The sequence below is a fragment of the Halomonas urumqiensis genome (assembly GCF_003028575.1).
Lineage (GTDB): Bacteria > Pseudomonadota > Gammaproteobacteria > Pseudomonadales > Halomonadaceae > Halomonas > Halomonas urumqiensis.
The window spans coordinates 1-112,570 of the sequence record NZ_PYUD01000006.1; the positions used below are offsets into that span (position 1 = coordinate 1).

A 112,570-nucleotide genomic window follows, 5' to 3' on the forward strand; every position below is an offset into this window, starting at 1 on the left:
CCCTTTTCGCCTGACGACCATAGCGAGCGTGAACCACCTGATCCCATGCCGAACTCAGCAGTGAAACCGCTTAGCGCCGATGGTAGTGTGGGGTTTCCCCATGCGAGAGTAGGTCATCGTCAGGCACTTATTCAGACAACACCCCAGCCATTGGCTGGGGTGTTGTCGTTTGGGGGGGGTCCCCATGGAGAGTCCCGGAGCCCGGCGCGATCATCGTCAGGCACTTCTTCAGACAACACCCCGGCCATCTTGGTCGGGGTGTTGTTGTTTGTACGGAAGAGTTACACGAGGTTGCAGGCGGTAGTTGTGATTCGTCGGCTTGGCGGCTAGTGTTTTCTGGGTATTACGCAACCTCGGTACACAGGAACAGCCAATCTCAGGAGGAGATGACGATGACCAAAGCAATGCTCAAGACACTCGGAATGGCCATGCTGATCGCCTTGATGGCAGGTGGACTGGCGGCCTGCGAAGAGGAGCAGGGGCCGGCCGAAGAGGCGGGAGAAAATATCGACGAGGCAATGGAAGATGCTGGGGAAAGCGTCGAGGAAATGGGTGAGTCCATTCAGGAGGGCGCCGAAGGCGAGTGACTCAAGGCTCCAGAAACATGTTTCATAACCAACAAGTCCGGGCAGATGCCCGGACTTGTTGGTTATGGAGGTTTCTTTGGCATTGGTCTGTCAGCTGTTCTGTTCGATGCCCTGTACGTACCAGGGAGCGCCATCACGCAGGTCACGTACCAGATGCCAGGTTTCGTTGAACTCGTTATGTTCTCCGTTCTCATCGAGAATGCCATGGAAGATGACCGTGGCTTCGGCCTGTGGACCTGCCTCGCGGACACTTCCAAGCTCGGCGAACAGGCGTACGACCTCGGTACGATTGTTGGCGGGATGCCTGTCACGCTCTTCGCGCAGCACATTGTAGAGTGCTGGCGTGACGTACTCCTGTATGCCCGCGAAGTCGTTATTGTCCCAGGCCCGCTGCAGGGTCATGAAGTGTTCCTTGGCCGCGCCAAGGAAGCGCTCGCGATCGAACCACTCCGGCGCTCCGGCAAAGGCCATGCCCGATGCCGTTGCCTGTGAATCGGCCTGGAAGGCCTGGGGCTGGTGAGCGGCGGGTTGCTCGGGGGTAGTGCCATCCGCCATGGCGGGGCGTCGGCGAGCGAACAGGCGCAATAATAGAAAGCCGATCAGTGCCACCACAAGGATGTCCATCAGCCGCAGCTCGTCGAAAGCTCCACCGAAGAACAACGCAGCAAGAAGGCCACCAGCGAGCAGTCCCCCTAGCATGCCGGGCATCCGTGAACCCGTGGCCCGGTTTTGACCTTGACGGGCCGGGGCCGCTTGGTTGGGTGTTGCGGCGGGACGATCCGCGGACCGGGAGAAGCTGCCGACGTTGCCGCCGCCACCGAGACGGCGTGCTTCGGCGAAGTCCATGGCCGGACCAATGCTGAGCAGACCAACCACCAGCATGACAAGTAACTGACGCATCGAGGGAATCTCCTGGTGAGTGACGCAGTGATGTGTTGCGGGAGTATTGCAGCGGAAGTGGTCTTGTCGAGAGACGCTTCACTGCCAAGCATTCTACCCACTATGCTGGTTGCTCACGACAAGAACCGGGAGCAAGCCATGCGTCTGACAAGCGAACAGAGTCTGGTATTGATCGTCGACATGCAGGCGGGACTATTGCCGGTGATCGAGCATGGTGATCAGGCAGCGCGCGAGGCTGGTTGGCTGGGGGAGTTGGCGATGTCCATCGACGTGCCTGTCTGGCTGACCGAGCAGTATCCACAGGGCCTGGGCGGCAGTGAACCAGCGCTGCTCGAGGCGCTACCCAACTGCCGCGTATGGCAGAAGCTGCATTTCGATGCCCATGCTGAACCTGAGTTCGCCGAGGCTCTGAAGGCGAGTGAGCGACGTCAAATCGTCATCTGCGGTACTGAAGCCCATATCTGCGTGATGCAGACAGGGCTTGGTTTGCTGGAAGCGGGTTACGAGGTCTATTGGGTGGTTGAGGCTTCGGCCAGCCGGCGGGCCGCAGAGGCGACGCTGGCGAAGGAGAGAATGGTGCAGGCAGGTGCGGTTGCGGTGAGCGCCGACATGGTAGCCTACGAGTGGTTGCATCGCTGTGATGATGAGCGTTTCAAACAGGCGCACCGACGCTTCCTGAAGCCACGAGCCTCACGTGCGCTGGACTTCTGATGGGTCGAATACGGTCATAGCGCAACGTCACGCATCTGCTTCGGCGCGGGTGAACACCAGTGTGTCGCCTTCCGAGAGGTTGGCGTTGAAGTGATAGCCCGCCACGTCGAAGTCCTTGAGCCCTTCCGGGTCATCGAGGCGATGCCGGATCATCCAGGCAGCCATTAGCCCGCGCGCCTTCTTGGCATAGAAGCTGATGATCTTCAGCTTGCCGTTCTTTTCGTCCTTGAACACCGGTGTGATCACCCGGCTCTGGAGCCTTTTGGTGTCGATTGCCTTGAAGTACTCATTAGAGGCCAGGTTGACCAGCACGTGGCTGCCACTGGCCTTGATGGCGCGATCCAGTTCTTGGGTCAGGGTGTCCTTCCAGAAGGCATAAAGGTCCCTGCCCGCCGGGTTTTCTAGGCGCGTGCCCATTTCCAGCCGGTAGGGCTGGATCAGATCCAGGGGGCGTAGCAAGCCATACAGCCCTGAAAGTATGCGCAGGTGCTGCTGGGCGAAGGCGTTGTCATCGTCGTTGAAGGTGCTGGCCTCGAGGCCGACGTAGACATCGCCCTGGAAGGCCTGGGCCGCCGGCTTGGCATTATGGCTGTCGAAAGGCGGCTGCCACTCGGCAAAGCGCGCGGCGTTGAGTCCGGCGAGCTTGTCGCTGATACCCATCAGATCACTGAGCTGCTGCGGTGAATAGCCGCGGAGGATCTCGATCAACTGCTGGCTGCTGTCGAGAAAATCTGGCTCTGAATGGATACCCGTAGTTGCCGGAGTCTCGAAGTCCAGCGTCTTGGCGGGCGAGATAACGCTCAGCATGGGGCGCTCCTGTGCCTGTGGGTGAGAACCGCCAAGTATACCAAGTGCCTGGCTGGTGGTGGGCTATCGCGATGATAGCCCTCCACCGGCGGCAGATACTCCAGGATGACCGGTGTGATCAGGGGCAGGGGTTGGAGAGTCGCGCGTGCACATCGTCAATGGCGTCGAGCACTTCCTGGTCTAGCTTGAGCGATTCACTGGCCAGGTTGCTTTCCAACTGCTCCATGGTGGTGGCACCGATGATATTGCTGGTCAGGAAGCTGCGTGAATTGACGAACGCCAGGGCCATCTGTGCCGGGTCGAGTCCATGTTCACGGGCGATATCGACATAGGCGCGGGTCGCCTCTTCAGCCACCGGCGAGGTGTAGCGCTTGAAGCGCTCGAAGAGCGTCAGGCGGGCCTTGGCTGGGCGAGCGCCATCAAGGTATTTGCCGGAAAGAACCCCGAACCCCAGAGGGGAGTAGGCCAGCAGGCCAACCCCTTCGCGATGGGCAATCTCGGCCAGACCCACCTCGAAACTGCGGTTGAGAAGGTTGTAGGGGTTTTGCACGGAAGCGACCCGCGGCAGGCCATGGGTGTCGGCGATGTGCAATGCGCGCATCACCCCCCAGGGCGTGTCATTGGAGAGCCCGATGGCGCGGATCTTGCCGGCATCGACCAGCTCCTTGAGAGCGGAAAGGGTTTCCTCGAGCGGCGTGGCGTCTTCTTCCTCCTCATGGGTGTAGCCAAGCTTGCCGAAGAAGTTGGTACGACGATCTGGCCAGTGCAGTTGATAAAGGTCGATGTAATCGGTCTGCAGGCGAGCGAGGCTATCATCGACGGCTTGGCGCAGGTGGTCTCGAGTATGGCGTGGCCCATTACGGATATGGTCGAGGCCGGGGCCCGCCGCCTTGGTGGCAATGATCACGTCGTCGCGGGAGCCGCGCTGCTTTAGCCAGTTGCCGATGTAGGCTTCTGTGCGCCCTTGGGTGTTGGCCAGCGGGGGCACCGGATACATTTCGGCAGTGTCGATGAAGTTGATGCCAAAGGACACGGCACGATCAAGTTGTTCGTAGGCCTCGGCTTCGCTGTTCTGCTCGCCGTAGGTCATGGTGCCAAGGCAGAGTCGGCTGACTTCGATGCCGGTATTGCCAAGTGGTCGCGTCTGCATCCGTTACTCTCCGGGCCAGGAATCGTGTGTGGAAATCATCGACTGGTTGGTGTTCATGATAAGTCACAGTCTGGTTCGAATTGGCATGGTAGCGGCAGGTCGGCCACGGCCGCAAATGCAGGGCTTGAGTCATCGCTGTGCCAGGCGTATGCTGGCCGCCCGTTACGCCCCGGGGGAGCCTGGGGCGTTGGTCGTCATTGCAGGCGAATGACGCCGCGCACAGGGTGGTGCGCCCCGTCATCATCACGATAAACAGGATTCGGTTGTTGGCCATGACCCAGGCATCATCTCTGTTCACTCGGCTCGAATATCGCCTGGCGGAGCAGCTTTTTCATACCCGTTGGCTGCCTCGCTCGCCGCGCACCCAGCGGCTGACCATGCATCTCTTTCAGCGTTGCGCCGATGCTGGCCATACGGCCGCATTATCGGTCTACGGCCATATGCTGTTTCATCGCGGCATGAGCCCGCAGGACAAGGCTCGCGGCGCTCGCTACGTGCTTGAGGCCGCACATGCTGGCGATGCACGTGCCCAGTATCAGGCCGGCCAGATTCACGAACATGGCTGTGCACTCTATCCGCGTCGCGATGACCATGCGGTTACCTGGTACGCACGTGCGGGCGAAGCAGGTCACCCACTTGCCGCCAGCCGCCTCTCGCGGGCTTACCGCGAAGGCCAGCTCGGACTGCCGGTGGATGACGAGCGCGCTGACTATTGGCAGCAGCTGGCGGACCAGGCCGGCCGGTTGTCCGAGGTGCTGGACAGCAGTGGAGCCGAAACGCGACACTAGGCCAATCGTCGGCCGGGCCCATCCCGGTCACCTGACCGGAACCCTGCCTCGAGGATGTTGCCTTCCGTGACGTTACCGACTCTGCTCGATATCGAAGCGTCCGGATTCGGACGCGGCAGCTACCCCATCGAGGTCGGCCTGGCACGTCCTGACGGCAGCAGCTGTGCCTTTCTGATCCAGCCACTCGAGGAATGGACCCATTGGGACCCCAAGGCCGAGTTGCTGCATGGCATCTCGCGAGGCCGTCTGGCGCGAGAAGGTTATCCGGTACGGCAGGTAGCGCGCTGGTTGAACGACGAGCTCGATGAGATCGGCATCGCCTACAGCGACAGCTGGGGCTACGACAACACCTGGCTGTCGTTGCTGTTCCACCATGCCGGCATGCTGCCGGCATTTCGTCTCGAGGCACTGCGCATGTTGCTGAGCGAAGGCCAGCTCGAGATCTGGCACGAAACCCGCGAAGCGCTGATCGAAGAGCTGGGCATATACCGCCATCGCGCCGGCGAGGATGCCCGGCTATTGCAGCTCACCTACCAGCGGACTCGCGAACTCGCAGGCAAAGGCTAAGGCGATCGCATCTCACCCCAGGTATTCCCTTCTCGCATTCCCCACATCTCCCTTGCTCGTGTTCGTCTCCACTTGGCACGATGAGCGAAGCCATCATGTGCGGTCTGACAGCCTGTGATGAGTCAAGCGATTGTTTCCCGACCGGCGGCGATGATCATCTCGCGAAGCGCCACCGAGGCCGTGGAAAGAGCGCGCCGGCGATACTGCACGATGCCGAGCGGGCGTCCCACGTCGGGTGATACCAGGGGGCGGTAGTCGATGCCGTGGGTGACGATTTGGCGGAAGCTCAGCTTGGGCAATACGCTGATGCCTACGCCGGCCGCCACCATGCGCCCCACGGTGGCGATTTGGCTGGCATCGCAGATGATATCGAGCGACCGACCCACCTCGGCCATGATGCGGTCGATGACCTGACGTGAGCTGGAGAGGCGGTTGATGCCGATGAAGGGGAAGTCAGCCAGTTCCTGCCAGGCGATGCGTGAGTGTTCCAACAGTGGGTGGCCCAGCGGGCAGACCACCACGTAGCGATCCTCCAGCACCGGCTCGAAGGCGAGATCCTCCGAGTCGACTGGCGGTACCGAGAGTCCCAGGTCGGCACGCCCCTCCCGCACCATCAGGTTCACCTGCTCGGCGAGTACGTCGTGCAGGGCGAAGTTGATGCGCGGATAGCGGGCATGGAAGGTGGCGATGACCCCTGGTAACAAGCCGGCGGCCAGGGTGGGCAGCGCCGCCACCGCCACCTTGCCACGCTTCTTCGAGAACAACTCGTCGAGATCCTCGAAAGCCACGCTCCAATCATTCAGCAGGCGAATCGCCACCGGCAGGAAGGCTTCACCCTCCGGTGTGAGGGTGAGCTGTCGGGTGCTGCGTGAGAACAGTGAACCACCCACCGTCTCTTCCAGCTTGCGCAGGGCGATCGAGATCGCTGGCTGGGAGAGGTGGATACGCTCACTGGCTTCGGCCAGGCTGCGCGACTGGGCCACCGCGACGAAGGCGTCGAGCTGTCGGATGCTGGGGTTCATTTATAAAGTAAAACACGTTTTAAAAACAATTCAATGTACAAAACATAGCAGGGTTGGCCACTCTGCACACAGCGGCACTCGCCCGAGTCGCGCTTCACGCGGTGCCGCTATCCAACACGATTCTCTACAAGAACAAGCCCACACCGGGCTAGGAGCCAACCATGAAAACGCTGCTCACCGCCGTCGCCGCCAGCGCCGCACTCTTCGCCGCTGCTTCCGCTCCCGCTCAGGAGCGCCTGCTGATTGGGTCGACCTCCAGCTCGTCGAGCCACTACGGTTACTTCGTGGCGGTCAATCAGATCATCAACGGTGAACTCGAAGGGGTCAGCTCCTCCGTTGCCGAGACAGGGGCCACGGTCGACAATCTGCGCCGGCTCAGCCGCAATCAGATCGACATGGGGCTGGTGACGACCAATACCGGCTATCACGCCTATGCGGGTCTTGGGGACTTCGAGCAGCGTCCGGTGGACACCCGCCTGCTATGGGTATACACCGTCGCGCCGCAAAACGTGGTGATGCGCGAAGATGCCGGCGTCGACAGCATGGAAGGGTTGGACGGTGTGCGCCTCAATCCGGGGATCACCGGCTCGGCCACCGAGAGCACCACCGAGGCGGTCATGGAGACGCTTGGCATTTCTCCCGACTATGTGCGTGGCTCCACCACCGATGTGGTCGACTCCATCAAGGATGGGCGCATCAACGGTTACGTGAAATCCGGGGTGGGCAACCGCCTGGATGGTTCGACCATGGATATCGCCACCTTCACGCCGATCAATGTGCTCTCACTCAGTGACGAACAAGCTGACACCCTGCGCAGCGAGATGCCCGACATCGCCGTCGTGGACATCCCCGAAGGCGCTGCGGACGGTATCCCCAGCTTCACCACCTGGGCCTTCGGCGTGGCCGTGCATGCGCATCCGGACATGGATGAAGAGACCGCCTACCAGATCGTCAAGGCGGTGATGGAGAACCTCGAGCCCCAGGCCAATGCCTTCTCGGCGGTCAAGGATGCCGACCTGGCACAGATGACCCTCGATGTCGGTACCGTTCCCCTGCACGCCGGTGCGGCACGCTACTTCGAAGAGCAGGGAATGGAGATTCCTGAAGCCCTGCAGCCCGCCGAATAACGGCTGCCGGAGGAGATCTTCATGCGCGAGCATCTGATCCGGGGGCTGGCCCTCACACTGGGTGGCCTGATCCTCTATACCGCCGCCACCGGTCCTTTCGAGAGCCTGGTACAGCGCGGAATCTTCCTCGCACTGGTCATCTTGCTGGGGCTTGCTGTCTATCCGCTGGGGGCCGGCAAGCGCTGGCGACCGCTGGGCCTGGCGTTCGACCTGATCCTGGCGGTTGGCACTGTGCTCGCCTGCGGCTACGTGGTGATGAACTACGAGCGCATCCTGGTAGAGCTGCCCTGGGCATCCACTCGCGACATGCTGTTCACGGGCGTGCTGTTGGTGGCGATACTCGAGCTGTCGCGGCGCGCCATCGGCGTGATCTTCCCGCTGCTGGTGGTGGCCGGCCTGGCCTATGCCTGGTTCGGCGCGGCCATTCCCGGACCGCTCGGACACCGAGGCTTCGACCTGGCCTACATCACCGAGACCATCTATCTCGGTGATCTCGGAGTGTGGGGCATGTTGGTCGGCGTGGCTGCGACCACCATCGCGGCGTTCGTGCTGTTTGGCAGCCTGCTGCTGCATACCGGTGGCGGCCAGACCTTCATGGACATGGCGTTGCGCATCAGCGGACGCTCGCCGGGTGGCGCTGCCAAGGTGGCCACGGTCGCCTCTGGGTTGTTCGGCATGGTAAGCGGCAGCGCGGTGGCCAACGTGGCCACGACCGGCAATTTCACCATTCCCATGATGAAGCGCCTCGATTATCCGCGGCCCTTCGCCGCCGGGGTCGAGGCCGTCGCTTCGACCGGGGGACAGATTGCACCACCGATTCTCGGCGCGGCGGCTTTCATCATGGCCGAGATTCTGGGCGAGAGTTACCTGCGTATCGCCCTGGCGGCGTTGCTGCCGGCGATTCTGTTCTATCTGGGCGTCTTTCTGACCATTCATCTGGTGGCGCGACGGCGCGACCTCCGCGTGGTACCTGGCGATGAGCTGCCTGGCTGGCACGACGTGTTGCGCCCCGAGCGCATCGTGCCGATTCTCGCGGCATTGGGCGGGCTCTTCTACGGTGTGCTAAGCGGCCGCTCCATACAGCTATCGGCGTTCTACGGCATCTTGATGACGGTGCTGACGTTCGTGCCGTTCTCGCTGTTCGCGAAAATGCCGCTCCGAGAGATTCTCGCCAAGCTGCTTTCGGGGTTGATGGATGCCGGCAAGGGGATGGTGATCATCGGCGTGCTGCTGGCCGGTGCCCAGATTCTGGTGGCGATGATCGGCATGACGGGCATCGGTGTGACGCTCGCCAGCTTGATCGTCAATGTGGGGGGCGAGTCGCTGTTCCTGGTGGCAGGCATCGTGGGCGGCGTGTGCCTGATCCTCGGCATGGGCATTCCGACCACCGCCGCTTACGTCCTGGTGGCCTCGGTGCTGGCGCCGGCGTTGACCACCATCGGTGTGGAGCCGCTGATCGCACACCTGTTCGTGTTCTATTTCGCCACTCTCTCGGTCATCACGCCGCCGGTGTGCGTCGCGGTGTTCGTCGCCTCGGGCATTGCCGGAACCAACTGGCTACCGGCAGCCGGCGAGGCCGTGCGCCTGGCGGGAGCGATCTACGTCATTCCCTTCCTGCTGCTGATTTATCCGGCCCTGGCCGGTTTCGGCGGCGCTGTCGATATCGCATTGGCGAGCTGCCAGGGCGTGGTCTTCGTGCTGGCCTTCGCCTCGCTGGTCTCCCGGGTGGCGATCACCGGCCACCGTGCGCTGGATATCATCGGCCTGATCGTGGTGATCATCCTGGCGCTTACGCCGGGTTGGGTCACCACCGCGGCCGCGTTGCTGACGCTGGTGGGCATGTATGCCCTGCACCGGCGCCAGCCGGGAAATGCCGGCCCCACTAAGCATGACGTTCCCGCCAAGGAGACCCACCCATGACATTCCTGTTGGGCAGCGGTGCCGGCTTCTCCGGCGACCGCACCGATGCCGCCATTCCCGTCGTGGCGGAGCTTGTCCGGCGCGGCCAACCTGCCGCGCTGCTCTTCGAGACTCTGGGGGAGCGCACTCTGGCCGCCGCCCACAGGGCACGGCATGACGACGCGGGGGGCGGCTTCGAGCCGCTGCTCGATGAACTGCTGGAACCCGTGCTCGTCGATTGCCTGGACAATGGCATCACCATCCTTGGCAACTTCGGCGCCGCCAACCCCGCGGGTGCCTGTGAGCGAGTCCGCGTTCTGGGCGAAAGGGCGGGGCGGGCCGAACTCCGCATCGGCCATGTGCAGGGCGACGACATCCGCTCGCGCCTGTCCGGTATCGATCTGCAGAACTGGGAGACGGAGAGCGGCGAGATGCCTGATGAGGCAGCGCTGATCTCGGCCAATGTCTATCTCGGCGCCGAGCCCCTGGTCGAGGCGCTGAGCCTGGGCGCCGAGGTGGTAGTGACGGGGCGTGTGGCCGACCCGTCGCTGTTCCTGGCTCCGCTGATACATCATTTCGGCTGGCAATGGGACGACTGGGATCGCCTGGCCGCGGGCACCATGGCGGGGCACCTGGGAGAGTGCGGGGCCCAGGTGAGTGGCGGCTATTTCGCCGACCCGGGGCTCAAGGACGTGCCTGGCCTCGCCACGGTGGGATATCCCATCATCGAAGTGGAGAAGGACGGCAGCCTGGTGGTGACCAAGCCGCCCGGCACTGGCGGCTGCGTGACCGAACGCACGGTGAAGGAGCAGCTTCTCTACGAGGTACATGACCCGGGCAGTTACCTGACGCCTGACGTGATCGTGGATATCTCCGACGTCCGGGTCGTCCAGGTGGGCCCCGATAGGGTCGCGGTCAGTGGCATTCGGGGCCGACCGGCGCCAGAGCGGCTCAAGACCACCGTCTGCTACGCCGGCGGCTGGCAGGGCGAGGCGGAGATCTCCTACGCCGGCCCCAATGCCCTGGGCCGTGCGCGACTCGCCGCGGAGGTGCTTCGCGAAAGGCTCAGTTTTCGCGTACCGCCTGAGCTGCACTCGCGTCTCGACATCATCGGCCACGCCAGCGTCTTCGACAGCGATGCAGGTGACCTGCAGCGGCTGGCAGCGGGGGCTGAGAACGGCGACTACCGCCTGCGGCTCGCTGCCGGGCACCCCGAACGGCGCTGGGTGGAACGTGCCACCCAGGAGCTGCTGGCGCTCTATTGCGCCGGCCCCGCCGGCGGGGGCGGGGTGAGGCGCCAGTTCCAACGTCGTGTGTGTACGGCCTCCTACCTGGTCAAGCGCAGCGATGTCGACGCCTTCGCCACGCTCTATGGCGCTGCGCGGAACGACACCAGGCTGCACAACGCCATTCCGCACAACGAGGGGAGCCATGATCATGGTGCACAGTGAAGATGAGATCACGGTATCGTTACACCGCCTGGCGCATGCCCGGGCGGGCGACAAGGGTGAACGGCTGAACCTGGCGTTGTTCGCCTACGACCCGTGCCACTTCGAGGTTCTCATGGCTCAGGTCACCGAGGAGCGGGTGCGGGCGCTGTTTGCCCATCGCGGCGTCAGCCGGGTACGGCGCTACCCACTGCCGGGCCTGGCCGGGATGAACCTGGTACTCGATGATGTGCTGCAGGGTGGGGTCAACGGGGCGTTGAACCTCGACGGCCACGGCAAGACACTCTCCTTCCTGTTGCTCGGCATGGAGATCGCCCTGCCTGTGACGGCCAAGGTCTGAGCAGGCATATACGGTGCCTGGCCTTCGGATCGGCTCGGGCCGGCACCAGACATTCGGTCACCGCTCTCCACTGACCTCCAGTAACAGCTTGCCGACATTGGCATCCTGCTGCATGTGCGCGTGAGCGGCTTCTGCTTCTGCGATCGGCCATGTGCGGTCGATCAGCGGGGCGATCTCGCCATTGGCCAGCTGTGGCCACACCTGTTCGTGCAGGGCAGAGAGGATCCTGCCCTTGGCGTCGGCAGGCTTGGCGCGCAGGGTCGAGCCGATCACCCGCTGACGCTTCATCAGCAGGCGGCCCATATCCAGCTTGGCGTGGCGCCCGCCCATCAGGCCAATCACCACCAGCCGGCCATCGGCATTGAGCACTGCCTGGTTGTCGGGAAGGTAACTGGCACCCACCGGGTCGAGGATCATGTCGGCACCGCCCCACGCCTTGACGGTCTCGACGAAGCTGCCGTGATGGCGGTTCCAGCCGTCTTCGGCGCCGAGTTCCCGGCAGCGGGTGAGTTTCTCGTCGCTGCCCGCAGTGACGAAGCAGGGCTGACCGAAGGCCCGGCATAATTGAATGGCGGCGGTGCCCACCCCGCTTGCCGCGGCGTGCACGAGAACTCGCTCACCGGGCGCCAAGGCGCCCTCCATGAACAGGTTGAGCCAGGCGGTGGCGAAGACTTCCGGCAGGGCTGCCGACTGGCGCAGATCCAGTCCATCGGGCAGCGGCAGTAACTGGCGCTCATCCACCACGACCTCCTCGGCATACCCGCCGCCATCGAGCAGGGCGCAGACGCGCGTACCCACCTGATACTGCCTCACTCCTGAGCCTGTCTCGATAACGCTACCGCTGACCTCCAGGCCAAGAATTTCGCTGGCACCGGGGGGCGGGGGGTAGCCGCCCGCACGCTGCATCAGGTCGGCACGGTTCACCCCTGCCCAGGCGACACGCAATCGAACCTGGCGCTCGCTGAGGGGCCCGGGGGATGGCGCTTCGTTCCATGCCAGGGTGTCTGCGTCGTGTGCAATGGCGTACATGGGATCTCCTGAGCGATGAGCCAATAGGGTGGGCGGGCGAGCCTGACCACTCAACGGGGCATGGCAAGCCTGGCTTCCAGTACGTCCAGCAGCGCTTCCGGTTCGGCGGCGTCGATCAACTCGGCGCGTGTCCGGCCATTGAGGAAGCCATGTTCCACCGTGCTGTCGAGAAAGGACAGCAATGGCGCATAGAAACCGGCGGTATCCAGCACGCCGATCGGTTTGTCATGCAGGCCAAGGTAGTGCCAGGTCCAGGCCTCGAAGAATTCCTCCAGGGTGCCGATGCCTCCTGGCAACACGACGAACGCATCGGCATGGCCCGCCATGCTGGATTTGCGTTCATGCATGTTGCGCACGCGAATCAGCTCGGTAAGGCCGTGGTGAGCCTGCTCGCGCTCGACCAGATGATCGGGCATCACGCCAATCGCTTTGCCCCCCGCCGCCATGGTGGCCTCGGCCAGGGCGCCCATCATGCCGATCCGAGCACCGCCGTATACCAGGGTGTGGCCGCGCCGGCCCAGGGTCTCACCGAAGCGTCTCGCGGCGGCGAGGAATTGTGGGTCACGGCCATCCCGTGAGCCCAGGTAGACACAGAATTTCGACATGCGGATCTCCTTGGCGGGCCATCATTCTGGCGCGCGGCGTCGCCATCGTACTGGATCGCTCAGGGCAGGCAGTCGGCCACACCGTACTCGGTATCCAGCCACTGACCGATGACATTGTTGCCGCACAGGTGGTGAGCATACTGGGTATGCAGGCAGCGCACCTGATCCCAGTTGGCGATGCCGCCGATACCGCGCTCGCGCAACACGTTCTCATAGCCCAGCCGCTTTACTTCCGCTTGCTGGGCGTCGCTCATCAGGCGCCAGCGAGCCTCGACATAGTCGCGGTGGCTCTGGTGGTAGGCAGCCAGGAAGTCGGGGTCCTGTTGCAGGCGAGTCTCGAGCTGCTTGATCACTCCGGCGGCTTCGATATGCGAAATCTCGACCTTCAGCCGCTCGGAACTCAGCCAGTAGAGCGTCGGAAACGGCTTGCCATCGACGATGGGCGCCATGCGCAGCACCAGCGGCGTCCCCTCGCCATCGGTGGCGGCCACCGCCTCGATGCCACGGGGTGCGCGGCCCAGTTGCTCGGTGATGATGGCCAGCTGGTGGGTATCAGGAGTCTGATCGGTGCGGATCACCATCGCTTGGGTCCCGTACAAACTTGTTCGAACGCCCCACGGCCAGGAAGAAGGCGCGATTGAGCTGCTCCGGGGTTGGCACATAGCGCCACTCCCGCTCGCAGTATTCGCCTGCCCGGGCCATCAGGACATCATGGAGTCGATTGAACGGCGCATCATAATCGTAAGGGTCTGCCCCGAACAAGCGGATATGCGGGTAGTCGGCGAAGCGCTCCATGAAGTAGCGAATGAGGTCCGCCTCGACGGCACGGTGTCTGGCAATGTTGTCGGGATAAAGCCAGAGGTCGTAGCGGATGGCCATGATCGCCTCCTTTGGAAAAGTCGTGTGGCGGGGCCTTTTTACCGACACATGCGCCATGGCACTAGGACCGCATCACCGGCTATTCGGCTCACGCCCTGGCGATGGGGGCCAGGTGGGCATCGGTCAGCTGGATCAGGTCGGCCGGGGCGAGACGAATCTCCAGGCCGCGCCGTCCACCACTGATGTGCATGGCAGGCAATGTCTCGGCGCTTGCGTCGATGAAGGTGGGGTGGCGCTTCTTCTGGCCAAGCGGACTGATGCCGCCCACCACGTAACCGGTGGCGCGTTCGGCCTCGCTGCTGTCGGCCATGCTGGCCTTGCGCGCCTTGGCTGCGCGCGCCAGGGCCTTGAGGTCGAGCTGGCCGCCGACCGGCACGATAGCGACCACCAGCCGGCCGTTGTCGAGAGTCGCCAGCAGGGTCTTGAACACCTCGTCAGGGGAAAGCCCCAGCACGCGCGCCGCCTCCTCGCCGTAGGCGGGAATGGTCGGGTCGTGGGTGTAGCTTTTGAGCTCGAAGGCGACGCCTGCCTTTTCAAGCGCCTTGACTGCTGGCGTCATGCGTTTGCCGTCTCCTTCACCAGGTGTGCCTCGAGCGCCTCGCGGAGCTCACCTTCGATGGGCACCGAGCGCTTGGCCTGATGGTCGAACTGTACCATCACCGTATGCCCGCGGTTGGTCATCTGCCCAGCCTGCCACGCCTCCTGGGTCACGGTGAACGAGCTATTGCCCAGCCGCGTCAGGTAGGTGCGGATCTCGATGTCGCTGCCGTAGTGCAGCTCCGCGTGGTAGTCGATTTCCATGCGCGCCATGATCAATTGCCATTTGCGCGGGTCAAGGTCAGGCGTGAACAGCCTGAAGATATCGTTTCTGGCCAGCTCGAACCAGGCCGGCAGGCGCGTGTTGTTGATGTGGCCCAGGGCATCGGTGTCGTAGAAGGCGGGTTCGATGGTTCGCGTGAGCATCGGCGTGTTCCTTGTCATTGGCATGGCTCGCCTGTCAGCTTTACCCCGAGCAAGCGCTCGGTCAAGTTTCGGTGGCCAATCGCGCCTGGCGCCATGCCCGTACTCTGGTCCATATCAACAGCCACAGCGTCGCCACCCCGAAGCCTGCCAGGGTGCCCAGGGCGATGCCCAGCGTGTCGTAGGTCAGCGAGACACATAGTGCATAGCACAGCAGTGAACCGAGCCCCGCGGGGTAGTGCTTGATTACTGTGGCCACCGGGCCAGCGCCTTGGGTCAGGTGCAGTATCACCAGGAACGGGTACATGGTCACTGGAAAGGCGGCCATCACGCCGGCCCAGGCCGCAGGCAGCACGTGGGCCAGCCCGGTGATGGTGAAGATGATCGCCGAGGCAAGCAAAGCGCGCATCACAAGGCTTTGCCAGCCCGTGGTGCGTTGTCGGCTGGCGGGCCTGTCGGGGACGCGACGGTACAGGTGAATGAACACCGCGATGGCCACCAGCGTGGTCAGCGTGCCGGTCACGCGGTTGAACTCGATCTGCGTCAGCACCAGGCTCGCGGCGAGAAAGGCGACGACCCCTCCGGCGGTGCCGGCCAGTACACCGGTCAGGCCATCACGACGACCACACAGCAGGTAGCCGCCCCCCAGGGCCAGGGTGGCGGTGAAACCGGCCAGCGTATGCACGGCGCTCTCGGCGGCAAAGCCGGGGGAGAGCTCCAGGCCGATGAAGAATAGTGCGATAGCGGTGCCCAGGGGGTAGCCGGCGAGCAATCCGGCCACGCGGGGACTGACCCGCACGGCGATAGCGCCGAGCCCGAGTACCATGCCGATGGAAACGGCGAGTTTGACCAGCTGCCAACCGAGGGGAACATCCATGCGTTGTCTTTGCCTTCTAGCGTTAGTCTTCCAGCTGTCGTCTTTCGGCTTTCGTGAAACCGCGGGCCATTATCGCAGCTGGAACATTGCGTGAGGATTAGACCAAGCGCAAACCCTGACGGTCGGTCCAGGCCGCCTTGAGGGCGGCGGCAAGCGCTGGTTGCAGGTGTTTGGGCAGGGCCTTCTCGGCGGTCTCGAAATCGCTGAAGTCACGGTTGCGCAACCAGCTGTATGCCCAGGCGCATGCCTCGTCGTCGCTTTGTGGCACAGGACGCGCCGGCATCTGCACCAGCAGAAAGGTGGCGGTACGCGCCGCCCATAGCGGGATGTCATCTCCCGCCTCGGGCTCGCACCAGGCAGCCAGGGTCGCGGCGTCCGGGGTAGCTTCGGGCATGCCGAGCTTGGCCACGCGGGCGGTCTCGGCAAGCAGCAGGGCGAGCCGCTCGGGGTCGCCCTGGCCGAGTTGCCGCCACTGGTCGATCAGCGCCGGCATGCCGCGGCGAACCTTGGCATAGAAGCTGCCTTGGGGCATGGTTTCCATCATTGTGGTTGTCTCACCCAGGAGAATTGACATGGAGTTCGATTTTGCCACGCCTATCGAGCGTCGCCACCCCAAGGGGCACGGGGCGCCCGCCGACTGGGCATCGCAGAAGTGGCACCGCTACGCTGACGACGTACTACCACTGTGGGTTGCCGATATGGATTTCGCCTCCCCGCCAACGGTGGTCGACGCCTTGCAGGCTCGCGTCGCACATGGGGTGTTCGGTTACGGGCTGGTGCCCGATTCGCTACGGCACAGGCTCTGCGAATGGAGTGCGCGGCATTATGACTGGCCCATCGACCCCGAATGGCAGCTGTGGCTCCCCGGGGTGGTGCCGGCCATTCACCTGGCAAGCCTGGCACTGACCGAGCCGGGCGACGGTGTGTTGACGATCACCCCCATCTATCCCCCTTTTCTCAAGGTGGCCGAGCGCACCGGGCGGCTTGCCCAGCAGGCGGCGATGGCGCCGCCAGTCGCCCCCGGCGAACCCTGGCGACTGGATATCGACGCCCTTGAGGCGGCGATCACCCCGCGCACACGCCTGCTGCTGTGGTGCCATCCGCATAATCCCACCGGGCGGGTGTGGCGCGAAGACGAGCTCGCCGGGCTTGCCGCGCTGGTCGAACGCCATGACCTGTATGTGGTCTCCGACGAGCTGCACTGTGATTTGCTGCTCGAACGCGACGCTCGGCATCGGCCACTTGCCGCGGCATTTCCCGCTCTTGCCGCTCGCACCATCACGCTTTGGGCACCTTCCAAGACCTTCAACCTGGCGGGGCTGACCACGGCCTGTGCGGTGATCCCCGATGCTGACCTGCGTGCCCGATATGCCGCCGTGGTCAAGGGGTTGCAGCCGGATGGCAATGTGCTGGGGCTGGTGGCGGCCGAGGCGGCCTATGCACACGGTGAGCCCTGGCGACTGGCGTTGCTCGAAGTGCTCAGGGGCCATCGCCAGCGCTTGGTCGAGCGGGTAGCGCAGTGGCCGGGGGTGACCATGAGCGAGCCGCAATCCACGTACCTGGCCTGGCTCGACCTGCGCCAGGCACCGAGGCTCGCCGGCCACCACGCGCCTGAAATCATGCTGCGCGAGCAAGCCGGTGTGGCGTTGTCCGGTGGCGGCGACTTCGGCGCGCCGGGATTTGCCAGGCTCAACTTCGGTACCACCGAACATCAGCTGGAGGCCGCGCTGGCCCGCCTCGACGGGGTGCTGGCATCATGAATCCTGACATCTGACCCATGGCCGCCACCTTAGCGGTGGCGGGGATGGCGCAAGTAGCGGCTCAGTACAGCAGGGCGAACAGCTTGCGGCGGTAGGTCACGGTCAACGGATGATCGGCACCCAGGGCATCGAACACGCGCAGCAGGGTCTTGCGAGCCGCATCGTCGCCATAGGCACGATCGCGCTTCATCAGGCCGAGCAGCGCTTCCAGGCCTGCCTCATAATCGCCATCGGCGACCCGGCGCAGGGCACGCTTGAAGTGCGCTTCACTGTCGTCGCGCTCGCTCAGGGCGGCAAGTTCCTCGTGACTGGGAGCCTCTTCGCCGAACTCGATGCTGGCGCGAACACCCCGCGCCGCCGGCGCATCGCGGTCCTCGGGGGGCAGGTTGTCGAGCAGCGTGCGGGCCTCAGCCGCGTTGCCCTGTGCCACCAGCGCACGAGCCAATGCCACCTGATAGGGGATATGCTCGGGATTCTGCTGAACGAGCTCCTCGTAGAGAGTACGAGCCGTGGTGGGATCGCCCGCTTCCAGCGCCTCGGCGGCCTGATCCTCCAGGCTCGCCGGTGCATCTTCGGGGGCCGGGAAGTAGCGTTCCAGCCATTCGCGGATCTGCTTCTCGGGCAGTGCCCCCTGGAAATGATCGACCAGGCCGCCCTGGCTGATGAGCTTGACGTCGGGCACCGAGCGCACGCCGAGCTGGGCGGCAATCTCCTGATTGTCATCGATGTTGAGCTTGGCGAGGATGAAGGCACCCTGATACTCGATGGTCAGCTTCTCGAGTATCGGCATCAGGTTCTTGCACGGCTCGCACCACGGCGCCCAGCAGTCCAGCAGCACGGGGACCTGCATCGAAAACTCGAGGATCTGCTGGATGTTGTCGCGACCGACATCGATGATCAGCTCGGCACCCTGGCTGTTATCAGCGGTGGCCGGTGCCTCTTGAGTGGCGGGTTCGCCGGTGAGTGGTTCGCCGGTGCGGGGGTCGACAATCGGCATGATCGGAGGCCTTCTAGGCAATGAGTTTGTCGTGAATATGTGGGCCAAGCCCAGCCGATTCAAGGGGAGGGGCGAAGATGAGGCGATTGATGCGTCTGCTGAGCGGGCTTGCCCTGGTGCTTGCCCTGTTGCTGGCCGGGCCAATGTGGATGCTGGCTACCGAGCAGGTAACGCTGCGCGGCAGCTGGGCCTCGGCGGGGCGTGAGCCGGCAGGGCTGGCGCCGGATGCCAGTGATAGCCCGGAGGCGGTGGTGCAGGTGATGGCCGCACGCACCTGGGGCTGGCGTGGTGCCTTCGGCGTGCATACCTGGATCGCCACCCGCGAGGTGGATGCCGAGAGCTATCGAATGCATCATGTGTTGAGCTGGCGGCGCCCCGCGTTGGTGACCCAGCTTACGCCGACCCCTGACCGGGCCTGGTATGGCAACCCGCCGACGCTGCTGGCCGACTATCGAGGAGAAGCTGCCGAGGCGTTGATTCCCGAAATCGAACGGGCCGTCGCGGCCTATCCCGCGGCCGCCACCTATCGCGCCTGGCCCGGCCCCAACAGCAATACCTTCACTGCCTGGGTCATTCGCCAGGTGGATGGGCTGGAGGCAACGTTGCCGGTTACCGCCATCGGCAAGGATTACCTCTTCACCGGCCTTGTCGCCCCAACGCCGGGTGGTGGAGGGGTGACGGCCTCGCTGGGGGGGCTGGTAGGCCTGACCGTGGGGCGAGCCGAAGGCCTCGAGATCAACCTGCTGGGGCTCTCGCTGGGTGTTGACGTGCAGCGCCCCGCATTGAAACTGCCCGGGGTGGGGCGCCTTGGCATGGCGCCAAGGATCAGCGGGCAGGGAGGCGAGTAGTCATGTTCGATGCGTGGGTCAGACACCATCCACTCCCGGGCGTGATGTCTCCGGAATCGAAACATGTGGCCTCCGACTGGCCCGGCCCGTGCTTGAATGCCATGGGTCGCATCACGATGCTGAACTCCATGTGGTTCATGTGATTGAATCATAAAAGTTTTTATTGATTGGAGAGTGCCACTCCACCATGACCCATGTCGTCGAAGTGCCGGCACTGTCCGTGGGCTTCGTGTTACTGCACCGCTTCACGCTGCTGCCCTTTGCAGCCTTCGTCGACTGCCTGCGCCTGGCCGCTGACGAGGGGGACCGTTCACGGCAACTGCGCTGCCACTGGACATTCATGACCCGTGATGGCCAGGCGGCACTCTCCAGTTGCGGGGCTGCCATCACGCCTTGCGAAGCCTTTCGCGACCCTCTGGAGTTCGACTACATCGTGGTGATCGGCGGCGTTCAGGATCAGCGTGAGCGGACGGATACCTCGGCGCTTGGCTACCTGCGCGAGGCGCAGGCGGCCCAGGTGCCTCTGGTGGGGCTGTGCACCGGTGCCTTCGCGCTCATCCAGGCTGGCGTGATGGCCGGACGGCGCTGCTGTGTGAGTTGGTACCACCACGCCGAGTTGGTGCGGCGCTTCCCGGGTGTCGAACCGGTGGCCGACCGCCTGTTCATCGATGAGGGTGATCTGCTCACCTGCGCGGGCGGCGCAGCGTCTGCGGATCTGGCCGCCTACCTGGTCGAGCGGCACCTGGGCAAGGCCTGGGCCATGAAGAGCCTGCATATCATGCTGCTCGACGAGGCTCGACCGGGGCATCACCCACAGCCCCAGCCGGTGGTGTTCGGCAAGATCGAGGATCGGCTGGTGCGGCGCGCCATCGCCTTGCTCGAGCAGCACCTGGGCGAGGCGGTTTCCATGGAGGCGTTGGCGGGGCGCGTCGGCACCTCGCGTCGAAACCTGGAGCGCCGCTTCCGTGAGACGTTGGGCGTGAGCCCCCAGAAGTTCGCGCGTGATCTGCGCCTGCATTATGGTCAGTGGCTGTTGCACTACACCGGCAGCAGTGTCACCGAGATCGCCGAGCTCTGTGGTTTTGCTGATGCCGCTCACTTTTCGCGCCACTTCCGCAGTGCCTTCGGTGTCTCCCCCTCCGCGATGCGCAAGCGCGCCGGAGAGCCGGGAAGCGTCCAGGTAGACCCCTTCTTCCTGCATATTGAGGGGCGCCCGGTGCTCTGACATACGGCATCCGTGCAAACCCGAACGTTCATCCCTCTCCTGTACCACGTCGCTTACCCTGCATGATGGCATGTGAGTGGGGCCATGGTGCGTGCCCCGTTCAGGAAAGCTGTCGCATCCGTTCAATCTTTTCAGGTATCGGTTCGCTTTCAATCAGGGGTGAGCCAGCGGGTGCCCGTGCCCGCTGCCGACAGTATGAAACGGTCCTTCGATACCCGGTGTGCCGCCGTCATCGCCGATGCGATCAGCGCGACGTCCCTCGCCTGAATCCATCTGTCAGGAGAACTCCCATGCAACGCTATTCAGGCTTCGGGCTGGCCAAGCACGCGCTGAGCCACCACGAGAACTGGGAACGCCAATGGCGTAATCCCACGCCCAGGAAGCAGTACGACGCGATCATCGTCGGCGGTGGCGGCCATGGCCTGGCCACCGCCTACTACCTGGCCAAGGAGCACGGCATCACTAACGTGGCCGTGGTCGAGAAGGGCTGGCTGGGCGGCGGCAATACGGCGCGCAATACGACGATTGTGCGCTCCAACTATCTATGGGACGAGTCCGCCGCGCTCTATGAACACGCGATGAAGCTGTGGGAAGGGCTGTCGCAGGATATCAACTACAACGTGATGTTCTCCCAGCGCGGCGTGATGAACCTGGGGCACACGTTGCAGGACATGCGTGACATCCAGCGCCGGGTCAACGCCAACCGCCTCAATGGCATCGACAGCGAGGTGATTACCCCCGAGCAGATCCAGCAGATCGTGCCGATCATGGACTGCTCCAGGAATACCCGCTATCCAGTGCTTGGCGCTTCCTGGCAGCCGCGAGCCGGCGTGGCGCGCCACGACGCCGTGGCCTGGGGCTATGCTCGCGCCGCCGATGCGCTGGGGGTCGACCTGCTGCAGAACACCGAGGTCACCGGCTTCAAGATCCGTGATGGCCGTGTGCATGGCGTGCACACCAACCGCGGCGATATCGAGGCGAAGACCGTGGGCTGCGTGGCGGCGGGTAACTCGGGTGTGCTGGCGAAGATGGCCGGCTTCCGGCTGCCGCTGGAGTCCCACCCCTTGCAGGCATTGGTCTCCGAGCCGCTCAAGCCTGTGCTGGATACCGTGGTGATGTCCAACCATGTGCACGGCTACATCAGCCAGACCGACAAGGGCGACCTGGTGATCGGCGCCGGCATCGACGGCTACAACGGCTACGGTCAGCGCGGCAGCTATCCCACTGTGGAGCACACCCTGCAGGCCATCGTCGAGCTGTTCCCGATCTTCTCGCGGGTGCGCATGAACCGCCAGTGGGGCGGCATCGTCGACACCTGCCCGGATGCCTGTCCGATCCTCTCGAAGACACCAGTGAAGGAGCTGTTCTTCAACTGTGGCTGGGGCACCGGCGGGTTCAAGGCGACCCCCGGGTCGGGCCATGTATTCGCCTGGACCCTGGCCAAGGGCCAGACCCATCCGCTCGCGGCTCCGTTCTCCATCGACCGTTTCCACACCGGGGCGCTGGTCGACGAACACGGCGCCGCCGGCGTCGCGCATTAAGCGTTCATTTCTACGCGTTCGTCGAGATGAGCGCCGGGGACGAGGCGCAGCGAGGGTCTTTTGCCAGGGAAGGCAAAAGTAGCGCCCATGGAAGGGTTCACAGCGCCCTCGCGAGGCTTGTCGCCGGGAAAGCTCATCCTGTATCGGGTTGTGAAAGACGCTCCAAGGGAGACCAACCATGTTCCATATCTACTGCCCCTACTGCGAGGAGCACCGCGAGGAAGAGGAGTTCCACCCCAAGGGCCAGGCGCATATCGCCCGCCCTGAGGACCCCGAGGCTTGTTCCGACGAGCAGTGGGGTGACTACCTGTTCTTCCGTGACAACCCACGCGGTATCCACCACGAGCTGTGGGTACACGCCGTCGGCTGTCGCAAGTTCTTCAACATCACGCGCAACACCGTGAGCTACGAGATCCTCGAGACCTACAAGATGGGTGAGGCGCCACGCTTCACCGCCGAGCATCCCGAGGGCAGGCCCGCCGAGACGGTGGCTGCCGAGAGAACCGCCGCTGGGGCTGACAAGGTCGAGCGTCAGCAAGGAGCCAAGGCATGAGCCAGTCGCTGAAACAACCGAATCGTCTCCATGAGGGCGGGCGTATCGATCGTTCCCATACCCTGAGCTTCACCTTCAACGGCACGCGGTACCAGGGCCATGCCGGCGACACCCTGGCCTCGGCGCTGCTGTCCAACGGGGTGGATATCGTCAACCGCAGCTTCAAGTACTCGCGCCCGCGCGGCATCGTCGCTGCTGGCGCCGAGGAGCCCAATGCGCTGGTCCAGCTGGGCAGCAGCGAGGCCGCCCAGGTACCCAACGTGCGCGCCACCCAGCAGGCGCTGTTCGAAGGCCTCACCGCGCAAAGTACCAATGGCTGGCCCAACGTGCAGCGCGACGCCATGAGCCTGATCGGCAAGCTGGGTGGGCGCTTCATGCCGCCGGGCTTCTACTACAAGACCTTCATGGCACCCGCTTCCATGTGGATGACCTACGAGAAATACATCCGCAAGGGGGCGGGCCTCGGCCGCAGCCCCATGGAACGCGATCCCGATCACTACGATCACCTCCACCAGCACTGCGATCTGCTGGTGATCGGTGCCGGGCCGGCTGGCCTGATGGCGGGCTTGACCGCCGCGCGCAGCGGGGCCCGGGTGATCCTCTGCGACGAACAGGAAGAAATGGGCGGTTCGCTGCTCGATAGCCGTGAACTGCTCGACCACCAGCCCGCCTACCGCTGGGCGGAGCGCGTGATCGACGAGCTGGGCCGGCTCGACAACGTCACCCTGCTGCCCCGCACCACCGCCAACGGTTACCACGACCACCACTTCGTCACCCTGCATGAACGGCGCACCGAACATCTTGGCGAGACCGCGCCACTGGTCGATGGCGTTCGCCCCGCACGTTCGCGCATGCATCGCGTGCGCGCCGGGCAGGTGTTGCTGGCCACCGGTGCCCACGAGCGGCCACTGGTGTACGGCAACAACGATGTGCCGGGCAACCTGATCGCCGGTGCCGTTTCCACCTATATCCGCCGCTATGGGGTGGTGCCGGGCGAGAAGCTGGTGCTCTCCACCACCAACGACCATGGCTACCGTGCCGCCCTGGACTGGATCGACGCTGGCCGCGAGGTGGTGGCCATCGTCGATGCGCGCCGCAACCCGGACGGCGACCTGGTGGCCGAGGCACGTGCTCGAGGTATTCGCATCATCGACGGTGCAGCGGTGCTGGAGGCGAGGGGAGAGAAGCGGGTGAGCGGCGCCCGCGTGGCCGCCATCGATGTCGCGGCGTTCAAGGTCGCGGGCCAAGCCGAGACCCTGGCGTGCGACACCATTGCAAGCTCCGGTGGCTACAGCCCGGTGATCCACCTGGCTTCCCACACCGGCGCGCGGCCGTCCTGGGACGACGAGCTCCTCGGTTTCGTGCCGAGCCTGGTGAAGGGCGTGCATGCCGCCGGCAGCGCGCGTGGCGTCCATGGCCTGGCGGAAGGTCTTGCCGATGGCACGGCCAAGGCGTGCGAGGCGCTCGCTGCGCTTGGCAAGTCCGCCGATGCCATCGCGCTGCCCCAGGTCGATGCCCGTTACGAGAGCACGGCCTGCGCGCTGTACCAGGTGCCCCACGAGAAACCGACGCTGCGGGCACCCAAGCAGTTCGTCGACCTGCAGAACGATGTCACCGCGGCGGCCATTGAGTTGGCGACGCGCGAGGGCTTCGAGTCCATCGAGCACGTCAAGCGCTACACCGCCATGGGCTTCGGCACCGACCAGGGCAAGCTCGGCAACATCAACGGCATGGCCATCGCCGCTCGCTGCCTGGGCAAGTCAATTCCCGAAGTGGGCACCACGGTGTTCCGTCCCAACTACACGCCGGTGACGTTTGGCGCCATTGCCGGTCGTCATTGCCGCGAGCTGTTCGAGCCCAAGCGCTATACCGCACTGCACCAGTGGCATGTGGAGCACGGCGCCGAGTTCGAGGATGTCGGCCAGTGGAAACGCCCCTGGTATTTTCCACAAGTACGCCCACAAGTACGCCCCGACGCCACCAACGGCGAGCGCGAGAGTATGGCGGAGGCGGTGGCCCGCGAGTGCCTGGCGGTGCGCGAGAAGGTCGGCATCCTCGATGCTTCCACACTCGGCAAGATCGATATCCAGGGCCCGGATGCCCGCGAGTTCCTGGGCCGCATCTACACCAACAAGTGGGCCAAGCTGGCCGTCGGCCGCGCCCGCTACGGATTGATGTGCAAGGACGATGGCATGCTGATGGACGATGGCACCACCAGTTGCCTTGCCGAGAATCACTTCCTGATGACCACCACCACCGGTGGTGCCGCCGGGGTGATGGAGTGGCTGGAGCTTTGGCACCAGACCGAATGGCCGGAACTGGACGTCACCTTCACTTCGGTGACCGACCACTGGGCCACCATGACGGTGACCGGCCCCGAGGCGCGCAAGCTGCTCGCCGAGATCACCGACATCGACCTCGACCGCGACGCCTTCCAGTTCATGGACTGGCGCCAGGGCAAGGTGGCGGGGGTGCCGGTGCGGGTGTTCCGCATCTCCTTCACCGGCGAGCTGGCCTACGAGATCAACGTCCAGGCCAACTACGCCATGCATGTCTGGAAGACCCTTTTCGAGCACGGCGACAAGTACGGCCTGACGCCCTACGGCACGGAGACGATGCACGTCCTGCGCGCCGAGAAGGGCTTCATCATCGCCGGGCAGGACACCGACGGCTCGGTGACCCCGGAGGATCTGGGCATGCAGTGGGCCGTCGGCTACGACAAGCCGTTCCCGTGGGTGGGCAAGCGGGCGCTCTCGCGCTCCGACACCCGCCGGGTCGACCGCAAGCAGCTGGTGGGCCTCAAGCCCAAGGACCCGAAGGTGGTGCTGAAGGAGGGCGCCCAGATCGTCCTCGATCCGGATCACGCCATTCCCATGCCCATGGTGGGCCATGTGACCTCGAGCTACTACAGCCCGACGCTGGAGAGCGGTTTCGCCCTCGCCGTGGTCAAGGGCGGCCATTCGCGCATGGGGGAAACCGTCTACCTGCCCATGGCCGACGGCAAGACTCACGCCGCTGAAATCGTCAGCACGATCTTTGTGGATCCAAAGGGAGCGCGCCAGAATGTCTGAGCAAACCGCAAGCTGGTTCAACGTCTACAACGTGCGCCCTGAGACCGAGGTGCCGACGGAGTCCCCGCTGGCCTGGTCCTGCCACCATAGTGGCCGCCCGAGTGTCAGCGAGAAGAGCCGCGTGGTGCTGCGCGAGCGCGCGATGCTCGGCCATCTGATCCTGCGTGGCGGTGCCATTATGCTCGACGAGGCGGTACGCGAGGTGCTGGGGTTCGGCCTGCCGGGGCGCCCCAACACCCTGACTCGGGACGAGAGCGGCGAACGCTCTATCCAGTGGTTGTCGCCCGACGAGTGGCTCGTGATCGTGCCCGGCGGCGAGGAGTTCGATCTGGAAGGCAAGCTGCGCGAGGCCCTGGGCGATGCACACGATTCCTCGGACAACCACTACGCCATCGTCAATGTCAGCGGCGGCCAGACACTGCTCGAGCTCGAGGGCGAGTGTGCCCGTGAGCTGTTGATGAAGTCGACGCCCTATGACGTCCACCCCGATGCCTTCCCGGTGGGCAAGGGGGTCACCACGATATTCGCCAAGGCCAGCCTGATCCTGCGTCGTCCCACCGAGGATCGCTGGGAACTGGTGCTGCGCAGAAGCTTCGCCGACTACCTCTATCGCTGGATTCTGGACGCCGGCAGGGAGTACGCCATCGGCGTCGATGCCTGACGAGCATCGGTCTTATCCGAGCACACAAAAAAGACCAGAACCGCTGGGTTCTGGCCTTTCCTTGAATTTGGTAGCGGGGACCGCCGATGTTGAAACAAAAGCGAACCGATGACCTTCTTGGGCTTATGTCGGAGACGCACAAAAAAAGACCAGAACCGCTTGGTTCTGGCCTTTCCCGGAATTTGGTAGCGGGGACCGCCGATGTTGAAACAAAAGCGAACCGATGACCTTCCCGGGCTTATGTCGGAGACACACAAAAAAAGACCAGAACCGCTTGGTTCTGGCCTTTCCTGGAATTTGGTAGCGGGGACCGCCGATGTTGAAACAAAAGCGAACCGATGACCTTCCCGGGCTTATATCGGAGACGCACAAAAAAGGCCAGAACCGCTGGGTTCTAGCCTTTCCTGGAATTTGGTAGCGGGGACCGGATTTGAACCGATGACCTTCGGGTTATGAGCCCGACGAGCTACCAGACTGCTCCACCCCGCATCAACGTGTGGCGTATTCTACACCTTTCCTGATCACGGTCAAGGGGGTTCAAACGCTCGTCCCGTTTGCCTTCCGTGGTTCATACTGCAGAGGGTTGTCATGAGCCGATGAGCTCATCAGGCATGACAATTCGGGCGTTGGCTCAGCAGGCCTCGCCGTTCCGCGTCATGAAAATCAGGGAGGTAACGATGGCCAATAACGCACAAGTTGCATGGGTCACAGGTGGTACTGGCGGTATCGGTAGTTCGATCTGCCGCACCCTCGCCGCAGAGGGCTACCATGTGGTCGCGGGGTATAATAATCCAGAGAAGGCCAAGGCATGGCTTGAGACCCAGAAAGCCGATGGTTTCGACAACATTTCGCTGTCCGGTGTGAATCTCACCGACTATGACGCTTGCGTCGCCGGGGTGAAGGAGATCCAGGAGGCGCACGGCCCGGTGACCGTTCTGGTCAATTGTGCCGGCATCACTCGCGACGGTACCTTGAAGAAGATGACCCCCGAGCAGTGGCACGAGGTCATCGATACCAACCTCAACAGCGTGTTCAATACCTGCCGCAGTGTGATCGAGGGCATGCTCGAGCAGAGTTATGGTCGCATCATCAACATCTCATCGATCAATGGCCGCAAGGGACAGTTCGGCCAGGCCAACTACGCTGCTGCCAAGGCAGGCATGCATGGTCTGACCATGTCGCTGGCCCAGGAAACGGCCACCAAGGGTATCACCGTCAATACCGTGTCACCTGGCTACATTGCCACTGACATGATCATGAAGATTCCAGAAAAAGTTCGTGAGTCTATTCGCGAGACCATTCCGGTCAAGCGCTATGGCACGCCAGAAGAGATCGGCCGGCTGGTGACTTTCCTGGCCCACCAGGAGTCGGGCTTCATCACCGGTGCCAACATCGATATCAATGGTGGTCAGTTCATGGGCTAATCAGCCCGGCTGGTAACGCCTGCATCACTACCACGATCCTGGTAATGGTTCAGGCACCAACGCGAAAGCGCGAGGTAAACCCTTGCGCTTTCGCCGTTTTGGCGGCTTGTCAGGGCGGCGGCAGGCGTGTCAGTTGCTCGAGCATGTGGTCGAATTCACCGACCTCGCGCGCCCATTCGGCCGGCGGCACCGGCCCGATCGCCAGCAGCTCGCGCAACACACCATGCAACTCCTCGGCACGGGAGGGTTCCCGGCCGAGGTTCTCGTTGAGCCGTTCGACCTGGATCGCCAGGCGTAGCGGGTCGTCGCGATGGCTCACTCGACCGACGGCCAACAACGAAAGGTGTACCCGGACTCTTGCCAGGCGCTCCTCCACGTTGCCGGATGGCGAGTGGCGCGCGATATTGCGCTGCGCGTGGGCGTTGGCCATGTCGTGGGTCAATGTCAGCCCATCGGGTATCGCCACATCGCTGGGGTGCTCTCCAGAGAGGCTTGCCGCGTCAGCCTCGAGGTGGGCGTCAAGGAGTGGCTTCACTGCGCGCCAGCGCTCCACTTCGTCGATCACCGCGAGCCTCGCCAGGCGTTCGCTGCGGGCGCGAATGATGCCCGTCCAGCGTCGCCGCATCCCTTCGGTACGTCGCCCGGCAGGCAGTGGCTCGAGTGCTGATGCCTCACGGATGGCCTCTTCGAGTAACGGTGCATCATGGCTGGTGGCGGGTTGCCACGCATCGAGCCGGTCGATCAGGGCCTGCATGGCGTCGAGTCGGTGCCTGGCGCGTTGGGCGCGATCATCACGCTCGGCCTCGCGAGACGCAAAGATGGTATCGCAAAGGCCGCGGAACTCTCGCCATAGGGCCTGTTCCTCGCCTTTTGGCGCACGCCCCAGTTCGCGCCATTGGCGCTGTAACCCCTTGGCCTGGTCGGCGCTCCGTGATGCGGGAAGATCACTCTCGGTGAGCGCTCGGGCCTGCTCGATCAGTTCTCGCTTGGCGGAGGCGATGACCAGGGCGCGTTGATCGATCAGCGCCTGTAGCTCGTGGCGGATACGCCCGAACCGTCGGCCGATGGCCTCCGTCTGGTCGCGCGGCACGGGGGAGGCCAGCCGCCACTGCTCGCGGGCCTTGTCGCGGATCTGGCGCAGGGCATCGGGGTCGGCCTGTTCGGCGGGCTGGGCGAGCAGTGTCTCGAGTTGTTCGCACAACGCTTCGCGGGTTTCGAGGTTGTGCTGGCGCTGTTCATCAAGCCGTGCGCGCCATGGCGCCAGGCGCTCATGGATGCGATCAGAGGCGGCACGAAAGCGCCCGGCCTGTTCGCGGTTGGCAGCGGCATCACCCAGCGATTTCCACTCCTTGACCAGTTGACGATGCCGGCGGTCGAGCTGAGCGTCGCTCAGTGTCTCGTCCTCGGCCAGTGCCGCGATGGATTCGCACAGTTGGTCGCGCTTGGGGCCGGCCACGAAGCCGCGCCAATCGCGTAGCTCAGCAAGCTGCGCACCAAGACGCTTGAGCCGTGCCTCATGGGGTTGGCGATATTTGGCCGGCAGCGTTTCGGCTTGTTGACGCAGGCGTTGATGCACGCGGCTGGCACCCTTGAAGGCACCGCTTTCCAGTAGCTTCTCGAACTGGTCCAGCGCGGCTTTATAGGCGTCGGCCTGGGCAGTCAGGTCCGACGGTTGGTTGGCGTCATTGTCGTACGCCAGGTGTTGGCGTACTCGGTGCAGCAGGGCAGTCGGCGCCAGATTGTCCGGCCAGCCGCAGGCATCGACAAGCGCACGAAGGCGTTCGTCGTCGCCATCGGCCAAGGCGCGCTCGAGCTCGCCCGCACGCTCTTCGAAGCGAACCCAGGCCTGGCTGATGCGTTCGAAACTCTGGCGTGCGGTGTCATAGCGTTCGCGTAACGCCTCATCGGCGAGGTGCTGGTCGGAAAGCGCCTGCCAGCGGTTGGCCAGCAGCTGTTTCTGGGCACGCAGGCTGTCGATGTCCTGGCGTGAAATGCTGTCGCTGCGGTAGAGGGCATCGAGGCTCTCCTCCAGCGCTTCCACCAGCGATACCCGCGCCTGGTCGGCATCCTCGCGCTGCTGGTGTGCCACTTCGCGTGAACGCTCATGGGCCTCATGGTCCCCGATGACCTTTCGACAGCGCAGGCAAGCGTCCTGATAGCGGCGTTCCTGTGATGCTTCAGGTGAGTCATCGAGGCTGGCCCATTGGCGCATGAGATGGCGGAAGCGACCGGCGTAGAGGGGCTCCCAAGTGGCATTGGCATGTCGCTCAAGATCATTGATCAGTGCCTCGCGGCGATCACGCGCAGCGGCAATCGATGCGGCATCGGCGCGAATGCGGTTAAGCCGTTCCCGTGCCTGGCGCATGACCTGGCGGTCGCGTTTGGCCTGTTGGGCGAGGTGTGCAAGGCCAGCCTCGCTCTCGACGCGAGCGGCAGCGGCGTGTCTGACGGCCGCGATGCCATTATCGCAGGCTTGGCGAATCAAGGCTTGTTCGTCGCTGATTCGTGCCAGTGCCGCAAGGCGTAATTGCTGGTTGTCCCCCTGCAGGGCGACGGCGGCAAGCAGGTCAGGTTGGTCCAGCCGCTCGGCGAGTTCGATGCGTGCGCCAAGCGCGAGGTTGCCGTCACGGCCGTTGATCAGCTCGATCAGGCGTGTGTGCAGTTCGTTACATCCCCCGTCGGCATTGGCATTCTGATCCAGCAGCGCAAGCAAGCGCTCGGGGTCGTCGAGCCTCGCCAAGGCGGCTCGCCGGACGTCAACGTCAGGGTCCAGCGCCAGCCTTTCCAGTGCCTGGCGCTGTTCGGGGCGGGCAGTGTCCAGCCGGGGAATGGCCTGGAGGCGTACCGCCGGGTCACGGTGTTCCCAGCGGGGAGCAAAGAAGCGGCGAAAGAGTCCTGACATTGGTGATCCTGGCATGGGTGCGTCACGCAGCGAGGCACGCGAAGATGGTCGTTTGACTATTGTTGTTACCGGTCCGGTGTCCGGTGGGCGACCCGGTCGGCTGCCGGGTCTCAAATGCTTCTTCTGTATCTAAGCACGCGCCGGCGTTGGGGAAAAGTCCGCATTGCCGATGGGGTGTGGCAAATGAGAGACACTGACAAGCTGGCCGTGCTGAGCTTATGATCAGTTGCAGGGGACGAGTGACTCGCTTAGCTTTGACTCGATACCCCGACCATCACAGACGTGGAGTTCGGCAATGAGCCTCAAAGTGGACAGGGACAGCATGGCCTTTACCTTCAAGGGTGGCATGCTACCGATGACGGTCATGGAGCTGACCAGCGCCGACCCCGAGCGTATTCGCGACCAGCTCGCCGGCAAGCTCAGTCAGTCACCGGCTTTCTTCCAGCATACACCGGTGGTGCTCAGCGTCGAGAAGCTCGACGAGCCCCACCTGGCGCTCGAGCGAATCTGCGCGGTGTGCCGTGCCCACAAGCTATTGCCGGTGGCAGTGCGCGGTGGCCCGGAACCGGTCAAGCAGTCGGCCTGGGCGCTGGGGCTTGGCTGGTTTCCCCCGCAGGAGGCCAGTCGCCCCAGGGCACTCGAAAGCGTGGCGCCTGCGGAGCCGGAATCCGCCCTGGAGGTTGCCGATGAGCTCGAAACGCCGCCCGGCGTGACGAGTGGTGGTCGGATATACCGGGGCACCGTGCGCTCCGGCCAGCAGGTGACGGCGCCGGAAGGTGATCTTGTGGTCGTGGGTGCGGTGAATGCCGGTGCCGAGGTGCTGGCCGCGGGTAGCGTGCACGTCTATGGCGCCCTGAGGGGGCGTGCACTGGCGGGTATACATGGCGATGCCATGGCCAGTATCTTCTGTCGAGAGTTGCGTGCCGAGTTGCTCTCGGTGGCGGGCAACTACAAGCGTCTCGAAGACATCGACCCACGCTTGCTGGGTACCACCGTGCAGGTGCGCCTGGATGGCGACCAGTTGGGTATCACGTCGCTGAGCTGAGCTCGCGGCGCTATCGTCACCGCTTTAATTTACCTTACCGACTGACAGGAAGTGACACTTGGCCAAGATCATCGTTGTGACCTCCGGCAAAGGAGGCGTCGGCAAGACCACCAGCGCGGCAGCCATCGCCACCGGTCTGGCGCTGCGAGGCAACAAGACAGTCGTCATCGATTTCGACGTGGGGCTCCGTAACCTCGACTTGATCATGGGGTGCGAGCGCCGTGTGGTCTATGACCTCGTCAATGTCATCCAGGGCGAGGCAGGACTCAACCAGGCGTTGATCCGCGACAAGCGAGTCGACAACCTGCACATCCTTCCGGCCTCACAGACCCGCGACAAGGACGCCTTGAGCGTGGAAGGGGTCGAGAAGGTGCTCGAGACCCTGAGCAAGGATTTCGATTTCATCATCTGCGATTCCCCGGCGGGTATAGAACGCGGCGCTCAACTGGCCATGTATTTTGCCGATGCGGCAATCGTGGTGACCAATCCCGAGGTCTCGTCGGTGCGCGATTCCGACCGCATGCTGGGCCTGCTCGCCTCCAAGACACGGCGTGCCGAGCGAGGGGATGACCCGATCCAGGAACACTTGCTGATCACTCGCTACAACCCGTCTCGGGTCGATCTCGGTGACATGCTCAACCTGGAGGACATTCGCGAAATCCTGGCGATCGACCTGATCGGCCTGATTCCCGAGTCCGAAGCGGTATTGCGTGCCTCCAACCAGGGTGTGCCGGTGACGCACGACGCCACCAGCGATGCGGGGCAAGCTTACACCGATACCGTGGCCCGCCTGCTTGGTGAAGATGTGCCGCTGCGTTTCCATGAGTATCAAAAGAAAAGTCTGCTTAGCCGCATGTTCGGGGGAGGTCGCCGGTGAAGTTACTGGAATTCCTCAAGCGAGAACGCAAGAAGTCGGCGTCGGTCGCCAAGGAGCGACTGCAGATCATCGTCGCCCACCAGCGCAGTCAGCGTGGCCAGCCCGACTACATGCCGATGCTGGAGAAGGAGCTGCTGGAGGTGATTCGCCGCTATGTGCAGGTCGATGACGATGCCATCAACATCAGCCTCGACAGCGAGGATAATTGTTCGGTGCTGGAGCTCAACGTCACCCTGCCGCGCGCGTAACGAGCGTAACTCGGGCGGCGGTGTGATGACACTTTCGCGGTCAGCCGCTGGCTGAGCGGCTCGTCTGCTGGTCGCGCCACCCAGCCTGGTAGAGGTCCGGGCTCGATATGCTAGGCTGGGCCCTCACCAAGCCCGCATCGATGACCGGAGAGCCCTCGCCCATGGCGCCGCAAGCCGCCCCGACGACCTTCCTTTGGCATGACTACGAGACCTTCGGTGCCGACCCGCGCCGCGATCGACCCTCCCAGTTCGCGGCGATTCGCACCGACGCCGATTTCAATGAGATCGGCGAGCCGGTGGAGTGGTTCTGCAAGCCTGCCGATGATTACCTTCCCCACCCCCAGGCCTGTCTGATCACCGGGATCACGCCGCAGCAGGCGCGCCGCCGAGGCATGCCCGAGGCGGAATTCGCCGGGCGCATCCAGGCATTGATGAGCGAGCCGGGTACCTGCGTGGTGGGCTACAACAGTCTGCGTTTCGATGATGAGGTCAGCCGTCACCTGTTCTACCGTAACCTGCTCGACCCCTATTCGCGTGAGTGGCAGAACGGCAACTCGCGCTGGGATTTGATCGATGTGGTACGTGCGTTTCATGCCCTGCGTCCGGCGGGTATCGAGTGGCCGCAGCGTGAGGATGGCGCGCCCAGTTTCAAGCTCGAGCATCTGACCGCGGCCAATGGCATCAGCCATGAGGGTGCCCACGATGCGGTGGCCGATGTGCGTGCCACCATCACGCTGGCGCGGCTGCTGAAGGCGAGCAACCCCCGGCTGTTCGATTACTTGTTGGCGCTGCGCGGCAAGCGCGATGTCGCCAGGCTGCTCGATGTTCCTGGCCGCAAGCCCGTCGTGCATATCTCGCGTCGCTACCCTGCCAGCCGTGGCTGTGCTGCCCTGGTGGTGCCGTTGGCCGAGCATCCCACCAACCCCAACGGGGTGATCGTCTATGACCTCTCGGTGGCCCCGGCGGCGTTGTTCGACCTCAGCCCTGAGCAGATTCGCCAGCGGGTGTTCGTCAGCAATGATGAACTCGCCGAGGGTGCCGAGCGTATTCCGCTCAAGGTCATCCATATCAACAAGTGCCCGGTGCTGTTCCCGTCCAGTGCGCTGAAGGACGTGGAGGGTCCCCAGGCGGGCGAGTACGGTGAGATCGTGGCGCGCCTGGGGCTCGACCTCACGGCCTGTCGGGAACACTGGAAGCAGTTGGCCAAGCACCCGGAGGTGGCCGCTCGGGTCGCCGAGGTGTTCGCCGAGCCGCCGCCGGATGGGCCCGGTGACCCGGACCTGATGCTCTATTCAGGCGGTTTCTTCTCACCTGCCGACCGCAAGCAGATGCAGCGGGTACGCGAGTCCGACCCGTGGGATCTCGTCGGCGCGCGTTTCGCTTTCCAGGACCCGCGTCTGGAGGAGATGCTGTTTCGCTATCGGGCGCGTAGCTTCCCCGACACCCTGGAAGGCGAGGAGCTGGCGCAGTGGGAAGCCTATCGCTGGGCGCGCATGAACGACTCGGCGGTAGCGGGCCTGACGCTCAAGGGCTTCGCCCGTGAGATCGAGCGCCTGAACCAGGTGGCGTTGAGCGACCGCGACCGCCAGATTCTCGAGGAGTTGGTGATGCACGTGGAGGCGATCATGCCGGCCCAGGCCTTCGACGCCGACTGATCATCCGGCATTCGTCGCTCATCAAATCGCCCGGCCATTGGCCGGGCGATTTGGTTGGCATGCAGGTGATGCGATTTCGGATCATTCGCTTTCGGGAAACGGGCTCAGGTGTCGGGTCAGCGCCAGCACATCGTCGGGCTCATCGCCGGGGTCGAAGGCGACCTGCATGACGGCTTCCTCGCGCAGCCTGGGCCATAGCTCGCGCAGTTCGTCGGGCGTGACCTCGAGCGCGCGTTCGGCGAGCCGCTGGCGACGCTCGAAGTCGATGTCACCGTAGGCTGTCGCCTGCCACAGCCGCCCGGCACGGCCGGAGAGGCTAGTGTCGCGCTGGGTCAGGTTGCTGTGCACCGCCTGGCGATAGGGCGCAAGACCTTGCTCATCGAGGTCTTCCAGTTGTGTCGCGAAGTCTTCGAGGAAGGCGTCGATTCGTGCCTCGATAGCCGCGCTTTCGGTGTCGGGAGACTGCACGAGCAGGCCGATACCCGGTGCGTCCAGCAAGGGGGAATAGCCTGCGTTGACCACGTAGCCTAGCTGTTCTTCGGTGCGCAGGCGTTGGTAGAAAGGTGTGTCGAGCAGCTGCCCCAGCACGGCCAGCCGGGCCTGGCTTTCTAGCGAGCGATCCGGCCCTTGCAGGTAGCGCAACACCACGGATTCCTCGCGGCTGGTATGCGGTGCCAGGTCAGGTAGGGCCGGGTCGACGCGCAGCGGCACAAGGTCGGGAATGCGTGCCTCTGCCAGTGTCGGATCAAGGCGCTGGGCGACTTGCCTGGCTGTCTCGATCGCCTGATCGGCGGGCAGATTGCCCACCGCCATCGCCTCCAGGCGCAGCTCACCAAGGAATGCCTCGCGGTAGTCACGCAGGTCGCTTACCTCGAGGTCCTGGCTGGCCGAAAGCAGCGTGGCGCTTGGCCACTGTGGGCGTACCAGTGCCTCGGCGAGCGTGCGGCTGGCGGTTTGATGCAGCGATGCCTGAGGCGCATTGCGCCACTCCCGCTGCAGTTGATAACGCACGCGCTGGAAGGTCGCTTCATCGATTTCGGCGTCATGCAGTTGCTCGAGGACGCGAAGCATCAGTCTGGATTGACGATCGCGCCAGCCGGAAAACGACAGGGTGATGCCGCGTGCGTGAGCATAGGCTTCGAAGTGCTGGCCAGCCAGCCTTGCGGGGTACAGGTCTTCATTCAGGCTGTCGCCGAGCCAGCCCGCCAGTAACCGGGAAAGTACCGCGTCGCGGGCGGTCTCGGCAGCCGGGGGGTGTTGCAGGCTGAACCGCCACTCCACCTTGGGTGTATCGAAGGTGGCATCGCTCATGTGCCACAGGCCGAAGGCCGGTTCATCGATCACCAGGCTCGGTTGTTCGTGCTGTTCATCGAACAGTTCGAGGTCTTCGGCGATATAAGGGTTGGCCTCGGGAAGCGATAACCCATCAAGCGCTTGTGTCATGTCGCCTGGGCCGGTTTCAAGCTCCTTCCAGGGCGTGTCGAACCATGGCGATACCTGCTGACCTTCTACCTCCGGACCACTGTAGAGGCGTAGCAGGTTGTCGGGGCGCAGGGCGTCTAGATAGCGCTGGGTGGCGTCTGGGTCGAAGCCTTCCATGCGGTAGGGGGCGTACTGCACGTCCTCCACCGGGAAGCGCGACAGGTTCATGGATAGTCGCATGGCGCTCTGCAACGAAGAGCCATGCTGCTGGAAGCGAAACTCCTGCTCGGCCAGGCGTGCCTGTTCGGCATAGCGCCACTCCTCGAGCCCGTTGTCGTGGAGCTGTTCGATGGCAGCGAACAGTGTGGCCTCTATCTCATCGAGGTGTTCTGCACCGAGGGGTGTCAGGCTCACGCCAATGCTGAACAGCGCGTGCTTGCCATCGCCCCGCGAGACGCCGGCGGAGAGCCCGTCGGCCCAGCCTGCCTCGCGCAGCACGGCCAGCAGGCTGCCATCACCTTCATCCCCCAGCAGGTGGGCGAGCAGGGACGCGGGCTTGGTCCGGTAATCCTGAACTGGGTCGTCGATGGGAAACAGGAAGCGCGCCTGACGGCTGTCGCGTACCGACTGCAGCTCGACCCGGCGAGGCAACGACCCGTCTTCGACAAGCGGTATGTCGATCTCCGGAGGCGCAAGGCCGCGGTCGGCGATGGCGGCGAAGCGCTCGCTGACCAGGGTCTCGAGCTCGTCGAGGGGCTGTGGCGCGACGATGGCCAGATGCATGACATTGGCGTCGTAGTACTGTTCGTAGAAATCGATGACACGCTGGCGAAGGTCCGGCTCACCTTCGGGCGGGTTGGCCAGGGTCTCGCGGCTGCCCACCGAGAACCCGTTGGTGGGATTGTCCGGGTTGAGCAACTGATTGAGGACATCGTTCTCGCGCCGGCCATCATCGCGAATTCGCGCCATGTACTCGGAGTGGACGATATTGCGCTCGCTCTCGAGTCGGTCGGCGTTGAACAGCGGCGAGATGAAGAACTGGCTGAAGCGATCCAGGGCGCCGGGCAGTGCATCCGGGTCGATGTCGAAGAAGTAGTTGGTGTCCTGTGGCGCGGTGAAGGCGTTGTGGTTGCCCCCATGACGTGACAGATAGCTTTGGTAGGCATCGGCCTGGGGGTATGGCTCGGTGCCCAGGAACAGCATGTGCTCGAGGTAGTGCGCGAGTCCTTGCAGGTCATCGGGGTCCTGGGCGCTGCCGACACTGACATTCATCGACGCCGCCGCCTTGTCGGCTTGCGGATCGTTGACCAGCAGCGCGGTGAGGCCGCTCTCCAGCCTCAGTACCCGATAGTCGCGGCTATCATGGGGGCTGGTGAGCGGAGTGGCGACCTCGCTGATGGCAGCATCGCGCTCGGCAGATTGCGCAAGCGCCATTCCGCCGCACAGCAGGGAGCCGGTGAACACCAGCAGACCAAGTGGCAAGCGTGGATGGGTGTCGGGGATGGCGAGGGACATCGTCGCTCCTTGTGGGATGGCGAATGCTGGCGTCATCAAGGCTGGTGGCGCAGCATGGGGCCGATCGGGTGTGCGCAGCTGGTATCCTGATGAGACGGACTATTGACTCGTCTTGATACCGGAAAAGCGCCAAACAGTTCCGCTGGCGCACTGCGCAAAAGCCCTTTGATGTGTTCTAAAGGGGTCTGCGGGGTCAACCAGGCCATGGCATCGTCCTGTGATATCACCCCAGGCAGCCGATCCGTCAGCGGCGACAGCAGGAGGGGACTTGGTACGGTGATCAATGCCAGCGAGTCGGTGTGCTCAACCAGACTGGTCGGAAAGCGACACCACAGCGCAGCCAACAGCAGTGGCCCGCGGTCTACCCGGGTCACCAGGAAGGGTTGCTTGCCCCGCGCCTGCGCTTGCCACACGTATATGCCCGTTGCCGGCACCAGGCAGCGGCGCGCCGCGAAGGCGTCGCGAAACATCGGGCGGCTTGACAGTGATTCGGCGCGTGCGCAGTGCGGCGCGTGATCCAGAACGTCGAGCCAGGGAGGCGTCAGCCCCCAGAAAAGGCGCCCCAAGTGTGGCTGGCCGGCCTCCAGGCGGATCGCCGAGAGCATCCTGCGGGGTGCCATGTTGGGGCAGCTCACCAGTGGTGCATCGCAGACCAGGTCGGGCAGCAGGGCGTCGGGGTCGAGCGGGGCAATGTGCAGTCGGCCGGCCATGGAGGCTCCGCGATGGGTGGGGCGTCAGGGTAACCAACTCCCGGAGGGGAGACCAGAGGGGCGAAAAAGCAGCCCCCTTTCATCGCGCCTTGCCGTCGCCTTCCCATCGCATCGGGGCCGTGAACTTGCGTTTGGCTTGTGTATCGATAAGCTGTCGAAAACAGTGTTCGATCTGCGCTATGCTGGTGGACAGCCGCAACATCCTCGTTTCGGTTGATCACCGCCCTTACACGGTTCGCGAGGAATCCGATGGCCCGTCCCAGACAGCATGCGCCCGAGGCGCTACATGCCCAGGTCATGGCGGCATGCGACGCATGGTTGCTGGAAAACCCCGTGCACACGCTGTCATTGCGTGCCCTGGCGCGTGAGGTCGGCTGTGCCCCGAGTACCTTGCTCAAGCTCTATGGCAGCTTCGGCAACCTGCTCCAGCACGTCAATATCGAGACCCTGGCCCGGCTACGCGAGGTGATCGAGCCACTGACCACCCAGGCGACTCCCGAGCAGCGCTTGAGCGCCCTGGCGAGGGGCTATTGGCAATTCGCTCAGCGTGAAGCCTTCCGTTGGCAGCTGCTGTTCGATTATCCCCTGGCCCAGGAAGGGGAGCTGGATCAGCGCCAGAACGACATGATCGAAGCGCTGTTCGTGCGCGTCGAGGCCACCCTCAAGGAGTATCAGCCTGCCCTGGGAGACCTCGAGGCGCGTCGCCTCAGTCGAACCCTGTGGGGCAGCGTTCATGGTCTGGTACAACTGGGACTCAATGAGCGTCTCGGCTACTGGCAAGGCCAGCAACTCGAAGTCGGCGAGTTGCTCGACCAGTTGCTTGCCACCATCCTTGCGGGGCTCAAGGCAAGGTCAAGCACGGCGTGACGATACTGGTGTGGCTGGCGGGGCTGCTGTTGCTGGTCTTCGCGGGGAGCTGGATAGCGCGTCACCCTCGCCAGGTGGTGCGTTGGCTGGTCTGGTGTGTGGTCAGCCTGGTCTATCGCATGCGCCTGCGTGGCCAGCGGCACATTCCCCCACGTGGCGCCGCCGTGGTGGTCTGCAACCATGTCAGCTTCATGGACGCCCTGGTCATTGGCGGTGCCAGCCGCAGGCCGCTGCGTTTCCTGATGGATAAACCGATCTACGACTCCCCTCGCCTCAATTGGCTATTCCGGCTGGTGGGCGCCATTCCCGTGGAATCCGAACGCCGCGATCCGGGGAATATTCGGCGTGCACTGGAGCAGGTCAGCCGTGCGCTGGCCGAGGGGGAGGTAGTGATGCTGTTCCCGGAGGGTCGCCTGACCCCGGATGGCGATGTCCAGCCATTCAGGCGGGGCCTGGAGCTGATTCTGGCTCGTGACCCGGTGCCGGTGATTCCGGCGGGGCTCGCCGGCTTGTGGGGCTCCTGGACATCACACGCCGATGGGCCAGCAATGTCCCGGCCGCCGCGCCGCTTTCGGGCGCGCGTGGCGTTGGTGTTCGGCGAGCCGATCGCGCCACATGAGGCATGTCGCCAACGGCTCGAGGCACAGGTGCGATTGCTCAAGGCCGAGGCGGATCAGTGGATCGATACACCGAATCTGAACGCGCTGGAGCGTCGCTGAGCTTTCGCCCGGGGATCAACGATGTCTTGGTGCCTGCCAGCAGCGCGCGGCGGTGATCAGGTTTTCCCGAACCTCGAGAATTTCCATGCGCACGTTGCCGACCTGAAGGCAGGCGGGGCCTGCCGGAAAGGATTCGAGGTGCTCGAGCATCAGGCCATTGAGGGTCTTCGGCCCGTCGGTGGGTAGCTGCCAGCCCAGCGACTTGTTGATGTCGCGGATGTTGGCGGTGCCTTCGATCATGTGACTGCCGTCGTCCTGGCGGTGAATATCCTGCTCCATGCCCGCCACGTCGGTGGTGAACTCGCCGACGATTTCCTCGAGGATGTCCTCGAGGGTCACAAGGCCCTCCACATCGCCATATTCGTCGACGACGATGCCGATCCGCCGTTTCTGCTTCTGGAAGTTGAGCAGTTGCGTATGCAGGGGCGTGGACTCGGGGATGAAATAGGGCTCGCGGGCTTCCTGGACGATGGCCGCCTTGGTGACTTCGTCGCGGGAGAGAAAGCGCGCCGCATTGCGCAGGTGAAGCATCCCGATGATGTTGTTGATATCACCCTTGAAGACCGGCAGGCGCGTGTGCTGACTGGTACGAATCTGGGCCAGGATGTCCTCCAGCTCGTCGTCGAGGTCGATCCCCACGACCTCGTGACGCGGCACCATGATGTCGTTCACGGTGACGTTCTCGAGGTCGAGGATCGATAGCAGCATGGATTGGTGTCGCTGCGGAATCAGCGTGCCAGCCTCGTGCACCACGGTGCGCAGTTCATCACGAGTCAGGTTGTCGCCACCCCCTTCGATGCTCTTCACGCCAAGTATCCGCAGCAGGCCGTTGGAGATCACGTTGACCAGCCACACCAGTGGATAGAGCAGCTTGAGCAGGGGGCCCAGGACAAACGAGGCGGGGTAGGCGATGCGCTCGGGCTTGACGGCGGCATAGGTCTTGGGCGTGACTTCGGCAAAGATCAGTACGGTGACCGTCAACAGCGCGGTGGAAATGGCGGGCCCCGAGACATCACCGAAAAAGTGGATGGCGATGATCGTGGCAATGGAGGCGGCAAGGTTGTTGACGAAGTTGTTGCCGATCAGGATGACCCCGATCAGCCGATCGGGCCTTGCCAGCAGGCTCACGACACGCTTGGCCGCTGGTTCGCCGCTGTTGGCCTGATGGCTCAGGCGATAGCGGTTGATCGACATCATGCCGGTCTCGGAGCTCGAGAAGAAGGCAGATAGGCAGATGAGCAGGAACAGCAGGCTGAACAGCAATCCCAACGGAAAGTCGTCGCTCAAGTCGAAGGATCCTCAATGGCGTGTCAGGCACGATTGGACGGGAGTTGACCGGCGAGTGTCAAGGCGCTGTTTGTGCGCTAAGGGGTCAGCTGCGGTTCAGTACCACCTCGAGAATCACCTTGCTGCCGAAATAGGCCAGCAGCAATACGGCGCAGCCTCCCAGGGTCCAGCGCACGGCGCGCATGCCACGCCAGCCCAGTCGGTGATGGCAGAACAGCAGCGTCGCGAAGATGCCCCAGGCGGTGAGCGACAACACGGTCTTGTGGGCAAGGTGCTGGGCGAACATGTTGTCGAGAAAGGCGAAGCCGCTGGCGATCGACAGCGTGAGCAGCGCAAGCCCCGACCAGATCAGCTCGAACAGCAGGCGTTCCATGATGGTCAGTGGTGGCAGTGCCTGAACGATGCCGCGGGTCTGGTGGTGGCGCAGCGCCTGATTCTGCAGGCCGAAGATCACCGCCTGTACGGCGGCGATCGACAATACCGCGAATGCCAGCGCCGAGCTGAGGGCGTGCAGCGCGATGCCCGGGCTGATCGAGTGCGCGACATGCTGGGTATCCGGCAGGCCGACGGCGAGCAGCAGGATCAGCCCGGCCAGCGGAAACAGCGCGACCGAGACGTTAAGGACGGGCTTGAAAAGGCTGACCAGAATCAGCAGTGCCACTACCAGGGCACCCAGCAAAATGGCGTTGTTGGAGAGGCTGGTCGTGGACAGCTGGCCTTTATCGGTGAGCACGATGATCAGCGCGATGTGGAATACCAGCCCCAGCGCGCCCATCGATCTGACCAACAGGGGGTTCTGGGGCACTCGGCGCATCAACGCCAGTCCTTGCCAGGAGGCAGCGGCGATATAGAGGATGAGGGCCAGGACGGCCAGGGATAGCGCCTGCATCGATTGCGTTCCGTGCGCCTTGCTGGATGAATGGCATGGGTCAGTGGTGTGGCTACTATACCCAATACCCTCGGTTTCGCACAGGGCAAGCCAGGCTCGAGCAAGCGATCACCGTTTCCAGTTGAATGGCATGCTGCATGGAGACTGTCGGCGACAGCGCGTATAATGCTTGCCAAATCTCAGGCCGTCATTATCGGAGTGGCCAATGTTCCAGAGTCTCAGTGAGCGGCTGTCGCAGACGCTCAAGTCGATCAAGGGTCAGGCACGCCTGACCGAAGACAACGTCAAGGACACCCTGCGCGAGGTCCGCCGGGCGCTGCTCGAGGCGGATGTCGCGTTGCCGGTGGTCAAGGCCTTCGTCGAGCGGGTGCGCGAGCGCGCCGTGGGTCAGGAAGTCTCCAAGAGCCTCTCGCCGGGTCAGCAGTTCGTCAAGATCGTCCAGCAGGAGCTCGAGGCGATCATGGGCGAGGCCAATGAGGGGCTGTCGCTCAAGGGTTCCCCCGCCGTGGTGCTGATGGCCGGCCTGCAGGGCGCGGGCAAGACCACCTCGGTGGCCAAGCTGGCGCGCTATTTGCGCGAGCGAGAAAAGAAAAAGGTGCTGGTGGTGTCGGCGGACGTCTACCGTCCGGCGGCCATCGACCAGCTCGAGACCCTGGCGTCCGAAGTGGCGGTCGACTTCTTCCCGTCGCGCTCCGATCAGCAGCCGGTGGCGATCGTCGAGGCGGCGATCAAGCACGCCAAGATCCAGTTCCATGATGTGGTGATCATCGATACGGCCGGCCGCCTGGCCATCGACGACGCGATGATGGCGGAGATCCAGGCGCTGCATAAGGCCGTTTCGCCCCAGGAAACGCTGTTCGTGGTCGATGCCATGACCGGCCAGGATGCCGCCAATACGGCCAAGGCCTTCCACGAAGCGTTGCCGCTGACCGGGGTGATCCTCACCAAGGCCGACGGTGACGCGCGCGGCGGTGCGGCGCTTTCGGTGCGCCACATCACCGGCAAGCCGATCAAGTTCATGGGGGTCGGCGAGAAGGTCGATGCTCTCGAGCCGTTCCACCCCGATCGCGTTGCCTCGCGCATTCTCGGCATGGGCGACATGCTGTCGTTGATCGAGGAAGCCGAGCGTACCGTCGACAAGAAGAAAGCGGAGCAGTTGGCCAAGAAGGTCAAGAAGGGCGATGGCTTCGACCTTGAGGATTTTCGCGACCAGCTCCAGCAGCTCAAGAAAATGGGCGGCATGGGCGGCTTGCTCGGCAAGCTGCCTGGCATGGGCCAGATGGCCGAGATGGCTCAAGGCCCCGGTCCCGAGAAGGAAATGGGCAAGCTCGAGGCGCTGATCAACTCGATGACGCCTCATGAGCGGCGGCGTCCCGACATCATCAATGGCTCGCGCAAGCGGCGCATCGCCGCCGGTGCTGGTCTGCAGGTTCCCGATCTCAATCGGCTGCTCAAGCAGCACAAGCAGATGCAGAAGATGATGAAGAAGGCCGGCAAGAAAGGCGGCATGCAGAAAATGATGCGTGGCATGGGCGGCATGATGGGCGGCGGCGGTCCCGGCGGCCCAGGTGGAATGGGTGGCCCCGGTGGAATGGGCGGCATGGGAGGCCCTGGCGGCCTGCCCAGGCGATAACGCCCGGCCACGCGAGCCAAGGCCGATAAAAGGTTTCCAAGCGGGGCTTTATTCCGTAGAATGCTGCGTCTTCACTGGCAGGGCCGCGAGAATTCGCGGCCGCCGTCGTGACCGAATGCCTGATGCGGGCTTGAAAGCCCGCTTCCCGAGCAGATCAACCGTAACCTCAACCGAAGGACAGATTACGCCATGGTTACCATTCGTCTGGCACGTGGTGGCGCCAAGAAGCGTCCCTTCTACCACCTGACCGTCACTGATTCACGCAACGCTCGTGATGGCCGTTTCATCGAGCGTCTGGGTTTCTTCAACCCCGTCGCGCGTGGCCAGGAAGAGCGTCTGCGCGTCGACCTGGAGCGCATCGCTCACTGGCAGAGCCAGGGCGCACAGCTTTCCGGCCGCGTTGCCGAGCTGGTCAAGGAAGCGCGCAAGCAGGCCTGAAGTGCCTGACTTGCCTTGCATTAGCGTGTCACGAGGTCGTCGATGAGCGAATTCGCGCAAGCTGACGATCATGTGGTGCTGGGCAAGCTGACCAGCCCCTACGGGGTCAAGGGTTGGCTCAAGGTGTATTCGTACACCAGCCCGATGGACGGCATTCTCGATTATGCCGAGTGGGTGTTGCGCCATGAAGGCCGGCTACAGCGTTGCCGCCTGTTGCAAGGGCGTCGTCATGGCAAGGGCCTGGTGGCACAGCTTGACGGTGTCGATGGCCGCGAGACAGCCGAGGCGCTGGCGGGAGCCGAGATACTGCTGCCCAAGGCCGAGCTTCCGAAGCTCGAAGGCGACGAGGTCTACTGGTACCAACTGGAAGGCCTCAAGGTGGTGACCACGGAAGGCCTGGCGCTAGGGCGGATCGATCACCTGTTCGAGACCGGCGCCAATGATGTCATTGTCGTCAAGGGTAGCCTCGATGAGGCCGCCGATGACCGAGAACGCCTGCTGCCCTATCTGCCGGGGGACGTGATCACCGACATCGATCTCGATGCCGGGGTGATGACCGTCGACTGGGATCCGGAGTTTTGAGTGCCGACCCGGAGCAGATGGAGGGTGTCGAACGGCTCTGTGTCGATGACGTGCGGACGGATGGCATGTGGATTGGCGTGGTGTCGCTGTTTCCCGAGATGTTCGAGGCAATCACTCGCCAGGGCGTGACCGGCAGGGCAGTCGAAAAAGGGCATATCGCGCTGGAGTTCTGGAATCCCCGCGACTATGCCAGCGACCGCCATCGCACCGTGGACGATCGCCCCTATGGTGGCGGCCCCGGCATGTTGATGAAGGTCGACACCCTGCGTGCGGCCATCCATGCCGCTCGCGAGCGGGCCAGGCAGGTCACCGGGCAGCGCCCCAGGGTGATCTACCTGTCGCCACAGGGGCGGCGCTTCGATCAGGCCGGTGCGCGGGAACTGGCATCCGGTCCCCCGTTGGTCGTGGTGGCGGGGCGCTATGAAGGCATCGATGAACGTGTAGTGGAAAGCGACATCGATGAGGAGTGGTCGATTGGCGACTATGTGCTCAGCGGTGGCGAGCTGCCGGCCATGGTGCTGATCGACGCCGCGGCAAGGCTGGTGCCAGGAGTGCTTGGGCACCGGGACTCCGCGGTCGAGGACTCCTTCAACGACGGGTTGCTGGACTGCCCGCACTATACTCGCCCGGAAGTGATCGATGGGCGACAGGTGCCGGAGGTCCTGGTCAGCGGCAACCATGGCGCGATTCGGCGCTGGCGGCTGAAGCAGTCCCTGGGACGTACGTGGGCGAGGCGCCCCGACTTGCTTGATGGCAGGACGTTGACCAGGGAACAGCGCACGTTGCTTGAGGAGTTCATCGAGGAATACGCCCCTTCCACCAGGTAGGCTGGGGCGGAGGTGCAGGACACAGTAGTGGCCAAGGAGGCGTCTCCTTGAACGGCTGTGGATCTGTGTCACCAATCAGCTCCCGCGCTCTCGAGCCTTGGCTCGGGCGCCGGGATCACGATTCGCCGGCAACTAACCGGATTCGGTGAATCACGTTATCGAGGAGTCATTGTCATGAGCAGCAAGAACAAGGTGATCCAGGCGCTTGAAGCCGAGCAGATGAGCAAGGAAGTGCCGGTGTTCGCCCCTGGCGATACTGTCATCGTCCAGGTCAAGGTCAAGGAAGGTAGCCGTGAGCGTCTTCAGGCCTTCGAAGGCGTGGTGATCGGCAAGCGTAACCGCGGTTTGAACTCCGCCTTCACCGTGCGCAAGATCTCCCACGGTGTCGGTGTGGAGCGTACCTTCCAGACCTACAGCCCGCTGGTTGACTCGATCAGTGTCAAGCGTCGCGGCGACGTGCGCCAGGCCAAGCTTTACTACCTGCGCGAGCGCAGCGGCAAGTCTGCCCGCATCAAGGAAAAGCTGGCCTAAAGCTGGCCTGAGGCCAACGCCTCCCTTGGCCGGTGGGCTGAAACCCCGTCACCGCTCGCGCGGGGCGGGGTTTCGCGTTTTGGGCCTGGGTCATCCGCATCGAATGCGGGCGTGAGGAGGGCGGATGACGATACGCAACGAGAGCGACCAGACGCTCATCGAGACCTTCCTCGATGCGCTATGGCTGGAGCGTGGCGCCAGTGACAATACCCTGATGGCCTATCGCCGCGATCTTGCGGCCTGGGCGGCTCATCTCGAGGCGCAGGAAGCGTCGCTGCTGTCCCCTCTGCCCGCCACGCTGCCGGACTGGCTCGATGCCCGTCGCGCTTCAGGGTACCAACTGCGCAGCAACGCCCGGTTGTTGTCGAGCCTGCGTCGTTTCTACCGCTGGGCGCTGGCAGAAGGGCGCATCGATCGCGACCCCCTGGCCGAGGTTCGCCTGCCTCGAGTACGTCCGGCGTTGCCGGATACCCTCGACGAGGCGGAAGTCGAACGGCTGCTGGCCGCTCCTGATGTCGCCACCGACCTCGGTCTACGTGATCGGGCAATGCTCGAGGTGCTGTATGCCGCTGGATTGCGGGTGTCCGAGCTGGTGGGGTTGACCACCGATGCGGTCAATCTGCGCCAGGGGGTAGTGAGAGTGCGCGGCAAGGGTGACAAGGACCGCCTGGTGCCGCTGGGCGAGGAGGCGGTAGACTGGTTGTCACGTTACCTGCGGGGTACGCGAGGGGCCTTGATGACCGATGTTACGCGCCCGGCGCTGTTTCCTGGGCGTGGCGACAAGCCGTTGACGCGCCAAGCCTTCTGGTATCGCATCAAGGCCCATGCCCTGGCCGCTGGCATCACTCGGCCGTTATCGCCGCATACACTGCGCCATGCATTCGCCACGCATCTGTTGAATCATGGGGCCAACTTGCGTGTCGTACAGCTGCTGCTTGGTCACAGCGACCTTTCGACTACGCAGATCTACACCCATGTGGCGCAGGCCAGGCTCGAGACCCTGCATGCCGACCATCACCCGAGAGGCTGAAGTTGATGATGATCCCCCTTTTCAAGCGTTGCCTGACCAGTCTTGTGGGCATGGCGTTCGCCGTGCCGATGTTTGCCCAAGCCGACTCCGCAGAGGCGTTGGCCGAACGTCTGGCGGTAAGTGGCCAGCCGATGCCGGTGGAAAGCATTCATGAGACCCCGCTCGATGGGTTCTTCGAGGTTCGCCTGGAAACCGGCGAGCGCTTCTACAGCGATGCCGAGGGAAGTCACTTCCTGGTCGGTGATCTGTATGAAAATGGTGAGCGGGGACTGGTCAACCTGACTGAACGAGGCCGCAACGGCGAGCGCGCCGAGCGCTTGGCCAGCGTTCCCGAGGATCAGCGAGTGATCTTCCGTGGGGCGGGTGAAAGCCGTGCCGAACTGGTTGTCTTCACCGATACCACCTGCCCCTACTGCCGGCAGTTTCACGAAGAAGTACCGGCGCTCAACGAACTGGGTATCGAGGTCCACTACCTGGCCTTTCCGCGCAAGGGCATGAGCGGTGAAGGTGCCCGGGTGATGCAGCAAGTGTGGTGCGCCGAGAACCCGAGCGAGGCGATGAACACCGCCAAGCGCACTGAGCCACTCTCCGGTGCCGCCAGCTGCGACAATCCGGTCGAGTCCCAGTATCATCTGGGCATGGAGCTCGGCGTACAGGGCACGCCAGCCATCGTTTTGCCCGATGGCCGCCTGGTCCCCGGCTATGTGCCCGCGGAGCGCCTGGCCGATATGCTTGGCCTGGAAGCCGAGGGCTGAGGGCTGAAGAATGAGGGCTGAGACAATTCGGCGTTTGAATTTTCACGACAAGCGAGCAGGAGCGAGACATTGAAACCGGTGAGAGTAGGACTCTGTGGGCTGGGAACCGTCGGTGGCGGTACCTTCAACGTGTTGACGCGAAACGCCGATGACATTGCGCGCCGGGCGGGCCGGCCGATCGTCATCGAGCAGGTCGCCTACCGCAGCCTCAACCCCGATTGCGACATCACCGGCATCAAGACTACCCAGGACGTCTTCGAGGTGGCCAACAACCCCGACGTCGACGTGCTTGTCGAGTTGATTGGCGGCTACGATGTGGCCCGTGAGCTGGTGCTGACCGCCATCGAAAATGGCAAGCACGTGGTCACCGCCAACAAGGCACTGATCGCCGTGTACGGTAACGAGATCTTCCAGGCGGCCCACAAGAAGGGCGTGATCGTGGCCTTCGAGGCAGCGGTGGCCGGTGGCATCCCGGTCATCAAGTCGCTGCGCGAGGGGCTCGGCGCCAACCGTATCGAGTGGGTTGCCGGCATCATCAACGGCACCGGCAACTACATCCTCACCCATATGCGCGACGAAGGTCGGGCATTCGAGGATGTGCTGGCCGAGGCCCAGGCGCTGGGCTATGCCGAATCCGACCCGACCTTCGATGTCGAGGGCATCGACGCCGCGCACAAGCTCACCATCCTGGCCTCCATCGCCTATGGTGTACCGCTGCAGTTCGAAAAGGCCTACACCGAGGGCATCTCGCGCGTTACCGCCGAGGATGTCGAGCAGGCCGATAACCTGGGCTACGTGATCAAGCACCTGGGGATATCCAAGCGTACCGAGGCCGGCCTCGAGCTGCGCGTGCACCCGACGCTGATTCCCAAGGAGCGTCTGCTGGCCAATGTGCATGGCGTCAAGAACGCCATCGCCGTGATGGGCGATGCCGTGGGGCCGACCCTCTACTACGGTGCTGGCGCCGGTGCCGAGCCCACCGCCTCCGCGGTGGTCGCCGACCTGCTCGACGTGGCGCGCGATATCACCACCGCTCATCATTATCGGGTGCCTTACCTGGCCTTCAGCGGCATCGACGAGGATGTCAGCCAGTTGCCGATCATGCCCATGGAAGACATCGTCACGGCCTACTACCTGCGCCTGCTGGCGGTGGACCGCCCGGGCGTGCTGGCCCGCGTGGCGACCATCCTTTCCGAGCAGGGCATCTCCATCGAGGCGCTGATCCAGAAGGAGGCGACCGAAGGGGAGCTGGTGCCGATCATCCTGCTGACCCACCGCACTCGCGAGAAGCAGATGAACGAGGCGATCCGGCTGATCGAGTCGCTGGCGGATATCGCCGGCCCCCTGACTCGTATCCGCGTCGAGTCGTTGGACGAGCAGGAATAACCGGGGCTTCGCCCGAAGCGGCAAGCCGTAAGCTTGAAGCTGGAAGAGAAAACCGGTGGATAACCGCAAGCTGCTAGCTGGCTGTCGCTCTGTCTTCAGCGAGGAGCGCCGGGGACAAGTCGAAGAGGAGGTCCTATGCCAGGGATGGCATCGGTAGCGCCCAGGGATGGGTTCACAGCGCCTCCTCGGAGACTTGTCGACGGATCGGCTCTGAGCGAGTAAAGGAACCGAATCATGCGTTATATCAGTACCCGCGGGCAGGCGCCCGCGCTCTCCTTCGAGGAGGTCGTGCTGACCGGCATGGCCAGCGACGGTGGCTTGTACGTACCTGAAACCGTGCCGCAGTTTTCGGCCGACGAGCTGGCCGACATGGCCGGGCTCTCCTATGCCGAGATCGCCTTTCGGGTGATGAAGCCGTTCGTCAATGGCGAGATCGACGACGAGACGTTTCGCGCCCTCGTGACCGACGCCTATGCCACCTTCAGCCACGACGCGGTGGTGCCGCTCAATCAGCTCGATGCCAACCATTTTCTGCTCGAGCTGTTTCATGGCCCGACGCTTGCCTTCAAGGATGTCGCCCTGCAGTTGCTCGGCCGCCTTCTCGATCACTTCCTCAGCAAGCGTGGCGAGCGTGCGGTGATTATGGGGGCCACCTCGGGGGATACCGGTTCCGCCGCCATCGAGGGCTGCCGCCACTGCGACAACCTAGATATCTTCATCCTGCACCCCCACAACCGGGTCTCGGAAGTGCAGCGCCGCCAGATGACCTCGGTGCTGGCCGACAACGTCTTCAATATCGCCATCGAGGGCAACTTCGATGACGCCCAGGCGATGGTCAAGGCGAGCTTCGCCGACCAATCGTTCCTGGGCGGCACCCGCCTGGTGGCGGTGAATTCGATCAACTGGGCGCGCATCATGGCTCAGATCGTCTATTACGTGGCGTCGGCCGTGGCGCTGGGGGCGCCACGCCGTTCGGTCAGCTTCTGCGTGCCTTCCGCCAACTTCGGCAATGTCTTCGCCGGTTACATGGCCTATCGCATGGGGCTGCCTGTCGAGCGTTTCGTGATCGCCACCAACGCCAATGACATCCTGCATCGCACCCTGGCCGACAACGACTTCTCGAAGACGGAGCTCAAGGCGACCCTGGCGCCCTCCATGGATATCGTGGTGTCGTCGAACTTCGAGCGCCTGTTGTTCGAAGCCTACGAGCGCGATGGCGCGGCCGTGGCGGCCCTGCTCGAGCGCTTCCAGAGCGAGCCTTCCGCTCTTGCCGATGCCCCGTTGTCGCGGCTGCGCGAGAAGTTCTCCAGCCACAGCGTCGATGATGCCACCATCCTCGAGGTGATCCGCGAGGCGCACCAGCGCACTCATGAAATCCTCGATCCGCACACCGCGACCGGCTACCGTGCCGCCGAGCGTGTGCGTGGCGATGCCGCCGTGCCGATGATCACCCTGGCCACCGCGCATCCGGCGAAGTTCGCCGAGGCGGTGGTCAAGGCGGGCTTCCCGGGCGTGCCGTTGCCGCCGCACATGGACGACCTGCTGGAACGCGAGGAGCGCTATACGGTTCTGCCGGCGGAGCTTGCCGCAGTGCAGCGGTTCGTGGCCGAAAACCGCCGCTAGATTCGCCCACTCGGGGCTGATCCGGCGACAGGCCTGCGAGGGGGCGCTGTGAACCCTTCCCTGGGCGCTACCGATGCCATCCCTGGCATCGGACCCCCTCTTCGGCCTGTCCCCGGCGCCCCTGGCACCTCAGGGCAACGGCATCCCATTGCCACTTGCCAATGAGGGGAACCACAGGAGCCTGGCTTGGATGCCGTGACCAACCCCATCGATCTTCATCAGCGCCTCAGGCCGCGCATTCAACCGCGCGCTCGCGATGAGGCGCTGTACGCGCGCGCCTGTGGCGAGGGGCTGTCCGAGCTGCAGGCGCGCGTGCTCGCTGGCAGGCTGGCGGGCTACACCGGCGAGCTGGAGCCACTGGTGTCGCCGAGCCTGCGTCACCTGGTGCACCCCGAACGGCTGAAGGATGGTCGCCGCGCCGCGGAGCGTATCGCCCAGGCGGTGGTCGATGGCGAGCATATCGGCATCCTCACCGACTACGACGTGGATGGCATCACCTCCCATGTGGTGATTCGCCGGACGTTGCATGAGTTGTTCGGGGTGCCGGAATCTCGGCTGCATAGCCTGATCGGCCACCGTATCCATGATGGCTACGGCATCAGCCTGCCGCTGGTGGAGCGCACGCTGTCTCTCGCGCCACGCCCGAGCCTGGTGATCACCGCCGATTGCGGCAGTTCCGACGAGCCGCGCATTGCCCGGCTGAAGGCCGCGGGCATCGACGTGGTGGTCAGCGATCACCACGCCCTGCCGGTGGAAGGGCCGCCCCCCTCGGCCCATGCCGTGGTGAACCCCACCCGTGACGACTGCGACTACCCCGACCCGACCATCGCGGGCTGCATGGTGGCCTGGCTTACCATGTCGCTGGCCCGCCAGGTGCTGATCGAGTGGGGCGTGCTGGCCAAGGCCACGCCCAAGCTCTCGCCATGGCTCTCCTACGTGGCGCTGGGCACCGTGGCCGATTGCGTCTCGCTGGGTGGCAGTGCCGCCAATCGTGCGGTGGTCAGCCACGGCCTGACGCTGATCAACCGTATGGAGGCTGCCTGCTGGCGTGCCATGGCCGAGCGGCTGGGAGCCGACAGCGTGCCCTTCAACGCCGAGACCCTGGGCTTTCAGATGGGGCCGCGCATCAATGCCCGCTCGCGGCTGGATGACCCCTACGCGGCGCTGCATTTCATGCTCGCGGAGCAGGACCATGCCGCCCGGCGTTATCTCGAGGTGCTGGATCAGGACAACCAGTCGCGCAAGGCCATTGAAGCGGAGATGGCCGATCAGGCGCGTGATCTGGCGTTGCCGGCACTCGAGGCCAATGAGCCGGCCATCGTGGTGTTTCTCGACGACGGCCACCCCGGCGTGCAGGGCATCGTCGCATCAAGGCTGGTGCAGGCCTACGGCCGGCCGGCACTGGTACTGACCCCGGCGGCGGCTCCCGGCATGCTGACCGGTTCGGGCCGCTCCATCGAAGGATTGCACCTGCGCGATGCCCTGCAGCGCACCTTCGAGCTGGCGCCGGAAACCTTGCCGCGTTTCGGTGGGCATCGCGGCGCGGCAGGGGTCGGGGTGCCGGTAGAGCACCTGGCAAGCTTTCGCCGCCACTTCCTGGCGGCGGTCGCCGAGCAACTCGGCGACACCGAGCTCTACCCACGCATCTTCACCGATGGCGAGCTTGCGCCCCAACAACTGAGCCTTGCGACCTTGGCCGAGCTGGACGCACTGGGGCCTTATGGGCGCGAATTCGATGCGCCGCTGTTCCAGGGAGATTTCCTGGTCGAGGCGCTGCGCCCGGTAGGGGCCGACGGCACCCACTTGATGCTCGAGCTGTCGGCGGGAGCCGTCAGCCACAAGGCGATCTGGTTTCGCGCGCTGACGCCAGGCGAAATGCCGGCGTTCGGTGTCGGCGCGCGGTTGCGCTGTGCCTACAAGCTCAACCGTAATCGCTGGCGGGGACGCGAGTCGCTGCAGCTGATGGTCGAGCACGCTGAACACGAGGGCTAACCATGGATTGGCAGGATCTACCCACCGAACAGCATCGCCACTACGAGGACGTCATGGCGATGCTGGTGGGCACGCTGTTCGTGGCGCTGGGCGTGACCTTCTACAGCCAGGCAATGCTGCTCACCGGCAGTACCGCGGGGATCGCCTTCCTTTTGCAGTACGCCACCGGCTGGCCGTTCGGCGTGTGGTTCTTCCTGATCAACGTACCGTTCTACTGGCTGGCGATTCGGCGCATGGGCTGGAGCTTTACCCTGCGCACCTTCGCGACCATTGGCCTGGTGTCGGTATTTTCCGAATTGACCGGTCACTGGATCAGTATCGGCAGCCTCAACCCGGTATACGCGGCGCTGATGGGGGGGTGCCTGATCGGGATCGGCATGCTGATCCTGTTCCGGCACCGCTCCAGCCTGGGTGGCGTCAACATCCTGGTGCTCTACCTGCAGGACCGCTACGGCTGGCGGGCCGGCGTCGTGCAACTGGGCATCGACGGGGTGATCATGCTGGTGGCGTTGTTGACGCTGCCAGCCGAGCGTGTCGGGCTTTCGGTGCTTGGTGCCGTGGCACTGAACCTGATCATCGCCCTGAACCACAAGCCCGGCCGTTACATGGGCGTCAGTTGAGCCAGAACCACCAGACGATGGCGGCGATCAGGCCAAGCCCTGCGATATTGACGATCCAGTTCATGCTCGTGCCTCCTCGTGATGGGCGGAAGGGGCGTGGTCAGCGCGTTCGCTGTGCGTCTTCAAGAGCCGCAGGCGGTTGGCGTTGCTGACCACGGTGATCGACGAAAGCGACATGGCAGCGCCGGCAATCATCGGCGACAGCAGGGTGCCCGTGACGGGGTAGAGCACGCCGGCGGCGATGGGGATGCACAGGGCGTTGTAGCCGAAGGCGCCGACCAGGTTCTGCTTGATGTTGGTGAGCGTGGCGCGGCTGATTTCAATGGCGTCCGCTATGCCGTGCAGCGAGCCGCGCATCAACGTGATGCCGGCGCTCTCGATGGCGACATCGCTGCCCTGGCCGATGGCGAAGCCGACATCGGCGCGGGCCAGTGCCGGGGCGTCGTTGATACCGTCGCCGACCATGCCGACCACCTGGCCGTCGCTTTGCAGGCGCTCGATCTCGGCATGCTTGTCCTCGGGCAGCAGGCCCGCGCGATAATCGTCGATGCCGACTTCTGCGGCAATGGCCGCCGCGGTGTGGGCGTTGTCGCCGGTGAGCATCACCACCCTCAGGCCATCATCGCGCAGGCGTTTCACGGCGCTGATGGTGTCGTGTCGCAGTGGGTCGCTGATGCCGAACAGCGCGGCGAGCCGGCCATCCACGGCCAGGTAGACCACGCTGCGGGCTTGGCTTTCCAGGCGCGAGGTAATGTCACACCCCGGCGCAAGATCGACCCCTGCCTCTTCGAGCAGGCGAGCGTTGCCGAGCAGCAGGGGGCGACCGTCGGCGGTGCTGGCCTTGACCCCGCCGCCGGTGACGCTCTGGAAGTCGCGAATCTCGGCGCTTGCTGGTTTTTCTCCAGCATGCTCCTCGACATAGGCGATCAGCGCGCTGGCCAGTGGGTGCTCGGAGCCGCGCTCCAGGGCGGCCACCAGGTCGAGCGTCTCGCGATGATCGTCACTCAGCAGCTCCGCTTCGGTGACCCGCGGCTTGCCTTCAGTGAGCGTGCCGGTCTTGTCCACCACCAGCGTGGTGAGCCGGCTGGCGGTCTGCAGGGCATCGCCGCTTCTCACCAGTACGCCGTGCTCGGCGGCCTTGCCGACACCGATCATGGTCGAGATCGGCGTGGCCAGCCCCAGCGCGCAGGGGCAGGCGATGATCAACACCGTGGTGGCGGTGACCAGCATGTGGATCACCCTGGGCTCGGCGCCCACGTTGAACCACACCAGTGCCGTGAGCACGGCGATGATCATCACCGAGGGCACGAAGATGCTCGACACCGTATCGGCGAGCTGGCCGATCGGAGGTCGCGAATTCTGTGCATTGGCCACTTGCTCGGTGATGCGGCCAAGCCGTGTGTCGGCACCCACTCGGGTGACGCGATAGACCAGCCCTCCCTTGCCGTTGACGGTACCGGCGCTGACCTCGTCACCCTCGCCCTTGGCTACCGGCACTGGCTCGCCGGTGAGCATCGATTCGTCGATATGGCTCGTGCCCTCGCTTACCACGCCGTCCACCGGCAGGCGTTCGCCGGGGCGGACACGAATATGGTCGTCTTCACGGACCTCATCGATGTCGAGCTCGCGCTCCTGGCCGTCGCGGATCACCCGGGCGGTGCGACTCTGCAGGTCGAGGAGGCGCTTGAGGGCATCGCTGGTTCGGCCACGGGCACGCAGCTCCAGCGCGTTGCCAAGCAGCACCAGGCCGATGACCATTGCCGCCGCCTCGAAATACAGCCCCTGGGCCACTGACGGCAACCACGGTGCGAAGGCCACGACGCCCATGGAGTAGAGCCAGGCGGTGCCGGTCCCCATGGCGATCAGGGTGTCCATGTTGGCTTGGTGGTGGCGAAAATTCTTCCATGCATTGACGAAGAAATGGCGACCGGGCCCGACCATCACCGCCAGGGTCAGCATCCCCACCACCAGCCAGAACAGTCGGCCTGTGCCATGCGGGTGCGGGTGGTAGATGAACATGCTGGCCATCAGTGGCACGGCCAGGGCCAGTGACCAGGCGCTGCCCCTCAGGCGACGACGGTACTCCTTCTCGTCCTTTTCGGCTCGGGCCTGCTCGGCCTGGCGGAGGTCGTGGATCGGTTCGGCGCCATAGCCGACCCCCTCCACGGCCTCGATAAGCGCCTGTTGCCGGGCACTCCCGCGTACCTGGGCGGTGTGCGTGCCGAAGTTCACTGCCGCCGATTGCACGCCGGGGGTGCGCTCCAGTGCCTGCTGGACGCTCTTTACGCAACTGGCACAGGTCATGCCGCTGATCGCCAGTCTCAGCGACGTCGCGCTTGCGCCCGCCGCATTTTCGGCTGGCGCCGTGGAGCCCTCGTCGGCGACCGCTGAAGGCCTGGCCTCGGCCTCCTCGTCAGGCGTGGGATGGGCTTGTGCATGCGCTGCGGAGTCGGGCGGATAACCGGCGTCGCTAAGGAGTTCGTCAAGGGTTGACCCATCCAGCACCGTGGTGACCGCCAGGTGCTTTTTCGCTGGCTCACCGGTCACGTCGGCCCCGGCATCACGTGCATGAATCGCCTTGCGCATGGTGGCAACGCAACCCTGGCAGTTCATGCCCGGTACCTGGCGTTCAAAGGGTTGTCGCGTGTTCATGGCGTCTCCTTGCGGGTGGCTTTGCGGGCAGCGAGAGGTTCAGGAAAGCTCTCGATCAACCGGCACAGGCTATGTCCGTCGGGTGTGCCGTCGGGCATCTCGGCCCAGGCATCCAGCGCCTGCTCCATGCGCTGGGCAAGGGCTTCGAGCTCGTCTATGCGAGCGCGGATCTCGGGCAGGCGGTCGGCCAGCAGGTCGCGGACCATGGGGCAGGGGGAGTCCCCATGGTCGGCATGCTCGAGAATGTCGCGGATCTCGGCCACACCAAACCCCAGCGTGCGGGCACGCTGGATGAACCTCAGGCGTTCCAGATCACCCTGGGCATAGAGCTGATAGCCGTTTTCCGGGTGTCGTGTTGGCGTCAACAACCCCTCTCGCGTGTAGTGACGAACGGTTTCGGCGGTGACGCCGGCCTGTCGTGCCAGTTGGCTGACTTTCATGCCACGTGCCTCTCGGGAATCCAGATAGTTCGCTTAGTGTAAAACCATTGGGTAACCCATAGGTCAAGTCAGCGTTGGCCGAATGGTGCGCGCTGGGGCATATCGCAACCATGCAGCTAACCCTATGTTAGATAAGGGCATCGGATTCGTTGTAGACCAAAGTATGAGCTTACTAAGCTTTAAAACGAACGTTTGCCCTTGAAAGATGGCGAGCATTGCGAGAAAAGGGACGGGAGTTGCCAGTGCCACTCTTGGGAGTGACCGAAGGCCCTACCGTCGATAATGCAGCAAGGGACCACACGCCATGCATAACAAGTTCAACAAGCTCACCTGGGCCGTGGCTATCGCCGCTGCGGCCGTCGCCGGTCAGGCACACGCCGGTGGCTACCAGATCAACGAACAGAGCGTCAGCGGCCAGGGCTATGGCCATGCGGGTCGCAGTTCCAACGTCAACGATGCGACCATCGTCTTCGGCAACCCCGCCGGCATGTCGTTTCTGGACCGTGCCCAGGTCACTGCGGGTGCGACCTACCTGGATGTCAGCACCGATATCACCAATGTCGAAGCCAGCCGCAATCTGGATGCCGGTGTCGCCCAGGGAGGTGCGCCGATGGGGGTGCAGGTCCCGGTGGGCGACATCCCCGGGGGCAATGAGGGCGACATGGTGCCCGGCTCACCGATTCCGTTTGCCTTTTATGCGCAGCCGGTGACCGAGAAGCTGGCCTTCGGTTTCGGGGTCTATGCGCCTTTTGGTTCCAACACCGACTACGAAGATGATTTCCAGGGACGCTATTTCGGTGACTACACCGAGCTCAGGGTGATCAGCGCCCAGCCCACGGTGTCCTATCGCTTCAACGACCAATGGTCGGTTGGCCTGGGTATCACCTACAACCAGGTCGAGGGCGAGCTACGCCGTCAACTGCCGTCAGAGCCGACCTTCAACCCCGCAGCGGATATCGACTCGCGTGTCGAAGGCAGTGACGATGGCTGGGGCTACAACCTCGGCGTGATGTACCAGCCGATTCCCGAGACATCGTTGGGCCTGACCTATCGCTCCAAGGTCGACTACACCCTGACCGGTGACTTCCGTGCCTTCGATCCGGCAGGCAATGTGGTCCGCGCCGATGACGCCAGCCTCGAACTGACCACCCCGGAATCGGTCAACTTCTCGATCACCCAGCAGATGAACGACAGGCTCAAGCTGATGGCGGGTGTGTCATGGGTGCGCTGGGACCGCTTCGACCAGATCCTGGTCGAAGGCAGCCAGGGCAACACCATCACCCAGGAAACCCAGAACTATTCCGACGCCTGGGCCTTCGCGGTGGGGGGCGAGTACCAGCTCAATCCACAGTGGGCGTTGCGTGCCGGGTTGACCATCGATAACACGCCGTCAAGCGATGAGTTCCGCAGCGTGCGCATTCCCTCCGATGATCGGCGCATCTTCTCGATTGGTGCCGGCTGGAGCCCCACTGACAACCTGACCCTGGATCTCGCCTACTCCTATCTGACCGAGCGTGGCACCAATGTCAGCCAGGAGCGCGCCGACCTGCTGGCAAGCCCCCAGACCGGTGGTGTGCCGGTGGGTGGGGCCAGCTACTCGGCCGATTACAAGAACCAGGCCCATGGCTTTGGCGCCCAGTTGACCTATCGGTTCTGACCGGCGATACCTCCACCTCGAGCACAACGCGACCCGGCCCATGGCCGGGTCGCGTGTGTCAGGGTCTGTCGTGAATGACAGGGCTGCTGCATGGATGCGGGGCGTCGGCGCATTCGCTACAATAAGCGCCTTTTCCGCTCCACTGTGGTTCGAATGGCGTGCTTCGACCTTCGGTCGGCGCCACGGTGGTCGTTTTTTCCATCGCAGACTCGGATGAGCCCCATGCTGGAAACCAACCCGATTCACACTCTCATCAAGGACCTGTCTGAGCGGACAGATGTCCTTAGGGGGTATCTTTGACTATGCCGAGAAGAAGGATCGGCTAGAGGAAGTCACTCGCGAGCTCGAGGATGCCGGGGTCTGGAACGACCCTGACTATGCCCAGAAGCTCGGCAAGGAGCGGGCATCGCTCGAGCAGATCGTCGCCACCATCGATGAACTCGACCAGGGGCTCGCGGATAGTCGCGACCTGCTTGAGCTCGCCGAAATGGAGGAGGACGAGGACACCGTCGAGGAGGTCCGCAAGGAGCTCGATGGCATGCAGGCAAGCCTCGAAAAACTCGAGTTCCGGCGCATGTTCTCCGGTGAGATGGACGAGAACAACGCCTACCTGGACATTCAGTCCGGTTCCGGTGGCACCGAGGCCCAGGATTGGGCCAACATCCTGTTGCGCATGTACCTGCGCTGGGCCGAGCATCATGGTTTCAAGGCCGAGATCATCGAGGCCTCGGCAGGTGAGGTGGCTGGCATCAAGTCGGCCACCATTCACGTGCAGGGCGATTACGCCTTCGGCTGGTTGCGCACCGAAACCGGCGTGCACCGCCTGGTGCGCAAGAGCCCCTTCGACTCAGGCGGTCGTCGCCATACCTCGTTTGCCTCGGTATTCCTGTCGCCTGAAGTGGATGACAACTTCGAGGTCGAGATCAACCCGGCCGACCTGCGAGTCGATACCTATCGCTCCAGCGGTGCCGGTGGCCAGCACGTCAACACCACCGACTCGGCGGTACGGATCACCCACGAGCCCACCGGCGTGGTGGTGGCTTGCCAGAACCAGCGCAGTCAGCATGCCAACCGCGATTTCGCCATGAAGCAGTTGAAGGCGAAGTTGTGGGAACTGGAGATGCAAAAGCGCAATACCGCCAAGCAGGAGGCCGAGGAGTCCAAGGCCGACATCGGCTGGGGAAGCCAGATCCGCTCCTATGTGCTGGACGACCAGCGCATCAAGGACCTGCGCACCGGCGTGCAAACCAGCAATTGCGACAAGGTGCTGGATGGCGACCTCGACCAGTTCATCGTCGCAAGCCTCAAGCAAGGCCTCTAACACCAGCCCTGAGCCCGCAGTCCAATCCCTAGACAGGTAGCAACATGGTCAACCAGAGTTCCTCACCGGAAAGCCCGCAAAGCGACGAGAACCGGCTGATTGCCGAGCGTCGTGCCAAGCTGGCCGAGCGCCGCCAGCTTGCCGATTCGCGCGGTGAAAGTGTCTTTCCCAACGATTTTCGTCGCGACAGCCAGGCGGCCAGTCTGATCGAGGAACTGGGCGACAAGGACAAGGCCGAGCTCGAGGCGCTCGACCGCCAGGCGGCGGTGGCCGGGCGGATCATGCGCAAGCGTGGGCCATTCATCGTCATTCAGGACGTGACCGGACAGATCCAGCTCTACGTCGACAAGAAGGGGCTGCCGGAGGCGACCCTGGAGGACATCAAGCGCTGGGACATCGGTGATATCGTGGCCGCCCGCGGGCCGGTCCACAAGTCCGGCAAGGGTGACCTGTACGTGATGATGGTCGAGGCCAGGCTTCTGACCAAGAGCCTGCGCCCGCTGCCCGACAAGTTCCATGGCCTGACCGACATGGAAGCGCGTTACCGTCAGCGCTATGTCGACCTGATCATGAACCCGGATTCGCGCAAGGTCTTCGAAACCCGTGCCGGGATCATCAGCGTGATGCGGCGCTTCTTCGAGGCGCGCGGCTACATGGAGGTCGAAACCCCCATGTTGCAGCCGATTCCGGGGGGCGCCACGGCGCGGCCGTTCGTCACCCACCACAATGCGCTGGACATCGACATGTACCTGCGTATCGCCCCGGAGCTGTACCTCAAGCGTCTGGTGGTGGGCGGTTTCGAGCGGGTCTTCGAGATCAACCGCAACTTCCGCAACGAAGGGCTCTCGACGCGGCACAACCCCGAATTCACCATGGTCGAGTTCTATCAGGCCTACGCGGACTACCATGACCTGATGGACCTCACCGAGGAGCTGCTGCGCACCCTGGCGCGCGACGTGCTGGGCACCACCAAGGTGGTCAATACCGTGCGCAACAATGAAGGCGAGGTGCTGGAGACCTACGAGTATGACTTCGGCAAGCCGCTGACCAGGCTGTCGGTGTTCGATGCGATTCTCGAGTTCAACCCGGACATTCATGCCGCCGCCTTGTCCGACGAGTCGGCGGCGCGCCAGATCGCCGAGCGGCTGGACATCGACGTCAAGGATGGCTGGGGGCTTGGCAAGATCCAGATCGAGATCTTTGAGAAGACCGTGGAACACCGCCTCAAGCAGCCGACCTTCATCACCGACTACCCCACCGAAGTCAGCCCGCTGGCGCGGCGCAAGGACAGCGATCCCTTCGTCACCGAACGCTTCGAGTTCTTCGTCGGCGGGCGCGAGATCGCCAATGGCTTCTCGGAGCTCAACGATGCCGAGGACCAGGCCGAGCGCTTCCGCGAGCAGGTAGCCGAGAAGGATGCCGGCGACCTGGAGGCGATGTTCTTCGACGCCGATTACGTGCGCGCGCTGGAAGTGGGCCTGCCGCCCACCGCCGGCGAGGGCATCGGTATCGACCGCCTGGTGATGCTGTTCACCGACAGTGCCTCGATCCGCGATGTGTTGCTGTTCCCCGCCATGCGCCCCGAAGGAGACTGAAGGGGCTGCGCTTCGGCCACGTGAAGTGTCTATGCTGGGGCGCCGGGGACAGGTCGTAGAGGAGGTCTTTTGCCATGGAAGGCAAAAGTAGCTTACAGGGAAGTATTCACAGCGCCTCCTCTTAGTCCTGTCGCCGGTACAGCCCCTTCCAGATTGTCCGACACGTCGGGGCCTATTGGCGAAGTAGCCCCGTTTTATTGCCAGGGCGTGGAAGTATTGGTAACCGACGCGGCCAACGCCCATAATGGTCAGCGTTTCGACGTCGAGGAGACTCCCATGAAACTGCTAAACCGCTCAGCCTTGAGCGTCCGGCCGACCCAGCACTTCGTGGATTGGATCAACGCCCTGGAGCCGACCATGGGCGATGATGACCTCGACCTTACCGATGTCGAACGCGAAAGTACCGTCTACCTGATTCCGGAAATGGACACGCCGGAAGCGCTCGAGACCTTCGTTCACGAGCGCTACCTCGAGATTCTCGAGACTGAGCTTCGCGCCTGGGAGGAAGACGAACGACAGTGGCCGGAGAGCGTCGACTGGGCCCTCTTCCAGCGCTTCCTGCAGGTCGAACACAGCTACCTGGCGATCGACCTCGATCATGAGACGGCGCTTGAAATCTCGGAAGTCGACGATGCCCTGCTGGTGGATGTCGAACAGGATTGACCGACGCCCAGGCCTGGCCCGCGGAGATATCCGTGATCGAGAAACCGGCTTCGGCCGGTTTCCTGCGTCTGGGCCCTGATTCCCTGCACCCTGAAACCAAGAGGCGAGATGAGTCGACTCTTCGATACGCGACCTGGCGATGATGGTTTGCCGGGCCCCGAGCGGCGCCAGGCGGTGCTGGCGCTGGTGCTGGGCACCCTGATGGCGGTGGTCGACACCACCATGGTCAATATCGCCCTGCCATCGATCGCCGTGAGCCTGGACGTTTCGGCCTCGCGTGCCGTCTGGGTGACCAACCTGTTCCAGATCGTCTGCGCGGCGTTCCTGCTGGTGTTCGCTGCGTTGAGCGCACTGGTCAGCCGCCGCCGGCTCTACGTGGCAGGGGTGGGCGTGTTCACCCTGGCTGCACTCGGCAGCGCACTCTCCACGAGTTTCGAGTCGCTGCTGGTGTTTCGCGCTTTGCAGGGGCTCGGCGCTGCGGCCACCCTGTCCATAGGCCCCGCGATCTATCGCTCGATCTTTCCCTCGCGGTTGCTGGGTAGCGCCCTGGGCTTGAGCGCGATGGTGGTGGCCGGCGGCTACGCCGCGGGGCCTGCCATTGGCGGGCTATTGCTCTCGGTTGCCGAGTGGCCGTGGTTGTTTGCCTTGCACTTGCCATTGGGTTGCGTCGCGCTCTCTCTGGCCTGGCGCGCCCTGCCGAGGGAAAAGGGCCGCTGGCATGGCTTCGATGGTGTGGGGGCGCTGCTGTCGGTGGTGATGCTGGCGAGCTTGTTCCTGGCGCTGGACGCCATCGGTCATCGAGCGCCTGCCTGGCAGGTGGCGGCAGGCGTGGTGATCAGTGTCACGGCCGCGGTGCTGTTCGTGCAGCGCCAACGGCGTGCCAGTTTTCCGTTGCTGCCACTGTCACTGTTCCAGGAGCCACGTTTCAGCCTGGCGGTGTGTGCCTCGGGGCTGGCCTTCATCGGCCAGGGGCTGGCCTTCGTCGCGCTGTCCTTTCTCTACCAGCAGGAGATGGGTTTCACGCCGCTGCAAACCGCCTGGCTGTTCACGCCTTGGCCGCTCGCCATCATGCTGGTGGGGCCAGTGGCAGGGCGCCTGGCCGACAAGCTGAACCCGAGCGTGATCGCAAGCACGGGCTTGCTGTTGCTGATGATGGGGTTTGCCTCGCTGGCGCTGCTCGAGGCGGATGCCGGTGTGCTCGATGGCTTGTGGCGGACGGCGCTCTGCGGGCTGGGTTTCGGCCTGTTCCAGCCGCCCAACAACCGCGAGATGATGGCCAGCACGCCAGCCGCGCTGAGTGCCAGTGCCTCGGGCATGATGAGCACCACGCGCACCGTAGGCCAATCCTTCGGGGTGGCGCTGGTCGGTGCCTTCCTGGCGGTGGGCCTGCCGGTGCAAGCCACCTTGTGGGTCGGTGGGGCGGCCTGCGTCCTGTCACTGGTGGCAAGCCTTGCGCGCATGCCGTTGGCGGGTGCCGCCCAGGCGCGCCGACGCGCGGCCAATCGCGAGGCTGCACCGACCCCTTCATCGTCTCGAACGGGACGGCTGAAGTGAACGCCAGAACGAGTACAATGGGTCATCCTGTTCATCACCGGGGAATCGCCATGCGAATCCAGTCAACCATCGAAGACAAGCTGCAGTCCCTCGAGCCCGTGGCACTCGCGGTGGAGAACGAGAGCCACCGCCATAACGTGCCGGCGGATTCCGAGACCCATTTTAAGGTGACCCTGGTCTCGGCAAGCTTCAAGGGCCTGATGCCGGTCAAGCGCCACCAGCAGATCTACGCCTTGCTTGCCGACGAGCTGTCGGGTCCCGTGCATGCGCTGGCTCTGCATCTCTATACGCCTGATGAGTGGGCGGCGCGTGGCGAGGCGCGTCCCGAGTCGCCCGATTGTCGGGGTGGCGGGGCATCGTGACAGCCGAACCGCAGCGCCTGCAGTATCTCGAGGCGATGGGTATCACCGCTTGGGTGGCTCGCTATACGCTGCCCAATGCCCGGCCCACGCCAGTCTGTGAGTGGGACATGCCCGAAGCCGCCCCTGCCGAGGCGCCTGGTGACCGGCTGCACGCCCTGCTCGACGAGGCAGTGACGCCGCAACCCCTGGTGCGTGAAGCCCCGCAGCCCGCTCGCGAGCGCACCCAGCGTCCGGCCAATTCCCGCAAGGCCAGAGCCCTGCTTGGCGATGTGCCGGAGGAGGTCGCCGCGGAGTCATCGCCGACCATTCCCACCGAGCCCGCCACCGCCGAGCCTGCCGAGGCACTCCGCTATACCGTGCAGGTCGGTTGTCTCGATGGCCGCTGGCTGGTGTTGCTACCGGGTAGCGAGTCGCCAGGCGCTCCCGCCCATCGGCTGCTTGATAACCTGCTTCACGCGGCCGGCATCGATCCCGGTCACACTGTCGCCTTCGAGGCATTCAGTTGGCCCCTCGCGGAGGGGATGCCGGTGTATGCGCCCCTGGAAGAGGCTCGCGAGGGTTTTGCCGCCTTCGTGGCGGGGTGCGGACGAAGAGGCTGGCGGCCACAACGGCTGCTGATGTTTGGTCATGATGAGACGCTTGCCCGGGTGGTCACGCTCGAGGCCGGCCACTGCCCGCTGCTGGATTTGCCCGCCTGGCAGGGGCCTTCGCTCGACACGCTTGCCGGCAGTGCGGCCGACAAGCGTGCGCTGCTGCCGATACTGGCCGAATGGCGCGATGCCTGGCATTCGTCAGCTCAGGGCGTGGAGAACGCGGATGATGCGCCGCCTGACGTGTGACGATCTCGATGCTTTGGTAGAGATCGAGACCGGTAATCCCTTCCCTGCCTGGTCACGCGACCAACTTTCCAGGGCTCTTGCCGACCCGGAGTTAGTGGTGTTCGGCGTGGTGCGAGGCGGTGAGTTGTCGGGCTATGCCGTGGTGGCAAGGCTACCCTTCGAGGCGGAGCTGCAAGCCATGCTGGTTGCCGAGCGGCAGCGCCGGCACGGGCTTGCCGCCGAGCTGATGAGGGAGGTGGTCGCACAGGCGAGCGCCTGGCAAAGCGAAAGGCTTTTGCTGGAGGTCAGGGCTGACAACGCTCCCGCCAAGGCACTGTATCGGCGCTTCGGTTGCCTGGAGGAGGGGCGCCGCAAGGGCTACTACCCCCCGCGTGAGGCCGGTGCGAAGCGTGAAGATGCGATATTGATGTCACTCCCCCTTGATGACCCCCATGACGAGTAAACCCACCGGCCTGCCGGTGGGTTTACGGGGCTGACACCTCGGCGTGGCGGATGGCGTCAGTCGTTGTTGCCGGCGTCCACGTCGTCGAACTTGCCGAGCAGCGCCGAGAGGCGGTTTTCCCACTCCTCGCGCTCCTGCTTCAAGCGGCTATTCTCTTCGCGAAGCTCCTCGGCTTCCATTTTCAACAGCTCCAGTGCCTCGACGGCATTGCTGACTTTCTGTTCGAGCCGGTTGAAGAGTTCGATGCTCATCCTTTTCTCCTGACGGTGTCCTTGCGGCCGGGCTTGGCCCCGAGCGGGTGACGGGCTCAGGGATAATCAAGCCCGCAGCGTAACGCCGAGTGGCAGCCTCGGCAAGCACCGAATCACGGCGCTGGGGCCATTGGCGAGGGCCGGGTTTCCTGCCTGGGGGCTTTACGCAGGGCTTTACGCAGGGCTTCACGCAGGGCCTCACACAGAGTGGCGAGCATACAGGCGTCCGTAGCTGTCTCCGGCACGCACCTCCCGGTGCAGCGTCCAGTTGGCGGGCACCTCGGGGGCCAGCTCCGCTTCGACTTCCAGGTAGATGAACGCACGGTCACACAGCCAGCCCGCCTCAAGTTTCTGGCAGCAGGCAGCGGCAAGCCCCTGGCGAAAGGGGGGGTCGAGGAATACCAGGTGAAAGGGGCGTGGCTGGCCGGTGAGAAAGGTGCTCGCCTCCTGGGTGGCCACCTGGCCACGCTCGCCGACACCGAGCGTGGCCAGGTTGTCGGCAAGCTGGCGGGCCACTCGCGAATCACGCTCGACGAAGCAGGCGTCCCGTGCGCCCCGCGACAACGCCTCGAGTCCCAGTGCACCGGTGCCGGCGAACAGGTCGAGTACATGGGCGCCAGGCAGGGCCGCGGCCAGCCAGTTGAACAGCGTCTCGCGTACCCGGTCAGGGGTCGGGCGCAAGCCGGGGCAATCCAGCACCGGCAGCAGGCGACGGCGATAGTCGCCGCCGATGATGCGCAGCCGCCCGCCATCCTTGCCGTTCCGGCGTGGCGTTGCGGGTTTGCCATGGCGGCGGGGGCGGGGTGAGCGTCGCGTCATGCCCGGGATTGTACCGGTTGGCTTATCCACAGTCATGGTGCGCAGTGGTAGGATGTGGCGATTCGTTCACCCGCGAGGCTGATTTCTCCCCATGTTCGGTTTTTTCAAGCGCAAGCAGAAGCAGCAAGAACAGCAGGCCCGTCAGGAGCAGGACAGCGAACGGCAGACCGATGAGGCGCTTGCTGATAGCGGCGAGCCGACAGCCGACATTGCCGATGTGGCGACTGGGCATGACTCTGAGCCGACCGAGAATGTCGCGCATGAGCATGAGGCGCCGGAGAGTGAAGCAGCGCAGAGCGAACGCCTGGATGCTGATATCGAGCCGGTCAGGAACGCACCGCTGGACGAGCCCGAGGTAGCAAGCCAGCCTGCTGCCGAGCCCGAGCCCGAGCCCGAGCCCGAGCCCGAGCCCGAGCCCGAGCCCGAGCCCGAGCCCGAGCCCGAGCCCGAGCCCGAGCCCGAGCCCGAGCCCGAGCCCGAGCCCGAGCCCGAGCCCGCCGCGGTATTGCAGGAAAAGCCGGGTGGCGAGGAGCGCAAGGGCTGGTTCGCGCGCATCCGCTCCGGGCTTGGCAAGACCCGCGCCAATTTTACCGAGGGCCTGGCGGGTCTGTTTCTGGGCAGGAAACAGATCGACGACGAGTTGATGGAGGACCTTGAAACCCAACTGCTCATGGCGGACGTGGGTATCGAGGCTACCACCGAGATCATCGAACGGCTGACCGAGCGGGTATCGCGCAAGGAGCTCCAGGACAGCGAGGCGTTGTATCGCGCCCTGCAGGAGGAACTGGCCGACATGCTCGAGCCGGTGACCCAGCCGCTGGTGATGCCTGCCAAGGGCGATGGGCCGTTCGTGATCCTGGTGGTGGGGGTCAATGGGGTGGGCAAGACGACCACCATCGGCAAGTTGACCCAGCGCTTCCAGCGCGAGGGCAGAAGCGTGATGCTGGCCGCCGGCGACACCTTCCGGGCGGCGGCGGTTGAGCAGCTGAAGGTGTGGGGTGAGCGCAACAAGGTGCCGGTGATCGCCCAGCACACCGGCGCCGATAGTGCATCGGTGATCTTCGATGCCGTGGCCGCCGCCAAGGCGCGCAAGGTCGATGTGCTGATCGCCGATACCGCCGGTCGCCTGCATAACAAGGCGCACTTGATGGAGGAACTCAAGAAGGTACATCGCGTGATGGGCAAGCTCGACGCCACGGCTCCCCACGAGGTGATGCTGGTGCTCGACGCCGGCACCGGCCAGAACGCCATCTCCCAGGCGGCGACCTTCAACGAGGCGGTGCCGATCACCGGCGTGACGCTGACCAAGCTCGACGGTACTGCCAAGGGCGGCATCATCTTCGCCCTGGCCAAGCAGCTCGGCACGCCGATTCGCTTCATCGGGGTCGGCGAGTCGCTGGATGATCTGCGCCCGTTCGTGGCGCGCGAATTCGTCGATGCCCTGTTTGACCGAGATAGGGGTGACCGGGACGACGGCACGTCATGATCGATTTCGAGCACGTCGGCAAGCGCTACGGAGGGCGCTTCGAGGCGCTCGCCAATATCGACTTCCGTGTGCGGCGCGGTGAGATGGTGTTTCTCACCGGTCATTCAGGGGCGGGCAAGAGCTCGCTTTTGCGGCTGATCATGCGCCTGGAACGGCCCAGCCGAGGACGGGTACTGGTGGCCGGCCACGATATCGCGCGCCTGCATGCGAGCCAGGTGCCCTTCTATCGCCGCCAGATCGGCGTGGTGTTCCAGGATCACCAGCTGCTCTTCGATCGCTCCATCTATCATAACGTGGCGCTGCCGCTGGACATCCAGGGCGTTGAGCCCCGTGAGGCGGCGCGCCGGGTGCGCGCGGCACTCGACAAGGTGGGGCTCTTGCATCGGGAGAAGGCACTGCCGATCGAGCTTTCCGGGGGTGAGCAACAGCGTGTCGGCATTGCCCGTGCGGTGGTCAACAAGCCTTCCTTGTTGCTGGCCGACGAGCCGACCGGCAACCTCGATCCGCAGCTCTCCGCCGACATCATGACGCTGTTCGAAGACTTCAATCGCATCGGCACCACGGTGATGATCGCAAGCCACGACCTGGCACTGATCGCTCGCCTGCACCACCGTATCCTGCGGTTGCGCGACGGCCGGCTGGTGGCCGACGAGGTGGCGGCATGAGTCCCAGGCCAACGCCCTCACCCACGCCGCGTGGCGCACGCACGCACCGCCGCCAGCCTCGTAGCCGGTTGCGTGGCTGGGCACGCCACCACCGACTGATGTGCCAGGACAGTGCCTGGCGACTCTTCCGCGCCCCGGTGGGTAGCCTGTTGACCATGCTGGCCATCGCCATTGCCCTGGTGTTGCCTGCGGCGTTGTGGTTGACCCTGGACAGTGCCCAGTTGCTGGATGCCGAGCTCGAGGAGAGTGCCACGCTGACGGTGTACCTAGCGGCGCAAGTGGAGGAGGCCCAGGCAGTGCGCATCGACGAGGCCCTGGCCGCTCACGAGGGGGTGGCGAACACGCGGCTGATCACCGCCGCCGAGGGCATGGCGGAATTCCAGCAGGCGCTGGGCCTGACCGATGCGCTGGGCAGCCTCGATACCAACCCCTTGCCGGCCAGCATCGTGGTCACGCCACGTGAACCGGAACCCCAGGCGATGCGTGTGCTTGGCGAATCGCTTGAGCAGGTCAATGGTGTCGATGAGGTGCGTCTCGACCTGGCCTGGGTCGAGAGGTTGCGCCATCTGGGCGAGCTGGGCCGACGTGTGGCCCTGGCGCTGGGCGTGCTGTTTGGCGGCGGCGTGCTGCTGGTGGTGGGCAACACCATTCGCCTGGCGGTGGAGAGCCGTCGCCAGGAGATCGAGGTAGTGACCCTGATTGGCGCTACCCACGCCTTCGTGCGCCGGCCCTTTCTTTATAGTGGCGCCTGGTACGGCCTGGGCGGCGGCCTGATCGCCTGGGGGTTGCTGGCGCTGGGCGGCGAGTGGCTGGCGGCCCCTGTCGCGACCCTGGCGGCAAGCTACGGCGCCAGCTTCAGCTTGCCGCACCTGGGGCCTGGCGGGTCGGCAATTCTGGTCGGGTGTAGTATACTGCTTGGCTGGTTGGGCGCCTGGATTGCCGTCAGTCGGCACCTGGCGAGCATTCGGCCACGTTGAGTCCGTTGCCGATTGTCCAGCCAAGCCGTAGTATTCGGATGATTCGCTGGCATATTACGGAACATTCTCTGGTTTTCGTCATCCAAGCCAGCGTTCACCTGTTGCACACATGTTTTGTACCTGTATGTGTTTTTACCTATATGGATCAACCGTGACCTCATGAACGCGACGCTGGCTATCGCACATGACCTTGGCACGCGACCATTTGAACACAGGGCATCTCAAGGAGACATTCTGCACATGAGCACCAGTCTTCTGCCGGTAGGCCAGCTCTCCCCGGGCCACGACCTCAACGGTTACATCCAGGCGGTCAACGGCATTCCCATGCTGACCGCCGACGAGGAGCGTGAGCTGGCCTTTCGCCTGCACGACGATGGCGACCTCGAGGCGGCGCGCCGCCTGGTTCTTTCTCACCTGCGTTTCGTCGTGCACATTGCCCGCAGCTATTCCGGCTACGGGCTTCCTCAGGCCGACCTGATCCAGGAAGGCAACGTGGGGTTGATGAAGGCGGTCAAGCGTTTCGACCCCAACCAGGGCGTGCGTCTGGTCTCCTTCGCCGTGCACTGGATCAAAGCCGAGATTCACGAATTCGTGCTGCGCAACTGGCGGATCGTCAAGATCGCCACCACCAAGGCGCAGCGCAAGCTGTTCTTCAACCTGCGCAGTGCCAAGAAGCGCCTGGCCTGGCTGAACAATGACGAGGTCGATGCCATTGCGCGTGATCTCGACGTCAAGCCCGAAGTGGTGCGCGAAATGGAAGGGCGCCTTTCGGCACATGATGCAGGATACGATGCCTCTCCAGGCGAGGACGATGAGTCCACCTGGCAGGCCCCGGTGCACTTCCTTGACGATGCCGCCGCCGATCCGGCCACCCAACTCGAGGACAGCGACTGGGAAGGCGACTCGACCCGTCGGCTGCAAGTCGCGCTCGAACAACTCGATGAGCGTTCGCGGGACATTCTGCAGCGCCGCTGGCTGGCCGAGCAGAAAGCTACCCTGCATGAGCTTGCCGACGTCTATGGTGTGTCCGCCGAGCGCATTCGTCAGCTCGAGAAGAACGCCATGAAGAAAATTCGCCAGCAGATTGGAGACACTCTAGCGGCGTAACGCGTCGTCAAGTGCCCGTCCGCGCTGTCGCGTGCTGGAGCGAAAAACCCTATCGGACCTGGCGTCCGGTAGGGTTTTTTCTTGTGGCTGCTACAAGCGCGCCAGCTGTGGGCTGTCTCTCAACAGATTGGCGGACAGCAGCGCCCACTGATCGTCCCAGTGTTCGGTGGGTCGGCGCTTGAAGTCGCTGCGCACATACTGGGAAATACGCCCCTCGACCTGCGCCAGCAGCAGATTGGCGGCCGCCGAGGCCGGCAGGCTCGGGCGGCGACCCTCGCGCAGTTCAGCCTCGCGCAGGATCTGCTTGAGCTGGGTTTCCAAGCGCTCGAAGAGCTGGTGGATGCGCAGGCGCAGGCGGGCGGTCTCGCCGGTCAGGGCGTCGCCACCGAGCAGCCGTGAAAGCCCCGGGTTCTTCTCTGCAAAGCCCAGCAGCAGGGTCAGCAGCGCCCCGCAACGGGGCACGGCCTCGGGCTGCTCCTCGAGAATCCGCGTGATGCGTTCGAACAGGCTCTCCTCGATGAATTCGATGAGCCCTTCGAACATGCGTGCCTTGCTGGGGAAGTGGCGGTACAGAGCCGCCTCCGATACGCCGACCTGGCGGGCCAGGGCGGCCACGGTGATGCGTTTGCCGCTATCTTCCTCGAGCATCAGCGCCAGGGCCTGAAGGATCTGCTCGCGACGGCTGGGAGTAGGAGTTGCCTGCGTCATAGTGTGCTTTTCTTGTGTCATGGTCGACTCATCCTGATGGGGCGCGACCCGACTCAGTCGACGTGGATGTCCTGTTCGATGTCGGTGATCAGCGTACCGACGCCTGCATTGGTGAAGATCTCCAGCAAGGTGGCATGGGCCACGCGGCCATCGATGATGTGGGCGCTCGCCACACCGCCCTTCACCGCCTCCAGGGCGCAGCGGATCTTGGGCAACATGCCTCCGTGAATAGTGCCATCGGCAATCAGGCCGTCGACTTGAGCGGTGGAAAGCCCGGTCAGCACCTCGCCCTCGGCGTTCATCAGGCCCGCGACGTTGGTCAGCAGCATCAGCTTCTCGGCGCCCAGTGCCTCGGCGACCTTGCCGGCGACCAGGTCGGCATTGATGTTGTAGCTGTGGCCCTTGGCATCGACGCCGATCGGTGCGATCACCGGAATGAAGTCGCGTTCGGCGAGCATCTCGATCAGGTCGGTGGAGACGTGCTCCACTTCTCCCACATGGCCGATATCGATGATCTCGGGGGCGGTCATTTCGGGGGTCTGGTGCTCGACCTTGAGCTGGCGAGCGCGGATCTGGCTGCCATCCTTGCCAGTCAGGCCGATCGCCTTGCCACCGCTCTGGTTGATCAGGTTGACGATGCCCTTGTTGACCAGCCCGCCCAGCACCATTTCGACCACGTCCATGGTCTCGGCGTCGGTCACCCGCATGCCGTTGACGAAGCGCGATTCGATGTTGAGCTTCTTGAGCAGTTCGCCGATCTGCGGGCCGCCTCCGTGAACCACCACCGGGTTGATGCCGACCTCCTTCATCAACACCATGTCGCGGGCGAAGGAGTCGATCAGGGTGTCCTCGGTCATCGCGTTGCCGCCGTACTTGACCACCACGGTCTTGCCGGAAAAGCGCTGGATATAGGGCAACGCTTCGGAGAGCACTTCCACGACCAGGCGTGGATCACGGGTCTGTTCACTCATGCTGGGTTCCCTTTTCGTTGCTGCCGCCCGCGTGGGCAGCAGTCTTGATGTTTCAATACGCGATGTTTCAATGCGCGATGTAGCAAGGCGCAGGTTTCAAGGCGCGACGTTTCAAAGCGTGAAGTCGAGTTCGGGGGCGACTGTTGCCAGAGCGTCGGCGAAGCGCCCGCGAATGCGCTCGAGAGCCGCCTCGGACTTGCCTTCGAAGCGCAGCACCAACACCGGCGTGGTATTGGAGGCACGGCACAGCCCCCAGCCGTCCGGGTAGTCGACGCGAATGCCGTCGAGGGTGGTCTTGATGCCCTCGTTACCGAAGTCCCCCTCGCGGGCCAGTCGCTCCACCAGGTCGAACTTGGTGTCGTCGGTGACGCTGACATTGATCTCGGGCGTGCCGATATCCTGAGGGTAGCGGGCGAAGAAGCTGTCGGCGTCGTCAGCCTGGCGCGAGAGGATCTCGAGCAGGCGCGCCGCGCCATACAGGCCATCGTCGAAGCCGTACCAGCGCTCCTTGAAGAAGATATGGCCGCTCATCTCGCCGGCGAGCTGGGCCCCGGTCTCCTTCATGCGCGCCTTGATCAGCGAATGGCCGGTACGCCACATCTCCGGCTCGCCGCCGGCCTCCTCGATCACCCGGGTCAGGTTGCCGGTACACTTCACATCGAAGATCACCCGGGCCCCTGGGTTGCGCGACAGCATGTCCTCGGCGAACACCATCAGCAGGTGGTCGGAATAGATCATCCTGCCTTGGGGGGTGACCACGCCAACGCGGTCGCCATCGCCATCGAAGGCCAGGCCGATGTCAGCGCCGGTTTCGCGCACCACACGGATCAGGTCGGCCAGATTCTCGGGCTTGCCCGGGTCCGGGTGGTGGTTGGGGAAGGTGCCGTCGATCTCGGCGAAGAGCGGCACGGTGTCGACGCCCAGTCGCTCTATTAGCTGTGGGCCAAGCTCGCCGGCCACGCCGTTACCGCAGTCCACGACTGCCTTGAGCGGGCGGGCCAGCTGCACGTCGGCGAGGATGCGTGCCAGATAGGCGGCGCGGACATCGACTTGGCGTACGTTTCCTGCTCCCTCGTGGAACGCGCCATCGACGATGCGCTGGTGCAGGGCGGTGATGGCATCGCCCGAGAGGGTGTCGCCGGAAAGCACGATCTTCAGCCCATTGTAGTCCGGCGGGTTGTGGCTACCGGTGACCATCACCCCCGAGGCGCTGTCATCGAGCACGTGGGTGGCGAAGTAGAGCACCGGGGTGGGTACCATGCCGATGTCGATGACATCGCGGCCGGCGGCGCAAAGCCCCCGGGTCAGCGCGGCCTGCAGGCGTGGGCCGGAGAGCCGGCCGTCACGGGCCACCACCACCGTCGACTCCCCTCGCTCGGCGGCGGCGCTGCCGATGGCGCGGCCGATCATCTCGACGCTCTGCTCGGTGAGTGTGTCGTCGACGATGCCGCGGATATCATAGGCGCGAAAGATCGACGCCGGCACGGCCGGCCTGGGATCGAGTGTCATGTCGTCATTCCTTTGCAGGTGTCGGTGATTGCTTGAGCAGTACCGAGAACCCTCGAGCGCCGAGAGTGTGCCGCACATGTCGCCAAAGGGTGACGGTTGAGCGGCGCGTCAGTGGCTGCCGGAACTGCCGAAGCCGCCCGCCCCCCGGTCGCTGGCCGCGAAATCATCGACAACCTCGAGCTCGGCCTGCACCACCGGAACAAGCACGTACTGTGCCAGGCGCTCGAAGGGCTCGAGCGTGAAGGGGGTCTGGCCGCGGTTCCACACCGAGACCATCAACTCTCCCTGGTAATCCGAATCGATCAGGCCAACGAGGTTGCCAAGCACGATGCCGTGCTTGTGGCCAAGCCCTGAGCGCGGCAGGATCATCCCGGCAAGGCCAGGGTCGGCAATGTGAATGGCAAGCCCGGTGCGCACCAGCTCGCATTGTCCAGGGGCGATGGCAAGCGGCGCCTCCAGCAGGGCGCGCAGATCCATGCCGGCGGAGCCGGATGTCGCGTAACGGGGCAGGTAGTCGGCCATCCGCGGGTCGAGCAGCTTGACGGCCAGTGTCGGTTTGGCGGGCAGGGAGGGGGCGTTGTCGGTCATCGTCGGGCTTCCAGGGGTGTGCGGTTCGATATGGCGGTGGTCAGGCCGGTGGTCAGGGTGTGGCGCCGGCCGCCAGGCGCGCCAAGGCATGGCGCAGCACGTGCATCGCCAGTTGCGTCTTGGGTTGCGCGGGCAACTGTTCATGGCCGGTGCCATCGGGTGCGGCACTGTCAAGCCACAGCACCAGGGCGGCGTTGTCATCGGCGCCGAAGCCGAGCCCGGCTTGCGAGACATCGTTGGCGACGATCATGTCGAGTCCCTTGCGGGTGAGCTTGTCGCGGGCGTAGGTCTCAAGCTCGCGGGTCTCGGCGGCGAAGCCCACCACCAGCGGGTGGCGTGACCCGGTGGGGCGACTGGCTGCCACGCAGGCGATGATGTCCGGGTTCTTCACCAATTGCAGGGTCAGGCCATCTTCACCATCGCGCTTCTTGATCTTGTGTGCGGCCTGTCGGGTGGCTCGGTAGTCGGCCACCGCCGCGCAGCCGATGAAGATGTCGCAGTTTGCCGTCAGGCGCATGCTGGCGTCGTGCATCTCCTGGGCCGTCTGTACATCGAGCCGTTCCACCCCGGCGGGGCAGGGCAGGTTGACCGGGCCGCTGATCAGCGTGACATGCGCGCCAAGCGTTACCGCCGCCTCGGCCAGGGCATAGCCCATCTTGCCGGAGCTATGATTGGAGAGGTAGCGCACCGGGTCCAGTGGCTCACGGGTCGGACCGGCGGTGATCACCACGTGAAGGCCTTGGGCCTGGGTGTCGACTGTCGCCTGGCTCGGCATGTCACTCGTCAACATGGCCTCGGCGATGGCCTCGGGCTCCAGCATGCGCCCGGGCCCCACATCACCACAGGCCTGGTCGCCGCTGGCGGGGCCCAGCAACCGCCAGCCATCGGCCGCCAGTTGCCTGGCATTGCGTTGGGTGGCGGGGTGGCGCCACATGGCCTGGTTCATGGCTGGCGCCATTACCTTGTCGGCATCGCTTGCCAGGCACAGGGTGGTCAGCAGATCGTCTGCCTGCCCGGTCGCCAGGCGCGCCATCAGGTCGGCGGTGGCGGGGGCGACCAGGATGGTATCGGCCCAGCGCGCCAGCTCGATATGGCCCATTCCCGCTTCCGCTTCGGGGTCGAGCAGCGAGGTACGTACCGGCTCGCCGGTCAGGGCCTGGAGGGTCAGGGGCGTGATGAACGCCTGTGCACCGTCGGTCATCACCACGCGCACCTCACATCCGGCCTGTTTGAGCAGGCGAGCCAATTGGGCACTCTTGTAGGCGGCGATGCCGGCGCTGATGCCCAGCAGGATGCGGCGGGGGGCGTCCTTGGGGCCTATAGGCGATGACATGGGCGTTGATCCAGGCGGTTTTGTCAGGCGCCTACCTTACCACCGGGGCTCGGCCTTGCGTAGCCGTGGCGACCCGGCCACGCGGGGCTACACTGGGTTCAGGACGGCGGCGCATGGAGCGGTGCCAGGTGCTTGTATCAAGGTGCTTGTATCAAGGTGCTTGTATCCAGGTGCCTATAGATAGATGGATAGATAGAAAGGGAGACAGGGATGTCGATTCGTGACTGGCCAGAGGGCGAGCGCCCCCGTGAAAAGTTGCTGACGCTGGGGCCGGAGGCCCTGTCGGATGCCGAGTTGCTGGCGATCTTTCTGCGCGTGGGGGTGGCCGGGCGTTCCGCAGTGGATCTCGCCCGCGACCTGTTGACGCGTTTCGGTGGGCTGCGCCAGCTGCTGGAAGCCGATCATGCGGCCTTCTGCGCGGCGCGTGGCATGGGGACCGCCAAGTTCGCGCAGTTGCAGGCGACCCTGGAGCTTTCCCGGCGCCACCTGGCAAGCCAGCTGTCGCGTGGCGATGCGTTGACGTCCCCAGGGCTTGTCAGGGCCTTTCTCTCTTCGCAGTTGCGCCACCTCGGCCACGAGGAGTTTGCCGCGCTGTTTCTCGACAGCCAGCATCGCGTGATCCGTTTCGAGACGCTGTTTCGTGGCACCCTGGACAGTGCCTCGGTCTATCCGCGAGAGGTCGCACGCCGGGCGCTGGAACTGGGGGCCGGGGCGGTGATCTTTGCCCATAACCATCCCTCCGGGGTCGCCGAGCCCAGTGATGCCGACCGGCGTATCACCGAGCGCCTGCGCGAGGCGCTGGGGTTGTTCGAGGTCCGTGTGCTGGACCATTTCGTGGTGGGCGATGGCGAGGTGGTGTCGTTTGCCGAGCGCGGCTGGCTTTAAGCGTGGCCGTTCATTCGCCACCGTGCCCTCTGCCCGGCGATACGTGCGCCTTGGGCTGGCATGGGAATGCGCGGTGAAATCCGCTATACTGCGGCGCGCTGCTGCACCGGGTCCCACGCGACTCGCCAATGTGGAGCGGTCGTGTCACACCCCTGTCGGATTTCACTATGGCAGGGCAATCGTAGTTGGACATGACGAGTGGCGCCGGGGACAGGTCGAAGAGGAGGTCTTTTGCCATGGATGGCAAAAGTAGCGCCCAGGGAGGGGTTCACAGCGCCTCCTCGCAGACCTGTCGACGGTACAGCTCCGAGAGAAATTGCTAACTGCGATAGCCCTGTCGGATCACGCCGAAACGCTTGCCTGGTCAGGCGCAGTCTGGTATAAAGTGCAGCCTTTGAATTCCCTTGGGTCAAATGACGCGGGATATCCCGGTTTGCCCGACAGGTATCGAACATTCAGGTTATTGAACGCTCAGATTTTACATCTGGCCCAGCGGTTGGAGGCTCCCATGTCCAAAGTATGTCAGGTTACCGGCAAGCGCCCGGTGACGGGTAACAACGTTTCACACTCCCAGCGCAAGACGCGCCGTCGTTTCTTGCCGAACCTGCACTCCCACCGTTTCTGGGTGGAGTCCGAGAATCGCTTCGTCAAGCTGCGCGTCTCGACCAAGGGCATGCGTATCATCGACAAGCGTGGTATCGAGGCCGTCATCAGCGATATCCGCAAGCGCGGCGACGCCATCTAAGCTAGCGTCTAGCCGTCCAGCGATTCACTCAGGGAGCAAGCCGTCATGCGTGACAAGATCAAGTTGGTGTCCAGCGCCGGTACCGGCCATTTCTACACCACCGACAAGAACAAGCGGAACACCCCGGACAAGCTCGAATTCAAGAAATTCGACCCGGTCGTCCGCAAGCATGTGATGTACAAGGAAGCCAAGATCAAGTAAGTCCTGGTCTTCTTCTGCAGGTGTTCAAACCTGTCTTCCTGAACCCGGCCTTCGGTCGGGTTCAGGCGTTTGTGAAGCGTTTCCTCTGTGGAGCGACAGCATGCCCGAGTTGCCGGAGGTCGAGACGACCCGCCGCGGAATTGCCCCACACCTGGAAGGTCGCGAGATCAGCGAGGTGATCGTGCGCCAGCCACGGCTGCGCGTGCCGGTGCCCGGTGATCTCGTCGAGCGCCTGGTCGGCGCCCGCATCGGCGTTCTCGACCGCCGCGCCAAGTACTTGCTGGTGCCCGTTCTGCCGGGTTCGCCCCGTGAGCCTGCCGGTACCCTGCTGTGGCACCTTGGCATGTCCGGCAGCCTGCGTATGGCGCGTATCGGAGACTTGCCGAAGAAGCACGATCATGTCGACCTGGTGCTCGATGATGGCGCCATCCTGCGCTATCACGACCCGCGTCGCTTCGGTTTCGTCGATTGGCTGTCAGGCACCCCCGACACGGATACGCGGCTTGCGCGCCTGGGCCCCGAACCGTTGTCGGAGGCCTTCGATGGCGAGCGGCTGTTCTCACTGTCGCGCGGGCGCCGCCTGGCGGTGAAGCCGTTTTTGATGGATAACGCCGTGGTGGTCGGGGTGGGCAACATCTACGCCAGCGAAGCGCTGTTCCTTGCCGGTATCGACCCTCGTCGCGCGGCGGGGCGTATCTCCCGGGAGCGTTATGACCGTCTGGCCGCTGCGGTACGCGAGGTACTGGCCGCCGCCATCGCCCAGGGTGGCACCACCCTGCGCGACTTCGTCAGTGGCACTGGCGAGCCCGGCTATTTCAAGCAACGGCTCAATGTCTATGGCCGAAATGGCCAGCCTTGCCAGCGTTGTGGCGCCGAGTTGCGGCTGGTGACCCTTGGCCAGCGTGCCAGCGTCTTCTGCCGCGTCTGCCAGAGCTGAACGGCCTGCCTGGTCGTTCACCACCCTATTCACGAGACTAGCCCATGACCCTTCCGTCCCTGCGCCTCAAGAAGCACGCCGACCGTCGCCTCAAGGCCGGCCACCTGTGGCTCTACTCCAACGAGATCGATACCGATGCCACCCCGCTCAAGACCCTTGAGGCGGGCCAGCAGGTGGTGGTCGAGGCCGCCAACGGCAAGGCCCTGGGCGTGGCCTATGTCAACCCGCATTCGCTGATCTGCGCGCGGCTGTTGTCGCGCGAGCCGAAGCAGGGGCTGGATCGCTCGCTGCTGGTGCACCGCTTGAATCAGGCCCTGTCGCTGCGCGAGCAACTGTTCGCCAAGCCGTTCTATCGGCTGGTGCATGGTGAGGGCGACCTGCTGCCAGGGCTTGTCATCGATCGTTTCGGTGACGTGCTGGTGGTGCAACTGAATACCGCCGGCATGCAGGCCGTGCTCGAGGAGCTGCTCGATGCCCTGGACAAGGTGCTGTCGCCGTCGGTGGTGGTGCTGCGCAACGATACCAGCGGGCGTCGCCAGGAAGGACTCGAGCTTACCGTCGAGGTCGTCAAGGGTGAGCTGCCGGACCAGGTGATCATTGAAGAGAACGGCGTGCGCTTCGGGGTGCCGATTCTCGATGGCCAGAAGACCGGATGGTTCTATGATCACCGCATCAACCGTGCCTGGTTGAATGAGCGGGTGGCGGGCAAGCGGGTGCTCGACCTGTTCAGCTACGTGGGTGGCTGGGGCATACAGGCCGCCGCCAGTGGCGCAAGCGAAGTGCTCTGCGTGGACTCCTCCGCCGCGGCATTGGCGCGCGTCGCCGAGAACGCCACGCTCAATGGCCTGCATGAGCAGGTGGCGGTGGGCGAGGGCGATGCCCTCGAGGCGCTGGCAGCACTTAAGGCCGATGGTGAGCAGTTCGACGTGGTGATCCTCGACCCTCCGGCGTTCATCAAGAAGCGCAAGGACATCCCCAATGGCGAACGTGCCTATGGCCGTCTCAATCGCGAGGCGATGCGCCTGCTGGGACGTGATGGCCTGTTGCTTTCGGCGTCCTGCTCGATGCATCTGGCACCGGAGCGCCTGGTCGATGTGGTGCGCGGCGCGGTGCGTCATCAGGACCGCCATGGCCAGATCCTCTTCCAGGGTCACCAGGGGCCGGATCACCCCGTGCATCCGGCAATCCCCGAGACGGCCTACCTGAAGGCCCTGGGCGTTCGCGTGTTCCGCGACTGAATGACTGAACGACTGATGAGCGCCCATCGCGTCACGATGCCAAGCTGACCGGGAGAGGTCCATGACAGCCCCTCGCTATGTGCGTGTCTTCGCCCATTCCAACACGTTGCTGGTCAGTCATGTGCGCAACCTGCTGGATGCCGCCGGCATTCCTGTGGAGTTGCGCAACATGACGCTGGGGGGCGGGGCCGGCGAATTGCCGCTTGGCGAATGCGAGCCCGAAGTGTGGGTCGCCCCTCACAACCGCGAACGTGCCGAGGGGTTGATCCGGGCCGCCATGGAGGGCGGTGGCTCGGCGGCTGACTGGATCTGCCCACGCTGTGGCGAGCGCATCGATGGGGTGTTCGAGGCTTGCTGGAACTGCGCCGTCGAGGCGCGGTGATTCACCCCGCCACCTTCCTGTAAAACGGGTGTTTTGCAGCAGTATTTTTTGTGAAAAAAGCCGCCTTGCGCGGTTTTTTTTGTTCTTGGTTGCAGGTGCTTTATGGATGAACTGGCTGTGCTGTAATGCGGACATGATCCTGTATTACTGCCCAGCCAAACCCGTTCAGGAGGCTCCATGAAGATCGCCGTTCCCAAGGAAATCAAGAACCACGAGTACCGTGTGGCCCTGACCCCAACCGGCGCACGTGAGCTGGTGGGTCGTGGCCACCAGGTCACTGTTCAGGCGGGTGCTGGCGAGGGCGCCGGTTTCCCGGATGCCGACTTCGAGGCAGCGGGTGCCAGTATCGAAGCGGATGTGGCAAGCCTCTGGGCAAGCGCCGAGCTGATCCTCAAGGTCAAGGAGCCGCAGGCGGAGGAGGTCTCACGTTTGCAGAGTGGCCAGACGCTGTTCACCTACCTGCACCTGGCGGCCGAGGAGTCGCTGACCCGCGGCCTGATTGAAAGCGGTGCCACGTGTGTCGCCTATGAGACCATCACCGACCGCCAGGGTGGCCTGCCGCTGCTGGCACCGATGAGCACCGTGGCTGGCCGCATGGCCGTCCAGGCGGGTGCCCATAGCCTGGAAAAGGCCCAGGGTGGCGCCGGTGTGCTGTTGCCCGGCGTGCCTGGCGTGCCGCCGGCCAAGGTGGCGGTGATCGGCGGTGGCGTGGTGGGCGAGAACGCCGCGCGCATGGCGCTTGGCCTGGGTGCCGAGGTCACCGTGCTGGACAAGTCGATCCCGCGTCTTGAAACGCTCGATGACCGCTATCAAGGCCGCATGAGGACGGTGTTCTCGACCGCCGATGCGATCGATCAGGCGGTACGCGAGTGCGACCTGATCATCGGCGCCGTGCTGATTCCAGGCGCCGCCGCGCCCAAGCTGATCACCCGCGAGATGCTCGCTGACATGCAGCCGGGCAGCGTACTGGTGGACGTCGCCATCGACCAGGGAGGTTGCTTCGAGACGAGCCGGCCAACGACCCATGCCGAGCCCACCTATGTGGTCGATGGCATCGTGCATTACTGCGTGGCCAACATGCCCGGTGCGGTGGCGCGCACCTCCACCCAGGCGCTGACCAACGCCACACTGCCGTTCGTGATCGCACTGGCTGACAAGGGCTGGAAACAGGCACTGGCCGACGACGCCCACTTCGCCGCCGGCCTCAATGTCCACGACGGCAAGGTGACCTACCGTGCGGTGGCCGAAGCGTTCGGGCTGGAGTATGTCGCGCCAGGTAAGCTGCTGGACTGATACCTTGGTGGGCATCCCCAAGGCGAGCGACGCCGGGGCCGGTTCAATCCGCCCCGGTCGCCTTGATCGGGGCCGCGCGTTACCATAGCGGGCATTTCCGACAGCAGAGTCCGCTTTCCATGAGTGCAGCTTCCAAGACCACCCGCGTTCTCACCGGCATCACCACCACCGGCACCCCGCACCTGGGCAACTATGTCGGTGCCATCAAGCCGGCCATCGCGGCAAGCCAGGACCCCAGTGTCCAGTCGTACTACTTCCTGGCCGACCTGCACGCGCTGATCAAATGCCAGGATCCTCAGCGGGTGCAGGAGTCGCGCCTGGAGATCGCCGCTACCTGGCTGGCGTTGGGGCTGGATACCGACAATGCCATCTTCTACCGCCAGTCGGACGTGCCGGAAATCACCGAGCTGACCTGGATGCTCTCCTGTGTGTGCGCCAAGGGGTTGATGAACCGTGCCCACGCCTACAAGGCGGCGGTGGCGGAGAATGAGGCGGCCGGCAACCAGGACCCCGACAAGGGCATCACCATGGGCTTGTTCGGTTACCCGGTGCTGATGGCCGCCGACATCCTGATGTTCAATGCCCACCGAGTGCCGGTGGGGCGCGACCAGATCCAGCACATCGAGATGGCGCGTGATATCGCCGGTCGCTTCAATCACCTCTACAAGGGGGAGTACTTCACTCAGCCAGAGGCGGTGGTGGACGACAATGTGGCGGTCCTCAATGGCCTGGACGGTCGCAAGATGTCCAAGAGCTACAACAACACCATTCCGTTGTTCGTGGCGGAGAAGAAGCTGCTCAAGCTGGTGCGCAAGATCAAGACCAACTCGCTGGAGCCGGGCGAGCCAAAGGATCCGGATACCTGCACGCTGTTCCAGATCTATTCGGCCTTCGCCACGGCCGAGGAAACCGCCGCGCTGCGCACCGAATACGCCAACGGCATCGGCTGGGGCGATGCCAAGAACCGCCTGTTCGAATACCTCAATGAGCAACTCCGCGAGCCCAGGGAGCGTTACCAGGCATTGATGGAGGACCCGGCCCACATCGAGTCGGTGTTGCACAAGGGCGCGGAGCGCGCAAGGGCCGAGGCCGCGCCTTTCATGGATCGTCTGCGGCAGGCGGCGGGGCTGGGTCGCTTTATCTGACTGCCAGGGGGCGAGCGGGGTATTGCCGCCGAACCGCGCCCCGGCCCGTGCCGGGGCGCAGTCGGTTACGGCAATATCGCCAGAGCGTGATAGAGTTATCGGAAAGGCATCGCAGAATGCCCACGGCCCGTTCCAGTCAACGCACCGAGACGAGAGATGACCACAGAATACAAGCGCCCACTCTATATTCCCTACGCTGGCCCCTCGTTGCTGGAGATGCCTCTGCTCAACAAGGGCAGTGCCTTCTCCCGTGAGGAGCGTATCGAGTTCAATCTTATCGGGCTCTTGCCGCAGAACGTGGAGTCCATCGAGGAGCAGACGGAACGCGCCTATCGCCAGTACCTGCAGTGCCAGAATGACCTCGATCGGCACATTTACCTGCGGGCGATCCAGGATGACAACGAAACCCTGTTCTTCCGCCTGGTCACCGCGCATCTCGAGGAGATGCTGCCGATCATCTATACCCCGACGGTCGGCAAGGCGTGTCAGGAGTTCTCGAACATCTATCGCAACCACCGGGGGCTGTTCATCAGCTATCCGGATCGCGACCGCATGGATGACATCCTGCGCAGCGCCACCAAGGACAACGTCAAGGTGATCGTTGTCACCGACGGCGAGCGTATCCTGGGGCTTGGCGATCAGGGCATCGGTGGCATGGGCATTCCGATCGGCAAGCTGGCGCTTTATACCGCCTGTGCCGGCATCAGCCCAGCCTATACCTTGCCGATCATGCTCGATGTCGGCACCAACAATCGTGCGTTGCTCGATGACCCCATGTACATGGGGTGGCGTCATAAACGCGTCGAGCAGGACGATTACGACGCCTTCATGGCGCAGTTCATCAGTGCGGTGAAGCGTCGCTGGCCGAACGTGCTGCTGCAGTTCGAGGACTTCGCCCAGGTTAATGCCATGCCATTGCTGGAGCGCTATCGCGACAAGCTGTGCTGCTTCAACGACGATATCCAGGGTACCGCATCGGTGTGTGTCGGCACCCTGATGGCGGCCTGCCAGGCGCGTGACGAGGGAGTGGGGCAGCAGCGCGTAGTGTTCGTGGGAGGTGGCTCCGCCGGCTGCGGTATTGCCGAGCAGATCGTCGTGGCCATGCAGGCGGAGGGCCTGAGTGAGGCCGAGGCGCGCGCGCGGATCTACATGGTCGACCGTGATGGCCTGGTGACCTCCGACATGCCGGAACTGTGGGGTTTCCAGCGTCGCCTTGCCCAGGATCCGGAGCTGCTCCACAACTGGCACGGTCGAGATCTGCTCGAGGTGATCACTCAGGTGCGCCCGACGGTGCTGATAGGGGTGTGTGGCTTCCCGGGCCTGTTCACCGAGCAGGTGGTGCGCGCCATGCATGCGGGCTGTTCGCGGCCGCTGATCATGCCGCTTTCCAATCCCACGTCGCGTGCCGAAGCCGTTCCCGAAGACGTGTTGAAGTGGACCGATGGTCAGGCGCTGGTGGCCACCGGCAGCCCCTTCCCGCCGGTGGTGCTCGATGGCCAGGTCTATCCCATCGCCCAGTGCAACAATGCCTATATCTTCCCTGGTATCGGCCTGGGTGTGGTGGCCAGTGGCGCCAAGCGCGTCACCGACGCCATGCTGATGTCGGCCTCCCGAGCGCTCGCTCGCGAGGCACCGCTGGTCAAGCATGGCGAGGGCGCGCTGTTGCCGTCGCTTGCGCAGATTCGCGAGCTGTCGGTGACCATCGCCTTCGATGTTGCCGCCCAGGCCCAGGCGGAAGGTGTGGCGCCTCGCACCGATGGCATCAAGCTGCGTGCCGCCATCGAGCGCAGCAGCTGGAGCCCGGAGTATCGTCGCTACCGGCGCCGTTCGTTCTAAAGCAACATGCCCCCGCCGGCGAAGCCGGCGGGGGCATTCATTTGCGCGGTATCCTAGCCTATCAGGCCGAGCCGATCATATTGCGTAGCACGTAGTGGAGGATGCCGCCGTGGCGGTAGTACTCCAGTTCGTTGGCGGTATCGATGCGGCACAGCGCTTCGAGCTTCTTTTCCCCCTTGCCACTCTTGATGGTCACCTTGACCTTGCCGCCTGGGGTGAGCTCGGATAGCCCCTCGATGGAGACCTGCTCGTCGCCAGTGAGGCCAAGCGTCTTGCGGCTCTCGCCTTCGGGGAACTGCAGCGGTACCACGCCCATGCCGATCAGGTTGGAACGGTGGATGCGCTCGTAGGATTCGGCGAGCACCGCACGAACACCGAGCAGTCGGGTCCCCTTGGCGGCCCAGTCCCGCGAGGAGCCGGTGCCGTACTCCTTGCCGGCAATGACCACCAGCGGCGTGGCGTCCTCGGCGTACTTCATGGCGGCATCGTAGATCGCCATCTGCTCACCCGAGGGGACATGGCGGGTTTCGCCGCCGACCACGCCGTCGAGCATTTCGTTTCTGATGCGCACGTTGGCGAAGGTGCCGCGCATCATGATCTCGTGGTTGCCTCGCCGTGAGCCGTAGGAGTTGAAGTCCACCGGCTTGACGCCACGCTCCTGCAGATAGCGCCCGGCGGGACTGTCGGGCTTGATGGCGCCGGCGGGAGAGATGTGATCGGTGGTTACCGAGTCACCCAGCAAGGCCAGTACCCTGGCATTCTTGACGTCCTCGATGGCATCCGGCGTGCGGCCCATGCCCTCGAAGAACGGCGGGTGCTGAATGTAGGTGGATGCCTTGGACCACTGGTAGACCTTGCTCTGTGGCACATCGATGGCCTTCCACACGTCATCACCGTCGAAAACTTCGGCATATTGCTTGCGGAACATCTCGGTGTTGACCTTCTCGACCGCCTCGGCGATCTCGGCCTGGCTTGGCCAGATGTCCTTGAGGTAGACCGGTTCACCGTCGCTGCCAATGCCCAGCGGTTCGCGGGTCAGGTCGCGCTGCACGTTACCGGCCAGCGCATAGGCGACCACCAGCGGCGGCGAGGCCAGCCAGTTGGTCTTGACCAGCGGATGCACACGCCCCTCGAAGTTGCGGTTGCCGGAGAGCACCGAGGCCACGGCCAGATCGCCCGAGTCGATGGCGCGCTCGATCGGCTCGGCGAGCGGTCCGGAGTTGCCGATGCAGGTCGTGCAGCCATAGCCCACCAGGTTGAAGCCCAGGGCATTGAGGTCATCCTGCACGCCGCCGGCGACCAGGTAGTCGGTGACCACCTTGGAGCCTGGCGCCAGCGAGGTCTTGACCCAGGGCTGGGTGGCAAGCCCCTTTTCGAGCGCCTTTCTTGCCAGCAGGCCGGCGGCCATCATCACGCTGGGGTTGGAGGTGTTGGTACAGGAGGTGATGGCGGCGATCACCACGTCGCCCGGATCGAGATGGAAGGTGGTGCCGTCAAGATCGACCGGCTGGCTGTCCTCATGATAGAACGCCTCGGCATGGTAGCTGCGCTCGACACCCACGGCAGTCTGGCCGCCCTCGGACATCAGCTTGCCATTCTCGACGCTGCGCTCGGTCGAGGACAGCGGCTTGCCATCTTCCTCCATGAACCTGGCGAAGGCGTTACGCATGTCGTTGAGTGCCACACGATCCTGAGGACGCTTCGGCCCGGCAAGGCTTGCCACCACCTCATTCATGTCCAGTTCGAGAACATCGCTGAACACCGGCTCGGCGCCCGGCTCGCGCCATAGGCCCTGGGCCTTGCTGTAGGCCTCGACGAGTGCCACCTGCTCGTCCTCGCGGCCGGTCAGGCGCAGGTAGTTGAGGGTCTCCTCGTCGACCGGGAAGAAGCCGCAGGTGGCGCCGTACTCGGGCGCCATGTTGGCGATGGTGGCGCGGTCGGCCAGTGGCAGGTCATCCAGGCCGTCGCCGTAGAACTCGACGAACTTGCCGACCACCCCCTTGCTGCGCAGCATCTGGGTGACCGTCAGCACCAGGTCGGTGGCGGTAATCCCTTCGCGAAGCCTGCCGGTCAGCTTGAAGCCGACGACCTCGGGGATCAGCATCGACACCGGCTGGCCGAGCATCGCCGCCTCGGCCTCGATGCCGCCGACCCCCCAGCCGAGCACGCCCAGGCCGTTGATCATGGTGGTGTGGGAGTCGGTGCCCACCAGCGTGTCGGGGTAGGCGAGGGTCTTGCCATCCTGCTGCCTGGACCACACCGTCTTGCCGAGGTACTCCAGGTTGACCTGGTGGCAGATGCCGGTGCCCGGCGGCACCACACGGAAGTTGTCGAAGGCCTCCTGGCCCCAGCGCAGGAACTCGTAGCGTTCGCGGTTACGCTCCATCTCGATGGCGACATTGTCCTTGAAGGCGGAGGGGTTGCCGAACTTGTCGACCATCACCGAGTGGTCGATGACCAGATCCACCGGGGTCAGCGGATTGATGCGTGCGGGGTCTTCGCCCAGCGACTCGACGGCGGCGCGCATGGAGGCGAGATCCACCACCCCTGGTACGCCGGTGAAGTCCTGCATCAGCACACGCGCGGGACGGTAGCCGATCTCGCGGTCCGAGCTGGCCTGCTGCTGCCAGTCGACAAGCGCCTGCATGTCTTCGCGAGCCACGCTTTCGTCATCGGCGAAGCGCAGCTGATTCTCCAGCAGGATCTTGAGCGTCATCGGAAGCCGCTCGATATCTCCCAAGGATTCGGCGGCCTTGGGCAGGCTGTAGTAGTGGTAGGTCTCGCCATTGACCTCGAGCGTCCGCAGGGTATCCGGTTTGGAATCAGTGCTCATCGATGACCTCCATGAAGGGAGTGGACGGCTTTGTGGTGCCGTGACGTTCCGTTGGTGCTCTTGGCACGCTACTGTCTTTATACATGGTCATGATAGGTGGGCTTTTCAACTGTCGCCCTGTTTCTGAACGGGGGCAGGCCTTGAAAATGGCCCGGCTTGACGCCATCTCAAGCAGCAAAGCGGAGATAACATGAACGAGGAGCAGCTGGCATCGCGGCGGGTGCATTGCCCCTACTGCGACGCGACCTTCGACCTGCTGGTCGATACCTCCCAGGGGAGTCAGGTGACCTGGGAGGATTGTCATTGGTGCTGTGCGCCCATTCAGGTGCGCATCGAGGTGGCGCTGGACGACGAGTTGTCCTTCAGCGTGACACTGGGGCGGGATGACGAGGTGCTGTAAGCTCTTTCTCCTGTCCTGCTTCGACTTTCTGTTTCCGCTTCGAATTCCCGTTTCGGCCACTACCCGATCCATCCCGATTCCACTGCGAGGTACTTCATGAGCGATGCGCGTCACGAACGCCTGATCATTCTCGGCTCCGGCCCGGCGGGATACACCGCCGCCGTGTATGCCGCACGGGCCAACCTCAAGCCGTTGCTGATCACCGGTATCCAGGCGGGTGGCCAGCTGACCACCACCACGGACGTGGACAACTGGCCGGGTGATGACGCGGGTGTCCAGGGCCCCGAGTTGATGGAGCGCATGAAGCGCCATGCCGAGCGCTTCGACACCGAAGTGCTGTTCGACCATATCCACGAGGTGGAACTGCGCCAGCGTCCCTTTACCCTCAAGGGTGACAACGGTACCTATACCTGCGACGCGCTGATCATCGCCACCGGGGCCAGCGCGCGCTATCTGGGGCTACCCTCCGAGCAGCAGTTCATGGGCCAGGGGGTGTCGGCCTGCGCGACCTGCGACGGCTTCTTCTACCGCAACCAGGAAGTGGTGGTGGTGGGTGGCGGCAACACGGCGGTGGAAGAGGCACTCTACCTCTCCAACATCGCCTCGAAGGTGACGCTGGTGCACCGTCGCGACAGCCTGCGCGCCGAGAAGATTCTCCAGGACAAGCTGTTCGAAAAGGCCAGCAACGGCAACGTGGTGCTGGAGTGGAACCACACCCTGGAGGAGGTGCTTGGCGACAACTCCGGTGTCACCGGGGTGCGCCTCGCCTCCACCGTGGACGGTTCCAGCAAGGAGATCACCGCACCTGGCCTGTTCATTGCCATCGGCCACAGCCCCAATACCGGCATCTTCGATGGGCAGGTGGACATGCGCGGCGGCTATATCACGGTGACGTCCGGCCTCGACGGCAACGCCACCGCCACCAGCGTGCCGGGTGTGTTCGCCGCCGGTGATGTGATGGACCACGTCTACCGGCAGGCGGTGACGTCCGCCGGTACTGGCTGCATGGCCGCGCTGGATGCGGAGCGTTACCTCGACGACCTCTGACCGGGCTGCGCCCGGAGCGGTAAGTTAAGAGCCGTAAGCTGTAAGAAAATTCTTAACACCAGGCTTACGGCTTACGCGAAGCGGCTAGTAATGCGGCGGCAGCTCGTCTTCGGGGCGAGGTGCCGCCATGTCGTTGTCGGAGAGCGCCCGCTGCTGGTCGCGCAGTTTCTCCTGCATCAGCTGGTTGATGCGCTCCAGTGTCGCCAGGCGCGTCTCCTGAGTGGCCACCGCCTCATCGAGGGTGTCCAGCCAGTGCTCCTGGTAGGCGATGCGAGTCTCCAACGCCTCGAGGCGCCTGCTCAGGTCAAGGGACGCCTGCTCGGCGCTCATGCTAGAATCTGTCCGCTGTGTGTCACTGTTCATCGTGGCACCTTCAAGAGGGTTCATTACTTCCGTTCACCATGACAAGAGAGTTACTCAGTTCCATGAATCAAAAGGTCTTATTTCGCTGTAGTCTCGTCAGCCTGCTGCTCGCCGCTCCCGCCCCCCTGGTCATCGCCCTGTTCGTGCACCTGACGGGTGGCGTGCTGTCGGAACAGCTGTTCGCAAGCCTCGAGGTCGGTGGCGTGGCATTGGTCTATCTTGCCGCCGCCCTGGCAGTGTTTCTGCTGCTGCTCATCGCCACCCTGGCGGTCAACGTGCTTACCCCCCAGCTGGTCAACCTGGCCGAGGTCGAGAACGATGATCGCGAGATCGGCGAAGTGAAGTGGTTCAACGTCAACAAGGGGTATGGGTTCATCACCCGTGACAGTGGCGAGGATGTGTTCGTGCACTTTCGCGCCATTCGCGGTCGTGGCCATCGTACCCTGGCCGAGGGTCAGAAAGTTCGGTATTACGTGATCGAGAACGAGCGCGGATTGCAGGCAGACGACGTCACCGTGATTACCTGACGCTTGGCTGGCCCTGCCAGCTATCCATCCCGGCAATTCATCCCAGCAATTCATCAGCCTAGCGACGCCCCGCACGTTTCATCAACGGCGGGGCGTTATCATGCCGGGGTGGCCGAATTCCAGCGCCTATCCTTTCGAATCCGGCCAGTCGATGGCGGCCTGGCTGCCATCGGGCATGATCTCGAGGAAGCGGTCCGGATCATCACCGGGCTGCCACCCGCCCAGTGAGCAGCGAACCTTGCAGCCGAGGTGGGCAGCGGCGGCAAGCGCGCAGTCCTGATCACTCTCCCAGGGAGTGAAGGCGCTGTCGAACCACAGGCTGCTGAAGCCGTCGGCGGCCTTCTCCATCCACAGCACCGGTATCTCGTGGCCCTCGAGCGTGCCTCGGGTGCGCCATTTCTGCTTGCCTGCCGGTGCCAGCGGCTCGGCATTCAGGGTCTCGCCGAGCCAGGCATCGAGGCTTGCTCGGTCGATGGTGGCGAGATAGATCTCGATGTCCGGATATCGGGTGTCGCTGTCGCTTGCCATGTTGTTTGCCATGGTTAACCTCAGGGTCGGGCGCTGCCGTTGACGAACAGGTGGCCGAGGATGGCTTCGTAGACCTGGCTCAACGTGTCCAGGTCACTGGCGCGCACGCGCTCGTTGACCTGATGAATGGTGGCATTGAGCGGGCCAAGCTCCACCACCTGGCTACCCAGGGTGGCGATGAAGCGCCCGTCCGAGGTGCCGCCCGAGGTGGAAAGTTCGGGCGTCTTGCCCACCACCTGCTCGACCCCCGCCACGGTGGCCTCGACTAGCTCGCCTTCGGCGGTCAGGAAGGGCTCGCCATTGAGTGTCCAGTCGAGGTGATACTCAAGGCCATGGGCGTCGAGAATCGCCTCGGTGCGTGCACGCAGCTCATCATGGGTCACCTCGGTCGAGAAGCGGAAGTTGAATACCACCTCCACGTCACCGGGAATCACGTTGGTGGCGCCGGTGCCCGCGCGGAAATTCGAGACCTGGAAGCTGGTGGCCGGAAAGAAGTCGTTGCCACTGTCCCAGTGCTCGCGGACCAGGGCATCCAGCGCCGGCATGGCCTGATGGATCGGGTTGCGCGCCAGGTGCGGGTAGGCCACATGGCCCTGCACGCCCTTGATGTGCAGCACACCGCCCAGCGAGCCGCGCCGGCCATTCTTGATCATGTCACCAAGCCACGCGGTCGAGGAGGGTTCGCCGACGATGCAGTAGTCGAGCCGCTCGTGGCGTTCGCGAAGGTGTTCGACCACCGCGCGGGTGCCATCCACCGCCGGGCCTTCCTCATCGGAGGTGATCAAAAAGGCAATGCGCCCGTGGTGATCGGGATGCACGGCGACGAAGCGCTCGACCGCCGTGATCATGGCCGCCAGGCTGCCTTTCATGTCGGCGGCGCCGCGACCCCGCAGCATGCCATCGGCATCGATGCTGGGCTCGAAGGGGGGAGTAGCCCAGTGCACATGGGGACCGCTGGGGACCACATCAGTATGGCCGGCGAAAGCGAGGACCGGGCCGTGGTGGCCGCGGGTGGCCCAGAAGTTCTCGACATCGCCGAACGGCAGGCGCTCGACATGAAAGCCGATGGCCTCGAGCCGCTCGATCATCAGCGCCTGGCAACCCAGGTCATCCGGGGTCACCGACGGGCGGCGAATCAGCTCGCAGGCCAGTTCAAGGGTCGCCGAGCGTGCCTCAGTTGTGGGCATGCAGTGCCTCGTTCAGGGCGATGGCGCTCTTGTTGGTGAGGCATTCGACGCGCCCGTTCTGCGAATTGCGGCGCAGCAGCAGGTCGTCCTGGCCGGCCAGTTCGCGGGCGGAAACGGTCTTGACCTCCTGGCCCTGATCATCGAGCAGCGTGACCTTGGCGCCGGCGGTGATGTAGAGGCCGGCTTCCACGGTGCAGCGATCGCCCAATGGAATGCCGATGCCCGCGTTGGCGCCGATCAGGCAGCCTTCACCGACCTTGATGGTGATGTTGCCGCCACCGGACAGGGTGCCCATGGTCGAGCAGCCACCACCGAGGTCCGAGCCCTTGCCAACCATCACCCCGGCCGAGATGCGGCCTTCGATCATGCCCGGGCCTTCGGTGCCGGCATTGAAGTTGACGAACCCTTCGTGCATCACCGTGGTGCCTTCGCCGAGGTGAGCACCCAGGCGTACGCGGGCGGTGTCGCCGATGCGCACGCCACCCGGCACCACGTAGTCGGTCATCTTGGGGAACTTGTCGACACAGTCCACCGACAGGCTGCGTCCTTCCAGACGCGCGCGCAGGCGGCGAGCCGGTAGTTCCTCGATGTCGATGGGGCCTTCGTTGGTCCAGGCGATGTTGCGCAACAGGCCAAACATGCCGGTCAGGTCCAGGTCGTGGGGCTTGACCAGACGGTGGGAGAGCAGGTGCAGCTTGAGGTAGACCTCGGGTGCGCTTTCGGGGGGCGTGTCACTTTTCAGGAACATCGCCACGAGTGGACGCTTGCTGGCGGCGAATGACTCGGCAAGCGCAGCCTGATCGGCGTGGCCAGCGTCGCGCAGGGCGTTGGCGAGTGCCTGGCAATGTTCCGGCAAAAAGCTGACGGCGGCATTACCCGCCGGGGCATCCAGCACCTTGGCGGCGGCCTCGACGAGGCTTGCGTCGGGCGTGAGCAGCGGGGCGGGATAGTAGATGTCCAGCCAGTCGCCCTGGGTGTTCTGAGTGCCGATTCCAAGTGCAAAGCTCAGCATGGGGATGTCCTCGTCGTTAGGTATCCAATGGGTCTCGTGGTGCACGGCAGTGTCTGCTGCCGTGCCGCGGTGTCTCGTGATGGGTGGCGCGCGACGCTGCGCCAGGCGCGGGTTCAGCCCTGCAGGTCGTCGTAGTCGCCATCGCGGTAGCCCACGCGAATCTCGTCGCCGGTGTCGAGCAGAGGGCGCTTGAGCAGGGTGGGGTGGGACAGGAGCAGTTCGCGGGCCTTGTTGGCATCGATATCGGCCTTGTCGGTCTCATCGAGCTCCCGCCAGGTGGTACTGCGCTTGTTGAGCGCTTCGACCACCGGCACCTTGTCGAGGATGTGCTCGAGCAGCGCGGCTGACAGCCCATCCTTGCGAAGGTCATGGGTCTGGAAGGGAATGCCCTTTTCGTCCAATGCCTTGCGTGCCTTGCGGCAGGTGTCGCAGCTGTTGATCATATACAGTGTCAGCATGACAGGCTCCTCTCGATGAATCGGCGGATGCGTCGCGCGGCTTCCACGGTGGCCTCGATGTCGGCCACCAGGGCAAGGCGCACCCGGCCGCTGCCGGGGTTGATGCCATCGCAACCGGGACGACCCATGTACGAGCCTGGCAGCACGCTGACGTGAGACTCGGCGTACAGCGCACGCGTGAAGGCTTCATCGTCACCGCCCGGCACCGCGGGCCACAGGTAGAAGCTGGCTTGCGGGCTCGGGAAGTCCATCACCGGGGCGAGAATCTCGGTGGCCGCGGCGAACTTGTCACGATAGGCGTCGCGGTTGGCGAGCACATGGGCCTCGTCATTCCAGGCGCTGATCGAGGCGTGTTGCAGCGGCAGCGACATGGCGCATCCATGGTAGGTGCGGTAGCGCTTGAAGGGAGCGATCAGCCCGGCGTCACCGGCCACGAACCCCGAGCGAAGCCCCGGCAGGTTGGAGCGCTTGGAGAGCGAGTGGAACACCAGGCAGCGACGGTAGTCGCTTCGACCTAGCCGGGCGCAGGCCTCGAGCAGCCCCGGTGGCGGGGTGGCTTCATCGAGGTAGAGCTCCGAATAGCACTCGTCGGAGGCGATGATGAAGTCATGCTCATCGGCCAGCTCGATGAGCCGCTCGAGCTCGCTGAGCGGTGTCACGGCCCCCGTGGGGTTGCCCGGGGAGCACACGAACACCAGTTGCACGTCGCGCCATACCTCGGCGGGTACGGCATCCAGGTCGGGGCGAAAGTCATTGTTGGCGCGGCAATCCAGGTAGTAGGGCGTGCCCCCGGCCAGCAGCGTGGCGCCTTCGTAGATCTGGTAGAAGGGGTTGGGCATTGCCACCCTGGCCGGCCGCGTGCGATCCAGGGCCGCCTGCACGAAGGCGAAGATCGCCTCGCGAGTGCCATTGACCGGCAACACCTGGGTGTCCGGGTCGAGTCCATCGAGCGTGAAGCGGCGAGTCGCCCAGTCGGCGATGGCCTTCCTGAGCTCGGCAAGCCCGGCGGTCGCCGGGTAGCGTGCCATCTCGTGCTGGTGGGCGTGCAGCGCGTCGAGTGCCGCAGCGAAGGGGGCATGCTGGGGTTCGCCGATGGTCAGTGGCACATGGGCCAGGACTTCGGGAGGCGTCACCCCTGCCTTGAGGGCGGCGAGCTTCTCGAAGGGGTAGGGCTTGAGGGCGTCGAGATCGGGATTCATTGGCGTCCAGGCGCGCCCCTTGGGCCATGGCCGCGGGCGTCGTCGTTGTGATCGGAAGGGCTCGATTATAGGGAAGCCGAGGGATGCCCTCAAACGGCCTTACCCCGAAACGTCCAGTACCTCCACCAGCCGCTCGCGCAGTCGACGCTGGCGCTCGGGGTCGGTGAGGGGGTCGCCGGCCTTGGTGGTGATGAAGAACACGTCTTCCACCCGTTCGCCAAGGGTGGCGATCTTGGCCGCCGACAGGGCGATATCCTGCTCCATGAAGATACGGCCCACCCGCGCCAGCAGGCCCGGGCGGTCCGGGGCGGTGAGCTCGAGCATGGTGCGTTCATTGGCGGGGTCCTGCTCGATATTCACATCGGTAGGCACACGGAAGTGGCGCAGTTGGCGGGGCGTGTGGCGCGTGACGATCTGCGGGTAGTCGTCCGGGTCGTCGAGCTCCTCGACCAGATGGGCACGAATCTCGTCGAGGCGACTGGGTGCGCGGATCGCCTGGCCGTGGTCGTCGAGCACGATGAAGGTGTTCAGCGTCCAGTCGTTGCTCGACGTGGCGATGCGTGCGTCGTGGATCGACAGCCCCAACTGGTCCAGGGCCGCGGCGGTGGCGGCGAACAGGTCATCCACCGAGCGGGTGTGGATGAACACCTTGGTGCCGCCTTCGGCCATGTCCTCGGCCGGTGCGCTGATCAGGATCAGCGGCAGTTGGCTGTCGCCATGGGAGAGGATGCCCTGGGTCTGCCAGGCGATCTCGCTGGGCGCGTACTGCAGGAAGTAGTCCTCGCCAAGCGACTCCCACAGCGCCTCGACCTGGTCCATGTCGGCGCCGACGCTGACCAGCAGCGAGCGCGCCTCGCCACGCGTCTCGCGTACCCAGTCGTCGCGCTCCAGCGGGTTCTCCAGGCCGCGCCGCAGTGCCCGCTTGGTCTCGGTGTACAGCTGGCGCAGCAGCGAGGCCCGCCAGCCATTCCACAGCGTGGGGTTGGTGGCATTGATGTCGGCCACCGTCAGCACGTAGAGATAGTCCAGGCGTGTCTCGTCGCCCACAAGCCCGGCGAATTCGGCAATCACGTCGGGGTCGGTGATATCGCGCTTCTGGGCCACCATCGACATGGTCAGGTGCTGTTCGACCAGCCAACTGACCAGCCGGGTGTCGCGGGGCGACAGGCCGTGGCGCTCGGCGAAGCCTTCGACGTCGCGCGCGCCGATCAGCGAATGGTCACCCCCTCGGCCCTTGCCGATATCATGGAAGAGCCCGGCAATCCACATCAGTTCGAGCTTGGGCAACTGATGCACGAGTGCCGCGGCCACCGGGAACGCTTCGCGCGCTTCTGGCTTGCGGAAGCCGTGGATGAACTTGAGCAGCCGCAGGGTGTGGGCGTCGACGGTATAGATGTGGAACAGGTCGTGCTGCATCAGTCCCACGGCACGGCCGAATTCCGGCAGGTACTTGCCGAGTACCCCGTAGCGATTCATGCGCCGCAACTGGCGAGCCACATTGCCACCGGAGCGCAGCAGTTCCATGAACAGGCTCTGGTGGCGCACATCGTCTCGGTAGAGGTCATCCATCAGGTGGCGATGGTCGCGGATCAGGCGGATGGTATCGGCGCGCACGCCCTCGATCTCGGGATGCTCGGCCATCAGCAGGAACAACTCGAGCAGCGCGGCGGGCCGGTCGCGGAATACCGTGCGGTAGCGGGCCTGGATGTAGCCGTTCTTGATCTCGAAGCGGTCGTTGAGCGGCACTGTCTCGAGCGCCTCGCCGGCATGCAGGATCGCCTCGTCGAAGTGTTGCAGAAGCATGTCATTGAGGCCGGCGAGTGCTGTGACGTGGCGGTAGTAGCGCTTCATGAACTGCTCGACGGCCAGCCGTTCAGGGGTATCACGGTAGCCGAACAGTTCGGCGATGGTGCGCTGGTGGTCGAACTGCAGGCGATCCTCGGCGCGACCGTTGAGCATGTGCAGGGCGTAGCGTACCTGCCACAGGAAGGCCTGGCCCTGGCTCAGGATGCGCAGTTCGGCGTCGTTCATGAAGCCGCCGGCGACCAGGTCCTCGTAGCGTTCTGTGCCGAAGTGGCGCTTGGCCACCCAGCCGATCATCTGGATATCGCGTAGCCCGCCAGGCGAGCTCTTGATGTTGGGTTCCAGGTGGTACTCGGAGTTGTTGTAGCGGTAGTGGCGGGTAATCTGCTCTTGCCACTTGGCCTCGAAGAAGCGGTCGGCGGGCCACAGGTTGTCGGTGCCAAGCCGCGCCTGCATGGCCTCGCGCAGGCGCTCGGGGCCGGCCAGTGTGCGCGACTCCAGCAGGTTGGTGATCACCGTCACGTCAGCGCTTGCCTCGCGCTCGCAATCGTTGAGCGAGCGCACGCTGTGGCCGATCTCGAGGCCAATGTCCCACAGGAAGGTGATGAACGCGGTCAGCGCGTCGCGGTAGGGCGCATCGTCGTCGTCCTCGAGCAGCAGCAGCAGGTCGATATCGGAAAACGGATGCAGCTCGCCCCGGCCATACCCGCCGACGGCGAGCAGGGCCACGCCGTCGCCCGGCCAGTCATGCTGTTCCCAGGCGACCGCCAGCAGCCGGTCGAGGTACCAGGCGCGGCCATGGATCAGGTCGCGAATATCGGCGCCGGCATGGAAGCGCTCGTCGAGTCGCGCCTGGATATCATCCAGCGCGGCCTTGAAGGGCGCGATGGGGGAGCGGCTGCCGCCGAGCTCCTGACGGAAGCGCTCGACATCGAACAACGTCGTGTCCGGTTCGAAGCGGTAGTGGTGGAGCAGCATCTGGCTCAGCGCTCGAGAAAGGAGAGGTCTTCGTCTCCTCGTCTGGTCAGCACTTCGACGCCGGTCTCGGTGACCAGCAGGGTATGCTCCCATTGGGCCGACAGGCTCTTGTCGCGAGTCACGGCAGTCCAGCCGTCGCGCAGTACCTTGGTCTTGTGGGAGCCCACGTTGATCATCGGCTCGATGGTGAAGCACATGCCGGCGGCAAGCTCGATGTCGGCCTCCGGGGCGTAGCCATCGTAGTGCAGGACCTGGGGTTCCTCGTGGAAGGTGGCGCCGATGCCGTGGCCGCAGAAATCGCGTACCACCGAGTAGCCATTGGCTTCGGCATGCCGCTGGATGGCCTGGGCAAGCGTCGAGAGACGCACTCCCGGGCGCACCAGGGCAATGCTGTGGTAAAGGCACTCCTGGGTGACCCGACACAGGCGCTCGCCAAGGATGCTCTCGCCGACGATGAACATCACGCTCGAGTCCCCGTGGTAGCCGTCGGCGGTCTTCACGGTGATGTCCATGTTCATGATGTCGCCATGCTTGAGCTTCTTGGCGGGGTCGGGGATGCCATGGCACACCACGTGGTTGATCGAGGTGCAGATCGACTTGGGATAACCGTGATAGTTCAGCGGCGCGGGGGTGGAACCGAGTTCATTGACGATATAGTCGTGACAGAGACGATCAAGCTCCCCGGTGTTGGCGCCGGCCTTGACGTGGGGGGCGATCATTTCCAGCACGCTTGCCGCCTGGCGGCCGGCCTCACGCATCTTTTCGATTTCGTCGGGCGTCTTGATGGGTACGTTCATGGGGTCTCGAAATCAGGGGTGGGGTCGCCCGTTGGCGGCAGGCGCAAGGGGCGGGCGACTTCATCTCGGAGTTGATCCATGGTATAAAGCTGCGCGCCTTCCTGCAATCGCTGTGCCTTCCGTGTCAGCCACCCTGCCGAATTCTACCGGCCGGGCGTGACGGAGCATCGCGGGCGCGAAGGTGAAACGCTGTATGATTTGCAACATAACGCCTTGAAAACACACATGCACCGTCACATGGTCCCGGGTGCTGCGGGCTTGCTCGCGGTCGGATCCATGGGGTGCGTGGAGGCCTAACCCGATATTTCAGGAGTCATCCATGGCACACGTCAATATGCGTGACCTGCTGAAGGCAGGTGCTCACTTCGGTCACCAGACCAAGTACTGGAACCCGAAGATGAGCAAATTCATCTTCGGCGCCCGCAACAAGATCCACATCATCAACCTCGAGCACACCCTGCCGGCCCTCAATGAGGCCATCGATGTGGTCGAGAAGATGGCGGCATCGAACAACAAGATCATGTTCGTCGGCACCAAGCGCAGCGCGAGCAAGATCATCAAGGAAGAGGCCAACCGTGTTGGCCAGCCGTTCGTCAACCACCGCTGGCTCGGCGGCATGCTGACGAACTACAAGACCATTCGCCAGTCCATCAAGCGTCTGCGCGACCTCGAGACCATGCGCGAGGACGGCACCTTCGAGAAGCTGACCAAGAAGGAAGTCCTGATGGCGACCCGCGAGCAGGACAAGCTCGAGCGTTCCATCGGCGGTATCAAGGAAATGGGCGGCCTGCCCGACGCGATGTTCGTGATCGATGTCGACCATGAGCGCATCGCCATCAATGAGGCAAACAAGCTGGGCATCCCGGTCATCGGTGTGGTCGATACCAACTCCGACCCGGATGGCGTCGACTACGTGATCCCTGGCAACGATGACTCCATCCGCGCCATCCAGATCTACGTCAAGGCCATCGCCGACGCTTGTGGTCGTGCCAAGGAAGGTCGTGCGGACGAGTTTGTCGAGGTTACCGACGAAGCGCCGCAGGAAAGCGACAGCGCCGCCGAGTAATCGCGGCCCGTCTGGCCGAGGCCCAGCCAGCCCAAAGGCACTGGCTCAAGGGTGGCCGGACAGACCAGAGGGGGCCGCGGCCCCCTTTTTGTACCGCATGGATTTGCAAGACACAGGTTTGCAAGACACAGGTTTGCAAGACACGGGTTGGCAAAGCATCGATTTGCCTAGCATGCGTTACCCAGAATTCGCCGGAGTCGGCAGTGCGATTCCGGTTCCACTTCACGAGTCATTCAGAGGTGAACCCCATGGCAGCTATCAGCGCCTCCCAGGTCAAGGAACTTCGCGAGCGTACCGGGCTCGGCATGATGGAGTGCAAGAAGGCCCTCACCGAGGCCGGCGGTGACATCGACGTCGCCATCGAGAATCTGCGCAAGAGCTCTGGCCTCAAGGCCGCCAAGAAGGCGGGTCGTACCGCCGCCGAAGGTACCGTGGTCACCCGCGTTGCCGATGACGGCAGCTACGGTGTGATGGTCGAGATCAACTCCGAGACTGACTTCGTCTCGCGCGACGACAACTTCAAGGAATTCGCCACGCGTATCGGTGATGCCTTCTTCGCCGCCAAGAGCGAAGATGTCGCCGCCGTGATGGCCGGCGACCTGGAAACCGCCCGCGAGCAGCTGGTGCAGAAGATCGGCGAGAATATCGGCGTGCGTCGCAGCGTTGTGGTCGAGGCCGGCGAAGGCGGCGTGGTGGGCGAATACGTCCATGGCGGCCGCATCGGTGTGCTGACCGTGCTGAAGGGCGGCAACGCCGAGGTCGCCAAGGATGTCGCCATGCACGTGGCCGCCATCAATCCGGCCGTGGCGCGTCCCGAGGACATGCCCCAGGAGCAGCTGGATGAGGAAAAAGCGATTATCCTCGCCCAGCCCGACATGGCCGGCAAGCCCGAGAACATCGCCGAGAAGATGGTTCAGGGTCGCTTGAAGAAGTATCTGGCCGAGAACAGCCTGACCGAGCAGCCGTTCGTCAAGGACCCGAACCAGTCCGTGGCGGAGTTCGTCAAGGCCGCTGGTGGCGAGGTGTTGGCCTTCACGCGTTTCGAAGTCGGCGAGGGCATCGAGAAGGAAGAAGTCGATTTCGCCAAGGAAGTGATGGAACAGGCCAAGCGTAGCTGAGGTCACAGGTTCCAGATTGAACGATGGCGTGCGCGCAAGCGCACGCCTTCGCGTATCCGGCCGGTGCATTCGGCCGAGGTTGTGCCCTACTGCCGATCCCAGGAGAGACGCCATGCCCACATCCGACCATGCCGACCAGTCGCTTTCTCGAGGCGCCGACGACGAGCGTCCGCGTTCGGAGAAATCGCGCATCGAGAAGCCGCGCGCCGACAAGTCGAAGTACAAGCGTATCCTGCTGAAGCTCTCCGGCGAGGCGTTGACCGGGGATGCCGACTTCGGCATCGACCCCAAGGTGCTGGATCGCATGGCGCTGGAAATCGGTCAACTGGTCGGTATTGGTGTCCAGGTCGGTATCGTGGTCGGTGGTGGCAACCTGTTTCGTGGCGCGGCGCTGCATGAAGCGGGAATGGACCGGGTCACCGGTGATCACATGGGCATGCTGGCCACGGTGATGAACGCCCTGGCCATGCGCGATGCCCTGGAGCGTTCCAATATCCGTTCGCGGGTGATGTCGGCGATCCCCATGAGCGGCGTGGTGGAACACTACGACCGCCGTACCGCGATCCGCTACCTCACCTCCGGTGACGTGGTATTGTTCTCGGCCGGAACTGGCAATCCGTTCTTCACCACCGATTCGGCGGCTTGCCTGCGCGGTATCGAGATCGATGCCGACGTGGTGGTAAAGGCCACCAAGGTGGATGGGGTCTACGACAAGGATCCGGTCAAGCATAGCGATGCGGTCAAGTATACCCAGCTGAGCTACGACGACGCCCTCGACCAGAAGCTCGGGGTCATGGATTTGACCGCCATCTGCCTGGTGCGTGACCATGACATGCCGGTTCGCGTCTTCAACATGAACAAGCCGGGCGCCCTGCTCAACCTGGTGGTTGGCGGCGAGGAAGGCACGCTGATAGATAGAGGTTGACATCGTGATCAATGACATCAAGAAGGATGCGGAATCCCGCATGAAGAAGAGCCTCGAGGCCCTTCATGGCAACTTGAACAAGATTCGTACAGGGCGTGCCCACTCCAGCATTCTCGACTCGGTGACTGTGGATTACTACGGCTCCCAGGTGCCGCTCAACCAGGTGGCCAACATCAACACCGAAGATGCGCGCACGCTGTCGGTGGTGCCTTGGGAACAGAGCATGGTGCCGAAGATCGAGAAGGCCATCATGACCTCCGATCTCGGTCTGAACCCATCGACCGCCGGCAACAACATCCGTGTGCCGATGCCGATGCTCACCGAGGAGACGCGCAAGGGCTACATCAAGCAGGCGCGTGGCGAGGCGGAGAATGCTCGTGTAGCGGTTCGCAACGTGCGCCGTGATGCCAACGGTGACATCAAGGCGCTGCTCAAGGAGAAGGAGATCACCGAGGACGAGCAGCATCAGGCCGAGGAGGCGATACAGAAGTTGACAGACCAGATCATCGCCGAAATCGACAAGACACTGGAATCCAAGGAACATGATCTGATGCAGGTCTGAGGACCATGCTCCTGGCACCATTCGCCTAGAACCATGCTCCTGGAATCATGCTCCAAGAATCATGCTTTGACGAACATGTTCCGAGGAAGGTGGACTGCCGCGCCGCGGGATGGCGGCGTGGCAACTTCCCTGTTACATCCTGCCCACGCGAGACACCATGACGTCACCGCAGCCTTCCGACGCGCACTCCTCAGGCAGTGACTTCGCTTCGCCTGGCGGCCCGCTGCCACGCCACGTGGCCATCATCATGGATGGCAACAATCGCTGGGCGAAGGCGCGCGGCCTGTCAGGCGTGCGTGGCCATCATGCCGGCGTCGAGGCGGTGCGTGCGACGATACGCCGGGCTGCCCAGCGTGGCATCGAGACACTCACCTTGTTCGCCTTCTCGAGCGAGAACTGGAAGCGTCCCAAGGCCGAGGTCAGTGCGCTGATGGAGCTGTTTCTGCTGGCGCTGAAACGTGAGGTCGGCAAGCTGCATGAGAATGGCATCCGGCTCTCGGTGATCGGCGATCGCACGGCCTTCTCGTCATCGATCCAGAAGCATATCGAGCGTGCCGAGGCCAAGACCCAAGGCAACCGCCGGCTGCATCTGGTGATCGCCGCCAACTATGGTGGCCATTGGGATATCACCTGCGCCGCCAGACGGCTCGCGGAGCGTGTCGCGGCGGGTCAGCTCGATCCGCAATCAATCGATGAGCAGCGGCTGGAAAGCGAGCTTTGCCTGTCCGGTGATGCACCGGTGGATTTGTGCATCCGCACCAGCGGCGAGCAGCGTATCTCCAACTTCCTGCTCTGGCAGATGGCCTATGCCGAACTCTACTTCACGCCGCTGCTGTGGCCAGACTTCGATGGTGACGCCCTGGACCTTGCGCTGACGGATTTCCAGCGGCGCCAGCGGCGTTTCGGAATGACCGACGAACAGATCGAGGCGCAGCAAGGTGCTTAGACAACGCATTATCACCGCAGCCTGGCTGGCGCCCTTGATGCTGGCTGGCCTGTTTGGCCTTTCGGGTGGCGCCTTTGTGCTGTTCACGGCACTGGTCGTGCTGCTTGCCGGCTGGGAGTGGACCAATCTGGCGGGTGTCGAGGACCGCGATAATCGCATTCTGCTGGTCGGCGCCCTGGCACTGCTGATGGCGGTGATCTGGGCAATGGGTGCGTCACAGGCCTCCTGGCCGCTATGGCTGGCCGCCATCGGTTGGTTGGCCAATCTCTACTGGGTCGTGCACTACCCCGAGAAAGTCCATCAGTGGCAGTCTACCCGCCATCGCCTGGCCATGGGACTGTGGGTGCTGGTGCCCACCTGGGTTGGCTTCAATCTGCTGCGCGACACCGGCGCAGTGTGGCTGTTGTACGTGTTGCTGCTGGTATGGTGTGCCGATATCGGTGCCTATTTCGCCGGCCGCGCCTTCGGCAAGCGCAAGCTCGCGCCACGAGTCAGCCCTGGCAAGAGCTGGGAAGGCGTGGTCGGCGGCATGCTGGCTACCACGCTTCTGGCGTTGCTGTTCGCCACTTGGCAGGAACTCGGGTTCGGGGGAGGCGTGGTGCTGGTCATGGCCACGTGGCTGGTGTCCCTGGTCTCGGTGCTTGGCGACCTTCTGGAAAGCATGCTCAAGCGCTTGCGTGGTATCAAGGACTCCAGTCAGTTGCTGCCAGGTCATGGAGGCGTATTGGATCGCATCGACAGCCTGACCGCGGCCGTGCCGCTGTTCGCACTGCTTTCCCTCGGGGTGCTGTGAGATGATGACCCCAAGCGATACGCCAGCACCTCGCTGCCAGGCCGTCACGGTGCTGGGTGCCACCGGCTCCATCGGCACCAGCACCCTGGACGTGATCGCCCGCCACCCCGAACGCTATCGCCTCCATGCCTTGACCGCCCACGGCTCGCGTGAGGCGCTTCTTGCCTTGTGCCGCCTCCATCGCCCGGCGGTGGCGGTGCTGGAGGGCGAGGCGGATGCGGCCTGGTTGCGAGAGCGTCTTGGTGAGGCGCGTATTGACACCGAGGTGGCGAGCGGACCGCAGGCCCTCGTCGAGGTGGCCGAGGCAAGCGAGGTTGACGTGGTGATGTCGGCTATCGTCGGCGCAGCGGGGCTTCTTCCTACACTGGCGGCGGTGCGCGCCGGAAAGCGCGTGTTGCTGGCCAACAAGGAAGCCTTGGTGATGTCCGGGGCGTTGTTCATGGACGCCGTCAGCCGCCATGGCGCCACCCTGTTGCCGATCGATTCCGAACATAATGCCATTTACCAATGTCTACCTGTTGAGCATCGCGGGGGACTTGCGTGCCATGGGGTCACGCAACTGCTGTTGACCGCCTCCGGTGGCCCGTTTCGAGGGTGGAGCGCAGAGGCGCTTTCCAGCGCAACGCCGAACCAGGCTTGCGCCCATCCCAATTGGTCGATGGGTCGCAAGATCTCGGTGGATAGTGCCACCCTGATGAACAAGGGGCTCGAGCTGATCGAAGCCTGTTGGTTGTTCGATGCCCGCCCGGAGCAGATTCAGGTGGTGGTGCACCCTCAGAGCGTGATTCACTCGATGGTCGCCTACAGCGACGGTTCGGTGATCGCCCAGCTCGGCAACCCCGACATGCGCACGCCGATCGCTTATGGCCTGGCCTGGCCGCAGCGGATCGAGGCCGGCGTCGCGGCGCTGGACCTGTTCGAGGTGGCGCGACTGGACTTCGAGCCTGCCGACGAGGCCGCGTTTCCCTGCCTGCGACTGGCGCGTGAGGCGATGTCGGACGGCGGTACGGCGCCGGCGGTGTTGAATGCCGCCAATGAGGTGGCGGTCGAGGCGTTTCTCGAGGGTCGCCTGGGCTTCACCGGCATCGCTGAGCTTGTCGCACGGGTACGTGATGCGCGGTCCGTACAGCCCGCCAGCGACCTGGCAACGGTGCTCGAGGCCGACGCTCTCGCGCGCCGGGAAGCCAACAGGTGGCTCGACCGCTGAGCGTTTGCGGCCCTGATTCGACGCCCTGGTTTTTGACGCACTGGTTTTTGACGCACTGGTTTTTGACACACTGGTTTGACGCACGTATTGGATGGAATTAACGAATAGCGAGAGGAGACTGCCTTGGGCCTGATCCAGAATGTGCTGGCCGTGATCGTGGTGCTGGGCCTGCTGATTACCTTCCACGAGTTTGGCCACTTCTGGGTGGCACGCCGTTGTGGTGTCAAGGTGCTGCGTTTTTCGGTGGGTTTTGGCAAGCCGATCTGGTCACGAGTCGATCGTCATGGCACGGAGTTTGCCGTGGCAGCCATTCCTCTGGGTGGCTACGTCAAGATGCTCGATGAGCGTGAGGCACCGGTTGCCGACGACCAGCTGGAGCAGGCCTTCAACCGCAAGAGCGTGTGGGCCCGCATCGCGATCGTCGCTGCTGGCCCCATCGCCAATTTCCTGCTCGCCATCGTGGCCTACTGGGCGTTGTTCGTGGCTGGCACCACGACCGTGGCACCGGTGATCGGGAGCATCGCCCCGGATTCCCCTGCCGAACGGGGTGGGCTCGTCGCGGGTCAGGAGATCACCGCCGTCCAGGGTGACGCAGTACGCTCGTGGGACGAGATCAACCTCAAGCTGGTGGCCGATATCGGGGTGAGTGGCGAGATCGTGGTGGATGCGCGTGACGATGCCAGCCGCAGCCCGCAGGCGTACCGGCTGCCGGTCAACGACTGGCTGGTGCGTCAGGATCCTCCGCAGCCCTTGCCGAGCCTGGGCGTCACTCCCTGGCAACCGGACATTCCAGCGGTGCTGGGCCAGGTGATGGAAGGCGAGGCGGCAGCCGCCGCGGGACTCGAAGCCGGCGACGAGGTGCTCTCGGTGGATGGCACGTCGGTCGAGGACTGGCGGCATTTCGTCGATATCGTGCGGGCAAGCCCCGGCGAGGCACTGACTCTCGAGGTGCGTCGCGATGACCGAACCGAGTCGATCGAGATCACTCCCGGGCGCAACGAGCTGGAAGAGGGTGTTGTGATTGGCTACATCGGTGCCGGGGTTGCATCGGTGAGCTGGCCCGAGGAGTATCGTCGAGAGATTCGTTACGGGCCGGTAGAGGCGGTCGGGCAGGCCATAACGCGCACCGGCGAGATGACGGTGTTGACCCTGGACGCCATCCGCAAGATGCTGGTCGGACTGATCTCGCCGAGCAATCTTTCCGGGCCCATTACCATTGCCCGTATCTCGGGAGACTCGGCACGCGCGGGTCTCGAGAGTTTCATCAGCTTCCTGGCGTATCTCTCGATAAGCCTCGGGGTGCTGAACCTGTTGCCGATCCCGGTGCTCGATGGCGGCCATCTGCTCTACTATTTCATGGAGGTAGTACGCGGCCGACCGGTATCTGAGCGAGCGCAGGCCATGGGGCTGCGCGTGGGTATTGCGATGGTGGGTACGTTGATGGTGATGGCGATCTATTTCGACCTGATGCGACTCTGGTAAAACGGTTTCGGGGAGCGTCGGTTGGCGCTTCCAGCGTGGGCGGCACAGGGAGGTGGAGCCCGTCTCCAACCTTGTCAGTCACCCGCACAAATGTATAAGGTGCCTGTCTGAACAGGTTTGGCAGATCAACGCGAGCGAATCGACTGCATGAAAATCAAGACCATCGGACTGGCGGCGCTGCTGCTCGCCGGGGCCAGCGCGGCCCAGGCTCAATCCTTCGACGTTTCCGACATCCGGGTAGAGGGACTGCAGCGAGTCTCTGCCGCCTCGGTGTTCAACGCCTTTCCTGTCAGTGCCCGTGATCGGGTCGACGACCGCGAGCTGGCCGAGGCGACCCGAGAGCTCTTCGCTACCGGCCTGTTCGAGGATATCCAGCTCGCCCGTGAGGGCGACGTGCTGATCATCCAGGTCGTCGAGCGGCCGACCATCTCGCGACTGACGATCTCCGGCAACGAGCAGATCGGCGATGACGAACTGCGTGCCGGCCTGCGCGAGGCAGGGCTTTCCGAGGGTCAGGTGCTGCAGCTGTCCACCCTGGAGGAGATCCAGCGCGAGCTTGAAGGTGTCTATCAAGGCCAGGGGCGCTACAGCGCCACCATCGATACCAACGTCCGCGAGATCGACGAAGGCCGCGTGCAGGTCGACATCGAGATCAATGAAGGGGCGGTGGCGCGTATTCGCCAGATCAACATCGTCGGCAATCAGGCCTTCGATGATGAGACCCTGCTCGATGTCTTCGAGCTGGAGGATCGCCCCGGGCGGATCTTCGGCTGGTTCTCGAGTGACGAGTATTCACGCGAGGCGCTCTCGGGTGATCTCGAGCGGCTGCGCTCCTATTACCTCGACCGCGGCTATGTGAACTTCAATGTCGACTCCACGCAGGTGTCGATCAGCCCCGACAAGTCCGAGATCTACATCACCGTGAACGTCAACGAGGGTAGCCAGTATCGACTGGGCGACATTCGTTTCGACGGTGACCTGAAGATTGGTGAAAACCAGGCGCGAAACCTGCTCGAGGTGCAGCCAGGCGAGATATTCTCGCGTAGCGATGTCACCGCCTCGTCGGAAGCGTTGCGCTCGCGTCTGGGTGCCGAAGGCTTCGCCTTCGCCAATGTGGATGGCGTGCCTGAACTCGCCGCCGATGGCGAAACCGTGGACCTGACCTTCCGTGTCGACCCGGGTCGTCGTGCGTATGTCCGCCGTATCGAGTTCGTCGGCAATACCACGACGCAGGATGAGGTGTTGCGCCGCGAGATGATTCAGCTCGAGGGCGCGCCGGCCTCCACCGATTCGATCAGCCAGTCGCGCCAGCGTCTGGAACGTCTCGGCTTCTTCCGCGAGGTTCAGGTCGAAACACGCCCGGTGCCGGGTGAGGAAGACAAGCTCGATGTCACCTACACCGTCGAGGAGCAGCCGTCCGGCTCAGTGTCGGCCAGTGTCGGCTTCTCGCAGAGCGCTGGTGTGATCTACGGCGTTGGCCTGTCGCAGAACAACTTCCTGGGTACCGGCAACCGCGTCAACGTCGGCGCCCAGCGCAGCGATACCTTTACCAGTATCAACTTTGGCTTCACCGACCCCTACTGGACCCTCGACGGCATTTCGCGTGGCTACAACCTGTTCTACCGCGAGACCGACTACGAAGACTCCGATATCTCCACCTACTCTACCGACGCTTATGGGGCGGGTATCAACTTCGGCTACCCGATCAACGAACTGACTCGTCTCAACTTCGGCGCTTCGCTCGAGGACCTGACGGTCAAGACCTACAGCGATACCGCCCAGGAGATTCGTCAGTACGTGGACGACCAGGGAGCGAGTGCACAGAGTGCCAAGCTCACCGCCAGCTGGACGCGCAACAATCTCAACCGCGGCATCATGCCCACCGCGGGCAACTACCAGCGCCTGTCGCTGGAGACCGCGGTGCCGGGTAGCGATGCCGAGTACTACAAGGTGCGTGCCCAGGCTCGGCAGTTGTTCCCGCTCAATGATGACGAGGAGTGGGCGCTGAAGTTCAGTGGCGAGGTGGGCTATGCCGACAGCATCGGCAACGACCCCTATCCGTTTTACGAGAATTTCTATGCGGGTGGCCTCGGCTCGGTGCGCGGTTTCACCTCCAACACGCTCGGCCAGCGTACTACGCCGCCCCCGAACGGTGGGCGTGACCGTACGCTGGGCGGCAACGTGCTGGTGCAGGGCAGTGCCGAGGTACTGTTTCCGTTGCCATTCGTCGAGGATCAGCGCTCGTTGCAGACATCGCTGTTCCTGGATGCCGGCAACACCTTCCTGACCGACTGCTACGCCACCCAGTCAGGCACCTCCAACTGCAGCTCCGGCGTCGATTTCGGTGATCTGCGCTATAGCGCGGGTATCGGGCTCTCCTGGCTGACGCCGGTCGGGCCGCTGACCTTCAGCATCGCCGAGCCGCTCAACGACAAGAGCACCGACGACACCCAGTTCTTCCAGTTCTCGCTCGGCCAGTCGTTCTAAGTACCGGCATCATCCTGTTTTTCATTCGGCCACCACAAACGGGTGGCCCGTCAAGGAGTAAGACACCATGCGTAGACTCACTTTCCTGGCAAGCCTGCTGCTTCTGGCGTCCCTCGCCATGCCGGCACTGGCGGATGACGTGGCGATGCTGGATTGGCGCCGTGCGCTGATGGAAACCGATGCCGCGCAGCGTTCCCTCGGCGAGCTGGAAGGTCGCATCGGTAGCCAGCAGCAGCAGGCCCAGGCGCTTGGCGAGGAACTCCAGCAGATGCAGCAGCGGCTGCAGGAGCAGGGCGAGCAGATGGCCCAGGCCGACCGAGAGGCGGCAATTCGCGAGTTCCAGCAGAAGGGCGCTCAGTTCGAGCAACTGCGCGGCCAGATCCTGCAGGCCCAGCAGCAGGCCGAACAGCAGTTCTTCGAGCAGGCCGAGCCGCGTCTCGAGCAGGCCGTGGAGCAGGTGGTCGCTCGCCATAGCGTCCAGGTGCTGGTGGAACCTCAGGGTGTGCTGCATAGCGAAAGTGACCTGCAGGACCTGACCGCAGAAGTCACCCAGATCCTCAATACCCTGCTCTGACCCGCGGTCCATGACGCCGGCGGCTTGTCTGTTGAGCGCCGGCCCCACCCAGGATTCGCCGGCCTGCGCCAGGCTCAACCGGACGCGCTGCAGATGACACGACCCGCTCCCAAGACCTTTACGCTGGGCGAGATCGCCAATCAGCTCGACGCGAGGTTGGTGGGCGACGCTGACCTGGTGGTGCGGGGGCTTGCCACGCTCAAGGATGCCGGGTCGGGCCAGGTCGCTTTCCTCGCCAACCGTGCCTATCTCAAGGATCTGCCGGGTACCGCTGCCAGTGCCGTGCTGTTGCATCCGCAACACGGCGAGGCCTGCCCGGTCAGTCGCCTGGAACTCGACAATCCCTACCTTGGCTATGCGGCATTGTCGCGGCTGTTCGATCCATTGGCCAGGCGTGATCCAGCCGGCGTGCACCCCAGTGCCAGTGTCGATCCCAGCGCAGTGCTCGGCAAGCGCGTCGAGGTAGGCCCCCAGGCCGTCATCGAGGCGGGCGTTACCCTGGGTGACGACGTGGTGATCGGGCCCGGCAGCGTGGTGGGAGCGGACAGCCAGATCGGCAGCGGGTCGCGGCTTTATGCCAACGTCACCGTGTACCATGGTGTGGTGATCGGGCAGCGGGCCATCCTGCATAGTGGCTGCGTGATCGGGGCGGACGGCTTCGGCTTTGCCCACGATGGGAGTCGTTGGCAGAAGATCGCCCAGCTGGGTGGTGTGGTGCTGGGAGACGACGTCGAGGTTGGTAGTTGTTCCAGTATCGACCGGGGTGCGCTCGGCGATACCCTGATCGGCGACGATGTGAAGATCGATAGCCAGGTGCAGATCGCCCACAACGTGCAGATCGGAGACCACAGTGCGCTTGCCGGGTGCGTGGGGATCGCCGGTTCGACCCGGGTGGGTCGTCATTGCATGCTGGGGGGTGGCGTTGGCCTGTCGGGCCACCTGACGATCTGCGATGGCGTGCAGGTCACCGGCATGAGCCTGGTGACCAATTCGATCCATGAGCCTGGCGTTTATTCCTCTGGCACCGGGGCCATGAAGAATGCCCAGTGGCGCAAGAATGCGGTGCGTTTCAAGCAACTCGATGAACTCGCCAAGCGCCTGAGTCGACTCGAGAAACAGCGGCTCGACTCGCCAGGACCATAGCCAGGCAAGGGGATGTCCGCCGCCAAGGCAAGGCGCTGACTTTGTGCCCCCTGTCAGGGGCGTTATAATCCACTGCCTGCCCACGGCCGCCGCCGCCGGCTCGTGCCCGCTTCGATGCGGGCATTTCGTCATTTCAGAGGTTGTTTCGATGGTAATGGACATCAACGAGATTCGTGATTATCTGCCCCACCGGTATCCCTTTTTGCTGGTGGATAGGGTAACGGAGATTACCCTTGGCGAATCCATCGTCGCCTACAAGAATGTCAGCATCAACGAGCCGTTCTTCAATGGCCACTTTCCGCACCACCCGATCATGCCCGGCGTGCTGGTGATCGAGGCGCTGGCCCAGGTGTGTGGCATCCTGGGGTTCAAGACAGTCAACAAGCTGCCGGCCGATGGGTATGTCTATTACCTGGTGGGCAGCGACAACGTACGCTTCAAGCGCCCGGTGATGCCCGGCGATCGGTTGCAACTGCGCGCCGACGTGATCCGTGAGAAGCGCGGCATCTGGAAGTTCGCCTGTCGGGCAACAGTGGATGGTGAGCTTGCCTGCGAGGCCGAAATCATCTGTGCCGAGAGGAAGGTCGCTTGATTCATCCCACCGCCCTGATCGATTCCACGGCTCGCCTGGCCGACGATGTCGAGGTCGGGCCTTTCACGGTGATCGGCCCGGATGTCGAGATCGGCCCCGGTAGCTGGATCGGTCCCCATGTGGTGATCAATGGGCCCACCGTGCTGGGTGCGCGTACGCGTATCTTCCAGTTCGCCTCGGTGGGTGAGGCGTGCCAGGACAAGAAGTATGCCGGTGAACCGACCCGACTGGTCATGGGTGACGACAACGTGATCCGCGAAGGTGTGACGCTGCACCGCGGTACCGTTCAGGATCGTGGTGAAACCACCATCGGTTCGCGCAACCTGTTCATGGCCTATGTGCACGTCGGCCATGACTGCGTGATCGGTAACGACTGCATCCTGGCCAACCAGGTGACGCTTGCCGGGCACGTCAAGCTTGGCGATTTCGCCATCCTGGGCGGGCTCGCGGCCGTTCACCAGTTCTGCCACTTCGGTACCCACGCCATGGCGGGAGGCGGCTCGATCATCACCAAGGATACCCCCGCCTATGTAATGATCAACGGGAATCCCGCCCAGGCTCATGGCCTCAACCTGGTGGGACTCAAGCGTCGCGGCTTCTCGAAGGAAGCGCTCAAGGCGCTGAGTGAGTCCTACAAATTGGTCTATCGGCAGGGCCTGACCGTGGAACAGGCACTTGCCGAGATCCATTCCCGCTTCTCGCTGCCCGAAACCGAGACCTTCGCGGCCTCCATCGAGGTATCGGCACGCGGGATTACCCGCTGAACCCGATGGCCGAGGCGAAACACGCGATGTCCGTCAGGCGAGTCTATGTGGTGGCCGGTGAACTGTCGGGCGACATCCTGGGCGCCGGCTTGATGCGTGCCCTCAAGGCCCGCCATCCCGCTGTCGAGTTCCGTGGCATCGGTGGCCCGCGAATGCTGCGCGAGGGCATCGACAGCCGCTTTCCGCTGGAGACGCTGTCGGTAATGGGGCTGGTCGAGGTGATCAAGCACCTGCCCGAACTGATCCGGGTCAGGCGCGCGCTCAAGGCCGACGCGCTCGACTGGCAGCCGGACATCATGATCGGCATCGATGCCCCCGACTTCAATCTCGGCCTCGAGCGCCAGTTGCGTGATAAAGGCATGACCACCGCGCATTACGTCAGCCCCTCGGTATGGGCGTGGCGGCAGGGCCGGGTCAAGGGTATTGCCCGTTCGGTGGATGCCATGCTCACCTTCCTGCCCTTCGAGGCAGCGTTCTATGCCCGACATCGGGTGCCGGTGGCATTCGTCGGCCACCCGCTGGCCGATGAGCTGCCACTCACGAACGACCGTGACGGCATGCGCCAGGAGCTTGGCCTGCCGGGCACGAACGACCGCCAGGTGCTGGCCGTGCTGCCCGGTTCACGGGCTAACGAGATCCGCTTTCTTGGTCCCTCATTCCTCGATGCCGCCGAACGTCTGGTTCGGCAGCGCTCCTCTCTGCATATCGTCATACCGGCCGCCACGCCGGCACGTCGCAGTGAACTCGAGGCGCTGCTGGCCGAACGGCCGGCACTCGCCGAGCGGTTGACCCTGCTCGATGGTCAGGCGCGCGAGGCCATGGTGGCCAGTGACGTGGTACTTCTGGCCTCTGGCACCGCGGCGCTCGAAGCGATGCTGTGCCATCGACCGATGGTGGTGGCCTATCGCATGGCGCCCGCCACGCACTGGCTGGCCAAGCGGCTGGTCAAGACCGAGTGGATATCGCTGCCCAACCTGATTGCCCGCGAGGCGTTGGTGCCTGAGCTGATCCAGAACGATGCCAGCGCCGCGAGAATTGCCGACACGCTGGCTGCCATGTTCGACGACAGTGAGGGCAGGGCCGCACTGGAAGCGCGTTTCGCCGCGATGCACGCGGGCCTGCAGCGCGACGCCAGCCGACGTGCCTGTGATGCCATCGAGGCGCTTGTCGAGAAGCGGCCGTTGCCCGACAGTGTGTCGCCGGCCCACGCCGAGGCGGCCGCAGGGGGGCGGGCGCCATGAAGCCGAGGGAGCTTCCGCCCCTGGTGATCGACTACGCCGGCGAGCGGCTCGCCGGTGTCGATGAGGTCGGGCGTGGGCCATTGGTGGGCAGCGTGGTGGCGGCAGCGGTGATCCTCGATCCCTCGCGCCCCATCGAAGGGCTTGCCGACTCCAAGGCGCTGACCGCACGCCGACGAGAAGCGCTGGATCGGGAGATCCGCCACGCGGCGCAGGCCTTTGCCGTGGCGGAAGCCAGCGCCGATGAAATCGATGCTCTGAACATCTATCACGCCACCCATCTGGCCATGCGGCGGGCCATCGATGCCCTGCCGCTGGCCGCGGAATATCTGCTGGTGGACGGCAATCGGATGCCCGGGCATCATGTTCCCGGCCAGGCAGTGGTCAAGGGCGACGCCCGTCATCCGTCGATTGCCGCTGCCTCGATACTCGCCAAGGTGGCCCGTGATAATCAGATGGCGACACTCGATGCCCGCCATCCCGGCTACGGCTTCGCTCGCCACAAGGGGTATCCTACCCGCGAGCATCTGGCCGCCTTGCAACACCTGGGCCCTCTGCCCGAGCATCGTCGCTCCTTCGGCCCGGTGAAGCGTCAACTGGCGCTGAGCTAG

General features: G+C 64.0%; 108 protein-coding genes, 1 tRNA gene and 1 rRNA gene. 73 read left to right on the forward strand and 37 right to left on the reverse strand.

The window, feature by feature from the left end:
- The first annotated feature begins 9 nt into the window (after nt 1-9).
- Both rrf and C6V82_RS14090 read left to right on the forward strand, forming a co-directional pair.
- Nucleotides 10-125, forward strand: a 5S ribosomal RNA gene (gene rrf / locus C6V82_RS14085).
- Nucleotides 126-392: 267 nt separating this feature from the next.
- A complete protein-coding gene (locus C6V82_RS14090; RefSeq protein WP_102587001.1) occupies nt 393-587 on the forward strand; it encodes a hypothetical protein in 195 nt (64 codons plus the stop codon).
- A gap of 90 nt (nt 588-677) precedes the next feature.
- Here C6V82_RS14090 and C6V82_RS14095 read toward each other — a convergent pair whose 3' ends face one another.
- Nucleotides 678-1,487 (reverse strand): Tim44 domain-containing protein, encoded by an 810-nt coding sequence (locus C6V82_RS14095; RefSeq protein WP_102587000.1) that lies wholly within the window; start codon nt 1,485-1,487, stop codon nt 678-680.
- 138 nt (nt 1,488-1,625) lie between these two features.
- Here C6V82_RS14095 and C6V82_RS14100 point away from each other — a divergent pair, with 138 nt between their 5' ends.
- Nucleotides 1,626-2,198, forward strand: coding sequence for an isochorismatase family protein (locus tag C6V82_RS14100; RefSeq protein WP_102587005.1), 573 nt, complete (start codon nt 1,626-1,628; stop codon nt 2,196-2,198).
- 27 nt (nt 2,199-2,225) lie between these two features.
- Here the strand turns inward: C6V82_RS14100 and yaaA are convergent, their stop codons facing one another.
- Together yaaA and C6V82_RS14110 are read right to left on the reverse strand one after the other, a co-directional pair.
- Nucleotides 2,226-3,005 (reverse strand): peroxide stress protein YaaA, encoded by a 780-nt coding sequence (gene yaaA / locus C6V82_RS14105; RefSeq protein ID WP_102586999.1) that lies wholly within the window; start codon nt 3,003-3,005, stop codon nt 2,226-2,228.
- Nucleotides 3,006-3,123: 118 nt separating this feature from the next.
- The gene (locus tag C6V82_RS14110) at nt 3,124-4,155 is read right to left on the reverse strand and encodes an NADP(H)-dependent aldo-keto reductase (RefSeq protein ID WP_102586998.1); all 1,032 of its coding nucleotides are present in this window, start codon (nt 4,153-4,155) and stop codon (nt 3,124-3,126) included.
- 272 nt (nt 4,156-4,427) lie between these two features.
- Here C6V82_RS14110 and C6V82_RS14115 point away from each other — a divergent pair, with 272 nt between their 5' ends.
- Nucleotides 4,428-4,943 carry a tetratricopeptide repeat protein gene (locus C6V82_RS14115; protein WP_102587004.1) on the forward strand — a complete coding sequence of 172 codons (516 nt, stop codon included), beginning with the start codon at nt 4,428-4,430 and terminating at the stop codon, nt 4,941-4,943.
- Between the two features lie 66 nt (nt 4,944-5,009).
- Nucleotides 5,010-5,510 (forward strand): hypothetical protein, encoded by a 501-nt coding sequence (locus C6V82_RS14120; protein WP_229843219.1) that lies wholly within the window; start codon nt 5,010-5,012, stop codon nt 5,508-5,510.
- 122 nt (nt 5,511-5,632) lie between these two features.
- Here C6V82_RS14120 and C6V82_RS14125 read toward each other — a convergent pair whose 3' ends face one another.
- Entirely contained in the window at nt 5,633-6,532 is a 900-nt protein-coding gene (locus C6V82_RS14125) for a LysR family transcriptional regulator (protein ID WP_102586996.1), read from the reverse strand.
- 161 nt (nt 6,533-6,693) lie between these two features.
- On the opposite strand from C6V82_RS14125, the gene C6V82_RS14130 reads away from it, so the two are divergent.
- From C6V82_RS14130 to C6V82_RS14145, 4 genes are read left to right on the forward strand one after another with little or no spacing between them, the layout of a single operon-like run.
- Entirely contained in the window at nt 6,694-7,659 is a 966-nt protein-coding gene (locus C6V82_RS14130) for a TAXI family TRAP transporter solute-binding subunit (protein ID WP_102586995.1), read from the forward strand.
- A 21-nt stretch (nt 7,660-7,680) separates the two neighbouring features.
- Nucleotides 7,681-9,579, forward strand: coding sequence for a TRAP transporter permease (locus tag C6V82_RS14135; RefSeq protein ID WP_180978226.1), 1,899 nt, complete (start codon nt 7,681-7,683; stop codon nt 9,577-9,579).
- Complete coding sequence (locus C6V82_RS14140; protein WP_102586993.1) at nt 9,576-11,009, forward strand: acyclic terpene utilization AtuA family protein; 1,434 nt, start codon at nt 9,576-9,578, stop codon at nt 11,007-11,009. Before C6V82_RS14135 ends, C6V82_RS14140 begins: the two co-directional genes overlap by 4 nt.
- The gene (locus C6V82_RS14145; RefSeq protein ID WP_102586992.1) at nt 10,990-11,346 is read left to right on the forward strand and encodes an AtuA-related protein; all 357 of its coding nucleotides are present in this window, start codon (nt 10,990-10,992) and stop codon (nt 11,344-11,346) included. The genes C6V82_RS14140 and C6V82_RS14145 overlap by 20 nt, the downstream gene beginning before the upstream one ends.
- A gap of 57 nt (nt 11,347-11,403) precedes the next feature.
- Here C6V82_RS14145 and C6V82_RS14150 read toward each other — a convergent pair whose 3' ends face one another.
- The 8 genes from C6V82_RS14150 to C6V82_RS14185 form a co-directional block, all read right to left on the reverse strand.
- Nucleotides 11,404-12,375 carry an NAD(P)H-quinone oxidoreductase gene (locus tag C6V82_RS14150; protein WP_102586991.1) on the reverse strand — a complete coding sequence of 324 codons (972 nt, stop codon included), beginning with the start codon at nt 12,373-12,375 and terminating at the stop codon, nt 11,404-11,406.
- Between the two features lie 50 nt (nt 12,376-12,425).
- A complete protein-coding gene (locus C6V82_RS14155) occupies nt 12,426-12,980 on the reverse strand; it encodes an LOG family protein (protein ID WP_102586990.1) in 555 nt (184 codons plus the stop codon).
- Between the two features lie 59 nt (nt 12,981-13,039).
- Nucleotides 13,040-13,561, reverse strand: coding sequence for a DUF501 domain-containing protein (locus C6V82_RS14160; protein ID WP_102586989.1), 522 nt, complete (start codon nt 13,559-13,561; stop codon nt 13,040-13,042).
- The gene (locus C6V82_RS14165) at nt 13,533-13,859 is read right to left on the reverse strand and encodes a hypothetical protein (RefSeq protein ID WP_102587003.1); all 327 of its coding nucleotides are present in this window, start codon (nt 13,857-13,859) and stop codon (nt 13,533-13,535) included. Before C6V82_RS14165 ends, C6V82_RS14160 begins: the two co-directional genes overlap by 29 nt.
- 88 nt (nt 13,860-13,947) lie before the next feature.
- Nucleotides 13,948-14,418 carry a Cys-tRNA(Pro) deacylase gene (gene ybaK, locus C6V82_RS14170; RefSeq protein ID WP_102586988.1) on the reverse strand — a complete coding sequence of 157 codons (471 nt, stop codon included), beginning with the start codon at nt 14,416-14,418 and terminating at the stop codon, nt 13,948-13,950.
- Nucleotides 14,415-14,822 (reverse strand): acyl-CoA thioesterase, encoded by a 408-nt coding sequence (locus C6V82_RS14175; RefSeq protein ID WP_102586987.1) that lies wholly within the window; start codon nt 14,820-14,822, stop codon nt 14,415-14,417. Before C6V82_RS14175 ends, ybaK begins: the two co-directional genes overlap by 4 nt.
- A 61-nt stretch (nt 14,823-14,883) precedes the next feature.
- Nucleotides 14,884-15,696, reverse strand: a complete 813-nt coding sequence (locus tag C6V82_RS14180; protein ID WP_102586986.1) for a hypothetical protein — start codon at nt 15,694-15,696, stop codon at nt 14,884-14,886.
- Between the two features lie 97 nt (nt 15,697-15,793).
- Nucleotides 15,794-16,228: a hypothetical protein gene (locus C6V82_RS14185; protein WP_102587002.1), complete on the reverse strand. Its 435-nt coding sequence runs from the start codon at nt 16,226-16,228 to the stop codon at nt 15,794-15,796.
- A gap of 40 nt (nt 16,229-16,268) precedes the next feature.
- Between C6V82_RS14185 and C6V82_RS14190 the strand changes: the two genes are divergently transcribed.
- On the forward strand, nt 16,269-17,456 hold the full coding sequence (locus tag C6V82_RS14190; protein ID WP_102586985.1) for a MalY/PatB family protein: 1,188 nt from the start codon (nt 16,269-16,271) through the stop codon (nt 17,454-17,456).
- 61 nt (nt 17,457-17,517) lie between these two features.
- On the opposite strand, the gene C6V82_RS14195 is transcribed toward C6V82_RS14190, so the two are convergent.
- A complete protein-coding gene (locus tag C6V82_RS14195) occupies nt 17,518-18,453 on the reverse strand; it encodes a thioredoxin family protein (protein ID WP_102586984.1) in 936 nt (311 codons plus the stop codon).
- 77 nt (nt 18,454-18,530) lie between these two features.
- On the opposite strand from C6V82_RS14195, the gene C6V82_RS14200 reads away from it, so the two are divergent.
- The 6 genes from C6V82_RS14200 to C6V82_RS14225 all read left to right on the forward strand — a co-directional run bounded on the left by C6V82_RS14200 (nt 18,531) and on the right by C6V82_RS14225 (nt 26,352).
- On the forward strand, nt 18,531-19,301 hold the full coding sequence (locus tag C6V82_RS14200) for a DUF3750 domain-containing protein (RefSeq protein ID WP_102586983.1): 771 nt from the start codon (nt 18,531-18,533) through the stop codon (nt 19,299-19,301).
- 187 nt (nt 19,302-19,488) lie between these two features.
- Entirely contained in the window at nt 19,489-20,526 is a 1,038-nt protein-coding gene (locus C6V82_RS14205; protein ID WP_102586982.1) for a GlxA family transcriptional regulator, read from the forward strand.
- 290 nt (nt 20,527-20,816) lie between these two features.
- The gene (locus C6V82_RS14210) at nt 20,817-22,067 is read left to right on the forward strand and encodes a sarcosine oxidase subunit beta family protein (RefSeq protein ID WP_102586981.1); all 1,251 of its coding nucleotides are present in this window, start codon (nt 20,817-20,819) and stop codon (nt 22,065-22,067) included.
- A 178-nt stretch (nt 22,068-22,245) separates the two neighbouring features.
- Complete coding sequence (locus tag C6V82_RS14215; RefSeq protein ID WP_102586980.1) at nt 22,246-22,620, forward strand: sarcosine oxidase subunit delta; 375 nt, start codon at nt 22,246-22,248, stop codon at nt 22,618-22,620.
- Complete coding sequence (locus C6V82_RS14220) at nt 22,617-25,691, forward strand: sarcosine oxidase subunit alpha family protein (protein ID WP_102586979.1); 3,075 nt, start codon at nt 22,617-22,619, stop codon at nt 25,689-25,691. The genes C6V82_RS14215 and C6V82_RS14220 overlap by 4 nt, the downstream gene beginning before the upstream one ends.
- On the forward strand, nt 25,684-26,352 hold the full coding sequence (locus C6V82_RS14225) for a sarcosine oxidase subunit gamma (protein WP_102586978.1): 669 nt from the start codon (nt 25,684-25,686) through the stop codon (nt 26,350-26,352). Before C6V82_RS14220 ends, C6V82_RS14225 begins: the two co-directional genes overlap by 8 nt.
- A 412-nt stretch (nt 26,353-26,764) precedes the next feature.
- Here the strand turns inward: C6V82_RS14225 and C6V82_RS14230 are convergent.
- Nucleotides 26,765-26,841 (reverse strand) — tRNA-Met (locus tag C6V82_RS14230).
- Between the two features lie 188 nt (nt 26,842-27,029).
- Between C6V82_RS14230 and phbB the strand changes: the two genes are divergently transcribed.
- Nucleotides 27,030-27,776 (forward strand): acetoacetyl-CoA reductase, encoded by a 747-nt coding sequence (gene phbB / locus C6V82_RS14235; RefSeq protein WP_102588078.1) that lies wholly within the window; start codon nt 27,030-27,032, stop codon nt 27,774-27,776.
- 109 nt (nt 27,777-27,885) lie between these two features.
- Here the strand turns inward: phbB and C6V82_RS14240 are convergent, their stop codons facing one another.
- Nucleotides 27,886-30,678, reverse strand: a complete 2,793-nt coding sequence (locus C6V82_RS14240; protein WP_102588077.1) for a DUF349 domain-containing protein — start codon at nt 30,676-30,678, stop codon at nt 27,886-27,888.
- 295 nt (nt 30,679-30,973) lie between these two features.
- Here C6V82_RS14240 and minC point away from each other — a divergent pair, with 295 nt between their 5' ends.
- The 4 genes from minC (at nt 30,974) to sbcB (ending at nt 34,503) form a co-directional block, all read left to right on the forward strand.
- Nucleotides 30,974-31,723 (forward strand): septum site-determining protein MinC, encoded by a 750-nt coding sequence (minC, locus tag C6V82_RS14245; protein ID WP_102588076.1) that lies wholly within the window; start codon nt 30,974-30,976, stop codon nt 31,721-31,723.
- A gap of 58 nt (nt 31,724-31,781) precedes the next feature.
- A complete protein-coding gene (gene minD / locus C6V82_RS14250; protein WP_102588075.1) occupies nt 31,782-32,600 on the forward strand; it encodes a septum site-determining protein MinD in 819 nt (272 codons plus the stop codon).
- On the forward strand, nt 32,597-32,848 hold the full coding sequence (gene minE / locus C6V82_RS14255) for a cell division topological specificity factor MinE (RefSeq protein WP_102588074.1): 252 nt from the start codon (nt 32,597-32,599) through the stop codon (nt 32,846-32,848). Before minD ends, minE begins: the two co-directional genes overlap by 4 nt.
- A 161-nt stretch (nt 32,849-33,009) precedes the next feature.
- Nucleotides 33,010-34,503 carry an exodeoxyribonuclease I gene (gene sbcB, locus C6V82_RS14260; RefSeq protein WP_102588073.1) on the forward strand — a complete coding sequence of 498 codons (1,494 nt, stop codon included), beginning with the start codon at nt 33,010-33,012 and terminating at the stop codon, nt 34,501-34,503.
- Between the two features lie 81 nt (nt 34,504-34,584).
- On the opposite strand, the gene C6V82_RS14265 is transcribed toward sbcB, so the two are convergent.
- Nucleotides 34,585-37,440, reverse strand: coding sequence for an insulinase family protein (locus C6V82_RS14265; protein ID WP_102588072.1), 2,856 nt, complete (start codon nt 37,438-37,440; stop codon nt 34,585-34,587).
- Between the two features lie 35 nt (nt 37,441-37,475).
- The gene (locus C6V82_RS14270; protein WP_102588071.1) at nt 37,476-38,150 is read right to left on the reverse strand and encodes an SOS response-associated peptidase; all 675 of its coding nucleotides are present in this window, start codon (nt 38,148-38,150) and stop codon (nt 37,476-37,478) included.
- A gap of 249 nt (nt 38,151-38,399) precedes the next feature.
- On the opposite strand from C6V82_RS14270, the gene C6V82_RS14275 reads away from it, so the two are divergent.
- Together C6V82_RS14275 and C6V82_RS14280 are read left to right on the forward strand one after the other, a co-directional pair.
- On the forward strand, nt 38,400-39,017 hold the full coding sequence (locus C6V82_RS14275; RefSeq protein WP_102588070.1) for a TetR/AcrR family transcriptional regulator: 618 nt from the start codon (nt 38,400-38,402) through the stop codon (nt 39,015-39,017).
- Nucleotides 39,018-39,070: 53 nt separating this feature from the next.
- Entirely contained in the window at nt 39,071-39,736 is a 666-nt protein-coding gene (locus C6V82_RS14280; RefSeq protein WP_373297639.1) for a 1-acyl-sn-glycerol-3-phosphate acyltransferase, read from the forward strand.
- A gap of 15 nt (nt 39,737-39,751) precedes the next feature.
- Here C6V82_RS14280 and C6V82_RS14285 read toward each other — a convergent pair whose 3' ends face one another.
- Together C6V82_RS14285 and C6V82_RS14290 are read right to left on the reverse strand one after the other, a co-directional pair.
- Nucleotides 39,752-41,023 (reverse strand): HlyC/CorC family transporter, encoded by a 1,272-nt coding sequence (locus C6V82_RS14285; RefSeq protein WP_102588069.1) that lies wholly within the window; start codon nt 41,021-41,023, stop codon nt 39,752-39,754.
- Nucleotides 41,024-41,108: 85 nt separating this feature from the next.
- Nucleotides 41,109-41,912, reverse strand: coding sequence for a cytochrome C assembly family protein (locus C6V82_RS14290; RefSeq protein ID WP_102588068.1), 804 nt, complete (start codon nt 41,910-41,912; stop codon nt 41,109-41,111).
- A gap of 205 nt (nt 41,913-42,117) precedes the next feature.
- On the opposite strand from C6V82_RS14290, the gene ffh reads away from it, so the two are divergent.
- The 11 genes from ffh (at nt 42,118) to C6V82_RS14345 (ending at nt 53,329) form a co-directional block, all read left to right on the forward strand.
- On the forward strand, nt 42,118-43,545 hold the full coding sequence (ffh, locus tag C6V82_RS14295; protein ID WP_102588067.1) for a signal recognition particle protein: 1,428 nt from the start codon (nt 42,118-42,120) through the stop codon (nt 43,543-43,545).
- A 189-nt stretch (nt 43,546-43,734) separates the two neighbouring features.
- A complete protein-coding gene (rpsP, locus tag C6V82_RS14300) occupies nt 43,735-43,983 on the forward strand; it encodes a 30S ribosomal protein S16 (protein WP_102588066.1) in 249 nt (82 codons plus the stop codon).
- A 42-nt stretch (nt 43,984-44,025) separates the two neighbouring features.
- Entirely contained in the window at nt 44,026-44,565 is a 540-nt protein-coding gene (gene rimM / locus C6V82_RS14305) for a ribosome maturation factor RimM (RefSeq protein WP_102588065.1), read from the forward strand.
- Nucleotides 44,566-44,630: 65 nt separating this feature from the next.
- Nucleotides 44,631-45,392 (forward strand): tRNA (guanosine(37)-N1)-methyltransferase TrmD, encoded by a 762-nt coding sequence (gene trmD / locus C6V82_RS14310; RefSeq protein ID WP_102588087.1) that lies wholly within the window; start codon nt 44,631-44,633, stop codon nt 45,390-45,392.
- A 174-nt stretch (nt 45,393-45,566) separates the two neighbouring features.
- Nucleotides 45,567-45,923: a 50S ribosomal protein L19 gene (gene rplS / locus C6V82_RS14315; RefSeq protein ID WP_102588064.1), complete on the forward strand. Its 357-nt coding sequence runs from the start codon at nt 45,567-45,569 to the stop codon at nt 45,921-45,923.
- A gap of 124 nt (nt 45,924-46,047) precedes the next feature.
- The gene (xerD, locus tag C6V82_RS14320) at nt 46,048-46,953 is read left to right on the forward strand and encodes a site-specific tyrosine recombinase XerD (protein WP_102588063.1); all 906 of its coding nucleotides are present in this window, start codon (nt 46,048-46,050) and stop codon (nt 46,951-46,953) included.
- Nucleotides 46,954-46,961: 8 nt separating this feature from the next.
- Entirely contained in the window at nt 46,962-47,708 is a 747-nt protein-coding gene (locus C6V82_RS14325; protein WP_102588086.1) for a DsbC family protein, read from the forward strand.
- 69 nt (nt 47,709-47,777) lie between these two features.
- Complete coding sequence (locus C6V82_RS14330) at nt 47,778-49,094, forward strand: homoserine dehydrogenase (RefSeq protein ID WP_102588062.1); 1,317 nt, start codon at nt 47,778-47,780, stop codon at nt 49,092-49,094.
- A 234-nt stretch (nt 49,095-49,328) separates the two neighbouring features.
- On the forward strand, nt 49,329-50,717 hold the full coding sequence (thrC, locus tag C6V82_RS14335) for a threonine synthase (RefSeq protein WP_102588061.1): 1,389 nt from the start codon (nt 49,329-49,331) through the stop codon (nt 50,715-50,717).
- Between the two features lie 195 nt (nt 50,718-50,912).
- Nucleotides 50,913-52,709: a single-stranded-DNA-specific exonuclease RecJ gene (locus C6V82_RS14340; protein ID WP_102588085.1), complete on the forward strand. Its 1,797-nt coding sequence runs from the start codon at nt 50,913-50,915 to the stop codon at nt 52,707-52,709.
- Nucleotides 52,710-52,711: 2 nt separating this feature from the next.
- The gene (locus C6V82_RS14345) at nt 52,712-53,329 is read left to right on the forward strand and encodes a YitT family protein (RefSeq protein ID WP_102588060.1); all 618 of its coding nucleotides are present in this window, start codon (nt 52,712-52,714) and stop codon (nt 53,327-53,329) included.
- Between the two features lie 60 nt (nt 53,330-53,389).
- On the opposite strand, the gene C6V82_RS14350 is transcribed toward C6V82_RS14345, so the two are convergent.
- Both C6V82_RS14350 and C6V82_RS14355 read right to left on the reverse strand, forming a co-directional pair.
- Complete coding sequence (locus tag C6V82_RS14350; protein ID WP_102588059.1) at nt 53,390-55,981, reverse strand: heavy metal translocating P-type ATPase; 2,592 nt, start codon at nt 55,979-55,981, stop codon at nt 53,390-53,392.
- Nucleotides 55,978-56,421 (reverse strand): MerR family transcriptional regulator, encoded by a 444-nt coding sequence (locus C6V82_RS14355; protein ID WP_102588058.1) that lies wholly within the window; start codon nt 56,419-56,421, stop codon nt 55,978-55,980. The genes C6V82_RS14350 and C6V82_RS14355 overlap by 4 nt, the downstream gene beginning before the upstream one ends.
- A gap of 304 nt (nt 56,422-56,725) precedes the next feature.
- Between C6V82_RS14355 and C6V82_RS14360 the strand changes: the two genes are divergently transcribed.
- The 8 genes from C6V82_RS14360 (at nt 56,726) to C6V82_RS14395 (ending at nt 64,854) form a co-directional block, all read left to right on the forward strand.
- Nucleotides 56,726-58,078: an OmpP1/FadL family transporter gene (locus C6V82_RS14360; RefSeq protein WP_102588057.1), complete on the forward strand. Its 1,353-nt coding sequence runs from the start codon at nt 56,726-56,728 to the stop codon at nt 58,076-58,078.
- A 222-nt stretch (nt 58,079-58,300) separates the two neighbouring features.
- Nucleotides 58,301-59,399, forward strand: a protein-coding gene (prfB, locus tag C6V82_RS14365) for a peptide chain release factor 2 (protein ID WP_102588056.1) whose coding sequence is annotated in 2 segments (ribosomal slippage) — nt 58,301-58,375 and nt 58,377-59,399 — 1,098 coding nt in all. Because the reading frame shifts where the segments join, the coding sequence is not laid out codon by codon here.
- A 44-nt stretch (nt 59,400-59,443) separates the two neighbouring features.
- A complete protein-coding gene (lysS, locus tag C6V82_RS14370; protein WP_102588055.1) occupies nt 59,444-60,994 on the forward strand; it encodes a lysine--tRNA ligase in 1,551 nt (516 codons plus the stop codon).
- Between the two features lie 276 nt (nt 60,995-61,270).
- Nucleotides 61,271-61,657, forward strand: coding sequence for a hypothetical protein (locus C6V82_RS14375; protein WP_102588054.1), 387 nt, complete (start codon nt 61,271-61,273; stop codon nt 61,655-61,657).
- 108 nt (nt 61,658-61,765) lie between these two features.
- Nucleotides 61,766-63,211 (forward strand): MFS transporter, encoded by a 1,446-nt coding sequence (locus tag C6V82_RS14380; RefSeq protein WP_102588053.1) that lies wholly within the window; start codon nt 61,766-61,768, stop codon nt 63,209-63,211.
- 50 nt (nt 63,212-63,261) lie between these two features.
- The gene (locus C6V82_RS14385) at nt 63,262-63,573 is read left to right on the forward strand and encodes a BolA family protein (RefSeq protein WP_102588052.1); all 312 of its coding nucleotides are present in this window, start codon (nt 63,262-63,264) and stop codon (nt 63,571-63,573) included.
- Nucleotides 63,570-64,412 carry a hypothetical protein gene (locus tag C6V82_RS14390; RefSeq protein WP_102588051.1) on the forward strand — a complete coding sequence of 281 codons (843 nt, stop codon included), beginning with the start codon at nt 63,570-63,572 and terminating at the stop codon, nt 64,410-64,412. Before C6V82_RS14385 ends, C6V82_RS14390 begins: the two co-directional genes overlap by 4 nt.
- Nucleotides 64,390-64,854 carry a GNAT family N-acetyltransferase gene (locus tag C6V82_RS14395; RefSeq protein ID WP_102588050.1) on the forward strand — a complete coding sequence of 155 codons (465 nt, stop codon included), beginning with the start codon at nt 64,390-64,392 and terminating at the stop codon, nt 64,852-64,854. The genes C6V82_RS14390 and C6V82_RS14395 overlap by 23 nt, the downstream gene beginning before the upstream one ends.
- Before the next feature lie 56 nt (nt 64,855-64,910).
- On the opposite strand, the gene C6V82_RS14400 is transcribed toward C6V82_RS14395, so the two are convergent.
- Both C6V82_RS14400 and rsmD read right to left on the reverse strand, forming a co-directional pair.
- Nucleotides 64,911-65,105, reverse strand: coding sequence for a cell division protein ZapB (locus C6V82_RS14400; RefSeq protein ID WP_102588049.1), 195 nt, complete (start codon nt 65,103-65,105; stop codon nt 64,911-64,913).
- Between the two features lie 198 nt (nt 65,106-65,303).
- Entirely contained in the window at nt 65,304-65,924 is a 621-nt protein-coding gene (gene rsmD, locus C6V82_RS14405) for a 16S rRNA (guanine(966)-N(2))-methyltransferase RsmD (protein ID WP_102588048.1), read from the reverse strand.
- Between the two features lie 91 nt (nt 65,925-66,015).
- Between rsmD and ftsY the strand changes: the two genes are divergently transcribed.
- From ftsY to rpoH, 4 genes are all read left to right on the forward strand, one after another.
- A complete protein-coding gene (gene ftsY / locus C6V82_RS14410; protein WP_107164744.1) occupies nt 66,016-67,410 on the forward strand; it encodes a signal recognition particle-docking protein FtsY in 1,395 nt (464 codons plus the stop codon).
- Nucleotides 67,407-68,075, forward strand: a complete 669-nt coding sequence (gene ftsE / locus C6V82_RS14415) for a cell division ATP-binding protein FtsE (RefSeq protein ID WP_102588046.1) — start codon at nt 67,407-67,409, stop codon at nt 68,073-68,075. The genes ftsY and ftsE overlap by 4 nt, the downstream gene beginning before the upstream one ends.
- The gene (gene ftsX / locus C6V82_RS14420; protein ID WP_102588045.1) at nt 68,072-69,052 is read left to right on the forward strand and encodes a permease-like cell division protein FtsX; all 981 of its coding nucleotides are present in this window, start codon (nt 68,072-68,074) and stop codon (nt 69,050-69,052) included. The genes ftsE and ftsX overlap by 4 nt, the downstream gene beginning before the upstream one ends.
- A gap of 240 nt (nt 69,053-69,292) precedes the next feature.
- Complete coding sequence (rpoH, locus tag C6V82_RS14425; RefSeq protein WP_102588044.1) at nt 69,293-70,159, forward strand: RNA polymerase sigma factor RpoH; 867 nt, start codon at nt 69,293-69,295, stop codon at nt 70,157-70,159.
- Between the two features lie 90 nt (nt 70,160-70,249).
- Here rpoH and slmA read toward each other — a convergent pair whose 3' ends face one another.
- The 5 genes from slmA to coaBC all read right to left on the reverse strand — a co-directional run bounded on the left by slmA (nt 70,250) and on the right by coaBC (nt 75,268).
- Complete coding sequence (gene slmA, locus C6V82_RS14430) at nt 70,250-70,867, reverse strand: nucleoid occlusion factor SlmA (protein ID WP_102588043.1); 618 nt, start codon at nt 70,865-70,867, stop codon at nt 70,250-70,252.
- A 53-nt stretch (nt 70,868-70,920) separates the two neighbouring features.
- Nucleotides 70,921-71,838 carry an acetylglutamate kinase gene (gene argB / locus C6V82_RS14435; protein WP_102588042.1) on the reverse strand — a complete coding sequence of 306 codons (918 nt, stop codon included), beginning with the start codon at nt 71,836-71,838 and terminating at the stop codon, nt 70,921-70,923.
- A gap of 111 nt (nt 71,839-71,949) precedes the next feature.
- Entirely contained in the window at nt 71,950-73,347 is a 1,398-nt protein-coding gene (locus C6V82_RS14440) for a phosphomannomutase/phosphoglucomutase (RefSeq protein WP_102588041.1), read from the reverse strand.
- Between the two features lie 108 nt (nt 73,348-73,455).
- Nucleotides 73,456-73,935 carry a dUTP diphosphatase gene (gene dut / locus C6V82_RS14445; protein ID WP_102588040.1) on the reverse strand — a complete coding sequence of 160 codons (480 nt, stop codon included), beginning with the start codon at nt 73,933-73,935 and terminating at the stop codon, nt 73,456-73,458.
- A gap of 52 nt (nt 73,936-73,987) precedes the next feature.
- Entirely contained in the window at nt 73,988-75,268 is a 1,281-nt protein-coding gene (coaBC, locus tag C6V82_RS14450; protein ID WP_102588039.1) for a bifunctional phosphopantothenoylcysteine decarboxylase/phosphopantothenate--cysteine ligase CoaBC, read from the reverse strand.
- Between the two features lie 210 nt (nt 75,269-75,478).
- Here coaBC and radC point away from each other — a divergent pair, with 210 nt between their 5' ends.
- The 9 genes from radC (at nt 75,479) to C6V82_RS14495 (ending at nt 83,930) form a co-directional block, all read left to right on the forward strand.
- Nucleotides 75,479-76,153 (forward strand): RadC family protein, encoded by a 675-nt coding sequence (gene radC, locus C6V82_RS14455; RefSeq protein WP_102588038.1) that lies wholly within the window; start codon nt 75,479-75,481, stop codon nt 76,151-76,153.
- Nucleotides 76,154-76,661: 508 nt separating this feature from the next.
- A complete protein-coding gene (gene rpmB, locus C6V82_RS14460; RefSeq protein WP_102588037.1) occupies nt 76,662-76,898 on the forward strand; it encodes a 50S ribosomal protein L28 in 237 nt (78 codons plus the stop codon).
- Between the two features lie 45 nt (nt 76,899-76,943).
- On the forward strand, nt 76,944-77,099 hold the full coding sequence (gene rpmG / locus C6V82_RS14465; protein ID WP_086509014.1) for a 50S ribosomal protein L33: 156 nt from the start codon (nt 76,944-76,946) through the stop codon (nt 77,097-77,099).
- Nucleotides 77,100-77,199: 100 nt separating this feature from the next.
- Complete coding sequence (gene mutM / locus C6V82_RS14470) at nt 77,200-78,036, forward strand: bifunctional DNA-formamidopyrimidine glycosylase/DNA-(apurinic or apyrimidinic site) lyase (RefSeq protein WP_102588036.1); 837 nt, start codon at nt 77,200-77,202, stop codon at nt 78,034-78,036.
- 44 nt (nt 78,037-78,080) lie between these two features.
- Complete coding sequence (locus tag C6V82_RS14475) at nt 78,081-79,274, forward strand: class I SAM-dependent rRNA methyltransferase (protein ID WP_102588035.1); 1,194 nt, start codon at nt 78,081-78,083, stop codon at nt 79,272-79,274.
- Nucleotides 79,275-79,335: 61 nt separating this feature from the next.
- The gene (locus C6V82_RS14480; RefSeq protein WP_102588034.1) at nt 79,336-79,656 is read left to right on the forward strand and encodes a putative signal transducing protein; all 321 of its coding nucleotides are present in this window, start codon (nt 79,336-79,338) and stop codon (nt 79,654-79,656) included.
- Nucleotides 79,657-79,833: 177 nt separating this feature from the next.
- Nucleotides 79,834-80,949: an alanine dehydrogenase gene (ald, locus tag C6V82_RS14485; protein ID WP_102588033.1), complete on the forward strand. Its 1,116-nt coding sequence runs from the start codon at nt 79,834-79,836 to the stop codon at nt 80,947-80,949.
- Between the two features lie 119 nt (nt 80,950-81,068).
- Entirely contained in the window at nt 81,069-82,094 is a 1,026-nt protein-coding gene (locus tag C6V82_RS14490; RefSeq protein WP_102588032.1) for a tryptophan--tRNA ligase, read from the forward strand.
- Nucleotides 82,095-82,250: 156 nt separating this feature from the next.
- A complete protein-coding gene (locus tag C6V82_RS14495; RefSeq protein WP_102588031.1) occupies nt 82,251-83,930 on the forward strand; it encodes an NAD-dependent malic enzyme in 1,680 nt (559 codons plus the stop codon).
- A gap of 61 nt (nt 83,931-83,991) precedes the next feature.
- Here the strand turns inward: C6V82_RS14495 and acnA are convergent, their stop codons facing one another.
- The gene (gene acnA / locus C6V82_RS14500; protein ID WP_102588030.1) at nt 83,992-86,763 is read right to left on the reverse strand and encodes an aconitate hydratase AcnA; all 2,772 of its coding nucleotides are present in this window, start codon (nt 86,761-86,763) and stop codon (nt 83,992-83,994) included.
- Between the two features lie 190 nt (nt 86,764-86,953).
- On the opposite strand from acnA, the gene C6V82_RS14505 reads away from it, so the two are divergent.
- On the forward strand, nt 86,954-87,163 hold the full coding sequence (locus C6V82_RS14505) for a zinc ribbon domain-containing protein (RefSeq protein ID WP_102588029.1): 210 nt from the start codon (nt 86,954-86,956) through the stop codon (nt 87,161-87,163).
- Nucleotides 87,164-87,259: 96 nt separating this feature from the next.
- Nucleotides 87,260-88,210: a thioredoxin-disulfide reductase gene (gene trxB / locus C6V82_RS14510; RefSeq protein WP_102588028.1), complete on the forward strand. Its 951-nt coding sequence runs from the start codon at nt 87,260-87,262 to the stop codon at nt 88,208-88,210.
- An 84-nt stretch (nt 88,211-88,294) separates the two neighbouring features.
- Here trxB and C6V82_RS14515 read toward each other — a convergent pair whose 3' ends face one another.
- Entirely contained in the window at nt 88,295-88,540 is a 246-nt protein-coding gene (locus C6V82_RS14515) for a SlyX family protein (protein WP_102588027.1), read from the reverse strand.
- A gap of 95 nt (nt 88,541-88,635) precedes the next feature.
- Here C6V82_RS14515 and C6V82_RS18370 point away from each other — a divergent pair, with 95 nt between their 5' ends.
- Nucleotides 88,636-89,100: a cold-shock protein gene (locus tag C6V82_RS18370; protein WP_102588026.1), complete on the forward strand. Its 465-nt coding sequence runs from the start codon at nt 88,636-88,638 to the stop codon at nt 89,098-89,100.
- A gap of 126 nt (nt 89,101-89,226) precedes the next feature.
- Here C6V82_RS18370 and C6V82_RS14525 read toward each other — a convergent pair whose 3' ends face one another.
- From C6V82_RS14525 to map, 7 genes are all read right to left on the reverse strand, one after another.
- Nucleotides 89,227-89,640: a hypothetical protein gene (locus C6V82_RS14525; RefSeq protein WP_229843217.1), complete on the reverse strand. Its 414-nt coding sequence runs from the start codon at nt 89,638-89,640 to the stop codon at nt 89,227-89,229.
- Between the two features lie 8 nt (nt 89,641-89,648).
- Complete coding sequence (gene dapE / locus C6V82_RS14530) at nt 89,649-90,815, reverse strand: succinyl-diaminopimelate desuccinylase (protein WP_102588025.1); 1,167 nt, start codon at nt 90,813-90,815, stop codon at nt 89,649-89,651.
- Nucleotides 90,802-91,827, reverse strand: a complete 1,026-nt coding sequence (gene dapD / locus C6V82_RS14535) for a 2,3,4,5-tetrahydropyridine-2,6-dicarboxylate N-succinyltransferase (RefSeq protein ID WP_102588024.1) — start codon at nt 91,825-91,827, stop codon at nt 90,802-90,804. Before dapD ends, dapE begins: the two co-directional genes overlap by 14 nt.
- Before the next feature lie 113 nt (nt 91,828-91,940).
- On the reverse strand, nt 91,941-92,285 hold the full coding sequence (locus tag C6V82_RS14540; RefSeq protein WP_102588023.1) for a Spx/MgsR family RNA polymerase-binding regulatory protein: 345 nt from the start codon (nt 92,283-92,285) through the stop codon (nt 91,941-91,943).
- Entirely contained in the window at nt 92,279-93,484 is a 1,206-nt protein-coding gene (gene dapC, locus C6V82_RS14545; RefSeq protein ID WP_102588022.1) for a succinyldiaminopimelate transaminase, read from the reverse strand. Before dapC ends, C6V82_RS14540 begins: the two co-directional genes overlap by 7 nt.
- A 99-nt stretch (nt 93,485-93,583) precedes the next feature.
- The gene (locus tag C6V82_RS14550) at nt 93,584-96,265 is read right to left on the reverse strand and encodes a [protein-PII] uridylyltransferase (protein ID WP_102588021.1); all 2,682 of its coding nucleotides are present in this window, start codon (nt 96,263-96,265) and stop codon (nt 93,584-93,586) included.
- Nucleotides 96,266-96,270: 5 nt separating this feature from the next.
- Entirely contained in the window at nt 96,271-97,062 is a 792-nt protein-coding gene (gene map / locus C6V82_RS14555) for a type I methionyl aminopeptidase (RefSeq protein WP_102588020.1), read from the reverse strand.
- 319 nt (nt 97,063-97,381) lie between these two features.
- On the opposite strand from map, the gene rpsB reads away from it, so the two are divergent.
- The 15 genes from rpsB to rnhB all read left to right on the forward strand — a co-directional run bounded on the left by rpsB (nt 97,382) and on the right by rnhB (nt 112,570).
- Nucleotides 97,382-98,128, forward strand: coding sequence for a 30S ribosomal protein S2 (gene rpsB, locus C6V82_RS14560; RefSeq protein ID WP_102588019.1), 747 nt, complete (start codon nt 97,382-97,384; stop codon nt 98,126-98,128).
- Between the two features lie 248 nt (nt 98,129-98,376).
- Nucleotides 98,377-99,246, forward strand: a complete 870-nt coding sequence (gene tsf, locus C6V82_RS14565) for a translation elongation factor Ts (protein ID WP_102588018.1) — start codon at nt 98,377-98,379, stop codon at nt 99,244-99,246.
- Nucleotides 99,247-99,358: 112 nt separating this feature from the next.
- A complete protein-coding gene (gene pyrH, locus C6V82_RS14570; RefSeq protein ID WP_229843216.1) occupies nt 99,359-100,171 on the forward strand; it encodes a UMP kinase in 813 nt (270 codons plus the stop codon).
- A gap of 4 nt (nt 100,172-100,175) precedes the next feature.
- A complete protein-coding gene (frr, locus tag C6V82_RS14575) occupies nt 100,176-100,733 on the forward strand; it encodes a ribosome recycling factor (protein WP_102588017.1) in 558 nt (185 codons plus the stop codon).
- 157 nt (nt 100,734-100,890) lie between these two features.
- Nucleotides 100,891-101,679 carry a polyprenyl diphosphate synthase gene (gene uppS / locus C6V82_RS14580; RefSeq protein WP_102588016.1) on the forward strand — a complete coding sequence of 263 codons (789 nt, stop codon included), beginning with the start codon at nt 100,891-100,893 and terminating at the stop codon, nt 101,677-101,679.
- A complete protein-coding gene (locus C6V82_RS14585; protein ID WP_102588015.1) occupies nt 101,672-102,472 on the forward strand; it encodes a phosphatidate cytidylyltransferase in 801 nt (266 codons plus the stop codon). The genes uppS and C6V82_RS14585 overlap by 8 nt, the downstream gene beginning before the upstream one ends.
- 1 nt (nt 102,473) lies before the next feature.
- The gene (gene ispC, locus C6V82_RS14590; RefSeq protein WP_229843215.1) at nt 102,474-103,679 is read left to right on the forward strand and encodes a 1-deoxy-D-xylulose-5-phosphate reductoisomerase; all 1,206 of its coding nucleotides are present in this window, start codon (nt 102,474-102,476) and stop codon (nt 103,677-103,679) included.
- A gap of 123 nt (nt 103,680-103,802) precedes the next feature.
- Nucleotides 103,803-105,161 (forward strand): RIP metalloprotease RseP, encoded by a 1,359-nt coding sequence (gene rseP / locus C6V82_RS14595; protein ID WP_102588014.1) that lies wholly within the window; start codon nt 103,803-103,805, stop codon nt 105,159-105,161.
- A gap of 147 nt (nt 105,162-105,308) precedes the next feature.
- Nucleotides 105,309-107,648 (forward strand): outer membrane protein assembly factor BamA, encoded by a 2,340-nt coding sequence (gene bamA / locus C6V82_RS14600; protein ID WP_229843214.1) that lies wholly within the window; start codon nt 105,309-105,311, stop codon nt 107,646-107,648.
- A gap of 67 nt (nt 107,649-107,715) precedes the next feature.
- Nucleotides 107,716-108,222 (forward strand): OmpH family outer membrane protein, encoded by a 507-nt coding sequence (locus C6V82_RS14605; RefSeq protein ID WP_102588013.1) that lies wholly within the window; start codon nt 107,716-107,718, stop codon nt 108,220-108,222.
- A gap of 93 nt (nt 108,223-108,315) precedes the next feature.
- Nucleotides 108,316-109,365: a UDP-3-O-(3-hydroxymyristoyl)glucosamine N-acyltransferase gene (gene lpxD, locus C6V82_RS14610; RefSeq protein WP_102588012.1), complete on the forward strand. Its 1,050-nt coding sequence runs from the start codon at nt 108,316-108,318 to the stop codon at nt 109,363-109,365.
- Nucleotides 109,366-109,513: 148 nt separating this feature from the next.
- The gene (gene fabZ / locus C6V82_RS14615) at nt 109,514-109,957 is read left to right on the forward strand and encodes a 3-hydroxyacyl-ACP dehydratase FabZ (protein WP_102588011.1); all 444 of its coding nucleotides are present in this window, start codon (nt 109,514-109,516) and stop codon (nt 109,955-109,957) included.
- On the forward strand, nt 109,954-110,721 hold the full coding sequence (lpxA, locus tag C6V82_RS14620) for an acyl-ACP--UDP-N-acetylglucosamine O-acyltransferase (protein WP_102588010.1): 768 nt from the start codon (nt 109,954-109,956) through the stop codon (nt 110,719-110,721). Before fabZ ends, lpxA begins: the two co-directional genes overlap by 4 nt.
- 26 nt (nt 110,722-110,747) lie before the next feature.
- Nucleotides 110,748-111,962, forward strand: coding sequence for a lipid-A-disaccharide synthase (gene lpxB / locus C6V82_RS14625; protein WP_102588009.1), 1,215 nt, complete (start codon nt 110,748-110,750; stop codon nt 111,960-111,962).
- Nucleotides 111,959-112,570, forward strand: coding sequence for a ribonuclease HII (rnhB, locus tag C6V82_RS14630; RefSeq protein ID WP_102588008.1), 612 nt, complete (start codon nt 111,959-111,961; stop codon nt 112,568-112,570). Before lpxB ends, rnhB begins: the two co-directional genes overlap by 4 nt.

Excerpts from the sequence above, each read along its gene's own strand:
- C6V82_RS14090 (WP_102587001.1), top strand. The coding sequence starts at position 393 with ATGACCAAAGCAATGCTCAAGACACTCGGAATGGCCATGCTGATCGCC.
- C6V82_RS14095 (WP_102587000.1), bottom strand. The coding sequence starts at position 1,487 with ATGCGTCAGTTACTTGTCATGCTGGTGGTTGGTCTGCTCAGCATTGGT.
- C6V82_RS14100 (WP_102587005.1), top strand. The coding sequence starts at position 1,626 with ATGCGTCTGACAAGCGAACAGAGTCTGGTATTGATCGTCGACATGCAG.
- yaaA (WP_102586999.1), bottom strand. The coding sequence starts at position 3,005 with ATGCTGAGCGTTATCTCGCCCGCCAAGACGCTGGACTTCGAGACTCCG.
- C6V82_RS14110 (WP_102586998.1), bottom strand. The coding sequence starts at position 4,155 with ATGCAGACGCGACCACTTGGCAATACCGGCATCGAAGTCAGCCGACTC.
- C6V82_RS14115 (WP_102587004.1), top strand. The coding sequence starts at position 4,428 with ATGACCCAGGCATCATCTCTGTTCACTCGGCTCGAATATCGCCTGGCG.
- C6V82_RS14125 (WP_102586996.1), bottom strand. The coding sequence starts at position 6,532 with ATGAACCCCAGCATCCGACAGCTCGACGCCTTCGTCGCGGTGGCCCAG.
- C6V82_RS14130 (WP_102586995.1), top strand. The coding sequence starts at position 6,694 with ATGAAAACGCTGCTCACCGCCGTCGCCGCCAGCGCCGCACTCTTCGCC.
- C6V82_RS14135 (WP_180978226.1), top strand. The coding sequence starts at position 7,681 with ATGCGCGAGCATCTGATCCGGGGGCTGGCCCTCACACTGGGTGGCCTG.
- C6V82_RS14140 (WP_102586993.1), top strand. The coding sequence starts at position 9,576 with ATGACATTCCTGTTGGGCAGCGGTGCCGGCTTCTCCGGCGACCGCACC.
- C6V82_RS14145 (WP_102586992.1), top strand. The coding sequence starts at position 10,990 with ATGATCATGGTGCACAGTGAAGATGAGATCACGGTATCGTTACACCGC.
- C6V82_RS14150 (WP_102586991.1), bottom strand. The coding sequence starts at position 12,375 with ATGTACGCCATTGCACACGACGCAGACACCCTGGCATGGAACGAAGCG.
- C6V82_RS14155 (WP_102586990.1), bottom strand. The coding sequence starts at position 12,980 with ATGTCGAAATTCTGTGTCTACCTGGGCTCACGGGATGGCCGTGACCCA.
- C6V82_RS14160 (WP_102586989.1), bottom strand. The coding sequence starts at position 13,561 with ATGGTGATCCGCACCGATCAGACTCCTGATACCCACCAGCTGGCCATC.
- C6V82_RS14165 (WP_102587003.1), bottom strand. The coding sequence starts at position 13,859 with ATGGCCATCCGCTACGACCTCTGGCTTTATCCCGACAACATTGCCAGA.
- ybaK (WP_102586988.1), bottom strand. The coding sequence starts at position 14,418 with ATGACGCCAGCAGTCAAGGCGCTTGAAAAGGCAGGCGTCGCCTTCGAG.
- C6V82_RS14175 (WP_102586987.1), bottom strand. The coding sequence starts at position 14,822 with ATGCTCACGCGAACCATCGAACCCGCCTTCTACGACACCGATGCCCTG.
- C6V82_RS14180 (WP_102586986.1), bottom strand. The coding sequence starts at position 15,696 with ATGGATGTTCCCCTCGGTTGGCAGCTGGTCAAACTCGCCGTTTCCATC.
- C6V82_RS14185 (WP_102587002.1), bottom strand. The coding sequence starts at position 16,228 with ATGCCCCAAGGCAGCTTCTATGCCAAGGTTCGCCGCGGCATGCCGGCG.
- C6V82_RS14190 (WP_102586985.1), top strand. The coding sequence starts at position 16,269 with ATGGAGTTCGATTTTGCCACGCCTATCGAGCGTCGCCACCCCAAGGGG.
- C6V82_RS14195 (WP_102586984.1), bottom strand. The coding sequence starts at position 18,453 with ATGCCGATTGTCGACCCCCGCACCGGCGAACCACTCACCGGCGAACCC.
- C6V82_RS14200 (WP_102586983.1), top strand. The coding sequence starts at position 18,531 with ATGAGGCGATTGATGCGTCTGCTGAGCGGGCTTGCCCTGGTGCTTGCC.
- C6V82_RS14205 (WP_102586982.1), top strand. The coding sequence starts at position 19,489 with ATGACCCATGTCGTCGAAGTGCCGGCACTGTCCGTGGGCTTCGTGTTA.
- C6V82_RS14210 (WP_102586981.1), top strand. The coding sequence starts at position 20,817 with ATGCAACGCTATTCAGGCTTCGGGCTGGCCAAGCACGCGCTGAGCCAC.
- C6V82_RS14215 (WP_102586980.1), top strand. The coding sequence starts at position 22,246 with ATGTTCCATATCTACTGCCCCTACTGCGAGGAGCACCGCGAGGAAGAG.
- C6V82_RS14220 (WP_102586979.1), top strand. The coding sequence starts at position 22,617 with ATGAGCCAGTCGCTGAAACAACCGAATCGTCTCCATGAGGGCGGGCGT.
- C6V82_RS14225 (WP_102586978.1), top strand. The coding sequence starts at position 25,684 with ATGTCTGAGCAAACCGCAAGCTGGTTCAACGTCTACAACGTGCGCCCT.
- phbB (WP_102588078.1), top strand. The coding sequence starts at position 27,030 with ATGGCCAATAACGCACAAGTTGCATGGGTCACAGGTGGTACTGGCGGT.
- C6V82_RS14240 (WP_102588077.1), bottom strand. The coding sequence starts at position 30,678 with ATGTCAGGACTCTTTCGCCGCTTCTTTGCTCCCCGCTGGGAACACCGT.
- minC (WP_102588076.1), top strand. The coding sequence starts at position 30,974 with ATGAGCCTCAAAGTGGACAGGGACAGCATGGCCTTTACCTTCAAGGGT.
- sbcB (WP_102588073.1), top strand. The coding sequence starts at position 33,010 with ATGGCGCCGCAAGCCGCCCCGACGACCTTCCTTTGGCATGACTACGAG.
- C6V82_RS14265 (WP_102588072.1), bottom strand. The coding sequence starts at position 37,440 with ATGTCCCTCGCCATCCCCGACACCCATCCACGCTTGCCACTTGGTCTG.
- C6V82_RS14270 (WP_102588071.1), bottom strand. The coding sequence starts at position 38,150 with ATGGCCGGCCGACTGCACATTGCCCCGCTCGACCCCGACGCCCTGCTG.
- C6V82_RS14275 (WP_102588070.1), top strand. The coding sequence starts at position 38,400 with ATGGCCCGTCCCAGACAGCATGCGCCCGAGGCGCTACATGCCCAGGTC.
- C6V82_RS14290 (WP_102588068.1), bottom strand. The coding sequence starts at position 41,912 with ATGCAGGCGCTATCCCTGGCCGTCCTGGCCCTCATCCTCTATATCGCC.
- ffh (WP_102588067.1), top strand. The coding sequence starts at position 42,118 with ATGTTCCAGAGTCTCAGTGAGCGGCTGTCGCAGACGCTCAAGTCGATC.
- rpsP (WP_102588066.1), top strand. The coding sequence starts at position 43,735 with ATGGTTACCATTCGTCTGGCACGTGGTGGCGCCAAGAAGCGTCCCTTC.
- rimM (WP_102588065.1), top strand. The coding sequence starts at position 44,026 with ATGAGCGAATTCGCGCAAGCTGACGATCATGTGGTGCTGGGCAAGCTG.
- trmD (WP_102588087.1), top strand. The coding sequence starts at position 44,631 with ATGTGGATTGGCGTGGTGTCGCTGTTTCCCGAGATGTTCGAGGCAATC.
- rplS (WP_102588064.1), top strand. The coding sequence starts at position 45,567 with ATGAGCAGCAAGAACAAGGTGATCCAGGCGCTTGAAGCCGAGCAGATG.
- xerD (WP_102588063.1), top strand. The coding sequence starts at position 46,048 with ATGACGATACGCAACGAGAGCGACCAGACGCTCATCGAGACCTTCCTC.
- C6V82_RS14325 (WP_102588086.1), top strand. The coding sequence starts at position 46,962 with ATGATCCCCCTTTTCAAGCGTTGCCTGACCAGTCTTGTGGGCATGGCG.
- thrC (WP_102588061.1), top strand. The coding sequence starts at position 49,329 with ATGCGTTATATCAGTACCCGCGGGCAGGCGCCCGCGCTCTCCTTCGAG.
- C6V82_RS14345 (WP_102588060.1), top strand. The coding sequence starts at position 52,712 with ATGGATTGGCAGGATCTACCCACCGAACAGCATCGCCACTACGAGGAC.
- C6V82_RS14350 (WP_102588059.1), bottom strand. The coding sequence starts at position 55,981 with ATGAACACGCGACAACCCTTTGAACGCCAGGTACCGGGCATGAACTGC.
- C6V82_RS14355 (WP_102588058.1), bottom strand. The coding sequence starts at position 56,421 with ATGAAAGTCAGCCAACTGGCACGACAGGCCGGCGTCACCGCCGAAACC.
- C6V82_RS14360 (WP_102588057.1), top strand. The coding sequence starts at position 56,726 with ATGCATAACAAGTTCAACAAGCTCACCTGGGCCGTGGCTATCGCCGCT.
- lysS (WP_102588055.1), top strand. The coding sequence starts at position 59,444 with ATGGTCAACCAGAGTTCCTCACCGGAAAGCCCGCAAAGCGACGAGAAC.
- C6V82_RS14375 (WP_102588054.1), top strand. The coding sequence starts at position 61,271 with ATGAAACTGCTAAACCGCTCAGCCTTGAGCGTCCGGCCGACCCAGCAC.
- C6V82_RS14380 (WP_102588053.1), top strand. The coding sequence starts at position 61,766 with ATGAGTCGACTCTTCGATACGCGACCTGGCGATGATGGTTTGCCGGGC.
- C6V82_RS14385 (WP_102588052.1), top strand. The coding sequence starts at position 63,262 with ATGCGAATCCAGTCAACCATCGAAGACAAGCTGCAGTCCCTCGAGCCC.
- C6V82_RS14395 (WP_102588050.1), top strand. The coding sequence starts at position 64,390 with ATGATGCGCCGCCTGACGTGTGACGATCTCGATGCTTTGGTAGAGATC.
- C6V82_RS14400 (WP_102588049.1), bottom strand. The coding sequence starts at position 65,105 with ATGAGCATCGAACTCTTCAACCGGCTCGAACAGAAAGTCAGCAATGCC.
- rsmD (WP_102588048.1), bottom strand. The coding sequence starts at position 65,924 with ATGACGCGACGCTCACCCCGCCCCCGCCGCCATGGCAAACCCGCAACG.
- ftsY (WP_107164744.1), top strand. The coding sequence starts at position 66,016 with ATGTTCGGTTTTTTCAAGCGCAAGCAGAAGCAGCAAGAACAGCAGGCC.
- ftsE (WP_102588046.1), top strand. The coding sequence starts at position 67,407 with ATGATCGATTTCGAGCACGTCGGCAAGCGCTACGGAGGGCGCTTCGAG.
- ftsX (WP_102588045.1), top strand. The coding sequence starts at position 68,072 with ATGAGTCCCAGGCCAACGCCCTCACCCACGCCGCGTGGCGCACGCACG.
- rpoH (WP_102588044.1), top strand. The coding sequence starts at position 69,293 with ATGAGCACCAGTCTTCTGCCGGTAGGCCAGCTCTCCCCGGGCCACGAC.
- slmA (WP_102588043.1), bottom strand. The coding sequence starts at position 70,867 with ATGACGCAGGCAACTCCTACTCCCAGCCGTCGCGAGCAGATCCTTCAG.
- argB (WP_102588042.1), bottom strand. The coding sequence starts at position 71,838 with ATGAGTGAACAGACCCGTGATCCACGCCTGGTCGTGGAAGTGCTCTCC.
- C6V82_RS14440 (WP_102588041.1), bottom strand. The coding sequence starts at position 73,347 with ATGACACTCGATCCCAGGCCGGCCGTGCCGGCGTCGATCTTTCGCGCC.
- dut (WP_102588040.1), bottom strand. The coding sequence starts at position 73,935 with ATGACCGACAACGCCCCCTCCCTGCCCGCCAAACCGACACTGGCCGTC.
- coaBC (WP_102588039.1), bottom strand. The coding sequence starts at position 75,268 with ATGTCATCGCCTATAGGCCCCAAGGACGCCCCCCGCCGCATCCTGCTG.
- radC (WP_102588038.1), top strand. The coding sequence starts at position 75,479 with ATGTCGATTCGTGACTGGCCAGAGGGCGAGCGCCCCCGTGAAAAGTTG.
- rpmB (WP_102588037.1), top strand. The coding sequence starts at position 76,662 with ATGTCCAAAGTATGTCAGGTTACCGGCAAGCGCCCGGTGACGGGTAAC.
- rpmG (WP_086509014.1), top strand. The coding sequence starts at position 76,944 with ATGCGTGACAAGATCAAGTTGGTGTCCAGCGCCGGTACCGGCCATTTC.
- mutM (WP_102588036.1), top strand. The coding sequence starts at position 77,200 with ATGCCCGAGTTGCCGGAGGTCGAGACGACCCGCCGCGGAATTGCCCCA.
- C6V82_RS14475 (WP_102588035.1), top strand. The coding sequence starts at position 78,081 with ATGACCCTTCCGTCCCTGCGCCTCAAGAAGCACGCCGACCGTCGCCTC.
- C6V82_RS14480 (WP_102588034.1), top strand. The coding sequence starts at position 79,336 with ATGACAGCCCCTCGCTATGTGCGTGTCTTCGCCCATTCCAACACGTTG.
- ald (WP_102588033.1), top strand. The coding sequence starts at position 79,834 with ATGAAGATCGCCGTTCCCAAGGAAATCAAGAACCACGAGTACCGTGTG.
- C6V82_RS14490 (WP_102588032.1), top strand. The coding sequence starts at position 81,069 with ATGAGTGCAGCTTCCAAGACCACCCGCGTTCTCACCGGCATCACCACC.
- C6V82_RS14495 (WP_102588031.1), top strand. The coding sequence starts at position 82,251 with ATGACCACAGAATACAAGCGCCCACTCTATATTCCCTACGCTGGCCCC.
- acnA (WP_102588030.1), bottom strand. The coding sequence starts at position 86,763 with ATGAGCACTGATTCCAAACCGGATACCCTGCGGACGCTCGAGGTCAAT.
- C6V82_RS14505 (WP_102588029.1), top strand. The coding sequence starts at position 86,954 with ATGAACGAGGAGCAGCTGGCATCGCGGCGGGTGCATTGCCCCTACTGC.
- trxB (WP_102588028.1), top strand. The coding sequence starts at position 87,260 with ATGAGCGATGCGCGTCACGAACGCCTGATCATTCTCGGCTCCGGCCCG.
- C6V82_RS14515 (WP_102588027.1), bottom strand. The coding sequence starts at position 88,540 with ATGAGCGCCGAGCAGGCGTCCCTTGACCTGAGCAGGCGCCTCGAGGCG.
- C6V82_RS18370 (WP_102588026.1), top strand. The coding sequence starts at position 88,636 with ATGAATCAAAAGGTCTTATTTCGCTGTAGTCTCGTCAGCCTGCTGCTC.
- C6V82_RS14525 (WP_229843217.1), bottom strand. The coding sequence starts at position 89,640 with ATGGCAAACAACATGGCAAGCGACAGCGACACCCGATATCCGGACATC.
- dapE (WP_102588025.1), bottom strand. The coding sequence starts at position 90,815 with ATGCCCACAACTGAGGCACGCTCGGCGACCCTTGAACTGGCCTGCGAG.
- dapD (WP_102588024.1), bottom strand. The coding sequence starts at position 91,827 with ATGCTGAGCTTTGCACTTGGAATCGGCACTCAGAACACCCAGGGCGAC.
- C6V82_RS14540 (WP_102588023.1), bottom strand. The coding sequence starts at position 92,285 with ATGCTGACACTGTATATGATCAACAGCTGCGACACCTGCCGCAAGGCA.
- dapC (WP_102588022.1), bottom strand. The coding sequence starts at position 93,484 with ATGAATCCCGATCTCGACGCCCTCAAGCCCTACCCCTTCGAGAAGCTC.
- C6V82_RS14550 (WP_102588021.1), bottom strand. The coding sequence starts at position 96,265 with ATGCTGCTCCACCACTACCGCTTCGAACCGGACACGACGTTGTTCGAT.
- map (WP_102588020.1), bottom strand. The coding sequence starts at position 97,062 with ATGAACGTACCCATCAAGACGCCCGACGAAATCGAAAAGATGCGTGAG.
- rpsB (WP_102588019.1), top strand. The coding sequence starts at position 97,382 with ATGGCACACGTCAATATGCGTGACCTGCTGAAGGCAGGTGCTCACTTC.
- tsf (WP_102588018.1), top strand. The coding sequence starts at position 98,377 with ATGGCAGCTATCAGCGCCTCCCAGGTCAAGGAACTTCGCGAGCGTACC.
- pyrH (WP_229843216.1), top strand. The coding sequence starts at position 99,359 with ATGCCCACATCCGACCATGCCGACCAGTCGCTTTCTCGAGGCGCCGAC.
- uppS (WP_102588016.1), top strand. The coding sequence starts at position 100,891 with ATGACGTCACCGCAGCCTTCCGACGCGCACTCCTCAGGCAGTGACTTC.
- ispC (WP_229843215.1), top strand. The coding sequence starts at position 102,474 with ATGATGACCCCAAGCGATACGCCAGCACCTCGCTGCCAGGCCGTCACG.
- bamA (WP_229843214.1), top strand. The coding sequence starts at position 105,309 with ATGAAAATCAAGACCATCGGACTGGCGGCGCTGCTGCTCGCCGGGGCC.
- C6V82_RS14605 (WP_102588013.1), top strand. The coding sequence starts at position 107,716 with ATGCGTAGACTCACTTTCCTGGCAAGCCTGCTGCTTCTGGCGTCCCTC.
- lpxD (WP_102588012.1), top strand. The coding sequence starts at position 108,316 with ATGACACGACCCGCTCCCAAGACCTTTACGCTGGGCGAGATCGCCAAT.
- fabZ (WP_102588011.1), top strand. The coding sequence starts at position 109,514 with ATGGTAATGGACATCAACGAGATTCGTGATTATCTGCCCCACCGGTAT.
- lpxB (WP_102588009.1), top strand. The coding sequence starts at position 110,748 with ATGTCCGTCAGGCGAGTCTATGTGGTGGCCGGTGAACTGTCGGGCGAC.
- rnhB (WP_102588008.1), top strand. The coding sequence starts at position 111,959 with ATGAAGCCGAGGGAGCTTCCGCCCCTGGTGATCGACTACGCCGGCGAG.